Genomic DNA, 114402 nt, shown 5'->3' on the forward strand with positions numbered 1-114402 from the left:
CGGCCGACCGGTGGTGGGTGCGGAGGGACGGTCGGCCGCGCCGGGGGAGGGGCCGGTGGGGGCGGCCCGTGGCCGGTGCCGGTGCCGGTGCCGGTGCCGCGTCAGCGCGGGGCGCGTTCGGCGGCGTGGCGTCGTGCCGTCAGCCGAAGTACCACTTCTGCGCGCCGGTGCCGTTGCAGGTCCACAGCTGGAGCTTCGTCCCGTCGGCCGCGGAGCCGTTCGGGGAGTCCAGGCACTTCCCGGAGCCGGGGTTGAGGAGGTCGTTGCCGGAGCGGTGCGTCCACTGCTGGGCGCTGGTGCCGTTGCAGGTGTAGAGCTGGATGGCCGCGCCGTCGTTGTGGGAGGCGGCGGCGACGTCCAGGCACTTGCCGAGGGCGCGGACGGTGCCGTCGGTGCCGACCGTCCACTGCTGGGCGGCGTTGCCGGTGCAGTTGTGCAGCTGGATGGGGGTGCTGTCGGCGCTGGAGCCGCCCGCCACGTCCATGCACATGCCGCCGGGGCCGGTGATCCGCCCGGTGTAGGTGCCGGTGCTGCCGCCCCAGGTGGTGGTGTGGACGTAGTCGACGGTCATGGTCTGCGGGTAGGTGGAGGAGCCGTCCGGGTTGCCGGGCCAGTCGCCGCCGACCGCGAGGTTGAGGATCACGAAGAACGGGTGGTCGAACACCCAGCGGTTGCCGCCCAGGTCGGCGGGGGTGCGGGTCTGGTAGGCGGTGCCGTCCACCGACCAGGTGATGGCGGTGGGGCTCCAGTCGACCGCGAAGGTGTGGAAGGCGTCGGCGAAGGACTGCCCGGCGGGCAGGCTGTACGGCGCGCCGATCCCGGCCGCGCCGGAGTAGCCGGGGCCGTGGATGGTGCCGTGCACGGTGCCGGGCTCGCGGCCGATGTTCTCCATGACGTCGATCTCGCCGCTGTTGGGCCAGCCCGCGGTGGAGATGTCGTTGCCGAGCATCCAGAACGCGGGCCAGATGCCCTGCCCGCGCGGGATCTTGATCCGGGACTCGAAGTGCCCGTACGCCTGGGTGAAGGTGCGCGAGGTGTTCAGCCGGGCGGAGGTGTACTGGCAGGTGCCGTACCAGCAGGACAGCCCGGCGTCGGTGTTGCGCTTGGCGGTGATGACCAGGTGGCCCTGGCCGTCCAGCGCGGCGTTCGCGGCGCCCGCCGTGTAGTACTGCAACTCGTGGTTGCCGTTGCCCGAACCGCCGGTCTCCATCGTCCACTTGGCGGGGTCGACGGCCGAACCGGCCGGTCCGTCGAAGTCGTCGCCCCAGCTACTGGCGGCCACCGGTGCGGCGGCCAGCGGGGCGACGGCGGTGGGGGCGGTGCCGGTGGGGGAGGAGCCGAACGGCGCGGCGGCCGCCAGGGCGGCGGTCAGGAGGAGCACGAATCCGCCGAGGGGCCAACGGCGCGTGCGTGGGGCAGCAGCCATGGTGGAATCCTTTGTCTGAGAGCGCTCTCTGCGGCGGGGCGCCTCCGCCGGTTGGCCTGAATCGTACGGACGGGATATCGGCATGGCAATGTCAAAGAACGGGGGATTTCTCGGACCTTTGACGACCTCTGGTCGCAACTCCCCTTCAGATCTTGAAAGCTGAGGCCGGAGCGGCCGCCGGGGTTCGTGAGAGCGCTCTCTGCGTGGGCGGCGGCTGCCCCGCCCCGGCCGATCGCCCGACCGGGGCGGCTCGCTGTCTGATGGCCGGTCAGTCTCCTTGCGCGGTACGGCCCGAGAGCTCGACCGACAGGAAGGCCACCGCGTCGTCGATCAGCCCCTCGGTGTCCGGGTACTCGCCGAAGCAGTGCCCGGCCCCCTCGACCGGCACCAGGACGGAGCGGGCGCCCGCCGCCAGCAGGCGCTCGTGCAGCGCCTCGGACTGGGACAGCGGCACCAGGTCGTCCTGCACGCCGTGCACCAGCAGGAACGGCGGAGCGGCGGGGGTGACCTGCCGGACCGGGCTGGCCCGGTTGGCCTCCGCGACGAGCTCGGACGAGCAGCCGCCCAGCAGTTGGGTGACCGGGGAGTCCGGCCCGTGGTGGTTCAGGGCGGCCAGGTCGGTGGGCGGGTACCAGCAGACGGCGGCCGTGACCGCGTCGGTGGTCAGCGCCGCGAGCGCGGCCAGCGTCCCGCCCGCGGACTCGCCCCACACCCCGAGCCGGTCGGTGTCCAGGCCGAGCTCCCCGGCGTACTCCCGCAGGTAGCGCAACGCGGCCGTCACGTCGTCGAGTTGGGCCGGGTAGTGGGCCTCGCCGGAGAGCCGGTAGTCGACCGTCGCGACCGCGAGGCCCGCCGCCACCAGCGCCTCGAACACCGAACCGGGCCGCAGCGTGCTCGGCAGGTAGCGGCGGTCGCCCTCCCGGAACGCGCCGCCGTGCAGCCACACCACCACCGGGAACGGCCCCTCCCCGGCCGGTACGTGCAGGTCCAGCAGCAGCGGGCGGAAGCCGGTGCGCAGCGCGTAGCTGACACCGTGGCGGGCGAGGCCGCCGTACGGCGACGGGACGGGGGCGACCGGGGGCAGAGAGAGATCCATGACGGCCCCGAGCACCCGCCCCCCGCCGTTCATTCCCGCCCGGCGGGGCGTCTCACAGGTCGAACGGTCCCGCAGCGTCCTGGGACCGACCCCGCGGCGGCCGGTGCGGAGCAGGCGGCGGGTCAGTGGGTGGTGGCGGCGCCGACGGCACCCGCGACCGCCAGCCAGAGCGCCGCGGCCGCGAGGTCGACGCCGAGCATGGCGAGTGCCTTGACGGGGGTGGACAGCTCCTTCCGGACGACCTTCAGGTTGGCCATCGCGGCGCCCGCGCCGAGGGCCGCGCCGACGGCGCCGAGGACGAGGACCAGGGCGAGGCCGAGGGGGAGGAAGGTGAGGAGGAGCTGCCAGTACGTCAGGCCGGCGAACGGGCCGCCGACCGCGCTGTACTTGTCGAGCGGGGTGGTGGAGGGCTGCTTGGGCACGATGGTTCCTTCGTGGTGGGGCGTACGGGGCGGGAAGCGGGGCTGCCCGGCCGACCGCTGTCGGCCGGGCAGCCCGGGTGGGACGGTCAGACGAGCGGGATGAAGGCCCAGGTCTGGGCGTTGGTCCTGTTGCAGTCCCAGAGTTGGAGCTGGGTGCCGTTGGCGGGGGAGCTGTTCGGGTCGTCGAGGCAGCGACCGGAGACGGGGTTGAGCAGGGAGCCGTCGGCGCGGGGGATCCAGCGCTGGTTGCCGCCGCCGCTGCAGGTGTAGAGCTCGACCAGGGTGCCGTTGGCGGTGCCGTTGGCGGTCGCGTCCAGGCACTTGCCGCCGAACCGCACGGTGCCGTCGTCCTTGATGGTGAAGTTCTGGGCGCCGCTGCCGTTGCAGTCCCAGATCTCGATGACGGTTCCGTCCGCGGTGCCTCCCCAGGCGGCGTCCATGCACTTGCCGGGGGCGACGGCGGAGACGAACGGTCCCGGGACGGATCCGCCGGGGGTGGTGGCGAAGGGGTAGACCGCGAGGTCCGCGACGGCGCCCTTGAAGGGGCCGGCGGCCGTGCCGTTGGCCTGGTGGTGGCCGATGACCACCGGGCCGGTGCCGGTGACGGCGGTGGTGTGGGTGCCGGTCGCGGCGAGGGCGCCGTTGACGTAGAGGGCCGTCTGGTGGGTGGTGGCGTTGTAGCTGGCCACCAGCTTGGTCCAGGCGCCGGTCCGGACACGGGCGGAGGAGTTGACGGTTTCGGTGGTCGCGTCGTAGGAGACCGTTCCCGCCGTGTCGGAGGTCGCCATGGCGAAGCGCCAGTTGACGCCGGAGGCGTCGGTGGCGGGCCACAGCTTGAAGTTGCTGGCCTGGGCGCCGTTCTGGCTGACGACGGTGCCGTCGGTGAGCTGGTCGGCGCGGGCCCAGGTGGAGACGGTGAACGACTTGGTGGTGTCGACGGTCAGGCCGTCCGCCTTGACCTCGCCGTTGTTGGTGGTCCCGGCGTTGAAGGTGGCGGCATTGGAGGGGGTGGTGGCGCTGGTGGCGCCGAAGGTGACGTCACCGCTGACCGTTCCGGGGTGGCTGCCCAGCGCGTCCGGGGTGTGGGTGGTGTCGGTGCTGCTGACGGGACCGGCCAGCGGGTAGCGGCCCAGGGGCGCCCGCGGGTCGCCGATCGCGTTGCCGGAGGCGAACCCGGTCACCTTGCCGGGGTGGCCGGTGGGGTCGCCGACCACGCCGGGCCAGATGACGATCCGGCCGGCGGTGTTCTGGGCGTACAGGTCCGCGATGCCGTCGCCGGTCAGGTCGCCGACCGATCCGGCCACCGGGTAGTCGGCGGCCGTGACGGTCGAGCCGATGGCCGTGCCGGCGCTCGGGTCGGACAGGGCGGAGTAGTCGTTGGCGCAGCCGTTGTTCGGGTTCTTGGTGATCGGGTAGGCCAGGATGCGGCCGGTGCTGCGCTCCCGGGCCCACAGGGTGGTCTGGGCGGTGGTGGCGGTGGTGCCGTTGCTGGTGCAGGTGGTGGTCCCGTTGGCCGGGCCGGGGCCGATCAGGTCGTAGTCGCTCCAGTCGAGGGAGGAGACCCGGGTGTCCTTGGTGGCCAGGAGGCGGATGTTGTTGCTGCCGGGGGAGAACAGCCAGAGCTTGCTGTCGATGACCGCGAGGACGGAGGTCTTGGCGGTGGGGGTGGTGGTCTCGTTGTCGGGGGATCCGACGGCGAGGACCTGGGTGGCGCCGGACCAGTCGGTGCCCAGGTCGCTCGGGCAGCCGGAGGTCTGGGTCGCGTCCACGGGCAGGCCGTCGGCGTTGGTGCAGGTGACCGGGCCCTGGGTGGTGGTGCCGTTGAGGTAGAAGGAGGTGCGGGTGTTGAAGGATCCGGTGCCGGCGTTCTGGTAGAGGAACAGCTGCGGGTTGCCGGCCGGGTGGGCGATCAGGTCGTCGACGGTGACGCCGCCGCGGAGTGAACTGCGGTGGGTGGTCTGCACGTTCTGCCAGGTGCCGGTCGGCGAGGTGGCGGCCGAGCCGGAGAGCCAGCCGGCGTTGACCGGGTCGGCGGTGTTCTGGACGAGCCGCAGGCCGCCGTTGCCGTCGGGCAGCAGGATGTCGGGCCGCTGGTCGCCGGTGATGTCGCCGTAGGTGGGTCCGTGGGCGGGGTTCCAGGGGGCGTAGAAGCTGTAGGCCGCGGGCTGGCTGTAGTTGCCGGCGTTGTCCTGGGCCTGGACGAAGAGCGTGTTGGTGCCCCAGTGCGGCGGGGTGAAGGCGTAGGTCGCCCTGCCCGTGGCGTCGGGCAGGGCGACGGTGTCGCTGGTGGTGGTGGCGTCGTTGCAGTGCCAGCCGGTGACCGGGGTGGAGGCGGTGCTGATCCGGTAGCAGGCCAGCCCGGAGGTGTCGCCGCCGCCTGCCGGGGCGGGGTCGGTCCCGGTGACGGTGAAGGTGCCGCTCTGGCCCGCGTAGGTGAGCGTGGCGGGGGCGGGGGAGCCGGACGGCGGGAACTGGGCGGAGCTGACGCTCACCGTCGGCGCGGTGCGGTCGAACCGGAAGTAGCAGGGCCCGACGACGGGTGAGGTGAGGGAGTCGTCGGTGGTGGTGGCCTGCCAGCGGTAGCGGTGACCGTCCGTCAGCAGGGAGCCGGGCAGGTTCACCCAGTTGTTGCCGTAGGCCGACGCGGGGGTGGACAGGGTCGGGAGCGCGCTGCCGGTGGTGTCGTCCCAGGTGGCGAATTTGTCGGTGAGGTTGACGCCGATCGGGGACCACTGGCTGACGGTCAGGGCGATGTTCTCGGCGGCGCCGATCCAGCCGGGATCGGCGCTGCCGGGGCAGTCCGCGCCGGTCGGGGTGCCCTTGCCGTCACCGCTGTTGGCGAAGCCTACGGAGGGGGAGGAGCGTGGCCACCACGCGCTGGGGGTGATGTCGTAGTTGGTGGCGATGGAGATGCTGCTCTGGACGTGGTGGCGGTAGGACATGTTGGTCTCGTCGTCGGGCGCGAGGCCGACCGTCCAGGTGCCCCACTTCTGCGAGGCGGCCTGCCGCATCTGCGCGGTCACGTCGAAGTTGATCGGGCCGGTGCCCTTGATCCACTGGGAGCCCCCGACCTTGCCGCAGCCGCCGAACGTCCCGCCGCCGTTGCACGGCTGGTTCTTCCAGGTGGTGGCGTCGTCGATGGTGCCGGTCCAGTAGAGGCCGATCGGGGTGTTGGTGTCCGGAGCCGAGGCTCCGTCGACGTTGACGCTCAGCTTGGAGTCGTAGACGGTCGGCGGGGCCGGGGCACCGCTGGGCTGGGTGTAGATGTTCGCGCTGACGCCGATGGTGAAGTAGGCGCGCTCGCGGCCGTGGCCGGGGCAGTTGGGGTAGCCGCAGTAGCCGATGCCGAGATCCTGGGCGCCGGTGCTGTAGTAGGTGGAGGTGGGGAGGTACTCCTGCACCTGGGTGGCGCCGATGGTCTTGCTCACCGCGCCGACGGTCGGGTCCAGGTACCAGGGGCCGGTGCCCTTGCCGAACGTCGCCTTGTCAGGGATGAGATCGATCCCGCTGCCGGTCGCCGCGACGCCCATCGAGGCGACGACGGCCGTGGCACCGGGGCCGGCCGCGTTCGACCCCGCGGCCTGCGGGGTGTCCTGCGGGGCGACCGCCGGCGAGCGCGGTGCGGCCGCGCCGCCGCCGGAGGCGAGCGGCACCGCGGACGAGACGGTGGAGTCCCACTGCAGCGGCGTGGGGGCCTGGAAGCGCACCTCGCCGCCGGAGTCCTTGAAGCTGACGTTGCCCGCCGGGTCGGCGGCCACCGTCAGGCCGGTGGTGGTGACCGGGAAGTGCAGGGTGGCGAGCCGGGGGTCCGCGGCCGCCGCCGCGGTCCTGACCACGATCACGTCCCGCCAGCCGCCGTTGGAGAGCGCACTGACCTGCAGGTCGACGTCGGGCAGCACACCGGCGTAGGTCGCCGTGGCTCCGTCCAGCGACGGTGCGGGCAGTGGGAACGGCGCGGTGACGGCCAGCTTCTTGCCGTCGGAGGTGGTGATCGTGGCGAACGGACCGGTGCCGCCCCCGGACAGCGTCAGGGAGTCCTGGGTGGCCGCCGGGCTGATCGTCCCGTCCGCGTTCCGGTGCAGCGTCGGGTCCAGGTCCACCCACGCACCGGCCCGCCGGGTCCGGACGGCCTGCGCGTTGTCGGTGGTGGTCAGCGTGCCGTTCGGGTTCGCCACCGTCCTGGACGACTCGGTCGTCATCGCGTCCACCACCACCGGCTGACCGGTGGACCTGGCCCGCGCCCGGGCGTCCTGGATCGCCTGCTGCTCCGGCGTCACGACGGGGGAGGCCGAGGAGGGCGAGGAGGGCGAGGCGGTGGGGGAGGCGGTGGCCGGATCGGCGTGGGCAGCGGGGACGCCGAAGAACCCGAGGCCGAGCGCGCCACAGGCGGCCAGCGACACCAGCCGGGGCAACCGGCCCGTTCCGGCGGACGACGGCCGCTGTGCACGAGGGATGGAACTTCGAGAGGACATCGAGGGGACTCAATCTCTGCGAGAACCGTATACGAGCGCTCCAGATGGTCTCCGGATAATCCACGGCTTGTGAAATCTCCATATCCGCATATGTCCGAACCGGTTCGACAGATTCCCCGTAACGATCCAGTGACGGTGAACCACCCGCGCGCGGCGAAAACCGAACAGGTCCGACATGTCGCGCCCGAACTCGATTTCCACCTTCCGGACGAATCCCCGCCTATCCCTCCGTACAAGCGGGGGAGGTGGGGAGAACGGGGGGATCACCGCTTCGCCTTCGGCGTCCTCCGCATACCATCGGATACCGCAGAGTTCACCCCAGGCGAGGGCAGCAGGGTCGATTCGGACGTACGCTGACACATCGTCAGCTGGAATTGCAAAGATTCGTTAAACCCTTTCGAGGGCGTCCGGTCCCCCCTGCCGCGACCTTTCCGATGTCTTTAGCATCTCCCCCGGTGCGCACTGGATCGCACACCGCGGGCGCACGTGCGCACGGGTTCATCGGATAACTGGAGATCGCCGTGAGGGCTTGGCGTACGAAGACGCCGGCGGGACGCTGGTTGTGGGGAAGGCACCGATGGCTGGGGATCTTCACCCTGCTGTCGGTGCTGACGGGTCTGCTGGCGGCGCCGTCCGCCGAGGCGTTGGCGGCCAAGCACCGGGGCAGGGACTGGAAGCCCAAGGCCGCGGTGACCGGTCTGGAGTCGGTGAAGGGCGCCGACCTGGTGCCGGCGAAGCCGAAGGCGCCGGACTTCCCGGTGCCCCGGGACTGGCAGCCCTCCGCGCAGACCGCGGCGGCGCCGAGCGGGAGCGCCGAGGTGGTCATCGGGTCCGGCTCGGCGGCGGCGAAGGAGGCTGCCGCCGCGACGGGCGGGGCCTCTCCCTCCTCCGGCGGCCGGGGCCTGGTGAAGGCCGGTTCGCTGCCGGTCGCCCTGGGCGTCGGCGGGGGCGGTTCGGCTGCCGCCCGCTCGGTCAAGGTCGAGGTCGCCGAGCAGGCGAAGGGCCGGGCGGCCGGGGTGAGCGGCCCCGTCGTCGCGCTGACGGACGGCACCGACCCCGACGCGAAGACGGACCGGAAGGTGACCGTCGAGCTGGACCTGAAGGCCTGGGGCGCGCAGTGGGCCGACCGCGCCCGGCTGGTCGCGCTGCCCGCCTGTGCGCTGACCACCCCCGACAAGCCCGAGTGCCGGGTGCAGACGCCGGTCGAGAGCAGGGTCGACGTCGCCTCCGGTCGCCTCAGCGCCGACGTCGTCCTGCCGGGCGCCACCTCGGGTGCGGTCAAGTCGTCGGCGAACGGCCCGGGCGGCACGCTCACGCAGGCGTCGTTCCCGACCGCTTCCGGCACCGCCGTGCAGGCCTCGGCGGGTACGGCCGCGCCGATGGTGCTGGCGGCCACCGCGAGCTCCTCGGGCGCCTCCGGCTCGTACCAGGCGACCTCGCTGTCGCCGTCCGCGGCCTGGAGCGCCGGAACGAACGTCGGCAACTTCACCTACTCCTACCCCGTCCAGGTGCCCGCGGGCATCGCCGGGGCGACGCCGTCGGTGGCCCTGTCCTACGACTCGTCGGCCCTGGACGGCAGGACCTCCTCGGCCAACGCGCAGTCCTCGTGGATCGGTGACGGCTGGGGGTACGAGCCCGGCTTCGTCGAGCGGTCCTACCAGAGCTGTTCGAAGGACGGCATCACCGGCTCCGCCGACCTGTGCTGGGGCGGCCAGAACGCCAGCATCTCGCTGGCCGGGCACTCCGGCACGCTGGTGCGCGACGACACCAGCGGCGTCTGGCACCTGATGGGCGACGACGGCACGAAGGTCGAGCTGCTGACCGGCGCACCCAACGGTCTGAAGAACGGCGAGTACTGGAAGGTCACCGTCGCCGACGGCACCCAGTACTGGTTCGGGCAGAACCACCTGCCCGGCGGCGACGGCACCGACCCGGCGACGAACTCCGCCTGGTCCGAGCCGGTGTACTCGCCCAACAGCGGCGACCCCTGCTACAACTCCACCACCGGCAAGGCGTCCTGGTGCAGCATGGGCTGGCGCTGGAACCTCGACTACGTCGTCGACCTCCACCAGAACCTGATCAGCTACACCTACGCCACCGAGACCAACAACTACAGCCGCGGTGCGGGCCAGAACAGCGGCAACGGCACCCTGACCCCGTACGTCCGGGCCGGCTACCCGACGCAGATCGCCTACGGCCAGCGCCTGCCCGAGCAGACCGCCGCCCACGGCACGCTCAACCCGGCCGCGAAGGTGGTCTTCACCACGTCCGAGCGGTGCCTGCCCTCGGGCCCGATCACCTGCGACCCCGCCCAGCGCACCGCCGCGAACGCCTCCTTCTGGCCCGACGTCCCGGTGGACCAGCTGTGCACCACCAGCTGCACCGTCCCCAACCCGAGCTTCTTCAGCACCAAGCGCCTGACCGGGATCTCCACCCAGGTCCTGGTCGGCACCGCCTACCGCACGGTCGACACCTGGACGCTCACGCACTCCTTCCCCGACCCCGGCGACGGCACCAAGCCCACGCTGTGGCTGGCCTCGATCCAGCGCACCGGCACCAACGGGCAGGCGGAGGCCAAGCTGCCCGCGGTGTCCTTCACCGCGCGCGAGCTCGCCAACCGCGTCGACGGCCTCGTCCCGGCGCAGCCCGCGTTCAACCGGCCGCGCATCCAGCAGATCACCACCGAGACCGGTGGGCAGATCACGGTCTCCTACTCCGACCCGGAGTGCTCGCGGGTCAACAACCACATGCCGTCCTCCGAGGACGGCAACACGATGGCCTGCCAGCCCGTGCACTGGTACCTGCCCGGCTCGTCCTCGCCGGACCCGGTGAACGACTGGTTCAACAAGTACCTGGTCACCGCCGTCGCCGAGCAGGACGCCGTCACCGGCTCACTGATGGTCAAGAAGACCTCCTACACCTACAACGGCGGCGCGGCCTGGCACCGCAACGACGCCGAGTGGACCGACCCGAAGACCCGCACCTGGGACAACTTCCGCGGCTACCAGTCGGTCGACACCTTCCTGGGCACCGGCAACGCCGGTGAGGCCCCCCGGACCCAGCAGCGGGTGACCTACCTGCGCGGCATGGACGGCGACGTGCTGGCCAACGGCACCAGGCGCAGCGTGAGCGTCGCCAACCCGCTCGGCGGCAGCGTCACCGACAGCGACTGGCTGGCGGGTTCGACGGTGGCCACCGAGGTCTACGACCAGGCCGGCGGCCAGGTCGTGGCCGTGAACGGCGGCACCAGCAACGGCCAGCAGGTCACCGCGACGCACAAGCAGAGCGGCGGCATGCCCGACCTGGTGGCCCGCTACCCGGCCTCCCAGATCACCTCGGTGGCCAAGAGCAAGCTCACCGACGGCAGTTGGCGCACCACGACGATGGTCGCCACCACCGACCCCGCGCACGCCAACCGCGAACTGCAGGTCGACGACAAGGGCGACGGCACCGCCGCCACCCCCGAGGTCTGCACCACCACCGGCTACGCCACCAGCAGCAACCCGGCCCTGGTGAACCTGGTGAGCGAGAAGAAGTCGGTCGCGGGCCCCTGCGGCACCGCGGCGAACGCCGCCACCACGCTCGCCGACGTCCGCACCCTGTACGACTCCAAGCCGTTCGGGCAGGCCGGAACGCTCGCCGAGGCCACCGGTGCCCAGACGCTCGACCACTACGACGCCGCCGGCAACCCGGTCTACGTCAACACCGCCACCACCACCTTCGACGTCTACGGCCGCCCGGTGTCCGACACCACCGGCGACGGCTCCACCTACGACGCCGCCGGCAACCAGCTGACCGGGCGCGACCCGGCCGCGAACGCCGCGAGGACCACCACCTCCTACACCCCGGCCACCGGGGCGATACCCACCACCGTCACCTCGACCAACCCGATGGGCGGCGGCTGGACCTCCACCGCCACCCAGGACCCCGGCCGCAACCTGCCGCTGACCTCCACCGACCTCAACGGCCGCACCACCACGCAGCAGTACGACGGCCTCGGCCGCCTGACCGCCGTGTGGCGCCCGGGCCGGGCCACCAACCTGTCCCCCGACAACAAGTTCTCCTACGCGGTCAACGGCGTCACCGCGCCCTCGGTCGTCACCTCGCAGAGCCACGTCGAGAGCGCCGGCGACGTCTACCTGACCACCACCCAGCTCTACGACGGCCTGGGCCGGATCCGGCAGACCCAGACCAACTCGGCGGCCACCTGGGAAGGGCGTCTGGTCACCGACACCTTCTACGACTCCCACGGCTGGGTGACCGGAACCTCCGACCCGCACTACGACAAGACCACCTCGCCGAACGGCACCGTCTTCGTCGCGGCCGACTACCAGGTCCTGGCGCAGACGCGGCTCACCTACGACGGCATGGGCCGGGTCACCAAGTCGGAGTTCAAGGCCAACGGGCAGCCCCAGTGGTCGACCACCACCGCCTACCCCGGTGCGGACCGCACCGACGTGACACCCCCCAGGGGCGGCACCCCGACCACCACCTTCAACGACGCCCGGGGCCGCACCACGGCGCTGTGGCAGTACCACGGCTCCACTCCCACCGGCAGCGCCGCCGACGCGGACGTCACCACGTACGCGTACACCCCGTCCGGCCAGACCGCCTCGCGCACCGACAGCCAGGGCAACACCTGGAGCTACGGCTACGACCTGCGCGGCCGGCTGGTCTCCTCCACCGACCCGGACACCGGCACCAGCCGCACCGCCTACGACGTGAACTCCCAGGTCGCCTCGACGACCAACGCCAAGGGCGACACCCTCGCCTACAGCTACGACCTGCTGGGCCGCAAGACCGGCCTGTACGCGGGCAGCGTCGCACCGGCCAACCAGCTGGCGGGCTGGACCTACGACACCGTCAGCGGAGCCAAGGGCCACCCGGCCTCCTCCACCCGGTACGTGGGCGGCGCCACCGGCAAGGCCTACACCACGGCGGTCACCGGGTACGACACCGACTACCGGGTCACCGGCAGCAGCGTCACCATCCCCTCCAGCGAAGGAAAGCTCGCCGGCACCTACACCACCACCAACGCCTACACCCCGGTCCTCGGACTGCTGGACCACACCAACCTGCCCGCCGTCGGCGGCCTGCCCGCCGAAGAGGTCGACTACCTCTACAGCGACACCGGCCTCATGTGGGGCTCCGCCGGTCTGAGCAGCCTGATCACCGACGTCCACTACGACGAACTCGGCCGCCCGACCCAGACCAAGCTCGGCGACGACGGCACCTTCGTCTCCTCCACCCAGACCTACGACCCCGCCACCGGACGCATCACCCAGTCCGTCCTGGAGCGGCAGACCTCCACCACCGCGGTGGACACCACCAACTACACCTACGACCCGGCCGGCCGGATCACCTCGGTCAGCGACATCCAGGGCCCCTCGGCCACCGACACCCAGTGCTTCACCTACGACCACCTGGGACGGCTCACCAACGCCTGGACCGACACCGCCGGCACCACCACGGCCCCCATGCCGTCCGTCCCGGGCATCGGCGCCTGCGTCAACGCCAACGGCCCGGCCACCACCCCCGGCCCGGCGAGCACGTCCAGCGTCGGCGGCCCCTCGCCGTACTGGCAGACCTACGGCTACGACGCCACCGGCAACCGCACCTCCCTGGTGCAGCACGACATCACCGGCAACACCGCCAAGGACGTCACCACCACCCAGACCTTCGGCGCGCCGAAGTCCGTCAACACCCCCACCACCGCGCCGAACACCGGCGGAGGCACCGGCGGCCCGCACGGCCTGCTGTCCACCTCCACCAAGTCGGCCTCCGGCACCACCGCGACCACCTACCAGTACGACGCGGTGGGCAACACCACCTCGATCACCGACACCAGCGGCACCACCACGCTCACCTGGGACGGCGAGGACAAGCTCGCCTCGGTCACCAAGACCGGCGAGGCCCAGGGCACGTCGTACCTGTACGACGCCGACGGCAACCAGCTCATCCGCCGCAACCCCGGCAAGACCACGCTGAACCTCGGCAGTGACGAACTCACCCTCGACACCACCACCAACACCCTGTCCGACGCCCGCTACTACGGCGCACCCGGCGGACTGACCATCACCCGCGTCACCTCCGACAACGGCAACGGCACCCTCGTCTACCAGTGCGCGGACCCGCACGGCACCAGCAGCGTCCAGATCGGCACCGACGCCGCCCAGACCGTCACCCGCCGCCCCACCGACCCGTTCGGCAACCCCCGCGGCACCCAGCCCGCACCGAACACCTGGTCCGGCGACAAGGGCTTCGTCGGGGGCACCCTCGACACCGCCACCGGCCTGACCAACCTCGGAGCCCGCGAGTACGACCCCGTCCACGGCCGCTTCGTCAACCCCGACCCGCTGCTCGACGAGGGCAGCCCCCAGCAGTGGAACGGCTACGCCTACAGCGGCAACAACCCGGTCAACAGCTCCGACCCCTCGGGCCTGATGACCAACGCCAACTCCGCCGACGGCGGGGAGTTCCTCGTCCCCCACCCGGAGGCCTTCTGCGTCACCCTGTCCTGCGCCCAGCAGACCAGCACGCCGGAGTACTGGCAGCAGAAGATCACCTCCGACGGCAACTTCGCCGCCGCACAACAGCAACGGGGCACCAGCAGCGACAACGGCAACGGCTCGGGCGGCAACGGCCGGGGAACCAAGAAGTGCACCGGCAACTTCCTCGAGAAGGGGATCTGCCACACCGGCAACGGACTGAAGCGGATCCAGAACTACACCACGGACCACCCCCTCGTCCGCGCCGTCGTCGTCGCCGTCGTCGAAGGAGTCGCCGGCGCCCTCTGCTACGGAGGCGGCATCGCCGGAGCCCTGGAGACCGGAGGCACCAGCGCGGTCGCGGCCGCCACCGGCTGCGCCGCAGCGGTCGGCGCCCTCGGAGCCGCCGTCGACAACGCGCTCGACGGCAACGCGGACCACTCCGCCGGAGGCATCCTCCAGGCGGAAGTCATCGGCGCCGTGACCTCCGTGGCGACCGAAGGCACCAGCGCGGTCCTGGGGCAGGAACTCAAGCAGGCCGGGAGCGCGGCAGCCAAGAAGATCGGAGGCTGGCTCGGCGGCGGCTGCAAGAACAGCTTCCCCGCCGGAACCGCCGTCCTCCTGGCCGACGGCACCGTCAAGCCCATCGACCAACTCACCGACGGCGACACCGTCCTGGCCACCGACCCGCAGACGGGCGAAACCCGCCCCGAACCGGTCACCGACACGATCGTCACCCCCGACGACACCGAGTTCACCGACCTCACCCTCACCACCAAGGCCGGCACCGAGGCCCTCACCTCCACCCAGCACCACCCCTACTGGGACCTCACCACCAACCGCTGGACCAACGCCGCCGACCTCAAGCCCGGCGACCACGTCCTCACCACCGACGGCCAGACCGTCACGGTCGAAACCGTCCACAACTACCGGACCGAACCCCGCACCGCCTACAACCTCACCATCGCCGACCTCCACACGTACTATGTGCTGGCCGGAACCACGCCCGTCCTGGTTCACAACTGCCCGCCAGGCATCGGGAGCATCTTCAAGAGGGCGAAGCAGGAAGGACCGGCTCCGAACGCGACGGTCCGCGACCTGGCGAGCATCGAAATCCGGGACGTTGGTGGGACGGCGGGCAGCAGCACACAGATGGACGCCCTGAAAGGGCTGAGCGACGATGACCTGCTGGCATCCGTGTTCACGCCCAAGAGCGGCCCCAAGGACGTTCTGACCGTGGGACTCCAGGAAAAGGTGCTGCAGAACGGCAACCACCGCGCCTACCTGCTGAAAGCGGCGGCAGACCGGCACAGGCGGACCGGCCAGGGGAAAATCACCTGGGACACTCCGATCTACATTCGAGACTACGAGCGATGGGCGGGCTAGCTGATGGCGGGTCGGTGGCCCGGGCGCACAGCGTCCGAGCGGTTGTCAGTGGCAGGAGCGCTGTCCTGCCTCATGGCGAACGGATTTCTGGAAATTCGCTACATGGCGGAGAACGGTCGCGTTTTCCGAGGGGTCGAGACCCTCGACCCCGACGAGCCCAGGGACAGCGATCCGACAGCCAGGACCGCCATGATTTCGGACGTCTGCCACGGGTTCGCCGAGGCGCTCGCCGAACCTCGAAACCGTCGGAGGGAACTGTTCGCCGCTGAGGCGGTCAGGTGGCGGTGGAAGTGTTCGGATGCCTCCGCCCGGCGTTGGATCCGAGCGAAACTGATGGATCGCGACACGGGCTACCGGAGCGTGATGGCCGGGATCGGGGTCGACCTGGACGACATCGACCCCGATTGACGGTGCACCGGTCGCCGGCCTGTTGCCACCGCGGCCGCGCCGCCGAAAGGCGGGACGAAAATCCGTGGTTCCCGGCAGCAGGTTCGGCGTGGGCCGGGCGAGTCTCCTCGGGCCGGGACTCTCCCGGCCCGAGGGGCTGCGCGGTGGACCCCGGCGGGGGCGGCCTCACAGCACCGGCGGCCGCCCCAGCCGGGTCATCCGGGCCACCGTGCGCCAGCGCATCGGGCGGCGGGGCGGGCACGGGGTGCGGACGCCCTCGGCGAAGCCGGCCGCCCAGGCGCGCAGGGCGGCGCGGGGCGGGCGGCGCAGGACGGTGACGGCGAGCCAGGCGCCGAGGTGGAGCGGGACGAGCGGGGCGGGCAGGTGGCGCTTGGCGAGCCAGACCCGGTTGCGGGCGGTGCGGCGGTAGTAGGTGGCGTGCCGGGCCGGGTCGGTGCGGGGGTGCTGGAGCAGCAGGTCGGCCCGGTAGTCGATCCGCCAGCCGGCGTCCAGGGCGCGCCAGGCGAAGTCGGTCTCCTCGTGGGCGTAGAAGAACTCGGCCGGGAACAGGCCCACTTGGTCGATCACCGACATCCGGATGGCGTGGCCCCCGCCGAGGAAGGTGGTGACCGGCCCGGAGCGCATCGGGTCGGCGTTGCCCAGCCGGGGCACGTGGCGGCGCTGGGTGAACCCGGTCTCGTCGGCGATCCGGAACGCCAGGACGCCGAGTCCCGGGTCGGCGGCGAACGCCTCGCGCACCAGCCGGAAGGTGTCGGTGCGCGGCAGCAGCCCGTCGTCGTCGAGCACCACCAGCACGTCGGTGCCGCCGAGTTCGCGCAGCCGCTCGATGCCCGCGTTGCGGCCGCCGGGGATGCCCAGGTTCTCCGGCAGCTCGATCACGTCCACCCAGTCGGGCTGCGGCGGCAGCGGGGTCCCCTGCCCCAGCAGCACCGTCCGCACCCCGTGCTCCGCCCCCTGCTGGGCGGCCACCGAGGCCAGCAGCGCGGCGAGTTCGGCGGGCCGGTCGCCCATGGTCAGCACCACCACGCCGAGTGTCGGTTCCATGCGATCGTGTCCCTTCGCGCGCCTGCCGGTCCGGCCCACGGTAGCCGTTGCCCAGCGCACCGTGGCGACCGTCCGCCGGTGACCGTCCGCCGGCGACCGCCCGGCATTGCGGCCCGCCCCGCCCGCGGGGAGGCTTGATCCAGCGGGCGGGTGCCCGTCCGCGGGAGCCGAGGAGGCCACCGGTGAGGTTCATCCAGATCATCGAGTACCGGACCGGGCGGATCGACGAGTTCAACGAGCTGCTGGACGAGTGGGTCGCCAGGAACGAGGGCCACCGCCTCGCCGTGCGCGCCCTGCAGACCAGGGACCGCGACGGCACCGACACCTACCTGAACATCGTCGAGTTCCCCTCGTACGAGGTGGCGATGGAGAACTCGCGGCGCCCCGAGACCGCCGAGTTCGCGGCCCGCGCCGCCGCGCTGTGCGACGGCCCGCCGACCTTCCGCAACCTGGACGTGATCGGCGACCGCACGCTGTCGGACTGAGCGGCGCGCCGGATCCCGGAAGGGGGCTGGTCAGCGCGGCCCCGGGTGCGCAGCATGGGTACTCGCCGGTACCACCGCTCCCAGGAGGCCCCCTTGTCCCGTGACCAGCTCAGCCACTCCTCCGGCCCGACCGGTACGCCGCTGCTCGACGACACGATCGGCGCCAACCTCGACCGGGCGGTGCGCGCCTTCCCCGAGCGGGAGGCGCTGGTCGAGTGCGCCACCGGCCGCCGCTGGACGTACGCCGAGTTCGCCGCCGAGGTGGACGCGGTGGCGCTCGGGCTGCGCGCGCGGGGCGTCGGCCGGGGCGACCGGGTCGGCATCTGGGCGCCCAACCGGGCCGAGTGGACGCTCACCCAGTACGCCACCGCCCGGCTCGGCGCGGTGCTGGTGACGATCAACCCGGCCTACCGCGCGCACGAGTTGGCGTACGTGCTGGGCCGGGCGGGCGTGCGGCTGCTGGTGGCGGCCGAGCGGTTCAGGAGCTCCGACTACGCGGCGATGATCGCCGAGGTGCGCCCCCACTGCCCCGAACTGCGGGACGTGGTGCTGCTGGACGGCCCGGACTGGCCGGAGCTGACCGCGGCCGGAAGGGCCGGGGACCGGGCGGAACTCGCCTCCATCGAGCGGGAGTTGACCCCCGACGACCCGATCAACATCCAGTACACCTCGGGCACCACCGGCTTCCCCAAGGGCGCGACCCTCTCGCACCGCAACATCCTGAACAACGGCTACTTCGTCGGCGAGCTGTGCGGCTACACCGAGCGCGACCGGATCTGCCTCCCGGTGCCGTTCTACCACTGCTTCGGCATGGTGATGGGCAACCTCGCGGCCACCTCGCACGGCGCCTGCACGGTGATCCCCGCCCCGGCCTTCGACGCCGCCGCCACCCTCGCCGCGGTGGCCGCCGAGCGCTGCACCTCGCTGTACGGGGTGCCGACCATGTTCATCGCCGAGCTGGCCGACCCGGGCTTCGACGGGTACGACCTGTCCAGCCTGCGCACCGGCATCATGGCGGGCGCCCCGTGCCCGACCGAGGTGATGAAGGGCGTGATGGAGCGGATGGGCATGACGGAGGTGTCGATCTGCTACGGCATGACGGAGACCTCCCCGGTCTCCACCCAGACCCGGGTGGACGACCCGGTGGAGCGCCGGGTCTCCACCGTCGGCCGGGTCGGCCCGCACCTGGAGGTCAAGGTGGTCGACCCGGAGACCGGCCGCACCCTGCCGCGCGGCGTGCCCGGCGAACTGTGCACCCGCGGCTACTCGGTGATGCTCGGCTACTGGGCCGAGCCGGAGAAGACCGCCGAGGCGGTCGACCGGGACGGCTGGATGCACACCGGCGACCTGGCGGTGATGGACGCGGAGGGCTACCTGTCGATCACCGGCCGGATCAAGGACATGGTGATCCGCGGCGGCGAGAACGTCTACCCGCGCGAGGCCGAGGAGTTCCTGTACGCCCACCCTGACGTGCTCGACGTCCAGGTGATCGGGGTGCCCGACGCCCGGTACGGCGAGGAGCTGATGGCCTGGGTGCGGATGCGCGAGGGCGCGCCGCCGCTGACGGCCGAGGCGGTGCGCGCGTTCTGCGCCGGCCGACTCGCCCACTTCAAGATCCCGCGGTACGTGCACGTGGTCGAGGAGTTTCCGATGACCGTCACCGGCAAGGTCCGCAAGGTCGAGATGCGCGAACTGGCGGCCGCCCTCCTCGCGGCGGAGGACGGCGCCGGGTGCTGACGCGCGTCGACCCGCCCTGACCAGGGGCTTCACCGAGGCCGGACTCCGCCAGGGGTCCGGCCTCCGCGCCCGGCGCCCGGGACGGAAGCTGTCACAGGTCTTGACGCCCACTTTTCTCATACGTTAAATCTCGGCGTGAAGTAAGCGGTCGGGGTCCGCGACTGACGTGCGGTCAGCACGCCGCCCCGAGCCCGGCCGCCGTCCCCCGGATCCCACCAGACGGGTGTGCACCCCCATGAACCGAGCTCCCCGGTCCCGCCGCTACGGCCTCGCGGCGGCCGCCGCCACCGCCCTGGTCGCGGCCCTCGTCGCCCCCACCACCCAGGCCGCCGCGGCCCCCGTGCCGCCCGGCGGCGGCAGCCTCGGCGAGAACGTGATCGTCCTCGACCCGAGCATGCCCAAGGCCCAGGTCCAGGACCGCCTGAACGCCCTCGCCCGGGCCCAGGCCGGCAACGAGTTCGGCCCCCAGCGCTACGCGGTCCTGTTCGAACCCGGCACCTACGGCACCGCCGCCGACCCGCTGGTCTTCCCGGTCGGCTTCTACGAGAGCGTCGCGGGCCTCGGCCGCAATCCCGGCGACGTGGTGATCAACGGCTCCGTCAACGTCTACAACCAGTGCGTCGGCGGCGACCAGTCGCAGTGCTACGCCACCACCAACTTCTGGCGTTCGCTGAGCAACCTCACCGTCAACGTCGCGGGCCAGAGCGGCTGCTACGGCAACACCGACTTCTGGGCGGTCTCCCAGGCCGCCCCGCTGCGCCGGGTCCAGCTGAACGGCAACGTGACGCTGATGGACTACTGCACCGGCTCGCCCGCCTGGGCCAGCGGCGGCTTCATCGCCGACTCCAAGTTCACCGGCGGCACCGTGATCAACGGCTCCCAGCAGCAGTTCTTCACCCGCACCAGCAACCTGGACGGCTGGACCAACGCCGTCTGGAACCAGGTGTTCTGCGGCACCGAGGGCGCCCCCGCCCAGTCCTTCTCCACCGAGCAGGGCGCCGCCCCGTACACCACCCTCGACACCTGCCCGGTCACCCGCGAGGCCCCCTACCTGTACCTGGACGACCAGGGTCGCTACCGGGTCCTGGTGCCCGCCGCGCAGCGCGACTCCCGCGGCACCACCTGGGAGGACGGCCCCACCCCCGGCCGCTCGCTCGCCCTGGACGACTTCTTCGTGGTCCGCCCCGGCGCCACCGTCCCGCAGATCAACGCCGCGCTCCGGGCGGGCCGCAACCTGCTGTTCACCCCCGGCGTGTACGAGCTGCCCGAGGCGATCAAGGTCACCCGCCCCGGCACCCAGGTGATCGGCCTCGGCTTCGCGACCCTCGTCCCGACCGGCGGCAACGCCGCGATCAAGGTCGACGACGTGGACGGCGTCAACCTCTCCGGCCTGATCGTCGACGCGGGGGAGCGGAAGTCGCCGGTCCTGGTGCAGATCGGCAACCGCGGCAGCAAGGCCGCGCACCGGACCGACCCGATCGCGCTGTCCGACGTGTTCTTCCGGGTCGGCGGCGCGCTGAACGGCGCGGCCGACACCGCGCTGGAGGTCAACAGCGACGACACCCTGATCGACGACGCCTGGATCTGGCGCGCCGACCACGGCACCGGCGGCGGCAACTGGAACAGCGCCCGCAGCGACACCGGACTGGTCGTCAACGGCGACCGGGTCACCGCCACCGGCCTCGCCGTCGAGCACTTCCAGAAGACCGAGGTGCAGTGGAACGGCGAGCAGGGCCGGGTGGTGTTCTTCCAGAACGAGAACCCCTACGACGTGCCCAACCAGGCCGCCTGGATGGCGAGCGCGCAGCAGAAGGGCTACCCGGCGTTCGCCGTCGGCCCGAAGGTGAAGGCCTTCGAGGGCTGGGGCATGGGCAGCTACTCCTACTTCAACCAGGGCGTCGACATCCGCAACTCGATGGCCTTCCAGGCGCCCACCACCCCCGGCGTGGAGTTCCACGACCTGCTGACCGTCTTCCTCAACGGCTCCGGCGGCATCGACTCGGTGATCAACGGCACCGGCCGCACCGTCGACCCTGCCTTCGGCGGTCCCAGCAACGTCGTCTCCTACCCCCTGGCCACCCCCTGACGGCCACCCCCCGACGGCTCCCCGGCCGTCCCTCCGACCCGGCCCGCCGCGCACTCCGGCCCGAGCGCGCGGCGGGCCCGGTGCCCGTCGGGCCGAACGGCGCAATTCTCAGAAAATACTCAGGGAATGCTCAGGAATGCCGTCGTTCGGCCCAATGCCCCGATCTACGGTCTGACGGATGATCAGGTGGACGTGCCCTCCCATCAGGGCAGATGACCATCCGTCAGAGGAGATCACGCCTTGTCCCGTCCCCGCCCCACTCGGCGCACCCTGACCGCCACCGCTGCGTTCGTCGCCGCCGCGAGCGCACTGGCCGTCCCCGCCGCGCACTCCACCGACAGCCGTCCCACCGCGTCCCGCGACCGGATCGCCGCGGCGACCACCATCACCGAGAACCGGCTGCCGTTCACCACCCGGTTCGAGGGCGACTTCCACGGCGGCATCACCCACATCGGCAACACCCTGATGACCTGCGACGAGACCCAGCCCCCCGTCGACCCCGCCCAGGCCCCCTGCGAGCAGGCCCGCAACGGCGACGGGCCCCGCCCGATCAACAACAACTTCCCGATGAAGTACATCAACATCGACGGCCCCGGCCACGTCGGCCCGCTCGGCGACCCGATCTACTCCTCCAGCTCCGCCGACCTGCAGATCCCCGAGGACGCCACCGTCAAGTTCGCCCGCCTCTACTGGGGCGGCACCCGCGGCATCGGCGACACCGTCCTGCCCGAGAGCCAGATCGACGAGATCTACCTCAAGTTCCCCGGCGACGCCCAGTACACCAACGTCGCCAACCAGCAGCCCTCCATCGGCTACATCACCACCAACGAGGAGAGCAGCTACCAGGCCTCCGCCGACATCACCGAGCAGGTCCGCAACCACGGCTCCGGCACCTACGAGGCCGCCGACATGGACTCCGTCGTCAAGGCGCACAGCTGGGGCGGCTGGACGATCGTCGTCGCCTACGAGCGCGAGTGCGAGCCCCTGCGCCACCTGCACGTCTGGGACGGCTTCCAGCCCGAGCTCCCCAACAGCCCGGCCCTCACCGGCACCCTGAGCGGCATCAAGACCCCCGCCGCCGGCCCCGTCACCGGCCACCTCGGCTGGGTCGTCTACGACGGCGACCACAAGTGGACCGGCGACACCATGGACATGAAGTCCACCAACGGCCCGCTCACCCGCTTCAGCGACGCCCTCCACCCCGCCGACGACGCCTTCACCTCCAACCTCGACAACGCCGACCCGGCCCAGCGCTTCCCCCGCAACCCCGCCTACCCCAACACCTTCGGCTACGACGCCAACCGCTGGGACGTCTCCCCGTACCTGCGCAACGGCGACACCGACATCAGCGTCACCGTCAACACCCAGGGCGACGGCTACAACCTCGGCGTCTTCTACGCGGACGTCGACATCGACCCGGCCACCCTGCGCACCGCCAAGGCCCAGCCCCGCTCCGCCTGGAGCGGCCAGCAGTAAACCGGCCCGCCCCGACCGGCCCGCCGCAGGCAACCCGCCCGCGGCGGGCCGTCGCCGTGCGCGAGGGGCCGGCGGGGGCGCGGGGGTCCTTCCGACCCGCCCGGGGTTTCGGCTGTTCGGGGGCCGGGGAACCGATGGCGGATGGACGTGCTCGCTGTGGTGTTCGCGGTGCTCGGAGCCGCCTCCAACGCCGCCGGGACCGCCTTCCAGCGGAAGGCGGCCGCCCGGCTCGACCGGGGCGGGGGACTGCGGTTCCTGCTGGTGCTGGCCCACGACCCGGCGTGGGTCGCGGGCATCGCCGGGGTGGCCGGGGCGGCGCTGTTCCAGGCGCTCGCGCTCGCCTTCGGGCCGCTCGCCCTCGTGCAGCCGGTGTTCGTCCTGGAACTGCCGTTCGCCCTGCTGATCGCCGCCCCGCTGCTGCACCGCCGGATGCCCGCCGCCGGATGGGCGGGCGTCGCGGCGGTGGTCGGCGGCCTCGCGCTGTTCCTCGGCTGCGCCGCCCCCTCCGGCGCCGAGGACCAGGCGCCGATGAGCCGCTGGGCCCCCGTCCTGACCGGCTGCCTCGGCGCGATGGCCCTGGGCGTCGCGGCCGCCCGCGACCGCCGCCGCAGCCCGGTGTTCCGCGCCGCGGCCCTCGGCACCGCCGCCGCGATCGGCAACGCGCTCACCGCGGCCCTGCTCAAGTCCGCCACCGGCACCCTCTCCGACCACGGCCTGCCCGCCTTCCTCACCACCTGGCAGACGTACGGCTTCGCCCTCACCGGCATCGCCGCCGTCCTCCTGCTGGAGAACGCCCTCCAGGCGGGCCCGCTGGCGGCCTCCCAGCCCGCCCTGACCATCGGCGACGCCGCCGTCAGCCTGCTGCTCGGGGTGGTGCTGTTCGACGAGACGGTCCGCACCGGCTGGCTGCTGGTCCCCGAACTCCTCGCCGTCGCCCTGGTGGCCGGCGGCGTGGTCACCCTGGTCCGGGCCGTCCCGCACATCCGCGAGACCGCGCACTGACCGGTTGTCGGGGCCGTCCGGCACCATGCGGGCACGGGAACCCGGGGCACCGGCCCGTTCGACGACGACGCCGCCGCCGAGCTGCGCCCGCTCGCCGTCGCCGCGCCGGAGCGGGTCCTCGCCGACCGGGACGGGCGGCTCGGGTCCTGGGTCCCGCGCGCCGAGGCCCGCGCCTGGACGGGTGAACCGCACGCGCCGCGCGCACTGCCGGCGGCGGGTGGAACCGCGGCGGGCGGGCGTCCGTCCTTCCCGACGGCGGCCGGGTGATCATGGCCGTCGGCCGACGCCCTGGGAGGAGCGCCGTGACGGACGGTACGGAGAGCACGCCGGAGGACGGGGCGCCCGCGGGGCGCCGCAGCCGGAGCCGGGGCCGGTGGCGGGTGGCGGCGCTGGTGGGCTGCGGGGTGCTGCTGGCGGGCCCGGCCGTGCTCGCCGCGGTGCGGCTGTTCGGGTGGGACGACGGCACCTGGTGGGCGCTGCCGATGTCCGGGCTGCCGTACGCGGCGCTGCTGTGCGTGCTGCTGCTGGGCGCGGCCGCGGCGCTGCGCGAGAGGTGGCTGGGCGCGGTCGCGGCCGTCCTGGTGGTGCTGCAGCTGTGGTGGCTGGTGCCCCGGTTCCTCCCGGACGGGGGAGACGTCCCGGCCGGGGCGCCCCGGCTGCGGGTGGCGACCAGCAACAACTTCATGGGGCAGATCTCGCCGAAGGCCCTGGTCGACCTGGTGCGCGAGCAGCGGATCGACGTGCTCGCCGTCGAGGAGCAGAGCGACTCCGCCGCCGCCGCGCTGGACGCGGCGGGCATCCGCGACCTGCTCCCGCACCGCGAACGCCCCGCGGACGGCGACACCGCGCTCTACACCCGGCTGCCCGTCAGCTCCGCCGCCGACCCCGCCTGGCCGTACCCCAACCTGACCGTCGACGTCTCCGGCCACCCGGTGCAACTGGTCGCCGTGCACACCTACTACCCGCTCGGCGACACCCGCCGCTGGGCCGAGGGCCTGCACCGGCTGGCCGCCGCCGCGCCCGGGCGCACCCGCGACGCCGTCCTGCTGGGCGACTTCAACGCCACCCTCGACCACAAGCCGATGCGCGACCTGATCGACACCGGCCTGGTCGACACCCACGAGGAACTCGGCGCCGGACTGTTCCCGACCTGGCCGCAGGACCACCCGGACTTCCGGGGCGTCCCGCCGGTGATCCAGATCGACCACGTCCTGCACGGCGCCGCGCTGACCGCCGTCGACGTCTCCGAGCACGCCCTGCCGCGCACCGACCACCGCGCCGTGGTCGCCGAACTCGCCGTCCGGGAGTAGGGGTCGTCAGTCGTCCGCGCGGTGGGCCCCGTTCCGGTGGTCGGTCCCGTTCCGGTGGTCGGTCTCGTCGCGGTGCTCCCTGCGGCGGCTGCGGAAGTGGTGCACCAGCAGGGCGAGGACGAGGACCGCGGCCGCGGCCACCGCCACGGAACGGCCGACGGTGCCCTCCACCTTCGAGTAGGCCGCGCCCGCGAAGTAGCCCAGCAGCACGCAGCCGACGCCCCACAGCAGGCCGCCGAGCGCGTTGAAGAACAGGAAACGGCGGTACGGCATCCGCGAGACGCCCGCCAGCGCGGGCATCAGGGCGCGGAAGAAGGCCACGAACCGGCCCAGCAGCACCGCCGCCGGGCCCCGACGCCGGATCAACTCCTGCGCCCGGCCGATCCGGTGCGCGTGGCGGCGCATCGACCTGGTCTCCAGCACCCGCGGGCCGAGCCGGCTCCCCACCTCGTAGCCGACCGAGTCGCCCAGCACCGCCGCCGCCACCACCGTCACCAGCATCCAGCCCAGCGAGACGCTGCCCTGGTGGGCCAACACCCCGCCGAGCACCGCCGCGGTCTCACCCGGGAGCACGAAACCGAAGAACAGCGCGTCCTCGGCGAACACCAGCGCTCCCACCACCGCGTACACCACCGGCCCGGACAGGCCACCCAGCCAGTCGGTCACCGCGCCCATCCGACCACCCCGCTTCCTCGTCGCCCCCCGCCCACCGTAACCCGCGGGCCCGGCCGGCAGGGTCCGGACGGCACCGCAGCGGGCAGACTGGGGAGGTGACCGTGACTCCACTCGCCAAGGGCGCCAACCTGCCGATCGCCGCCGACGCCGTCCGGGCCGAACTCGTCCGGACCGCCGGGCCCGGCACCCCCGCGGTGCGCACCGCCGCGCTGCTGCTGGGGGCGGACGGCGGGCCGCGGCTGCTGCGCGAGGGCGAACGCGCCCCCGGTGCCGCGGTCGGGCCCGACGTGACGGAACTCGACCTGGACGCCCTGCCGTCCGGCGTCCAGCGGGTGCTGCTGCTGGCCCTCAGCGCGGACGGGAGCGGCCTCGGCGCCGTCCCCGGGCTGTCGCTGCTGCTCGGCGACGCCCGCACCGGGGCCGCGCTGGCCCGCTTCGACCCCGGGGCGGGCGCGGAGAGCGCGCTGGTCTGCGGCGAGCTGTACCGGCGCGACGGCCGCTGGAAGTTCCGCGCGGTCGGCCAGGGGTGGACGGACGGCCTGGCCGGTCTCGCCGTCGCGCACGGGTTCACCCTCGTCGAGCCCGCCCCGGAGCCGGAGCCGGAGCCGGAGCCGGAGTTCGTGGTGGAGACGGAGCCCGTGGTGGAGACGGCGGAGGAGCGGGCGCTGCCCGTCGACATGCGCAAGCGGCTCACCCTGCGCAAGCAGCAGGTCGCGGTCAGCCTGCGCAAGCACGGCGCCCAGCGGCTCACCGCCCGGGTGGTCCTGGTGCTGGACGCCTCCGGCTCGATGAGCACCCTCTACCACCGGGGCGTGGTCGCCGACGTGGTCGAACGGATGGCCGCCGTCGCCGCCCAGCTCGACGACGACGGCACCATGCAGGCCTGGACCTTCGCCACCCAGCCCGCCCGCCTGCCCGACCTGCGGCTGGCCGACCTCCCCGAGTGGCTGCGCCTGCACGTCCGGGTCGGTGAGATGTCGCTGTTCGGGCGCCGCCGGATCCGTCCGCCGATGCCCGACGGGCGGGTCGACATGAAGGCCGTCGGCATCCAGAACGAGGAGCAGAAGGTCATCGCCCAGGTCCGCGACCACGTCCGGGCGAACCCGGCGGACGCGCCGACCCTGGTGCTGTTCTTCTCCGACGGCGGGGTCTACCGCAACGCCGAGATCGAACGCGAACTGCGCGCCGCCGTCGAGGAACCCGTCTTCTGGCAGTTCGTCGGCCTGGGCCACGGCGACTACGGCGTCCTGGAGCACTTCGGCACCCTCCCGGGCCGCCGCGTCGACAACGTCGGCTTCTTCGCGGTCGACGACATCAGCACCCTCCCGGACCCGGAGCTCTACGACCGCCTGCTGTCGGAGTTCCCGCGCTGGGTGGCGGCCGCGCGCCGGGCGGGGATCGTGAGGTAGGCGGGGCGGGGGCGGAGGGGTCGGGGGCCGGACGGAACGCAACGATAGGGTCACGTTCCGTTCTGTTAAATAGAAGTGTTTGTCTGTTCACGGACAGGCTCTCGGTCGGCTACCCCTCAGCTACCCGACTGGAGTCCCGCGTGAGCCCCTCCTCCGCGCGCCGTCGCGCCCTCGGCACGGCCGCCCTCGCCGCCACCGCCGCCCTCCTGCTCAGCTCCGTCACCACCGGCAGCGCCGCCGCCGCGTCCGGCCGGGACGACGCCGTCGCCCGGGCCCGGGCCAACGTCGCCCGGCACGCCGCGCTGTTCGGCTACGGCCCGGGCCAGGACCTCGTCCTCAAGGACGTGGTGCTCGACCCGGACGGCACCCAGCACGTCCGCTTCGACCGCACCTACCAGGGCCTGCCGGTGGTCGGCGGCGACCTGGTGGTGCACCAGGACGCGCGCGGGCGGCTCGCCGACTCCTCCCGCGCCAAGGGTCACGACCCCAAGGTGCCCACCACCCGCCCCGCCGTCCCGGCGCAGCGCAGCGCCGCCGAGGCGCTGGGGCAGGCGCCGGGCATATCCGGCGCCACCTCGGCGCCCGAACTGGTGGTCTGGGCCGCCGACGGCACCGCCCGCCTCGCCTGGCGCACCACCGTCAGCGGCACCGGCAAGCAGGGCCAGCCCACCGGCCGGGTGGTGGTCACCGACGCCACCACCGGCGCGGCGATCGAGAGCTACGACGCCGAGCACTCCGCGACCGGCACCGGCCACTCCGAGTACACCGGCGACGTCACGCTCTCCACCACCCAGCAGGCGGACGGCAGTTACGCGCTGATCGACCCCGTCCGCGGCCACACCACCAAGGACGCGCACAACCTCTCCGCCAGCAGCGTCAAGGCCACCTCGGGCACGCTCTACACCGACGCCGACAACGTGTGGGGCGACGGCCGGAAGTTCTCCACCGACCGGGCCACCGCCGCCGTCGACGCCCACGCCAACACCGCCTGGACGTACGACTACTACAAGAACACCTTCGGCCGCAGCGGCATCAAGAACGACGGCAAGGGCGCCACCGTCTTCGTCCACGTCGGCACCAACTGGGACAACGCCCAGTGGTCGGACGCCTGCTTCTGCATGATGACCGGCGACGGCAACGGCAGCACCGACCCCGAGCAGGTCGACCTCGACACCATGGGCCACGAGATGACCCACGGCGTCACCAGCGCCACCGCCAACCTCCGCTACAGCGGCGAGTCCGGCGGCCTCAACGAGTCGACCAGCGACATCTTCGGCACCATGGTCGAGTGGTACGCCAACAACGCGGTCGACAAGGGCGACTACCTGTTCAGCGACCAGTCGACCCCGCCGTGGCTGCGCCGCTTCGACAAGCCCTCGCTGGACGGCGGTTCGGCGGACTGCTGGAGCAAGTCGGTCGGCCGGCTGGACGTGCACTACTCCTCCGGCGTCGGCAACCACTGGTTCTACCTGGCCAGCGAGGGCAGCGGCGCCAAGACCGTCAACGGCGTCGCCTACAACTCGCCGACCTGCAACGGCTCGACCGTCACCGGCATCGGCAACCAGAAGGTCGCCGCGATCTGGTACCGGGCGCTGACCGTCTACATGACCTCCACCACCGACTACAAGGGCGCCCGCACCGCCTCGCTCAACGCCGCCCGCGACCTGTACGGCGCGGGTTCCGCCGAGTACGCGGCGGTGGGCGCCGCCTGGAGCGCGGTGTCCGTCTCCTGACCCGTCGCCGACCCTGCGTCAGGCCCGGTACGCCAGGGCCCGGCGCAGGTGGTGGTCGGCGATCTCCAGCATCCACCGCCGGTCGGGGAAGTCGCCCGCGGCGATCCGCAGCGGGCCGCCGACCAGGTCCAGGTGCATGGCGTACCGGTAGAAGGCCAGGCGGCGCGGGTCGAGGGCGGGGTCGCGCAGCGCCTCGTGGTGCGGGCCGAAGCGCATCCGCAGCCAGCAGTGCTCGACCTCGGCGTCCGCGTACAGCAGGCCCTCGACGTCGATCAGGACGGGCTCGCCGTCCGGCCCGACCAGGACGTGGTCGGGGCCCAGCTCGCCGTGGACCACGCCGAGTTCGGCGCGCGGCTCGACCCGGGCGTACAGGGCGTCCAGCTTCTCGGCCAGCGCGCCCTCGGCCGCGGCGGCGCGCGGGTCGCGGGCGACGGCGGTGGCGAGGTTGACCAGGGCCCGGTCCCGGTACGCGCGTTCGCAGGCGTCGCCGGTCGGGGTGCCGCCGCCGTCGATCCAGGCGACCCGGCCGAAGGCGGGGGCGCGGTGGGCGTGCATCCGGCGCAGCACCGGAGCGAGTTCGGCCAGGACGTGCCGCCCGGCGGCCGGGTCGCGCTCCAGTAGGGACTCCAGGGTGCCGCCGCGGACGTCCTCGACGACGGCGAGGTCGGCCGGGTGCAGGCCGCGGCCGCGGTCGGTGAACAGCAGGCGCGGGACGCGGGCGCCGACGGCCTCCAGGCGGCGGGTGGCGCCCTCCAGCAGGTCGAGGCCGGAGGCGTGCGAGAACGGGTCGGCCGGGTCGTCGCGGCCGTCCGGGAGCAGGCCGCTCCAGTAGTCCTCGTCCGGACTCCACAGGTAGACGACCGCGCTGGTGGCGTCGTCCAGGGCGACCCGGTAGACGCCCTTCCTGGTGCCGCCGGTCAGCCGGTCGACGGCGGTGATCCGGCGGTCGGTGCCGAAGACCTCCCGGACGACGGGGGCCAGCGCGCGGGCGTCGGCGAACGATCGGTGCGGCGGGTGCGGTGGGTGCGCGGTGTCCATCGGCGCAGTCTCCCACCGGGCGGGCGCGGGGCCGGAGCGGTTTTCCGGGGCTCCGGCCGCGCCACCGGCCGGGTCGGCCGGTGCGGGGTCAGCCTGGTGCGGGGTCAGCCGGTGAGAGCCTCGACCAGCGTCCAGGTGGCCAGCACGGCCATGCACAGGCCGCCGACCCGCTGCACGGTGCGCAGCGGGACGCGCTTGGCGATGAAGCGGCCGACCAGCAGGGCCAGCGCGGAGACCGACATCAGGGCGGCCGCGGAGCCGATCGCGGTGGGCAGCCAGCCGTTGGTGGCGGCCAGGTTGGCGGTGGTGATCTGGGTCAGGTCGCCCCACTCGCCGATGAACACCGTCGTGAACGCGGTGCCCCACACCGGCCAGAAGCCGGTGACCGTCCGCGGGCCGCCCTCCTCGTCGTCCTCGTCGCCGCCCGAGCGCAGCAGCACGAAGGCGCCGAAGCCGAACAGCGCGGCGGAGACCAGCTTGACCGCGAGCCCGGGCAGCAGGCCCAGTAGGCTGCCCGCGCCGACCGCGATCGCGACGTGCACGACGAACGCCGCGGAGGTGCCGAACCACACGTACAGCGGGCGCATGCGGGTGCCCATCGCCAGCGAGGCGAACATGGTCTTGTCGGGGAGTTCGGCGAGGAAGATCAGCCCGAAGGCGGTGAGCATCGCCAGGGGGTCGAAGGACATCGGAGCGCTTTCTGCAGGGGCCGGGCCGCGGGGCTCGAACGGCACCGGGCGGGCGACGGGCGAACCTCTCGGCCCGGCGCGACGAGACCTGCCGCACGGTGGGTGCGGCAGGGCCATGCACGGGCCGAAGGTCTCGTCCGTCGCGGCAGTGGCCTGCGGCGACCCACGGGCCGGGACGGGTGACCGTCCAGTGTGTCGACCGGTGGTGTTTCGGGACTACTCCCCTTCGCTCCGGCGAGTCTAGGCGACGGGCAAAGCCCGGGTAAAGCCGCCCCCGTCCGGTGTGAGCCGCCGCACCCCGGGCACGCGCGGGGCCGGAGGACCCGGGGCGGAGGGACGGAGGGTCGGGGGCGGAGGGTCGTGAGGAGAGGAGCGAGGAGATGGACGCGATGGACGAGTTGCCGCAGGGCGGCGCGGGCGGCGTGCCGCACCGGCCCGACCCCGACTACGCGGGCGACGACTACCGGACGGAGGGCCGTCCGCCGACCGTCCGCCACGGCCGGCGCAGCGAGGGCTGGCGCTTCGGGAACGACGCCGAGCGCGGCACCGGGGAGGAGTCGGACGCGGGGGAGGAGCACGAGGTCGAGCAGCCCGGGGCGGAGCCGGACGGCCGGGAGGAGGGCCGCCCGGTCGGGCCCTTCGACGAGGAGGAGGGCGACGCCACCACCGCCGATCCGAGCCGGGCCCGCCGCTTCCACCCGGACGAGGAGGGCCGCCCCGAGGACTGACGGCGGCTGCCCGGGCGGAGGAGCCGTCCCGAGGAGCGACGGCGACCGTCCGGGCGGAGGGGTCGTCCCGAGGAGCGACGGCGGCCGGTGGCCCGTTCTCGACCGTGCGGGGGCGGCCGGGCGGGCGGCCGGTGGCATGGCCACGCCTGGTGGCGGGTGGTGCGCCGGGCGGCACGCCGGGCCGTCCGGGGGACCGGAATCCGGACAGAATGCGGCCCGGCGGCCGGGCGTCCTTCTCCTGGGCACGGAACGCGAGTTAGCGTGACGGTGAGTTAGTTGCCCGAGGCACTCAATTCTGAGGCACTCGATCGCCGGGAAGGGAACCCCGCATGGCCACTGCCGCCCCCACCACCCACCCCGCTCCCCGAGGCACCTGCCCCTTCGCACCCCCGCCCGCCTACCAGCAGGCCCGCGAGGACACCCCCGTCACCCGGGTCACCCTCTGGGACGGCACCCCCTGCTGGCTGGTCACCCGTCACCAGGAAGCCCGCGCCCTGCTCGCCGACCCCCGCTTCAGCGCCGACGCCACCCGCCCCGGCTTCCCCTTCCTCAGCGCCGCCGCCCGCCACCTCGGCGCCGGGAAGACCTCCTTCATCCGGATGGACGACCCCGAGCACCACCGCCTGCGCCGGATGCTCACCGGCGACTTCACCATCCGCCGCACCGCCGCCCTGCGCCCCGCCGTCCAGCAGGCCGCCGACCAGCTCCTCGACGCCATGACCACCGGCCGCACCGGCGCCGACCTGGTCGCCGAGTTCGCCCTCCCGCTGCCCTCCCTGGTCATCTGCCTGCTGCTCGGCGTCCCCTACCAGGACCACGCGTTCTTCCAGCGCTGCAGCCGCACCCTGCTGCGCCGCGACAGCCCGATCGAGGAGGTCGTCGCCGCGCAGGACGAACTCACCGCCTACCTCGACGCGTTGACCGAACGCAAGCGCACCGAACCCGACGACGCGATCCTCAGCCGCCTGGTCGCCCGCGGCGAACTCCCCACCGAGGACATCGGCGCCATGGGCCGCCTGCTGCTGATCGCCGGGCACGAGACCACCGCCAACATGACCGCGCTCTCCGTCCTCGCCCTGCTCCGGCACCCCGACCAGCTCGCCCACCTGCGCGCCCACCCCGAAGCCACCCCCGCCGCCGTCGAGGAACTGCTGCGCTGGCTCAGCATCGTGCAGACCGGCGTCACCCGGGTCGCCACCGAGGACGTCGAGATCGGCGGCGTCCTGATCCGGGCCGGCGAGGGCGTCGTCTGCCAGATCAACACCGCCAACCGCGACGGCCGCCGCTACCCCGACGGCGACGCCCTCGACCTCACCCGCGACACCCGCCAGCACCTCGCCTTCGGCTTCGGCGTCCACCAGTGCCTCGGCCAACCGCTCGCCCGGCTGGAACTGGAGATCGCCCTCGACACCCTGCTGCGCCGCCTGCCCGGACTGCGCCTGGCCGTCCCCTTCGAGGAGATCCGCTTCCGCCACGAGATGACCGTCTACGGCGTCGAGACCCTGCCCGTCGCCTGGTGAACGCCCCCGCCCCGAGAGGAATCCCCGTGATCGTCCACGTCGACCCCGACCGGTGCTGCGGCGCCGGACAGTGCGTCCTCGCCGCCCCCGAGGTGTTCGACCAGCGCGAGGAGGACGGCACCGTCCTCCTGCTCGACCCCCGTCCGCCCGCCGCGCTCGCCCGGGAGGTCGCCGACGCCGTCGCCGCCTGCCCGGGAGGGGCGATCAGGATGGAGGAGGGAACCCCCCGGTAGGCTGCCCGGACGCCAGGGCCGCGACGACGGGGGAGACGCACGTGCAGGTCACCGGGTACGCCCCGGGCGAGGTCGCCGACCTGCGCGGCCGCCCCGGCGGACCGCTGGTGCTCCGCTACGGGCCGGACGCCGCCGTGCTGGTCGGCGGCGTCCCCGGCAGCGGCAAGTCCACCCTGCTGCGCCGCTGGGACGCCCCCGCCACCCTGATCGACCCGCGCACCACCCGCCTCGCCTGCCAGGCCCGGATGCCCGCCGCCCTCCCGTACCCCGTCTACCGCCCCGCCGTGCGCCTCCTGCACCTGCTGCGCACCCGCGCCGCCTTCCGCCGCCCCGGGCCGCTGCTGGTGCACGACTGCGGCAGCCGCTGGTGGATGCGCCGCGCCCTGGCGCACTGGGCCCGGCGCAGCGGACGCGAGCTGCACGTGGTGCTGCTCGCCGTCCGCCCCGCCGAGGCGCTGGCCGGCCAGCGCGCCCGCGCCCGCACCGCCGCCCCCCGCACCTTCCGGCTGCACGTCCGCCGCACCGCCCGCCTGCTGGCCGCCCTGGAACGGCGCGGACGGACGGCCTTCCCCGGCGCCCGCTCGGTGCTGCTCGCCGACGTGGCCTCCCGCGAACGGCTGACCGGGATCCGCTTCGGCGACTGAGCGACTGAGCGACCGGGTGACCGGGCGGTCGGTGACGGCGTGAAGATTCCCGACCGCTATGCCCATGTGGTGTTCGTGTCAGATAAAGTGCTCGAATCCCCCACCCGGTGATCGAACGCACCTTCGGCCCACCGGGGCGAGAACACCACATCAGCGGACGAAAGTCCGCCACCCACCCACCCGGGAGCACCTTTCCCATGCCACCCGACAGCAGCCTCGCCGCACCGGCGACACCCGCCCCCGCGGTACCCGTCCAGCCGGCCGCCTCCCCGGCCAGGCCCCCCGCCGCGCGCACCGCGCGCCCCCGCCTGTACATCCTCGACGGACTGCGCCTGTGCGCGGCCCTCGCCGTGCTCAGCTGGCACTACGCGGGCATCGAGCGGGACCCCGCGGTCTGGGGCGGCAAGGCCGGCACCTACATGCCCACGCTGCACCGGTTCGCCAACTACGGCTGGGTCGGCGTCGAGATGTTCTTCCTGATCAGCGGCTTCGTCATCTGCATGTCCAGTTGGGGCCGCCCGCTCGGCAGCTTCGTCAGCTCCCGGATCACCCGGCTCTTCCCGGCCTACTGGTTCAGCGTGCTGTTCCTCGCGGCCGTGGCGTTCCTCGTCCGCGTCCCCTGGAACGAGGGCCTGATCAAGGGCTCCTACTCCAACGTCATCACCAATCTGACGATGGTCCAGGAGGGCACCGGCGGGATGGACGTCGACGGCGTCTACTGGACGCTCTGGATCGAGCTGCGCTTCTACATCCTGTTCGGCCTGATGGCGATCGGCGGCCTCACCTACCGCAAGGTGCTGTCCTTCTGCTGCGGCTGGCTGCTGCTCGCGCTGCTCGCCACCTCCACCGGCTGGCAGGTCCTCGACGGGATCTTCTTCCCCCGGTACGCGCCCTACTTCATCGCCGGCGTCGCGCTCTACATGATCCACCGCTTCGGCGGGAACCTGCTGCTGTGGGGCCTGGTCGGCTTCTGCTGGATGCAGGCGCAGAACCAGCTCCGCTTCATCGTCGCCGACTACTACTGGCAGAAGGTCTCCTACGACGTCGCCTTCGCCCTGGTCACGCTGGCCTTCGTGGTGATGATCGGCGTCGCGGTCGGCTGGTTCGACCGGATCCAGTGGAAGTGGCTGGTCAGCGCGGGCGCCCTCACCTACCCGCTGTACCTCGTCCACGAGCAGTTCGGCTGGCAGGTCATCCGGCACTTCCACAGCCGGGTCAACGCCTACGTCCTGGTCGGCGTGCTGACCGTCTCGATGCTGGTGTTCGCCTGGCTGATCCACCGCCTGATCGAACGGCCCGCCTCCGCCGCGCTGCGCCGCGGCCTGGCCAGGGCCTTCGACGAGGTGCGGGAGATCGGCCGCCGGGAACGCGCCGAACGGGTCTGACCTCCCGTCACCGCCCCTGCGGGGCCCGCACGACGCACGTCGTGCGGGCCCCGCGCCGTTCCGGCGGAGGTCGGATCGGCCGGTCGGGCCGACCCGTCGGGGCGGCGAGGTCGGGCCGGGGCTCAGTGGCCGCGGGCGATCCACTCCGGCAGGTGCGGGGCCTCCGCGCCGATGGTGGTGGAGTCGCCGTGGCCGGTGCGGACCACCGTCTCCGGGGGGAGCGTCAGCAGGCGCTCGCGGATCGAGGCGACGATGGTCGGGAAGTCCGAGAACGACCGGCCGGTGGCGCCCGGGCCGCCCGCGAACAGGGTGTCGCCGGTGAAGACGGTGCCCAGCTCCGGGGCGTACAGGCTGACCGCGCCCGGGCTGTGGCCCGGGGTGTGCAGCACCGTCAGCACCGTGCCCGCGACGGGGAGTTCCTGGCCGTCGGCCAGCGCGGCGTCCGGTTCGCGGTCCGGGTGGGTCCGCCGCCACAGCACCTGGTCCGCGGGGTGCAGCAGCACCGGCGCGCCGCCGTTCAGCGCCGACAGCGCGGGCGCCGCGTCCACGTGGTCGTTGTGGGCGTGGGTGGAGACCACCGCGAGCAGCCGCCGACCGCCCAGCGCCGCGTGGATCGCCGCCGCGTCGTGCGCCGCGTCGATCACCACCGCCTCGGTGTCGTCGCCGACGATCCACACGTTGTTGTCGACCTGCCAGGTGCCGCCGTCCAGGCTGAACTCGCCCGAGGTGACCAGCTGTTCGATCCGGGCCGCCATCAGAACACCACCACCGAGCGCAGCACCTCGCCGCGCTGCATCCGGGCGAACGCCTCCTCCACGCCGTCCAGCGGGATCGTCTCGCTGACGAACGCGTCCAGGTCCAGCCGCCCCTGCAGGTACAGGTCGATCAGCATCGGGAAGTCCCGCTCCGGCAGGCAGTCCCCGTACCAGGACGACTTGAGCGCGCCGCCGCGCCCGAACACGTCCAGCAGCGGCAGTTCCAGCCGCATCTCCGGCGTCGGCACGCCCACCAGGACCACGGTGCCCGCCAGGTCGCGGGCGTAGAACGCCTGCCGGTACGTCTCCGGGCGGCCGACCGCGTCGATCACCACGTCGGCACCGTGGCCGCCGGTCAGGCTGCGGATCGTCTCCACCGCGTCCACCGCGCGGGAGTTGACGGTGTGGGTCGCGCCCAGGCGCTGGGCGGTGGCGAGCTTGCGGTCGTCCACGTCCACCGCGATGATCGTGCCCGCCCCGGCCAGCCGGGAGCCCACCACCGCCGCGTTGCCCACGCCGCCGCAGCCGATCACCGCGACGCTGTCGCCCCGGCCCACCTGGCCGGTGTTGATCGCCGCACCCAGACCGGCCATCACCCCGCAGCCCAGCAGACCCGCCGCCGCCGGGGACGCCGCCGGGTCGACCTTGGTGCACTGGCCCGCCGCGACCAGCGTCTTCTCCGCGAAGGCGCCGATGCCCAGCGCCGGGGACAGCTCGGTGCCGTCCTCCAGCGTCATCTTCTGCCCCGCGTTGTGGGTGGCGAAGCAGTACCACGGCCGGCCGCGCTTGCAGGCCCGACAACTTCCGCACACCGCACGCCAGTTGAGGATCACGAAGTCGCCCGGGGAGAGGTCCGACACGCCCGCGCCGACCGACTCCACCACGCCCGCCGCCTCGTGCCCCAGCAGGAACGGGAACTCGTCGTTGATCCCGCCCTCCCGGTAGTGCAGGTCCGTGTGGCACACCCCGCACGCCTGCACCCGCACCACCGCCTCACCCGGCCCCGGATCCGGCACCACGACGGGCACCACCTCCACCGGCGCCCCCTTCGCACGCGCGATCACACCCCGGACAACCTGAGCCATCTTCGTACCCGTTCTCGCTCGACCAACGGCGGCGCCCGGTACTGGACGCCGCCCAGCAGCGAACTTACGCGCTTTCAGGTGCGAAGTCGCCCGTGAGGTGCGGTGGCACGCGCGCTGCCTGCGGCGGGGTCCACGGCGGGGCGGTGGTCGGGCGGGGCGGTCAGCCGCGCGGGAGGGAGAGCAGCGCCCGGGCCCGCTCGGGGGTGATCAGCTCGCCCAGCAGCGGATCGGCCAGCAGCGAGACCGGCGCCAGGTGGTCCGGGCCCGCCGGGCGCCACAGCGGCAGCGCCGCCAGCAGGTCGGACCAGGCCCGCTCGGCGGCCTCCGGTGCGAACTCCGGCCGGGGACGGCCGGGGTGGGGGACGGGCTCCACCGGGAAGGGCTCGTACCCGACCGGCGGCTCGGTGCGCGGCCCGTCGGCCAGCCGGGCCGCCAGCAGTTCGGCCGCGGCCGGGTCGATGGGCGCGGACGTCACCCTGATGGTGAACCCCCCGCTCGGCCGGGCCGCCCGCTCGGCTGCCGCCCGCTGTTCGGCGGCCGCCCGCTGCTCGTCCAGGTGCGCGGCGAGCCCGTCCAGCACCGCGTGCACGGCCGCGTCGAACTCCGGTGGCCCGTAGCGGAACCGGAAACCGGGCTCGGTCATCGCCTCGTACTCGGCGAGCGCCGTGCGCAGCGGCTGCGGGCCGTTCGCGCGGAGCTTGTCCAGGGTGTACGGCTCGTGCTCCTCCGCCTCCCGGACCAGCCGGACCAGCAGCGGCAGGAAGCCCTCGGTCAGCAGCGGTTCGGCCAGGAACGGCTCCGCGTCCCGCAGGCTCCAGGGGAGGCCGCGCTTCCCGGTCCGCCAACCGTCCAGCAGCAGCCGCAACTGCAGCAGCAGCAGTCGGGCCCGCGGGCGACCGAACCCCTCGGCCTGCCCCAGCAGGTCCAGCGCGAGGTCGAGTTCGCCCGCGAGCGCCGCCCGGCGGGCGCGCTCCACCTCGGCGTCCCAGTGGTCCCGGGTCGGCCCGGCGGGCCGGTGGAGCGCGTGCACGGTGCGCCACTGGGCGCGCATCAGCGCGGTGAAGGACGCGTGGCGCTGCGGCCCGCTGCCGGACCAGGACGCCAGCCAGTAGCCCGCCCACTCGCCGTCCGCGTCCACGTCCTCCGGGTCGAGCAGCATCACCGCGGCGTCGCCGGCCAGGGACAGCCGCAGCGAACGGGCCAGGATCCGGGCCTCGGCGACCGCGACCTCGTCGTACTCGTCCTCGTCCTCTTCTTCGTCTTCTTCTTCGTCCTCGTCGTCCTGGTCGTCCGCCTCTTCGTTCTCCTCCTCGGTCAGGCCGGCCAGTTCTTCCCAGATGTCGATCCAGTGGCGCTCCGGGGTGTCCCGCAGCCAGTCCAACTCGGCGGTGCCGGCCAGCCGTTGGATGAACGGCCCGGCGTCCCGCCAGCCGTTGCTGACCAGCAGGAACTCGCGCAGCGAGGGCGGCAGCGGGCGGCCGAGGCGGGCCTCGGCGGCGGCGACCTCCGCCTCGGTGGCGGGGGAGAAGCCGAGCCAGCCGTCCCGGAGCACCTCGGGGTCGAGCGGGGCCGCCCGGGGGTCGGCCTGCTCGGCCGTGATCCACTCGGTGCTCCACAGCTCCAGGAACTCCCGCCACTGCGTCCGGTCCATGCCCACGTCGGTCCTCTCCTCCGTCATGATCGACGGCCCCACTCCAGCACATCCCACCGTCAGCGGACTGGGCCGTTCGTGTGGTGAGCGCAGGGCATCGGTGAAGGTTCTGCGTCGATGTGCGGATCTCCGGGCCCGGCGGGTAGTCGGGGTCCTGCCGTCACCTTTCGGCACCGTCGCCGCCGCCGTCTGGAAGGAAGCCGCCCGCATGGCCGTCGCCACCTGCTGGTCCACCACCGTCACGCTCCCGCACAGCCCGCACCCGGACCTGGCGGTGGAGGCCGGGCTGCACTTCGACACCTCGCTGCCGTACGCCGTCCGGCTGGCCTTCCCTCCGGTGGGCCGGATCGACGCCGTGGAGTGGGTGTTCGGCCGCGACCTGCTCAACGAGGGACGCCTCGCCCCCGCCGGGCACGGTGACGTCACCGTCCGTCCCGGCGCCGTGGGCGAGGTGCTGGTCACCCTGCACGGCGGCACCGGCGAAGCGGTGGTCAGCATCCCGGCCGAGATCGTCACCGGCTTCCTGGTCGAGTGCTACTCCCTCGTCCCGGCCGGCCGCGAGGGCGAGCACCTGGACGTGGAGGGCCTGATCACCCGCGTCCTGGAAGCCTCCTGACGACCCACCGGCGACTTCGGCGCGCTTCAGGGGGTCGCACCCCGGGCCGGGCACTGCCGGTCGGCCGCGTCGATTGGGCGACCCGCCGGGTCGGCGAGGTGGAAGCAGTGGCCGTTGGCCCACACCGTGACCGAATCCGGGCGATGCACCACCTGGAAGGGTTCGTCCCCGCGCTGCGTCCCGGACCAGGAACCGTCCGCCGCGGGGGAGTGGGTGACAACGACGCAGGTCTGCTGCCGCTGGATCCGGTACGTCTCCGCCCAGGGTTCGACGGTCAGCTCCAGCGGCGCTTCACCGTCGTTCGTGACCAGCAACCGCGCGGTTCCCCCGGCGAACATGCAGCACCCCTCCCCGGCCCTGCGGCGATTCCTCGGGCGAGCACCGTCCGCAGCTGAACACGGCCCGGGACGACCCTAGCCGGGCGGTGACGACGCTGCCGTGGTGGCCCGGCCGCGGTGGAAGTGGTGCGGGGACGGGGCAATCCGGACGGGCGGCCGTGACGAAGAGGGGCGGAGACGTGTTGTCGATTCGCCGCGGCCGGGGGTTCCGGCCGCCGTAGGGGAGGCCCCGGTGCCGGTGGTGGAGTGCGGGAACGTCCGTTGCGCGGTGGTGGGATGAGCCGGGTGGTGTCGCTGGCCCCGCCGCGGCGGCCCGGGCCCGACCTGGGAGAGCTGCTGTCGCGGGTGGTGCGCGGCGACCAGGAGGCGTTCGCCGCGCTGTACGACGCCGTCGCCGGGCCGGTGCTCGGGCTGGTGCGGCGGGTGGTGCGGGACGCCGCGCAGTCCGAGGAGGTCGCGCAGGAGGTGCTGCTGGAGGTGTGGCGCACCGCGGCCCGCTACCGGGCCGAGCGCGGCGAGGTGCTGCCCTGGGTGCTGACCATCGCGCACCGGCGGGCCGTCGACCGGGTCCGCTCCGCGCAGGCCGCCGCCGACCGCGACCGGCGGGCCGCGGCCGCCTCGCACGGCGGCAGCCCGTACGACGAGGTCGCCGAACAGGTCGAGGGCCGGTTGGAGCGGGAACAGGTGCGGCGGTGCCTGCGGACGCTGACGGAGCTCCAGCGCGAGTCGCTGACCCTCGCGTACTACCGCGGCTACAGCTACCCCGAGGTCGCCCAGGTGCTCGGCGCGCCGCTCGGCACCGTCAAGACCCGGATGCGCGACGCCCTGATCCGGATGCGCGACTGCCTGGGAGTGAACGCGTGAACACCCTCGACCCGCACACCCTGACCGGCGCGTACGCCGCGCACGCCCTCGACCCGGAGGAACGCGATGCCTTCGAACACCACCTCGGCCACTGCCCGTCCTGCGCGCAGGAGACGGCGGAGTTCGCCGCCACCCTGGCCCGGCTCGGGGCGGCCGAGACGGTCGCCCCGCCGCCGGAGCTGAAGGCCCGGGTGCTGGCCGCGCTGCCCGGCGTCCGCCAGGAGGCCCCGCAGCTCGCCCGGACGGCCCCGCCCCGCGTCCGACCCGCCCGCCGCGCACCGCGGTTCGCCCTCGCGGCCTGCCTCGCGCTGGCCCTCGGCGCGGGCGCGGTCGCCGTCCAGCAGCACCGGGAGGCCGGGCGGGCCCGCGACCGGGCCGCCGCCCTCGCCCGCCAGCAGGAGACCGTCGCCGCCCTGCTCACCGCGCCCGACGCCCGTACCGCGACCGCCGCCGCCACCGGGGGCGGCACCGGCACCGTCGTCTGGTCCGCCGCCCGCGGCCAGGCCGGTTTCCTCGCCACCGGCCTCCCCGCCCCCGGTCCCGGACGCGCCTACCAGCTCTGGTACGACGACGCGGGCACCATGCGCCCGGCCGGTCTGCTCCCCACCGGCAGCGGCACCCTACTGCTCAGCGGCGCCCTCGACGGCGCGGCGGGCGTCGGCGTCACGCTCGAACCGGCGGGCGGCTCCGCGCACCCGAGCGGGGCGCCGGTGCTCTTGCTGCCGTTCGGCTGAGGAGGGGGCCGGGGCCGGTCGGTGACCCTGACCGGCCCCGGCCCCGCCGTCCTGCCGGTACAGCTGCGGGCCTCCGCCCGGAGCCCGGGGAACGGCCGGTGCTCCCGACCGGCCCCCACCGACCCGGAGGCCGCCCGGCCGCCCGGGACGGCCCTCGGACGTCGCGCTGCGTGCCGCGGGGGCGTGGCTGCTCGGGTCCGTTCGTCGGCAGCCCGGCCCTCAGTCCAGCCCGACCCGGGCCCGAAGGGGCGCTCCCGGGCGGCGACCGCCGAGGGGCCGATCACCGGTGCGGGGCGGGGCGGCGGGCGTTCAGCGGCTGCGGGGGCTGCGGGGCGGAAGGGGGAGGAACGGGCTGGTGCGGGCGGTGTACTCCGCCCAGCCCGGGCGGTCGGTGGTGGCGAGGTGGCGTTCCAGCATCGGTTTGCCGCTGCCGAAGGCGAGCAGCCAGGTCATCAGCAGCGGGCTGCCGACGAACGCCCAGCCGACCGGGTGGTCGGCGACCAGCAGGAACAGGCCCCACCAGACGCAGGCGTCGCCGAAGTAGTTGGGGTGGCGGGTGTACCGCCACAGGCCGCGGTCCATGACCCGGCCGCGGTGGGCTGGGTCGGCCTTGAAGCGGGCGAGCTGGGCGTCGCCGACGGCCTCGAAGAACAGGCCGACCGCCCAGAGCGCGGTGCCCGCCCAGGCGGTCGGTCCGGGCGGGTCGGGCAGGTACTGGGCGGCCAGGACGGGCAGGGCCACGAACCAGACCAGGGCGGCCTGCAGCAGGTAGACGATCCGTAGCGCATACCGGGTGCGCGGCGCCCCGGCCGGGGCCCTGGCGAGCATCCGGGCGTAGCGCGGGTCCTCGGGCAGGCCGCGGGCCCGCCACCACAGGTGGGCGGCCAGGCGCAGGCCCCAGACCGTCACCAGGGCGGTGGCCAGCGCCCGGCGGCCCCCGTCGCCGTACCCGGCGGACAGCGCGCAGCCGGTCAGCGCGGCGGCGGCGAAGGCCAGGCCCCAGGCGACGTCCACGCCGCGGTGGCGGCCGGTGCGTAGCCCGACCGCGAAGGCGGCCAGCATCACGGCCAGCACCGCGGCGGCGGAGGCGGCCGCGCCGGTGGCGAACGCGGCGGCGTTCACCGCAGGCCGTCCCGGCTCAGCAGCACCTGGTGGACGTCCAGGTAGCCGGAGCGGAACCCGGCCTCCGAGTACGCCAGGTACAGCTCCCACATCCGCCGGAACACCGCGTCGAAGCCCAGCTCCGCGACCTGCTCCGCGCGCTCCGTGAACCGCTCCCGCCACAGCCGCAGCGTCTCCGCGTAGTGCGGCCCGTACGCGTCCGCGCCGACCACCCGCAGCCGGGTGTGCGCGGCGGCGGTGTCGGCGATCGCCCGCAGCGAGGGGATCTGCCCGCCCGGGAACACGTACTTGAGGATCCAGGTGTACGTGCCGCTGCTGGCCAGCATCCGGGCGTGCGGCATGGTGATGGCCTGCAGGGCGACCCGGCCGCCGGGGGCGAGCAGCCCGTCCAGGGCGGTGAAGTACGCGGGCCAGAACGGGCGTCCGACGGCCTCGATCATCTCCACGCTGACGATCGCGTCGAACTCGCCCCGCACGTCCCGGTAGTCGCACAGCCGGACGTCGACCCGGGCCGACTGCCCGGCCCCGTCGATCCGGCGGCGGGCCAGGGCGAGCTGCTCGGCGGAGAGCGTCACGGTGACCACCTCGGCGCCGCGGGCCGCGGCGCGCAGGGCGAGTTCGCCCCAGCCGGTGCCGATCTCCAGCAGCCGGGTGCCGGGGCCGACCCGGGCCAGGTCGAGCAGCCGGTCGATCTTGCGGTGCTGGGCGGGCACCAGGTCGCTCCAGCGGGTGGCGGGGGAGGGCGCGGAGAACACCGCCGAGGAGTACGACATGGTCGGGTCCAGGAACAGCGCGAACAGCTCGTTCGACAGGTCGTAGTGCCGGTGGACGTTGCGCCGGGCGTTGGCCGTGGTGGACAGCTCCTCGGTCGGGGTCCGCCGCAGGTACAGCCGCCGCAGCGCCGCCGTGCCGGGCGGCACCAGGGTCTCCGGGTCGGCGGCCAGCGCGGTCAGCAGGCGGACGAGGTCCGGGCTGTCCCAGTCGCCCGCCTGGTAGGACTCGCCGAAGCCGATCAGGCCGCCCGTGCCGAGCCGGTGCGCGAACGCCTCCGGCCGGTGCAGCCGCAGCACCGGCGCCCCCGGCGGCGCGGGCCGCAGCAGCCGCCCGCCCGGCAGTTCGACCCGCAGTCCGCGGCGGGCCGCCGCCCGGCGCAGCAGCCACCCGGCCGCCGCGGCCCGCACGGGGGCGTGCGGCACCCGGGCGACGTCCGGCCAGCGCAGCGGATCGACGGCGGGGGACAGGAACGGGGTGGCGGTGGTGGGGGCGGTGGTCATCGGGGCGGGGCCTCTCCGGAGCGGTTCGGTGGTCACGGGCGGGCCGCCCGTTCGGCGGACGGACGGGGGTGGACGGGCAGGCCGCGCAGCCACAGCCGCACGCCCTGGGCGCGGATCCGCAGGCTGACGGCGAAGGTCGCCAGCGGGTACCGCAGGGCGCTGCGCAGCAGGGCGGCCGGGCCCGCGGGGCGGCCGGTGCCGGAGACGGTGGCGGTCAGGGCCGGGCCGCCGGGCAGCTCCAGGCGGACCGACAGGTGCAGGCGGGCGCCGTCCGGGGCGGGCTCGGGCAGCAGCAGGTGGTAGCGGCCGTCGGGCGGCAGGAACGGCGAGACGTAGAAGTCCTTCGCGACCCCGGCCAGCCCGGCGGCGTCCGGGCGCAGCAGGTAGCGGTGCCGCCCGCCGTAGGTGTTGTGGACCTCGGCGACGGTGCACAGCGGCGCGCCCGCCGCGTCCCGGCACCAGTACACCGTGAGCGGGTTGAACACGTGCCCGAGCGAGCGGGCCTGGGCCAGCATCAGCACCCGGCCGCCGCCCAGCTGCAGGCCGTGCGCGGCGAGGTCGCGCTCCAGGTCGGCGCGGAGGGTGGGGGAGCCGGGGTGCAGGGCGTGGTCGCGGGGCAGGAAGCGGGCCAACGGGCGCAGCGGCCACGGGAGTCGCGGCAGCGCGTCGAGGTCGACCAGCCAGAGCGGGAAGCGGTGGCGGAACACCCGGCGGGGCTCGGCGCGGACGTGCGTGGTGCGGGCCTCGTACAGCAGCGCGCCCCACGGGCCGGGCAGCGGCGCGCGGGAGGGGGCGGTCGGGCTCACGGGGCGACCGTCGCGAGCAGCCGGTCGGCGGCGGCCAGGCCGGAGCGGCAGCCGTCCTCGTGGAACCCCCAGCCGTGGTAGGCGCCCGCGAACGCGGTGCGGCCGGTGGCCAGTTCGGGCAGCCGCCGCTGCGCGGCGACCGTGCGGGCGGTGTACACCGGGTGCTCGTAGACGGTGCGCGAGACCACCAGCTCCTCGGGGACGGGGGAGCGCTCGTCCTCGTTCAGCGTCACCAGGTAGTCCTCCGAACCGCCCAGCCGCAGCAGCCGGTTGAGGTGGTAGCTGACCCGGACCCGGTCGGACGGGGCGTCGCAGCCCGGCATCCGGTAGTTCCAGGAGGCCTGCGCCCAGGCCGCCCGCGGCAGCACCGAGGCGTCCCGGTGCAGCACCGTCGGGTTGCGCGCGTACCCGAACGCGCCCAGCACCTCCCGCTCGGCCCGGGTCGGGTCGGCCAGCAGCCGCAGCGCCTGGTCGGCGTGGGTGGCCACCACCACGGCGTCCGCCCTGGTCCAGCGCCCGTCCTCGGTGGTGACCGTGACGCCGTCCGGGTGGCGGCGCACCGCGCGCACCGGCGCCGCGTGGTGCACGGTGCCGGACCGGGCGGTGACCTGCTCCGCGATCCGCGCCACGTACGCGGCCGAGCCGCCGACCACGGTGCGCCAGGTCGGCGATCCGGTGACGCTCAGCAGGCCGTGGTTGGCCAGGAACGCGAACAGGTAGCGGGCCGGGTAGTCCCCCGCGAGGTCGGGCGCGCAGGACCAGACCGCGGACACCACCGGCGTCATGAAGTGCGCCACGAAGTACGGCGAGAAGCCGTGCCGCTCCAGGAACTCGCGCAGGCTCGGGTCGCCCGGCCCCGGATCGGCCAGCAGGGCGCGCGCCAGCCGGTGGAAGCGCGGCACCTCGCCGAGCATCCGCAGGTACCGGCCGCGGAGCAGCGCGCCCGGCGTCGCCAGCAGCCCCGCCGGGCCGCGCGCGCCCGCGTACTCCAGCCCGCAGCCCTCGCAGCGCACCGACATGCTCATGTCGCTGTCCTGGGTGCGCACCCCCAACTCACCGAACAGGCGCACCAGTTCCGGGTACGTTCGGGTGTTGTGCACCAGGAAGCCGGTGTCCAGCGCCAGCTCCCGGCCGTCCGCCGCCGTGGTCCGCTGGGTGTGCGCGTGCCCGCCGAGGCGCCCCTCCGCCTCGAACAGCTCCACCGTCACCCCGGCCCGCGCCAACGCGTACGCCGCGCTCAACCCCGCCACCCCGGCGCCCACCACGGCCACCCGCCGCACCCCCGACGGGCGGCGCGGCGGCGGAGGGACGGCGCCTCCGGTGGAAACGGTGCCGAGTGTCGTCACGTGGGTCCTCCCCGCTGCTCCCGGGCCGCCCTCGGCGACCCTCGTGCCCGGCATTCGGAGCCGCCGTCCGCGCGGATTGCTCCGAACGGGGGAGCCCGGCCCGCCGACGGTCAGGGCCGGTCCAGCACCGCGGGCAGCCGCTGCTCCACCGCGTCGGCCAACCGCCCGAACTCCCGCCGCAGGAACGGCTCCGCCAACCGCGCCACCCCGTGGAAGCGCAGCCGGGCCCGGTAGCGGACCACCGCCCCGGACCCCTCCGGGGACGGGTCCACCACGATCTCGTCGGTGGCCGTGACCGTCCCGTTGCGCCCGACGAACACCAGCCGGTCCGACTCCCGGGCCACCAGCTCGTACACCAGCTCGGTGCGCCGCCCCCGGAACACCGACACGTTCCGCCACCGCGCCCCCGGCACCGGCGGGCCCGACCCCAGCGGGACGCACTCCGCGGTGCCCGGGTCCCACTCCGCGGCGTGCGCGAAGTCCGCCAGGTACGCCAGCACCTCGCCCGCCGGGCGGGCCGTCCGCATCTCCCGCACCACCTCGATCACCTGGACCTCCTCCTCGTTCACCGCACGACGACCGGGATTCGGAGCCGCGGCCGGGGCGGATGGGGACGGCCCGTGCCCCGAAACGCTGCACCAGCGCTGCGAGCGGACGCCGCCCGGCCCGGCGGCGAAAGCTTTCCGCAGGGAGGGGTACACGCGGTGGGCCCGGCCCGCCGCGCCCACCACCCGGCGGAGCGCACTGCCCGGCTGACGCCCGGCCGGCCGCACCCGCACCCGCACCCCGTAACCCCGCCCCGAGAGGTGGCAGACCCGATGGACACCCGACTGACCGCCCGGGAACGCGTCCTGCTCGCGGAGATCGAGCGCCAGCTGCGCCGGGCCGACCCCCGGCTGGACCGGCGGCTCGGCCGCCCGCCCGGGCGGGCCGTCCGGCTCGCCCACCGTCCGCGCCCGCTCGCCCTGGCCGTCGCCCTGCTCGCCGCCCTGACGGCCGCCGGGGCGCTGTGGGCCGGGGCGGGCGGCCCGTACCCGCTCGCGGCCGCCCTGCTCGCCGCCGGGGCCGCCCTGCTGGGCGCGCTGGCGCTGCACCGGTTGGCCGCCCTGCACCTGGGCTGACGGCCCCGCGGCCGGGCTGACGGCCGCGTCCGCGGGGCCGCCGTTGCACCCTGTGGTGGAACCGGGCGGACGGGCCGTGACCCCGGTGGGGGCGGGGAGTTGGACCGGGCGTGACAGAGCCTGCGCATACCAGCCCGCTGCCCGTGGTCCGCCTCCAGTGGACGCTGCTGCAACCCCTGCTGGCCGCCCTCTCGGAAGCCGGGGTGCCGCTCCGGCCCGGGGACCTGGACCAGTTGCAGCACGCCGCCGCGATCGGACCGGAGTTCGCCCACGTGCTGGCCCGGTGGATCCGGGCCGCGCACACCGCCGGTTCCGCCCGGCCGCCCGCCGCCGTCCGCACGCTCGCCCCGCGCCCCGAACGCCCCGCGCTCGGCGGGCCCGCACCCGCCGCCGTCCGGGGCCTGCACGCCTCCTGAGCAGCGGACCGGCCTCCGACCGGCCACCGGCCCGACCACCCGGCCCGACCACCCGACCAGCCCGCCCGCGTAACCGTCGCGGGCCGTGACCCGTTGGACGGAACATGCCCGTGATCAACGAACCGCGCCGCCCGCAGGGCGGCCACCCGGCAGCGGCACCCCCGCGCGTCCCCGACCCGGCCGACCCGCACGGCCGACCCGCCGGACCGCCCTCGCTCGGACACCAGGCGCCGCAGGGACGCCAAGCGCCGCAGGGACAGCAGGCACCGCAGGGACCGCAGGCGTCGCTGGGGCACCAGGCCGCCGCCCAACTGCTCGGCCTGCGCGAGGTCGTGCTGCCCGCGGCAGTGGTCGCCGCCGCCGACCTGCTGCTCGGCGACGCCCTCGACAGCGACGACCCCGTCACCCGGGAGGCCGCCGCCGCCACCCGCGGACGGCTGCGCGCCGCGCTGGGGCAGGCCTGACGCTTCCCTCCCGCGCGGGAGCGCGCGGCGGTCGCTACGGGGCGCCCGGGGCGCGCAGCCCGTCGAGGACGACGGTCAGCGGGCGGTCGCCGGGGGTGTGGCGACGGGCCTGGGAGGCACCGGCGAGCAGGGCGACGACATCGCCGACCCCGACGTCCGCGCGCACCGCCGCCGCCTGCTGCGCCCGCTGCAGCAGGGCGGCCACGGCCTCGGTCAGCTCGGCGGCGACCGGGGCGACGCTCTCGTTCGGGTGGACGCCCAACTCGGCCAGTGCGTCCACGAGTTCGAGTTTGCTCGCCGAGCTGCGGACGGTGGCGGCGAAGAAGTCGAAGAAGGCCGCCCCGGGGTCCGGCGCGGCGGCGTGCGCGCGGGCCTCGGCGGCGATCCGGGCGAGGCGCGCCAGGACGAGGGCCCGCAGCAGCGCTTCCTTGGTCGGGAAGTGCCGGAAGACGGTGCCGACCCCGACGCCCGCCGCGCGGGCGACCTCCTCGGTCGAAGTGGCGGTGCCCCGTTCGGCGAAGACCTGTTCGGCCGCGGCCAGGACCCGCGCGCGGTTGCGCTGCGCGTCGGCGCGCAGGGGGCGGTCGGCGGTCATCGACCGCCCCTTGAAAACGGAGTGGCCAGTCCGTATCGTCGAATCGGAGTCACGACTCCGATTCTAGGGCTCGAGAGTCCGGCGCACCGGCCGGTCCGGCGGGTCGCACTGCGGAGGGGCGGAGACCGACACATGTGGCAGGCCGTACTGCTCGCGTTCCTGGCCGGGTTGCTGGCCGCGAACGCGTACCCCCACTTCACCAAGGGCATCGCGGCGGAGCGGTTCCCGACGGTCTTCGGGACCTCCCCGCTGGCCAACGTGCTGGCCGGCTGGGCGGGGCTGGCGCTCGCCGGGCTCTGCCTGCTGGGCGCGCACCCGGTGCGGCACCCCGGCGGGGCGCTGCTGGGGCTGGCCGTCGGCGTGCTGCCGATGGCCCTGTTCCACGCCGCGGGCCGCACGGTCGGCGTCCGCGACTGAATGCGGCCCGGAAAGCGCCTTCCCGGAAAACGGAACGGTCCGAGAACGGCGCGATCTCGCCGCATTGCCGAGGTTTGGGAAAGCCGTTCAATTGACCGGTGGACGGCGTTTCCCGATTCCGGGTCGGAATCGGGGAAAAGCGCCCTAATCTCGGGTCATGGCGAACGGCGTGTTCCACACCGTGTACGGCATCGAGATCAACCTCACCCGGCCCGACCTGGGCCACCCCGACCGCCCCGGCCTGCTCGCCGAGATCACCGCGCCGGTCGAGCGGCGGGACCGCCACCTCCTGCAGTGCCTCCAGCACCACCGCGAGGGCCGCTGCGGGGCGGAGGAACAGGGCGGGGAACGCTCCCCGTGGATGCACGTCCGGCGGGTCACCGTCGGTACCCGCACCACCTGGGTCGCCGCGCACCTGCCCGCCCGCCGACCGTGGAGGGCGACCGGCGCAAGGCCCTGCAGGAGCGGATCGCCCGTGCCGCCGACCGGCACGGCTGCCGGTACGAGGTCGGCGCCCGCACCGGCGGCCGGGCCCGCAGCGACGTGCTGGTCACCGGGCCGGGCGGGCTGCGGATCGGCTGGACCGGCCCGTACGCGCCGGTCACCGCCGAGACGGTGCGCCGCCGTTCGCGGGCCGCCGCCGAGCACGGCATCGTGCCGCTCTGGGTGACCTGCGACGAGCGGGCCGCGCCGGTCGACCGGGCGCCGTGGGCCCGGGTCGACGACCTGCCGTGGCAGCGGATCGCCTCCCGCGCGCCGATGGCGGTGCGCGCGGGCGTGCGGCACCTGCAGCAGTGGAAGTGCCTGCGCGGCAGCGCCCGCGCCTGCCCGCTGAACGGATCGTGGTGCGGGCGGCTGCACACCGGCTGGTACCTGCCCGCGCTGTGCCTGCCGAGCAGGCCGCCCACCGACGTGGACGAACTGGTCGGGGCCAGCGCGGCCGGGGAACTCGTCCCGATGCGGGTGCCGTTGCAGACCGACGCCTCCGCCGTCGCCCGGATGTGGGTCCCGGTCGCCGACCGGGACCGCTGGCGGGAGACCTTCGCCGAGGAGGACCGGCCCGCGCCCGCCGCCCCCGCCCCGGACGCGGGCGTCAGCCACCCCGGTGAGGAGTTGGACCGGGTCTGCCGCTACGGCGAGGAGGACTTCGCCTTCGACGACCCGCGCCCCCGCACCCGCCACCGCGCCCGGCCGCGGGACGGCCACGCCGACGCGGTCACCCTGCACACCCGCGACAGCGTCCCGGAACGGCTGCTCACCGTCCCCCGCCAGAGCCGCCGCGGCCTGGTCGTCACCCCCGAACAGCGCCACCGGGCTGCCGCCGCGCTCGACTGCCACGTCGCCCACGTCGGCCCCTGCGCGGGCTGCGGCGCCCCGATCAACCGCTACGGCCCCCGTGGCGTGCACGCCTGCGCGTCCTGCCGCGCCCGCGTCCTGGCCCGGTGGCGCTGAGCGCGCGCCCGGCGCCCGGGCGTACCGGCAGGGGCCCGCGGGGCACCGGTCAGGAATCGAGAAGCCCCGGGCGGGCGGTGGAGCCTAGCGTGGTGGGCATGGCAGACATCGAGAGCATCACCCTGGACGCGGCCGACCCCGAGGCCGCCGCACGTTTCTACGCCGACGCGTTCGGCCTCGACGAGGGCCTGCTGCGGTTGCGGGCCGCGACCGAACCCACCGAGGGGTTCCGCGGGTTCACGCTCGCCCTGACCGTGCCCGAGCCCGCGGACGTGGACAGCTTCACCGCCTCGGCGGTGGCCGCCGGGGCGACGGTGCTCAAGCCCGCCGCCAAGTCGCTGTGGGGCTACGGCGCGGTGGTGCAGGCCCCGGACGGGGCGATCTGGAAGCTGGCGACCTCGGCGAAGAAGAGCACCGGACCGGCCACCCGCCGCGTCGCGGAGGTCGTGCTGCTGATCGGGGTGGCGGACTTCGCGGCGACCAAGCGCTACTACGTCGAGCGGGGCTTCACCGTGGCCAAGGGCTTCGGCCGGGTGTACGCCGAGTTCGCGGCGGGGGAGGGCCGGGTCAAACTCGCGCTCTACCGCCGCAAGGCGCTGGCCAAGGACCTGGGAGTGGCCCCCGAGGGCGGCGGCTCGCACCGGCTCACGGTCAACGCCGCGGGGACGGAGGCGTTCACCGACCTGGACGGCTTCCGCTGGGCGGCGGCGGAGGTGCCGTCGGGCGCCGCCTGAGGCCCTCGAGGCGCTGGCGGTTAATCAGTTGCCGTCTGGAACGGGGCGATTAGGATCGTCCGTCATGCCTGCGACCCCCCTGGACGACCTCCTGCACCCGCCGACCGTCCCCTACGACCGCGGATTCCTGGACACCGGCGACGGCAACCGCGTCTACTACGAGCAACTCGGCAACCCCGACGGCAAGCCTGCCCTGTACGTGCACGGCGGCCCCGGCGCGGGGACGCCGGACCGGCCGACCCGGGCGTGGGACCCGGCGCGCTACCGGGTGGTCCGCTACGACCAGCGCAACTGCGGGCGCAGCACCCCGCACGCGAGCGACCCGGCCGCGGACCTGGCGCTGAACACCACCCGGCACCTGGTCGACGACATGGAGCGGCTGCGCGAGCACCTGGGCATCGAGCGCTGGCTGCTGGACGGCGCCTCCTGGGGCTCCACGCTGATCCTGGCGTACGCGCAGCAGCACCCGGAGCGGGTCAGCGAGATCGTCCTCCAGGCGGTCACCACCACCCGCCGGGCCGAGACCGACTGGCTCTACCACCGGGTGTCGGCCTTCAAGCCCGAGGCCTGGGACCGCTTCCGGGCCGCCGTCCCCGAACACGTCTGGGACGGCGACGTGTACGCCCTGCTGGCCGCCTACGCGCGCCGGATGGAGCACCCGGACCGGGCGGTGCGGGCGGCCGCCGCCGACGCCTGGCTGGCCTGGGAGGACGCGGTGATCTCGGACGAGCCGAACGGCGTCCCCGGCATGTACAGCGCCCGGGAGGCGGACGACCGGATCGCCTTCGTCCGGATCTGCGCGCACTTCTTCAGCCACGGCGCCTGGCTGGCGGAGGACCAACTGCTGCGCGGCGCCCACAGGTTGGCGGGAATCCCGGGCGTGCTGGTGCACGGCCGCTACGACATGGGCTCCCCGGTGCAGACCGCCTGGGAGCTGGCGAAGGCGTGGCCGGACGCCCGGCTGCACGTCTTCGACGACTCCGGGCACGTCGGCGGCGAGGCGATGCGGCGGACGGTGTTCGAGGCCCTGGAGGAGTTCAAGCACCACTGAGCCGGTGCCGCCCGGGGCGGACGGCACCGGCCCGGGCGGTCACTTCTGCCAGCCGACCGAGGTGATCACGGTGCTGGCGAGGCTGCCCGCCCCGTAGTTGGCCAGGCCCTTGCGGACGGCGACGATGCTGGGGCGCTGGTAGAGCTCCAGGGTGTGGCCGAGCTCCCAGATCTTCGCGTCGGCCTGGTTGTACAGCTCGGCGGCCTGTGCCGGGTCGAGGGTGGCGGCGGCCTTGCGCAGCAGGGTGTCGATCTCGGGGGTGCTGAGCTTCGAGTAGTTGCCGAACACGTTGTCGCCCTGCGGGGCGCGGTAGATCGCCACCGTCTGGGAGAGCGGGAAGGAGTCGGTGTTGCGCCAGCTGGCCAGGTCGAACTTCCCCTGGTTGACGTACTTGGTGAAGTACTCCTTGCTGGGCACCTTGTCGACGACCAGCTTGACGCCGACCTGCTGGAGCATGTTCTGCGCGGCGGTGGCCAGGTCGGTCTGCGCCTGGTTGGAGCCGTCGCTCAGTACGTAGTGCAGCTCCAGCGGCTGCCCGTCCTTGCTGCGGGTGCCGCCCGCGTCCTTCCACCCGGCCTCGTCCAGCCACTTCTTCGCGGTGGCCGGGTCGTAGGAGGCCCAGTCGCCGGAGTTGTTGCGGTAGCCGTTCTGGTTGGTCATGAACAGGTGGTTGTCCAGCGGCTTGAACTCCACCGGGACGCCCTTGTTGGCGATCTTGATCAGCGAGGCGCGGTCCAGCGCCCGGCCGAGCGCCTGGCGGACCTTCTGGTCGGCGAGCGGGCCGTTGCCGCCGAAGGAGATGTGCACCTCGTCCCAGGGGGTGCCGGTGCGGATCGCCGCGTCGGGGGCGTCCTTGAGCTGGCCGTACGAGGCGGCGCTGCCCGCCGAGGCCAGGTCGATCTCGTTGTTCAGGAACGCCTGGGTGATCGCGGCGGCGTCCAGCACCCGGTAGGTGATCCGGTCCAGCTTGGGCTTCGGGCCCCACCAGCGCGGGTTGGGCGTCAGGGTGATGGTCTGCGCGGTCTTGTCGGCGTTCGAGACCACGAACGGGCCGCCGAAGAGCGGGGTCTTCTCCACCCAGCCCTCGTTGAAGTCCTGCGGGGTGGAGAGCCCGGCGGCGGGCAGCAGCGGGTTGAACAGGTTCTGCCAGTCGGCGTACGGCTCGGCGAAGGTGACCTTGACCTCGCTCGGGTCCGAGCCCTGCTCGACGGCGGAGATCTGCTCGTAGCCGGAGGGGTCGGCGATGTTGTACGCCGGGTCCTTGCCGTTGGAGGTCTTCCAGACCGCCGCGAAGTCGCGGTAGCCGATCGGGGTGCCGTCCGACCAGACCGCCTTCGGGTTGAGCTTGTACGTCACCACCTGCGGCGAGGTGGAGGTGACCTCGGCGGAGGCCAGGTACGAGGGGTCGGGGTGGAAGACGCCCTTGGCGTCGACCCGGAAGAGCTTGGCCTCGGTGTAGCCCATGATCTCCACCGCGTCGCCGTACCTGCCGTCGACCTGGTACGGGTTCCACTGGGTGATCCACTGCTGGAGCGGGAGGCGCAGCTCGCCGCCGTCCTTGAGGTTCTCCGGCGGCTGCGGGTTGTTGTCCTCGGCGTCCACGGTGGGGGCCACGGTCTTGGCCACGTCGCCGGATCCCCCCGCCGAGCTGCAGGCGGTCGCGGCGAGCAGGACGGCGAGGGCCGCGGCGGCGGTGCGGCCGGAGCGGCGGATCGCGGACGATGTGCGCATCGGGGGAGTCCTCGGATTTCGAAGAGTCGGGGGCCGTCGGGTGTGGCGGCGCTTGATGGTGGGCAGCCAAGTCGGTGCCGACGGGCCGAACGTAACAGCCCGTCAGTCGGCCCACCAGGGGGTCGTGCGCAGAACTGATCGAAACGAAACGCGGCGCAACACCGCCGCAACACCCCGTCCGTACCCGTCTGATCAGCTGTGACCAGCGGGTTCGCCGGACCGGTCGGACCCGTCAGTGCGGCGGCCCTGGACGGACCGCCCGGCGTGGCGTACAACTGCTGCGCGAAAGTGCGTCAAAACCCGTACTAGCGAAGGCAAATGACCATGTTCCCCAGGTGTGCGAACCACACCGGAGGCAGGCCGTGACGCGATACCTCGCGGGGCGGCTCGGCTACTACGCCGCCCTGCTGACCGCAGCGGTGTTCCTCTCGTACGCCCTCACCGGCACCGCGCTCGGCCCCCGCGCCTACTTCGAGGCCAAGCAGCCCCGCCCCTCCGCCGCCGCCGTCGACCGGCAGTTGACCGCGCTCAACCTCAACGACCGCACCCCCGTCGTCGAACGCTTCGGCACCTGGGCGAACGGCCTGCTGCACGGCGACCTCGGCCGCACCATCCACGGCACCGCCGTCAACGAGGAGTTCGGCCGCCGGATCTGGGTCTCGCTGCGGCTGCTGCTGGTCGGCAGCCTGCTCGGCATGCTGCTCGGCGTCGCCGCCGGGGCCTGGAGCGCGGTGCGCCAGTACCGGCTCTCCGACCGGGCGCTGACCGTGCTCTCCTTCGTGCTGCTCTCCACCCCGGTCTTCCTGCTCGCACTGCTGCTCAAGAACGGCGCCATCGCCGCCAAGAACGCCGCCGGGCACGAGGTGATCCCGTTCACCGGCTACGAGACGCCCAACCTGGCCGGCGGGATCGGCACCCACCTCGCCGACTGGGCGCTGCACCTGCTGCTGCCCACCCTCTCGCTCGCCCTCGGCGGCCTCGCCACCTACAGCCGCTACCAGCGCGCCACCATGCTCGACGTGCTCGGCGCCGACTACCTGCGCACCGCAGAGGCCAAGGGGCTCACCCGCGGCCGCGCCCTGCTCAAGCACGGCCTGCGCACCGCGGTCATCCCGATGACCACCATGTTCGCCTACGCCTTCCTCGGCCTGTTCACCGGCGCCGCCTTCACCGAGACCATCTTCGGCTGGCACGGCATGGGCGAGTGGTTCATCCAGGCCGTCAACGAGCAGGACGTCAACTCGGTGGCCGCGGTCAACCTCTTCGCCGCCGTGGTGGTCCTCGCCGCGGGCTTCCTCGCCGACGCCCTGCACGCCGCGCTCGACCCCCGGGCGCGGGCCGCATGAGACACGAACTTTCCTCCGTTGCGGAGCAGTCGGCGCTCCCTCTCGGGACGGTGACCGCATGAGCGCGGAACTCACGGCTGTCGCGCAGCAGTTGACCGACGAACCGGTCGCACCGCGGGGGCGGCTGCGGTTGGCCGCCGCCCGGCTGGCCGCCTCGCGCGGGGCGTTGGCGGGGCTGGTCGTGCTCGGGCTGCTGTTCCTGCTGGCCTTCGTCGGGCCGTACCTGACGCCCTGGGACTACGCCGCGCCCGACTACGCCCACCTACGCCAACCCCCGTCCGGGGCACACTGGTTCGGGACCAACGGGCTCGGGCAGGACGTGTTCGCGCAGACCGTCCGCGGGCTGCAGAAGTCGCTGGTGATCGGGCTGCTGGTGGCCGTCCTCTCCACCGGGCTGGCCTCGCTGGTCGGCGCCTGCGCCGGCTACTTCGGCGGCTGGACCGACCGGGTGCTGACCTTCCTGGTCGACCTGCTGCTGATCTTCCCGGCCTTCCTGGTGATCGCGGTGCTCTCGCCCCGACTGCGCGGCAGCGGCTGGATCGCCTTCGTGCTGCTGCTCGCCGTCTTCAACTGGATGGTCACCGCCCGGGTGGTCCGCTCGATGACCCGCTCGCTGCGCGAGCGCGAATTCGTCGCCGCCGCCCGGTACATGGGCGTCGGACCGTTCCGGATCATCTGGCGGCACGTCCTGCCGAACGTCTCCTCCTTCCTGATCATCGACGCCACCGTCACCGTCGGCGGCGCCGTGATGAGCGAGGCCGCGCTCTCCTACTTCGGCTTCGGCGTCCGCCCGCCCGACGTCTCGCTCGGCACCCTGCTGGCCGCCGGAGCCGCCGACGCGCCCGTCTTCCCCTGGCTGTTCTACTTCGCCGCCGGGCTGCTGGTGCTGTTCGTGCTCGCCGTCAACCTGGTCGGCGACGGCCTGCGCGACGCCCTCGACCCGACGGCCGCCGCCGGACGCCACCGCCCCCGGCGCGGAAGCCGCCGCCGTTCCACCACCCCTGCCAGCCGGAGCACCCCGTGACCACCCCGCCGACCACTCAGCCGTCCGCCCCGCCGACCGCCCCGCTGCTCGCCGTCCGCGGCCTCACCGTCGACTTCGACGGCCACCCGGCGGTCCGCGGCGTCGACCTCGACCTGCACCGCGGCGAGACGCTCGGCCTGGTCGGCGAGTCCGGCTCCGGCAAGTCCGTCACCGCGCTCGCCGTCCTCGGCCTGCTGCCCGCCACCGCCCGCACCGGCGGCTCCGTCCGGCTGGACGGCCGCGAACTGCTCGGCCTGCCCGCCCGGCAGCTCGCCGCCGTCCGCGGCCGCCGCATCGCGATGGTCTTCCAGGACCCGCTGTCCGCCTTCACCCCCGTCCACCGGATCGGCGACCAGATCGCCGAAGCCGTCCGGATCCACCAGGACGTCGGCCGCGCCGCCGCCCGCAAGCGCGCCGCCGACCTCCTCGACCTGGTCGGCATCCCCGACCCGGCCCGCGCCCTGGACGCCTTCCCGCACGAGTTCTCCGGCGGCATGCGCCAACGCGCCATGATCGCCATGGCGGTGGCCAACGAACCCGACGTGCTGCTCGCCGACGAACCCACCACCGCGCTCGACGTCACCATCCAGGCCCAGGTCCTCGACGTGCTGCGCACCGCCCGCCGGGAGAGCGGCGCCGCCCTCGTCCTGGTCAGCCACGACCTCGGGGTGATCGCGGGCAGCGCCGACCGGGTCGCCGTCATGTACGCCGGACGGATCGTCGAGACCGCCCCCGTCGACGAGCTGTTCGCCGCGCCCCGGCACCCCTACACCCTCGGCCTGATCGGCGCCGTCCCCCGGCCCGACGGCCGCGGCGGCCCGCTCGTCCCGATCCCCGGCCGCCCGCCCGCCGCCGGTGAACCCGCCCGCCCCGGCTGCGCGTTCGCCGACCGCTGCCCGCTCGCCGAGGACCGCTGCCGCACCGCCGAACCCCCGCTCACCGGCACCGGCACCGGCCCCGGTGAGCACCGCGCCGCCTGCGTCCGCGCCGACCACCTCGCCGCGACCCGGCCCGCCCCCGCCGAGGTCTACCCCGTCCCGGCCCTGCCCGCCGCCGTCCCGCGCCCGCGGGCCGCCCGCGACAGCGTCCTGACCGTCCGCGGCCTGACCCGCACCTTCCCCCGCCACCGCGGCGGCCTGCTGCGCCGCCGGGCGGGCGAGGTGCACGCCGTCGACGGCGTCGACCTCGACATCCGGCAGGGCGAGACGCTCGGCCTGGTCGGCGAGTCCGGCTCCGGCAAGTCCACCACCCTGTACGAGATCCTGCGGCTGGCCGCCCCGCAGGGCGGCCGGATCGAACTCCTCGGCCAGGACACCGCCACCCTCGACCGGGCCGCCGTCCGACGGCTGCGCTCCCGCGTCCAGATCGTCTTCCAGGACCCGGCGGCCTCCCTCGACCCCCGGATGCCGGTCGGCGACGTGCTCGCCGAACCCCTGCTCGCCCAGCGCACCCCGAAGGCGGAGGCCCGCCGCCGCGTCCCCGAACTGCTGCGCCAGGTCGGCCTCGACCCCGCGCACGCCGACCGCTACCCGCACGAGTTCTCCGGCGGCCAGCGCCAGCGCATCTCCATCGCCCGCGCCCTCGCCGTCCGCCCCGACCTGCTGGTCCTGGACGAACCCGTCTCCGCCCTCGACGTCTCCGTCCAGGCGGGCGTGCTCAACCTGCTCCAGCAGCTGAAGGCCGAACTCGGCCTCGCCTACCTGTTCGTCTCCCACGACCTGGCGGTGGTGCGCCACCTCGCCGACCGGGTCGCCGTCATGTACCTCGGCCGCACCGTCGAGACCGGCACCGCCGACCGCGTCCTCGACCACCCCCGCCACCCCTACACCCGCGCCCTGCTCGCCGCCGTCCCGCTCCCCGACCCGCCCGCCGAACGCGCCCGCCCCCGCCTCCTGCTGGCCGGCGACCCGCCCTCCCCGGCCGAACGCCACCTCGGCTGCCCCTTCCGCACCCGCTGCCCCGTCCACCCCACCCTCACCCCCGACCAACGCACCCGCTGCGCCACCGAGACACCCCCCGCCCTCCCCGCGGCCCCGGGCGTCGACCACACCGCGGCCTGCCACTACCCGGACTGAGGCCGCGCCGGGCCCGGGCCACAGCGGCGTCCGGAGCCCGGCCGGGGCAGGCTCAGGAGACGGTCCACTGCCCGATGCCGTTCGCGAATCCACTGTTCAGCGCGAACTGCACCTTGGCGATCCGGGAGGAGGCCGGGACCTCGAAGGTGACGAACCCGAGGGCGGTGTCGCCCGGCGCGATCGCCACCGATCCCGAGAACGACGGACCGGCGGTGGTCTCCTGGTAGGTGTCGGTGAAGCGCTGGCCCTCGGTGTCGACCAGCTGCGCGCCGTTGCCGGGGCTGTCGCTGTAGGACGCCGTCCCGGTGTTCTTCAGCCGGAACTGCACGGCCACGTAGCGCTTCCCGGCTTCCGGGGAGGAGTACTGGTCCTTCGGCGCCGCGGGGTCGACGACCTTGACCACCGTCACGTCGCACGCCTCGCCGTCGCCCGTCCCCTTGAGCGCGATCGTGCTGCCGACCGCCGCGGTGGCCGCGGACGCCGAGGGGGACGCCGAAGCGGAGGCCGAGGCGGTGAGGAGGTCGGGATCGGAGGTGGCCGGGGTCGGGCTGTTGGCGGTGGTGGTGACGTGGGCGGTGCTGGTGCAGGCGGCCAGCAGTAGCGAGGAGGCCAGGAGGGTCGCGACGCGGCGCATGATCGGTTCCTTCGGCTCGGCACCCCGGAACGGGCTGTGGTTGCCACCGTCGGGGTTGCCCGCCGCCGCCGCACCAGGAGCAGGGCTGTTCGTGTGCTCCCAGCTTGCTCTCCGGCGCCGGACCGGGCGCCCGGCGCCGGAGAGCGGGGGGCGTCACTTCCCGTACACGCCGACCTCGTTGAGCGAGTAGCGGTTGTCGGTGCCGCGGGCCAGCATCACCACCCGGACGTGCCGGGCGTCGAGGGGGGTGAAGGCGCGGTTCTCCAGGCCGCCGCGGTCGGTGGTGGTGGAGTAGACGGTGCGCCAGGCGGCGCCGTCGGGGGAGACGTCGATGCGGTAGGCGGTGGCGTACTGGTCGGACCAGTCGAGGACGACCCGGCCGACCTTGCGGACGCTGCCCAGGTCGACGTCCAGCCAGGCGGTGGCCACCGTCTTGGAGGCCCAGCGGGTGGCGGGGTTGCCGTCGACGGCCTGCTTGGGCGGGTAGGCGACCACGACCGCGTCCTGGTAGTCGGAGGCGGTGGCGGTCGCGCCGCGGGCCAGGTTGGTCAGGTCGTCGGTGCGGCGGGCCGGGAACTCCACCACCTGCTGGTAGGTGGGCCGGTTCTGCCAGGCGATCCTGGGCACGGTGATGCCGCCCATCGCCCGGTGCACGATCGAGTCGGCGCACAGCTGGTCGCCCGCCGCGCAGTACTTGTCGGCCGGGTACGTGGTGGTCGCCGGGGTCGCCACCGCCCGGGCGAGGGTGGTCAGCAGGACCTGTCGGCAGGCGCCGAGCGCGCCGCCGCCGCAGTACGTCCGGTCGAGCGGCCCGGCGACCGGGCGGCCGAGCACCGCGCGCAGGTCCTTGTCGACGTAGGACCACCAGCCGTGCTGGAACGCCGAGCCCTTGTGCGCCTCGCCCGCCGCGATGTCGCCGCCGCCGGAGGTGCCGCCCAACTGCCCGCCGGAGGGCGTCTCGTTGATCGGGGCGACGGCGGTCAGCGCCCGCCACGCCCCGTCGCCCAGGCCGGGCCGGAACGCGCCCTCGACCAGCAGCGGCCACCAGGCGTCCAGGATCCGGATCGCCTCCGCGTCGGTGTACGCGCCCGCGCCCTTGCTCGCCTCGCGCCGGTGCGAGCCGCCCGCCGCCCAGGCCTTCAGCTTGGCGACCGCGTCGGCCGCCGCCGGGTCGGTGACCGGCGCCGAGTCCAGCACCGCGAGCAGTTCGGGCAGCACCCGCTCGGCCCGCAGGTCGACGTTGGCGGCGTCCTCCATCGCCTTGACCAGGTCGGTGCGGGTGACGCCGCCGCGCTGCACCAGCGCCTTCACCCGGCTGTCCAGCAGGTCGGCCCGGTGGACGGCGCCGTTGCCCCAGGCGGAGGTGAAGCCCGGCGCCTGCTTGTTGTTCCAACTGACGTAGTAGTCCTGGTCGGTGGACTGCGCGTGCCGGGCGGGCGGCTCGACCGCCGGGGTGTTGGTGGCCCGGTCCCAGCCCTGCCAGGTGTAGGCCGGGCGGGCCAGGATCGGCAGGTCCGGGTCGGTGCCGGGGGCGCGCAGCGGCTCGGCGCCGGAGTTGTAGTACGCGGTGTGGTCGGCGTCCGCGTAGAACCAGTTGAAGGTGTAGCCGATGTCCTGCGCGGCGCGCTGGAACGCCGCCGCCGAGGTGATCGCCGCCGGGTCGTTGAACTGCTGGAAGCCGATCACCGAGTCCACCTCGTGCCGGTAGGTGGAGCGCAGCGCGGTGTACGCCACCGGCCGCCCGCCGACCGTCCCGGTGTGGGTGACCAGCCCGTACGCCGAGCGCAGCGTCACCAGGTCGTAGGCGCCCGCCGCAGTGGAGTCGGCGGTGGTCGGCTGCCAGGCGTTGTGCCTGGTCAGGCGCTCGAACGGGGTGCAGGTGCCGTCCAGCAGGTAGCCGGGGGAGGAGGTGGACGGGGTGCCGCCGCCCGGCTCGCACAGGTCGACCGCGAAGGTGTCGGTGATGTCCTGGTTGGCGGAGGTCGCGCTCCAGGAGTAGTCCAGGCCGCGGCCGATCTCCACGTAGAAGCTCAGGCCCGGGAAGGACGCGCCCCGGCTGCGCAGGCCCGGGCCGTCCAGCTCCTGCACCATCAGGATCTGCGGCGCGTAGTAGCCGGTCTGCGGGCCGAACACGGCGACCGGGTGCCCGGAGGCGGTGTGCGCGCCGGAGACCAGCAGGGCGTTCGACATGCCCTTCTTCGCGGTGATCAGGTCGGCGGGCAGCACACCCTCGGCGGCCGAGGCGGCGCTCGCGGCGGCAGCCGTCCCGGTGCCGTTGGCGGCGTGCGACAACTCGGTGACCGACCCCGGGTCCGGCAGCGCGGTGCCCACCGGTGCGGCGGGCGAGGCCGCGTACGGGAAGGCGGTGCCGTCGTGCACGGTGGCCGTCGCCTCCGGGTCGTCCTCGGCGCGCCAGGCCGCGTACGCCCGGTCACCCGCCTCGGTGCCGTACTGCTGGCGCAGGGCGAGCCGGGCCAGCGCGTTGCCGACCTCGCCGCCCCCGCCGCCGCCGAAGATCGCCCCGATCACCGAGGAGATCGCCACCACGTCGGTGGGCGTGAACGGCTCGATGGTCGACCCGTGCCCGGTCAGCACGTACTCGCCCGGGTAGTTGTTGGCGGCGACGTCGGCCGCCGCGAAGGCGTTCAGGCCTGCCACGTAGTCCTGGACGTCCTGCCAGGCCTGGGCGCCGCGCGGCCCGGACGCCCTCACCCGGTCGATCTGCTGCTGCAGGTCCGCCTCGGTGTACGGGGCCACCGCCCACAGGCTCTGCTCCAGCGCCCGGTTGCCCGGCGCGCCGCCCGCGAACGAGGACAGCTGCCCGCGCCCCACGTGCCGCAGCACGTCGATCAGCCAGAGCCGGTCCTGTCCGGCCGCGTACCCGGCGCCGAACTCGGTGTCCGAGCGGGTGACGCCCTTGACGTGCGGGGTGCCGGTCGCCTTGTCCCGGGTGATGGTCACCCCGGCGCGCGGCGTGGTGGTGCTCTCCACCTGCCCGGCGGGGACCCCGAACGAGGCGTCGTCGAAGTACGCGGACAGCTGGTCGGGCGTCAGGCCGCTGTAGTCGTGCAGCAGCGCGTCGTACGCGTCGATCTGGTCCGCCGAGTGCGCCGGGCGGGTGCCCACGCTCTGGTGCAGCAGGATCCCGGCCAGCGTGGCGTGCCCGTTCTCACCCGCCGTCAGGATGTCCTGGCACTGCCCCAGGCACGGGTCCCCGGTCGCGGGGGCGGGTCCGGCGGCGGCTCCGGCGGCGGGTTGGGCGGTGAGCGCGCCGAGCAGCAGCGCGGTGGAGGCGAGCACGGCGAGGGCGGCCGAACGCCATCGGCGCGGAACGGGGACAGCGGGCACCTGGACCTCTTCCTGACAGTGGGTATCGGAAGTTCGGGCGCACGCTAGTCCCCGGAGTGACCGACGGGTAGGGGTCGCGCGGGCGTTGCCATGGAACTGTCATCCATCTGTCACGCAAGCGAACTGACGTACCGTCGGAAGAGCGCCTGACCCACCGTCAGGAGGCGTCGGGGCGCGACCCGGCCGGAGTGAAGGAGCGGCCGGACAGCCCCGAGGGCGCGGCGAGTTCGGCCAGCACGTGCAGCGCGGCCTGGGAGGGGGAGCCCTCCTCGGCGGTGTAGGTCACCAGGGTCTGGTCGGGGTCGCCGGGCAGGGTCAGGCTCTCGTACGCGACGGTGAACTCGCCGACCGCGGGGTGGCGCAGGTGGTAGGTGCCGTGGGTCTTCTCCCGGAGCTCCTGCTGCTCCCACAGCCGCCGGAACTCGCCGCTGCGCTCGGACAGTTCCGCGACCAGCGCCGGGTACGCGGGGTCGCCGGGGTGGCGGCCGAGGTCGAGCCGCAGGTAGGCGACGATGTCGCGGGCCTTCGCCTCCCAGTCGACGAAGCGGCTGCGCAGCTCCTCGTGGCAGAAGACCAGCCACGCCTTGTTGAGCCGCTCGGCCGGGAGCGCCGCGAAGTCGACCATCATGGCGGCCATCGGCGCGTTCCAGGCCAGCACGTCGGTCCGGCGGCCGACCACGTACGCCGGGGTGTGCGGCATCGAGTCCATCAACCGGCGCAGGCCCGGACGCACCCGCTGCACGGGCGTCGGCAGCGGCCCGTCGGTGGCCCGCACCAGCCGGTGCAGGTGGCCGGTCTCCACCGGGTCCAGCCGCAGCGCCCGGGCGACGGCGTCGACGATCGCGTCGGACACGTTCTCGGCCCGGCCCTGCTCGAACCGGGTGTAGTAGTCGGCGCTCACCCCGGCGAGCTGGGCCAGCTCCTCCCGGCGCAGGCCCGGCACCCGCCGCCGCTCGCCGAAGCCCCGCAAGCCCGCGTCCTCCGGACGGATCCGGGCGCGGCGGGAGCGCAGGAAGGCACCGAGGTCGGCTCGTCGGTTCATGGTCATGATCCTAAAGGGGCGGGGCCCGCGGGTGCCGGAAAAGTCGTGGGCATGAAGGAGCGTTCGCGGGGCAGGCGTTGGGTGCGGCGGACGAGGGCCCGGCCGATTCCCCCCCCCTGAGGCCGGGCCCCCGCCGCGTCGTACGGGTCCGGGTCCGGCCCCGGTGCCCGAAGGGGGTTCCGACAGACCCAGGTTGGACGGTACCGGGGACGAGCGGGGCCCTGGGTGGGGGTGCGCGCGGTCGTGAGGATGGGTGGCGCACCACCTGGACACCCGAACGTGAGGAACCCGCAGTCATGAACGCTCTGCCCACCACCCGCCTCGGCGGCACGGACCTCGACATCAGCCGGATCGGCTTCGGCGCCTGGGCGCTGGGCGGGGCCGGCTGGCGCTTCGCCTGGGGCGCCCAGGACGACGCCGACTCGATCGCGACCGTCCACCGGGCCGTCGAGGCCGGGGTGAACTGGATCGACACCGCGCCGGTGTACGGGCTCGGCCACTCCGAGGAGGTCGTCGGCAAGGCGATCGCCGCCCTGCCCGAGTCCGAGCGCCCCTACGTCTTCACCAAGGTCGGCCTGGTGTGGGACCCGGCCGTCCCGGAGCGCGCCCCGCGCAAGCTGCTCAAGCCCGCCAGCATCCGCGCCGAACTGGAGGACTCGCTGCGCCGCCTGGGCGTCGAGCGGATCGACCTCTACCAGGCGCACTGGCCCGGCGACGGCGCGCTGCTGACCTTCGGCCCCGACGAGGACCCGGCCGCCACCGCCCGGCACGCCACCGCGCTGGAGGAGTACTGGGCGGTGCTGGCCGACCTGAAGGCCGAGGGCAAGGTGCGGGCGATCGCGCTGTCCAACCACGACACCGCGCAACTGGCCGCCGCCGAGGCGGTCGCGCACGTCGACGCGATCCAGCCCCAGTTCAGCCTGCTGCACCGGGAGGCCGCGCCCGAACTCGCCTGGGCGCACGCCCACGGCACCGGGGCGATCGTCTACCAGCCGCTCCACTCCGGCCTGTTGACCGGGGCGTTCAGTGCCGAGCGGGTCGCGGCCCTGCCGGACGACGACTGGCGCAAGGGCTTCCCCGAGTTCACCACCGGCCTGGTCGCCAACCTCGCCCTGGTCGACGCGCTGCGCCCGATCGCCGCGGCGCACGGCACCACGGTCTCCGCCGTCGCCCTCGCCTGGACGCTCTCCTGGCCCGGCGTCACCGGCGCGATCGTCGGCGCCCGCCGCCCCGACCAGGTCGCCGACTGGATCGGCGCCGGCTCCCTGCAGCTCACCGACGCCGACCGGGACGCGATCGCCGCCGCGATCACCGCGACCGGCGCGGGCGACGGCCCGATCCGCCCCTGAGCCCCGGTCGCCCCTGCCCCGCTCACGGCCCGGGCGGCGGCCCGCACCGCTGCGCGGCTGCTGCCCGGCGGGCGGACGGGGCGTCAGGCCGCCCGGTTCGCGGGTGGGGCGTCGTCCGGTCAGGGCGCGGGCGGCCGAGCAGGAGGCCCGCGGCGACCAGGGCCATGCCGCCGAGCCGGGCGGGGCCCAGCGGTTCTCCGTCCAGGGCGGTGCCGAGCAGGACGCCGGTGACGGGGTTGAGCAGGCCGATCAGGCCGACGGTGGCGGCGGGCAGTCGGCGCAGGCCGGTGAACCAGGCCAGGAAGGCCAGCGCGGTGGCGACCAGCGAGGTGTAGCCGAAGGCGGCCAGTGTGCTGCCGTCCAGCGCCGGGGGCATCCCCTCGGAGAGGGCGGCGACCGGCAGCAGGAGCAGTCCACCGAGCGTCAACTGCCAGGCGGTGGACGCCAGTACGCCCGGTGTGCCGCCGCCGTCCGCAGGTGCGGCCCAGCGCTTGGCGAGCACGTAACCGACCGAGGAGGCGAGCAGCGCCCCCAGTGAGGCGAGCAGTCCGGGCAGGCCGTTCGCCCCGTCCGCCGGGTCCGCGGCGCCCGCCGCCATCAGGACCGCGCCGCCGACGCCGACCGCGCCGCCGGAGAGCTGGGCGGATCGCGGGCGTTCACCGGCCAGCAGCCAGGCGCCGAGCGTCAGGGCGAGCGGGGAGAGGGCCATCACCATGGCGGCGGTGCCCGCCGGGAGCCACTGCGAGGCCAGGTAGACCAGGACGAAGAAGGCGGAGGTGTTCAGCACCCCGAGCACCGCGGCCCGCCACCACCAGGCCCCGCGGGGCAGGCGGCGGGCGGCGGCGAGCAGCAGCAGTCCGGCGGGGAGGGCGCGCAGGGCGGCGCCCCAGAGCGGGGCGTCGGCGGGGAGGTAGCGGTGGGTGACGTAGTAGTTGGCGCCCCAGGCCACCGGGGCGAGGGCGGTGAGCGCACCCCACCGGAACATGGCTTCCATGGAAGACAATATACCTTCCACGGAAGAGGTTGGCGCTATGCTGGTGCCATGGAGCAGCACACGGAGCAGTCCGCGGCGCGGTCGGAGGAGCAACCGCCCGACCACGTCGCCCGCATCCAAGCCGCCTGGCGGCGCGAACGCCCCGACCTGGACGTCGCCCCGCAGGGCGTGATCGGCCGCCTGCACCGGGTCGCCGCCCTGCTCACCCACGAGCTGTGCGCCGTCTACGCCCGGTACGACCTGGGCGAGGGCGAGTTCGACGTGCTCGCCGCCCTCCGCCGGGCCGGCGCCCCCTACGAACGCGCCCCCGGCGAGCTCGCCGCCCACACCATGGTCACCACCGGCGCCGTCACCAAGCGCCTCGACCGCCTGGAGCGGGCCGGACTGGTCACCCGCCGCCCCGCCGCCGAGGACCGTCGCGGCCGGGTCGTCGCCCTCACCGAGGCCGGACGCGAACTGATCGACCGCGCCTTCACCGACCACATCCGCAACGAGCACCGCCTCCTCGCCGCCCTCACCCCCGCCGAGGCCGCCCAGCTGGAGACCCTGCTCACCGGCTGGCTCGCCCGTCTCGAACCCGCCGCCGCCCCACCGGCCCCACCGTCCCCGTCCTCCCCCTGACCGCTTCCGCCCGAATCCGTCGAAAAGCCGCGCATGCCCCGGCCGGAACCGGGCAGCCGAACCGCAGACCGACGAACTCCCCATGACAAGGAGGCAGTTGTGAGCGACGGCATGTGGGGCTACGAGAACGCCGAGGGCTACAACCCGGGCGTCGACCTGACCGGCTTCCGGGTCGAGGCCACCGACGGGCACATCGGCAAGGTCGACAAGCACTCCTACGAGGCCGAGGACGGCCACATCGTGGTCGACACCGGCCCGTGGATCTTCGGCCGCACCGTGATGCTCCCGGCGGGCATCATCCGGCTCATCGACGAGGGCGAGAAGACGGTCTGGGTCGACCGCAGCAAGGACGAGATCAAGAACGCCCCGGAGTACCACCACGAGACCCACGCCACGGACCGCGACTACCGCCGCGGCGTCGGCGGCTACTACGGCACCGGCCTCTGAGGCCGCACACCCCCCGGCGCCACCGCGCCCCGTCGGCGGACGGGGCGCGGTGGTCGTCCGCGTGCCGGGACGGGGCCCGGGAACAGGTGCTCAGGACGGGTCGGCGGGCGGCAGCAGACAGCGGGTGCGGAGGGTGAGGGCGAACCGGTCGGCGCCGCCGCCGGTGCCGAGGTCGAGGAAGTAGCGGCCCGCCGGGTGCCGGGCGTACAGCAGCGCGTCCGGTCGGCCGTCGACGGTCTCCCGGTAGGCGGTGACGGTGAAGCCGTCCCGCTCCAGGACGGCTCGCAGGGCGCGGGCGGCGGCCGGCTGCCGGGCCGTCGGAAGGGTGGCGTCGGCGTGCAGGGCCAGGGTGTAGCGGCCGTCCCCGGCGCGCTCGCCGTTCCGGCCGGTGCAGGCGCCGAAGAACGGCCGGACGCTCCCCGGGGCCAGGACGAGGCCCGCGCTCCGGGCCAGGTAGGCGATCAACTCCCGGGCCCAGGACGCGGCGTCGCCGCGCGCCATCACGGGCAGCGGCTCGTCGGGGTCGGTCAGCGGCTGGGGCGGACCCCACTGGGGGACGCTCATGAACATCCTCACGGTCGGTGCGGGCCGCTCGGGCTCGGGGTCCGTCCGGCGATGATCCGGCCCTGGTTGGCCAGGCTCTCGCTGCCGGGGTCCCAGTAGCCGCTGTGCCCCGAGGTGTCGATGCCGATGCTGCGGGCACCGAAGGCGGGGAGGGTCGGGTCCGGCCCCAGGGTGGTCCCGGTGGCGAGGGAGACGCCGTCGTCGCGGGCGGTGCCGACCCAGACGTGGGCGGGGTCGAGGTGCAGGTCGGCGGCGTGCTCGGCGGCCATGCCGGGGCTGGCCACCGCCACGAGGTCGTCGGCCTGTAGGCCCGCCCCGCCCGCGGCGGCCGCGCCGACCGTGGTGGTGCCGTAACTGTGCCCGATGACGGTCAGGTGGCTGCGGTGCCCGCCCCCGGCGACCCGCAGGCCGCCGGTGAAGCGGCGCAGGTCCGCGGCCCCGGCCTCGGCCCGGTCGGTGGTCAGCACGCTGCCGTCCGCCTCGGGAGCGTCGTAGCCGAGCCAGGAGACCACCGCGACCCGCTGCCCGGGGCCCGCGGCCTGCTGCCCGGCGTCCCGCAGCAGGCCGATGCGGTCGAGCTGCCCGGGCACCTGCCGCAGGGTGGTGCCGGTGCCGGGCACCAGGACGGCGGTGTGATCGGCGGTGTCCGGGTCGCCGCTGGCGACGACGGCCCGGCCGTCGCCGTCCGGGTCCAGCGCCAGCAGCAGCAACGGCTGCTCCCCGTGCTCCCCGCCTTCGCCGTCGAGCCGTTCGGCGAGCGCGCGCAGGCCGGACTGCAGGCTGCCCCACTGCTCGTACGTCAGTCCGGAACCCCGGGCGTTCCCGGCCTCCAGGCCGTCGAGCCGCTGCGCCAGGACGAGGCGGTTGGCCCGGTCCCGGACGGTCGCGGGCAGGCCGTCGAGCCGGCCGACCAGTTCGGGGTGCAGGGCGAGCAGGCTCTGCTGCTGCTCCGGAGTCAGGGAGCGCCACCAGGCGGCGGACCGGGCCGGGTCGGTGTTGTCGGGGACGTACGGGGTGGCGAGGCCGAGATCGGCCGCCACCCGCCGGGCGTCGGCGGCGCACTCGCGCAGCGTCCCGAAGAGCCGGGGCCGGGTGAGGACGTTCGCGCCGAGCTGCCTGAGGGCGTCGGCACCCCGGTCGCTGGCCTCGCGGGCGGCGGCCAGGGCGGTGTCGATGCGCTGCTGGAGCTGGGCCCGCAGCAGCAGGTCCTGCTGCTGCCGGGTGCGGGCGTCGGGGTCGTGGCGGTCGGCGGTGCTCTGCGGGGGGGAGGCCGACGGTGCCGTCCTCCGCCACCGGGAGCCGCCACTCGTCCGCCCGCCGCAGGGCGTTGGACAGGTTGGTCCTGGCCTGGTCCATCCGCTCCGCGACGGTGTCCAGCACCAGGGCGGCGGACGCGGCCTCGACCCGGACGACGTCGAGCTCCCGCTCGGTGCCGGACATCACGTGGAAGGCACCGTCGGCGTCCGCGCCCCGCCACTGCCCGCGCAGCGGGCCGTCGACCCGCAGTCGGTGCTGCTGGTGGGCCTCCTCGGCGGCGGCGGACAGCCGCCGCCAGCCCGCGGCGGCCTCGTGCAGGGCGGCGGGGTCGAAGCGCCGCAGCAGGGCGAAGTCGCCGCTCCCGGCCCTGGTCCCGGTCCCGGTGCCGACGGCGCTCGCGGCGCTCACGGCGCTCACGGCAGTCGCCAGGTGTCGGCGATCCGGTGGTCGTTGCGCTCGTGGCCGAGGGCGGTGGCCTCCAGCGCCGCGGCGGTGCCGGTCAGGCGCTCGGCCAGGGTGCCGAGCACCGGCGCCCAGTCGTCGGCGAGCCGGTGCAGCCCCGGCCCGATCGACCACCCGGCGAGTTCGCCCCCGGCGGCCCGTCCGGCCGTGGTGGCGGTGTCGGCGGAGGGCCGGAACTCCTCGCCGATGTTCCGCGCGGCCGCCGCCGACGCCCGCAGCTCCTGCGGGTCCACCCGGACCTGTTCGTTCACTGATCGCCCCTGCTCGGTGAGTCCCTGCTCGGTGGTGTGGGAGGCCGAGCATAGGGGTCCGCGACGGTGGCTCCGGCCCTGGGCAAGGCGTGCGCAGGAGGGAAGTTGACGTCCCGTCGGCGCCGGTGGCCGCAGTGTCGGCGGGGTGCCGGGCGGGCGGTCGCGGCCGCCGCGTGGTCATCCGATCGGGTCATCCGGCGCGGTCCGCGGCGGTACCGGCGGCGGTACCGGTCGGGTCAGGAGAGGCGGTCGGGTCAGGAGGGGCGGACGGAGGGGCGTACGCGTGACGGTCCGCGAGACCTTCCGGCCCGGACCGCCGTCCAGGTGGGCCGACCTGCCGCCGCTGTACGGGCTGTCGGTCGCCACGCCGGTGCCGTCGGTGAACTGCCGGGCGGAGCAGCCCTGTTCGGAGCCGGGAGCGGCCACTGCTCTTCGCCGCGGCGCGGGACGGCGGGGCAGGCCGACGCTGCCACGAGGGTGCCGTCTCCGCGACGCCACCGCCCCTGCGTCGGCCAAAGGTTGACGAGGCGTCAGTGTGCGGAGCCGAGCACCACCCGCTGCCCGGGCCCGAGGAACGCCGCCAGCCCTCCGGCCTCCGCCGCCACCTCCTCGGCCTCCCCGTCCGTCAGCGGGCGGAACGGGGAGACCAGCAGCTCCGGGCCCGCGACCGACCAGGTGCCCGCCACGAAGCCGTCCAGCAGGAAGGTCGGCCGGACCCGGGCCGAGCCCGGCATCACCCGCGGGCGGTCCCGGTCGGCGAGCACCCGGGTGCGGTCCGCGTGCCCGAGCAGCAGGTTGTCGTACGCGGGCAGGAAGCGCACCGGGACGGGCCGCGCCGGGTCGGCGGGCGCCGCGTCCGGCAGGTCGAACAGCTCGGTGCCCCGCTCGTCGCGGTGCACCCGCAGCCGGGGCCGCAGCTCCTCGAACACCGGCCGCATCCGGGTCAGTCCGGACCAGGCCTGGAAGTCCTTCACCCCGGCCGGGCCGAACGCCGCCAGGTAGCGCAGCACCGCCGCGCCCGCCGACAGCCCGCCGGGCCGCTGGGTGTCGGGCCGCTGCGCGTCGGGCTGCTGGGTGTCCGGCTGCTGCGCGTCGGGTCGCTGCTCGGCGAGCGTCAGCGAGGTGTTCGGCCGGGTGCCCCAGCCGCCCCAGGCGGCGCTGTCCGGCCCCTGGAGCACCGGCACCCGCAGCTGTACCGCGCCCGCCAGCAGCCTGCCGTCCCGCCCCGGGTACCGGGCGGCCAGCTCGACGGCGAGGGTCTGTCGCGACAGTGTCCGACCGGCCAGCAACTCCCGTCCGGTGGCGGCGAGTTCGTCCAGGTCGAGCCCGTCCGTGGCCGGTGCGAAGTACCGGGCCCGCGAGGTGCGGTCCAGCACCGGCTGGAGCAGTGGCCGCCACTGCCCGAAGTCCGTGCCGCCGGACAGGTGCTGGGTGCTGCGCAGCGACGCCGAGCGCACCACCCGCCCGTCCGCGAGCAGCGCCGCCAGCCCCTCCCGCCGGAACCCCGCGACCCGGGCCCACAGCCCCAGGTAGGGCCAGTTCGGCTCCTGCCCCTGCAGCGCCACCAGATGCTCCACCACCTCCAGCACGGGCCGCTCCGTCCGGGCGGTCAGGAACTGCCGCTCCAGCAGCGTCCGGTTCAGGGTGCGGACGGACAGCACGTCGTTCATGGGGTGCGGGTTCTCCCGTCGGGTGGTGGGCCTGCCTCCACGCTACGGACCGCAGCGGTCAGTTCCCGTCCGCAATCCCGTACCGCGCCGATCCGCAGGGGCGGACGCCTCCTGCGGCGGGGGGCGGACCGTCACCGCGGTGACACCGAAAGCCACCCTCCTGGGGCGGCGCGCTCCATAGAGTGGTGCGGACCGATCGTGGGGGGAACGAAGGAGCCACCGAATGACGACATCCGGGCAGCCGTACCCGGTGGCGGACCTCTTGGCGGCAGTCCGGGCCGAGATCCGGGCCGAGCGCCGTGACGACGCCAAGGATGTGGAGAAGGCGAGTCTGGAGAACGGGCAGTCGCTCTCCGCGGGGGAGGGGAGGTACGAGTACCTGTTCACCTGCCGGAAGTGGCCGCGGTCGTTCGAGGGGAGCCCGGTGCTGGTCCGTCCGTCCGGCGCCCGTTCCGCCTGGGTGCCGGCCGAGGCCGCGCCGATGCCGGACGGACGGGTCCGGCTCGTGCTGGCCGAGAGCCTGGGGAGTCGGGCCGGTGCCGTCCAGGTCCGCAAGGACGACTCGGCCGGCTCGGTGGTGCTCGCCGAGCGGTTGGAGGCGGCGGGGAACGGCGAGGGCGGTCTGCGGATGGAGAGCGCCGGTTGGGTGGTCGGACGGGGGACCCCGGTGGTCGCCAGGGTCGCCGACCCGGAGCGGTGGGTCGCGGGCTGGCGCGGGCTCCAGCTCAACCCGCGCCAGCGGCTCGCGGTCGAGCAGGCGCTCGCCAGCGAGGTCCTGTTCCTGTGGGGACCGCCGGGCACCGGGAAGACCGACGTCGTCGGGCACATCGTCGAGGGCAACTACCGCCAGGGCCACACCGTGCTCTTCCTCGCTCCGACGAAGGTCGCGGTCGACCAGGCGCTGGAACGCATCTGCGGACTGCTGCGGACCGAGGAGGGTTTCGACGACGGACTGGTCCAGCGGGCGGGCGAGATCGAGCTCGCCTCGCTGCGGGAGCGCTACGGGGAACAGGTCGATCCGGCGCGGATCGTGGCACGGACGAGCGCCCGGCTGGACAGCTCGATCACCGAGGCCACCGGAGCACTGGCGGACGTCCGCGAGGTCATCGCCCGGTACGACCGGTTGAGGTCGCTCGAAGCCCGGATCGCGGAGGCGAGGTCGGAGCGGGCGGAGGCGGTGGAGGCCGCGGCCTCCGAGCAGCAGGAGGTGCTGAGGGCGGAGGCGGAGGCGGCCCGACTGCGCCTGTCCGTCAGCCGGATCGGCGTGCCGTCGGGTTTCCGCGCCCAGCACAAGGAGAGCCAGCTCGAAGCGCTCCGCGGGGAGCTGGCACAGGCCGAGGCCGCAGCGGCGACCGCCCGTGGCAGGGCCGCCGCGGCGCTCGCCCGGCAGCGGCGCTCCGCCGACACGATCAACGACCTCAGCGGCCCGCTGGCGGCGGTCCGCGCCGCCCTGTCCGGGGCGGAGCCGCACGCCGGGGCGCTGCGCCGCGCGGAGACGCTGCGCGGACGACTCGAGGAACTCGACGCGCAGCGGAGGAGGATCCACGACACCGTGCGCTCGCGGTGCCGGGTGCTGGGCGCGACGGTGGCCAAGGCGGTGCAGTCCCGCAAACTGCTGGACCGGGTGGACGTGGTGGTGGTCGACGAGGCCGGAATGGTCGACCTCCCGTCGGCGTGGGTGGCTGCCGGGCTGGCCGGCAAGCGGCTCGTGGTCGCCGGGGACTTCCGTCAACTGCCGGCCGTCACCAAGGGGGAGGGGGACCGGAAGGCGACCGAGGAGGAGCGGAGGCACTCCCGGACGTGGGCCGCCCGGGACGCCTTCCACGCGGCCGGTCTGGTCGCCGAGTCCGGTTCGGTCCGGCAGGACCCGCGGTTGGTCCCGTTGGACACCCAGTACCGGATGCGCGAGCCGATCTGCGCCGTCGTCAACGCCGTCGCCTACCCGGACGCCCCCCTGGCCACCGGCCGCGACGACCGCAGCCGGATACCCGACAACCCGCTGCTGGACGTTCCCGTCCTCCTCGTCGACACCTCGAAGCAGCGGATCAGGGGGACCGACTACCGCACCAACACGGTCAACGAGGCCGTGGTGCACGAACTCGTCCGCGGACTCCAGTACGAGGGGGTGCTCCCCGGACGCAAGTGGCACGGGACGGAGGTCGCCGAGGGGGAACGGGCCGCCGACCGGCTGGCCGTGATCGCCCCGTACCGCGCGCAGGTGAAAGCCCTGAAGGGGAGCCTGGAGTACCGGTTCGGCGAGGACTACACAGGCCTGGTCGACACGATCCACCGTTTCCAGGGCAGCCAACGCCCCATCGTCGTGTTCGACACCGCCGTGGGAGCGGGACAGAAGCCGGGGGTGTTCTACGAGGGGACCGGCCTGTCCTCGCAGACCTGCCGCCTGTTGAACGTCGCGCTGAGCCGCGCACAGGACCACCTGGTGGTCGTCGCGGACCTCGACCACCTGGACGAGCACCTGGCTCCGCACAGCGAGGCCCGCGTCATGCTGGACCACTTGGCGCGCCATGCCCGGGTGATGTCGGCGGACCAGCTCGTTCCGGTGCGGGAAGCGGCCCAGCTGTCGTCGTTGACCGCCGAGGAACTGGCCCGCCCGGCCTTCTTCCCCGCCGACGAAGTGGCCAGGGCCGTGGAGTGGGACGTCGCCCGGGCGGTCCGCAGTGTGGAGGTCTACTGCGCGTTCCTCGATCCGCAGCCGGTGCAGAGGTGGGGGGCGCTGTTCGCTGCCCGGGTGGCGGAGGGCGTGCGGGTGACGGTGCACACCCGCGCCCCGGAGGAGCAGACCGAGGAGGCCCGGGTCACCCGGCACCGGCAGCGGATCGACGAACTCCGGTCCGCGGGCTGCGAAGTGACGTTCCGTGCGCGCATGCACGAGAAGGTCCTGATCATCGACGGGGAGGTGCTCTGGCACGGATCGCTCAACCTGCTGGCCAATTCGGGTGCGACCGACCTGATGATGCGTTTCACCGACCCCGCCTCGTGCGAACGGGTGGCCAGGGTGGTCGAGACCGCCCGGATGGACCGGCCCGCCTGGAACCCCCGCGCGCAGGCCACCGGAACGGCCGCCCCGTCGGCCCGGTCCGCGAGGGCCGCGGCGCCGGCCGGTGGCATCCGGCCCGGTGATGCGGTGAACGGACGGCTCTACCTGAACGTGCCCTTCGGGGAGAAGGAGGAGGCGAAGCGGCAACTGAACGCGCGTTGGGACGGCGCGAGCAAGCTCTGGTACGTGGATGCGCAACGCGTTTCCCGGGAGCGGGCCGCCCGCTGGCTGCCCTGACGGCGCCGGGCGGCGGCCCGCCCGTCCGGCGGCGGGTGTGTCGCGGGGGCGGAGCGGTCTTCGGCGGTCAGGATGGTGCTCCCCGCCTTCCCGTGCCGAACCGCCCCGCCGCCCGGGGCTGCGACGAGGAGCAGTCATGGACGTGTCCGCAGGGCTGTGGGCCGCCACCATCGCGGTGCTGATCGCGCTGATCGTGGCCGACTTCTTCATCGGCGGCCGCAAGCCGCACGAGGTCTCGATCAAGGAGGCCGGGATCTGGACCACCGTGTGGGTGGTGCTGGCGGGCCTGTTCGGCGGGTTCGTCTGGTGGTACGGCGGGTCGAAGTCGGGGGTGGAGTTCTTCGCCGGGTACGTCACGGAGAAGTCGCTGAGCGTCGACAACCTGTTCGTGTTCATCCTGATCATGGGCAAGTTCGCGGTGCCGAGGATCTACCAGCAGTGGGTGCTGATGTTCGGCGTGATCATCGCCCTGGTGCTGCGGGCGGTCTTCATCGCGGGCGGCGCGGCGCTGGTCGCCGAGTTCTCCTGGGTCTTCTACTTCTTCGGCGCGTTCCTGGTCTGGACGGCCGTCAAGCTGCTCAGGGAGGCCGGGCAGGACAAGACGGAGGAGGAGTTCGAGGAGGGGCGGCTGCTGCGGCTGGTCAAGAAGCGGGTGCCGTCCACCGACGAGTACCACGGCACCAAGTTGTTCGTCCGGATCGACGGCAGGCGGCTGATGACGCCGATGACGACGGTGATGCTGGCGATCGGCACCACCGACATGCTGTTCGCGCTGGACTCCATCCCGGCGATCTTCGGCCTGACCCAGGACGCGTACATCGTCTTCACCGCCAACGCCTTCGCGCTGATGGGCCTGCGCCAGCTGTACTTCCTGATCGGCGGCCTGCTGACCAGGCTGGTCTACCTGTCGTACGGGCTGTCGGTGATCCTCGGCTTCATCGGCGTCAAGCTGATCCTGCACGCGCTGCACGAGAGCGGCGTGCACGTGCCGGAGATCGGCATCGCGTTCTCGTTGGGCTTCATCGTGGTGGTGCTGGCGGTCACCACCGTCGCGAGCCTGCTGGCCTCCCGCAAGCAGGGCCGGGCGGCCGACGCCTGACCCGGGGTCAGGCGTCGGCACGCGGGGTCAGCCGCGCGGGCTGAGCTCGGCCATCGCGCTCCAACCGGTGCCGGGGACCTCGACGTTGACGATCTCCGGGGTGCGGGCGATGAAGTCGGGCATCCAGGCCATCGCGGTCTTGAAGTGCTCCGACTCGACGTGCCGGGCGCCCGCCTCGCCGTCCCGGAACGCCTCCAGCAGGACGTACTGGTGCGGGTCGTCGACGCTGCGGGACCACTCGAAGAAGACGTTGCCCTCCTCGGCGCGGGTCGCGGAGGTGAACTCCTCGACCCGCTCGATCCAGTCCGCGCTGTGCTCGGGCCGGACGGTGAACTTGACGGCAATGAAGATCACGACTGCTGCTCCTCGGCGGTGGGTTCGCACACGCGCGTGTGCCTTCACCTGCAACGATCGCAGATCCGGCGGGCGCGGTGCGTCACCGGGCCCGCAGGTACGCCGCCGCCGTCGTCCGCAGCCGCTCGTGCAGGCCGTCGTACGCCCGGGCCCGGCCCAGGACGGACTTCGGCAGCTTGGCGAGCATCGTGTAGTCGGTGTCGCAGACGTTCGCCGCCGGGGCCAGGCCGGTCTGGCTGACCAGCTGGTACGCGTCCAGCTGGTCCAGGCCGAGGAGTTCGGCCGTCCAGCCGACCAGGTCGTGCTGGCTGATCCGGAACGCGTCCTCCAGCGGCCGGGCCGAGCCGGTGCTGATCAGGAAGTCGTCGTTCTCCAGCCGGGGCCAGGCCGGGCCGCCGCCCTTGACCAGGTCGACCAGCACGGTGGTGCGCATCGCCGCCTCCACCGCCGTCCCGCACACCTCGCCCTCGCCCTGCCGGGCGTGCCCGTCGCCGATCGCCAGCAGGGCGCCGTCCACGTTGACGCCGAAGTACGCGGTGGTGCCCGCCCGCATCTCGGGCGTGTCCAGGTTGCCGCCGTGCGCGCCCGGTGTGATCGAGGCCAGCACCTCCCCGGCCGCCGGGGCCACGCCGACCGTGCCGTGCATCGGGTCCAGCGGCAGCGCCAGCGCGAACTCGCCGTTCCGGGCCCGGAAGTGGCACAGGCCCGCCGCCACGTCCAGGTCGTACGCCCAGACCCGCTCCTCCAGCGGCGGGTGCAGCATCGCCGTCCGGTGGGTGGCCGTCAGCGCGCCGAAGTGCGGGAAGGTGCTGGAGAAGCCGCGGTCCCGGGCCGGGGTGATCTCCACGAAGTGCACCGCCAGCACGTCCCCCGGCTCGGCGCCCGCCACCGCGACCGGGCCGGTCACCGGGTTGAGGTACGGGAAGACGCAGACCCGGCTGGGCAGGTCCTCGACGCCGCGGACCCTGCCGCCGAAGCAGTCCTCGGTGGTCAGCTCCAGGATGCTGCCGGGCGGGACGGTCAGCAGCGGCGCACGCCCGCCGAAGGTGTAGGACCAGTCCTCCGGGCCGGGGGAGAGGCGGACGGGCTCGGGCAGGGTCACGGGGTCTCCTCGACGGGGGTGGTGGCGGTGGTGGCGGGGGAGGGTTCGGCGACGGACAGGACCGGGCGGCGGCCGGTCGCCACCAGCCCGGTCAGCACCAGGGCGCCGACCAGCAGCCAGACGAAGCCGAGGCGCTGCGCCGCGATGTTCGCGTTGACCACCACGTACGCCAGGATCGCGAAGCCCAGCACCGGTGCGACCAGGTGGCGCCAGTAGTCCCGGCTGCGTCGGCGGACGAAGTGGTGCACGACCACGGCGACGTGCAGCACCAGGAAGGTGGTCAGCGCGCCGAAGTTGACCAGCGAGCCGAGCAGGGTGATGCCGTCGTCCCGGGAGGTCGTCCAGAGGCCGAGCCCCAGCGAGACCCCGGCGGTCAGCAGGGTCGCGTTGACCGGCACCCGGCGGGTCGGGTGGACCTTCGCCAGGAAGGCGGGCAGCTGGCGGTCGCGGGCCATCGCGAACAGCAGGCGGCTGGTCGCCGCCTGCGCGACCAGCGAGTTGGCGAAGCCCCAGGCCACGGCGGTCGCGGCGGCGGTCAGGGTGGCCAGCCAGCCGCCCGCGGCGGTGCGCGCCGCGTCGTAGAAGGCGGTGCCGTCCGGATCGCCGTCCCTCACCAGCGCGTCCGGATCGGTGACCAGCAGCGACGCCACCCAGGTCTGCACGATGAACAGGGTGCCCGCCAGCAGCAGCGCCACCACCATCGACCGGCCGATCGCCTTCGCCGAGTCCCGGTTCTCCTCCGCGAGGGTGGAGATGCCGTCGAAGCCGAGGAAGCTGAGCACCGCGATCGACACCGCGCCGAACACCAGGCTCCAGGAGAAGGTGTGCCCGTCGTACAGCGGCGTGAGGTCGAAGCCCCGGCCCCTGCCGCCCGCCAGCGCGACCAGGCCGACCACCACGAACAGCGCCAGCACCACCAGTTCGCCGACCAGCACCGCCTTGTTGACCCGGGCGGTGGTCTCGATGCCCAGGTAGTTGACCGCGGTGTTCAGCAGCACGAAGGCGACCACCCACAGCCACACCGGCACCGAGGGCACCAGCGAGTTCATCGCCGCCCCGGCGACCAGGTACAGCAGGCCCGGCACCAGCACGTAGTCCAGCAGGATCATCCACCCCGCCAGGAAGCCCACCGGCGCGCCGATCCCGCGGCCCGCGTAGGTGTACACCGAGCCCGCCATCGGGAAGGCCCGCGACATCTGGGCGTACGACAGCGCGGTGAACGCCATCGCCACCATGCCCAGCAGGTACGCCAGCGCCACCATGCCGCCGGAGCCCTGGAAGACGCTGCCGAAGATGCCGAACGGCGCGATCGGCACCATGAACAGCAGCCCGTAGACGAGCAGGTCGGCGAAGGTCAGTGAGCGGCGCAACTCCTGGTGGTAGCCGTAGCTCTCGATGCCCTGTGGCGCGGGCGTGTCGGCCATGGTGCTCCCTCTCGGTGGCGGGCCAGCGGGTGTGGGGGAGACTGTAGGGGCAAGTATTTCCAGATGGAAGGGTTTTCCCGACGCACGGGACGGCCGCCCGGGGCGCCGGTCGGCCGGGGACGGGGCGGGGGAACGGCTCAGGTCAGGACGGTGAAGCCCGCGCCCTCGGCCCGGGCCAGGTGCACCGTGCGCCGCGCCGCGCGCAGCAGCGGGGCCGCCGCCCGGGCCAGGCCCGCGGGCTCCAGGGCGCGCCGGGCGGCCAGTGTCGCCAACAGGTGCAGGCCCTCGTACAGGCCCACCGCGTACGCGTCCAGCACCGGCGCCCACGGGCCGCACAGCGCGCGGTGGCGCTCGGCCAGCCGTTGGCGCGGCTCCTCGGGCAGCGTCGCGAAGGAGGGCATCGCCGCGTACAGCGTGCCGGTGCCGTCGCCGCCCAGGGCCAGCAGGCCGTTCTCCTCCAGCGCGCCGGACAGTCGCACCAGGCGCCGGTCCAGCCCGCTGCGGCGCAGCGCCCGGTGGAACACCACCTGGTCGCGCCCGATCAGGCTGAGCAGCAGCGCGTCCGCGCGGGCCGCGCGCAGCCCGTCCAGCAGCGGCTCCACCGACCGCTCGACGGCGCCGAACGCGACCCTGCGCTCCAGCACCACCCGGGCCCCGGCGCCCGCCGCCAGCCGGGCCGCGGCCCGGTGCACGGTGCGCGGCCAGATGTAGTCGTTGCCGATCAGCGCCCACCGGCGCAGGTGGTGTCGCTCCATCAACTCGACCATAGCGCGGCCGAGTTGGGCCGACGGGGCGATGCCGGTGCACAGCACGCCCGGCCGCCGGGAGCCGCCCTCGTGCGGCGGGGTGAACACGTACGCGACCCGCTCGGCGGCCACCGCCTCCACCGCCCGGTGCACGTCGCTGGTGTGGCACCCGGCCAGCGCGTCCAGCGCCCCCGCCGCGAGCAGGCGGCGCACCTCCGCGGCCACCGGCTGCGGCGCGCCCCCGCCGTCCACCAGCACCAGCTCCAGCGGGCGGCCCAGCACCCCGCCGCGGGCGTTCACCTCGTGCGCGGCCAGCAGTGCGCCGTCCAGCGCGGACGGGCCGGTCAGGCCGAGCGTCCCGGACTGCGGCACGACGAGGCCGACCCGGAACGCGCCGTCCTCCCGTCCCAGGTGCAGCGCGTCGAGCGGGTCGACCAGCCTGGCGTCCAGCATCACTGCGTCCTCACCGGTGCGAGTATGGTCAAGGCGCCCGCCCCGGGGAACCCCGGCGGGCCGCAGCAAGGGATCGGAACGGGAGGGCGGATGTCCGCGAACGTCACCGGGCAGGAGGCCACCGGGCCGGGCGCCGTCGCGCCGGGCGCGGCCGCTCCGGCGCCGCTGCTGGTCGAGCTCGTCGCGCTCGCCCACCGCCGCCTCACCGCCGGGCTGGCCGCCGCCCTCGCCGAGGAGGACTGCACCGTCGACCAGTGGCGGGTGATGCGCGCCCTCGCGGACGAACGGGGCCGCACGATGGGCGAGTTGGCGCAGGCCCTGCTCATCCCGCAGGCCAGCCTGAGCCGCCTGGTGGACGCCCTCGCCGACGCCGGGCTGGCCTACCGCCGCCAGGACGACCGGGACCGCCGCCGGATCACCGCCCACCTCTCCCGCCGGGGCCGCACCCGCCTGACCCGCCTGGACGCCCTCGCCGCCGCCCACGACGCCGCCGTCCGCACCGCCTGCGCCCTTCCCGACCCGGCCGCCGACCCGACCGGCCCGCTCGCCCGCCTCGCCGCGCTCCGGACCTCCGGCTGACCTCGCCGCAGCGCGGACCCGCGGCGCCGGATCGTGGTGACCGGCCCCTCCGGGCCCGTCGCCCGACGCGCCGTCAGTGCGCCCGCCCGGCCGCCCAGGGCTCGGCCCGCCAGTGCGGCAGCTCCCGGTCGAGCCGGGCCTCCACCACCCGGCGCCACGGGTCCGCCGGGTCGAGGGCGGAGGCGTCCTCCCAGCTCAGTTCCGCCGTGTCCGGGTCGAGGACCAGCGCGTCGAGGTAGCCGTCGAAGTCCGGGGCGACCTCGGTGAACACCGCGTGCGGCAGTCGCCCCGGCCACGGGACGCCGGACACGGCGGCGCACAGCCGCCCGTACGTCGCCGGGTTCAGGTCCAGGAACAGGGTGTCGCCGCCACCGCTGCGGGCGATCGGCAGCAGGCCGCGGAACTCCGGCTCCGCGTCGCAGCGCCGGTACTCGCCCAGCAGGGTGCCGAAGCCGTACCGCCCGTCGGCGTCGGGGCCGAGCGCGTACAGCTCGTCGAAGGCGTGCAGCGGCTCCGGCTCGCACTCCGACAGGTGGACCGCGTAGTCGAGCCCGGAGCCCCCGGCGGCCCGCAGGAAGGCGAGGTACGGCTCCGGCAGCGGGCGCCCGGTCTCCCGCTCCAGCGCCGCCGCCCCGGCCCCGTCGAACGCCGGGAACGGCCCGGTGACCATCCGGCCCCGGTACCAGCGCACCAGCTCGTCGTCCGTGCTCTCCACGGCCGCGATCCTGCCACCCGCCCCCGACGCCCCGGCCGGGGGTAGCCTGGCCACCGCACCGGAACGGCGAGGGGGACGGCGACGTGACAGCGATCGGAACGGACTTCCCGGGCGTGCTGCGCCGCCTGATGACGCACCGCCGGGTCGGGATCGACGAACTCGCCGAACGGGCCGGGCTCCCGGCCGCCGCGGTGCGGGCGCTCCTGGACGGGGCACCGCCGTCGGCGCGGCAGGCGGACGCGCTGGCCCCGGCGCTGGGGCTGCACCCGGACGACCTACGGGTGATCGCGCGGGTGCCGGAGCCGGAGCCAGTGGCGGAGCCGGAGCCGCCGGCCGGGCCGGTCGGGCACGTCGGGACCGGCCGGGGGACCGGGCGTGAGGTCGCCGACACGCTGACGGTCGCGCTGGCACTCTCCGCCGAACAGCGCGCCCACCTCACCCGCTTCGCGGCGCGGCAGCCGCGTGACCGGTCGGCACCGCGGGTCGAGCGCCTCCGGGGTGATCACGAGGGCGGCGGGGCCGTGCTCGTCGAACTGGTCCGGCTGAACCGCTGCCTGCCGGGCCCGATGCAGATCAACCGGGCACTGGCGCACATGACGGAAGGGCGGGTCGGCCTGTCCGCCCCCACCGTCATGGGGATCGCCCAGGGCCGGGTCGCCCTGACGCCGCCGCTGGTCAGCGGCTTCGCCGCACTGCTCGGCATCGACCCCGGCGTCCTCGGCGCGGTCGTCGGCGTCGCCCCCGACCCGGAGCCGTACCTCGACCCGCGGCTCTCGGCCGAGATCACCCTCCTGCTCCGGGCCTGCCGGGGCCTGACCCCGCCGCAGGCCGAACTGCTGCGCCGCGAGGCCGAGTCGATGCTCGTCCCGGTGCCCGCCGACGCGGACTCCGCACAGTGGCACCGGGTCGCCTCCGTCGGCGGGCAGTGGCTGGGCGCCCCGCGGAGCTGACCCGGCACCGGTCCGGGTCGTTCGTCCACAGCGGCCGTGAAGTACCGGAACGGGGCGCGGGCGGGTGCGAGGGGCGTCGGGCCGGGCCCCTACGATGAGCGGCATGACGACAGCGGGGCCGGGCGGCCGACTGATCGACGGTCGCTTCGAGTTGCTGGCGCGGCTCGGGGGCGGCGGGATGGGACTGGTCTGGCGGGCCAGGGACACGCTGCTGGAGCGGGAGGTCGCGCTCAAGGAGGTCCGGCCGCCGGACCCGGCGATGCTGGAGGCGGACCCCGCGGCCGCCCACGAGCTGCGCGAGCGCGTCCTGCGCGAGGCCCGGGCGCTGGCCCGGCTGCAGCACCCCAACGTGGTGACCATCCACCACATCGTCGACAGCCCCGAACTCGCCCACCCCTGGCTGGTGATGGAGCTGGTCCCCGGCGGCTCGCTGCACGACCGGATCACCCGCGGCCCGCTCCCGCCGCAGGAGGCCGCCCGGATCGGCCGCGGCCTGCTCGCCGCACTCACCGCCGCGCACGCCGCCGGGATCCAGCACCGCGACGTCAAACCCGGCAACGTGCTGCTGCGCACCGACGGCACGCCCGTCCTCACCGACTTCGGCATCGCCGCGCTCAGCGAGTCCACCAGCCTCACCGCCACCGGCGCCCTGATCGGCTCGCCCGAGTACATCGCCCCCGAACGCATCCGCGGCCGGGAGGGCGACCCGGCCTCCGACCTGTGGTCGCTCGGCATGACGCTGTACGTCGCCGTCGAGGGCCACCACCCGCTGCGCCGGGCCAACAGCATCGCCACCCTCGCGGCCGTCCTCGACCAGCCGATCCCGCCGCCGGTCCGCTCCGGCCCGCTCGGGCCGACCCTCGTGGCGCTGCTGGCCCGCGACCCGGCCGAGCGGCCCGACGCCGTCCGCCTGGACCGGCTGTTCGCCGCCGCCGAGCAGGGCGTCGACGGCACCCTCGGCGGCAGCCCCGCCTTCTCGCCGACCGAGACCAACACCCCGCCCCCGTACGGCCGGACCGAGACCGACGGCGCCCGCCCGTACACCCCGACCGAGACGGTCCGCCCGCAGCCCCCGGCGGGCTCGGAGCGGGCGGGGCGGCGGCGCACCGGGCCGGTGCTGGCGGGGGCGGTGGCCGGGGTCGCGGTGCTCGGGCTGCTGGGGTGGACGCTCGGGCCGAAGCTGTTCGACGCGAAGAAGGCCAACGGCGGCCGCCTCCCCGTCGCGAAGGTCACGGCCCCGGCCACCACCGGGGCCCTGCCGCCCGCCACCACCGGGCCGATCGGTGAGGACAGCCCCTCGCCCTCCGCACCCACCTCGCCCGCCGCGGGCGGCGACCTGCTGACGCCGGACGGCGCCCGCGGCATGGTCGACGCGATCCGCTCGTCCACCGGCGGGGCGACCGTGGTCGAGCTGGTGGTCCAGCCGCAGTTCGCCACCGCCAAGGTGCTGACCAAGGACGACCCCAGGCACTACGACAACGTCACCTACCGGTACGGCAAGGTCACCCGCACCACCGGCGGCCTCACCGGCGACAAGGACAAGCCGGTCGACCTGCAGAAGATCGACTGGAACCAGGTCCCGGCCGTGATGGCCACCGCGCAGGACAAGCTCGGCGTCCCCGCGCCCAAGTCGCGCTACCTGATCATCACCTACGGCTGGTTCGCCGACGAGATCACCGTCCGCTACTACCTGGCCGACGACTACGGGGGCGGCGGCTACCTCACCGCGGGCGCCACCGGCAAGGTCCTCAAGGTGGTGAAGTCCTCCGGCTGACCGGGCCCGGCACGGCGGCGGCCCCGCCCCCGCTGTCCGGGAAGGGGCGGGGCCGCCGGGCCCTGGAGGCGGTGACCGGCCGTCAGCCGGTGGTTCGGCCGGTGGTTCAGCCGGTCGCCCTGGTGACGAACTCGGTGGTGTAGGTCTTCGCCAGGTCGATGCTCGCCTCCTTGCCCTGCACGTCCGGGTGGAAGGCGGCCAGCACCGACAGGACGGTCCTCGGGCCGTCGGCGGGCATCACCCCGTCGGTGGTGAACATCGGCAGGGTCGCCTTGATCGCGGCCGCGTACTCGGGGGCGCCGCCCTGCGCGTAGTCGGCGGGCATCTGGGCGGCGATCTCCTCCGGGGTGTGGGTGTTCATCCACTTCAGGGTCTTCACGAAGGCGTTGGCGAGCTTCTGGACGGTGTCCTTGTGGCCGTCCACCCACGCGGTGTCCATGTACAGCGAGGAGGACGGGTACAGCCCGCCGAGCGCCGCCTTCGACCCCTCGGGGGTGCGCATGTCGTACAGCACGGTGCCGAGCTGCTTGGACAGGATGTTCGCCACCGTCGGGTCGGTGGTCATGCCCGCGTCGATCGAGCCCTGCTGGAGCGCGGCGATGAAGGTCTGGCCCGCGCCGACCGCGATCGGGCTGAACTCGCTCGCGCCGACGCCGTTCTTGACCGCCAGGTACTTGGTCAGGAAGTCGGTGGAGGAGCCGATGCTGGTCACGCCCAGCTTGCGGCCCTTGAAGTCCGCGCCGGACTTGATCGCGTCGGCCTGCTTGGCGGAGACCACCTCCACCTCGCCGGGGGCCTGCGAGAACTGGACGACCGACTCGACGCTCTTGCCCTTGGCCTGCAGGTCGATGGTGTGGTCGTAGAAGCCGACCGCGCCCTGCACGTCGCCCGCCAGCAGCGCGGTGGTGGCGTTGACGCCGGCCGGCTCGCTCAGCAGCTCGACGTTGACCCCGGCGTCGGCGAAGTAGCCCAGCCGCTGGGTCAGCATCGCGGGCAGGTAGATGACCTTGTCCAGGCCGCCGACCATGATCTTGACGGTCGGCCCGTCGACCTTCTTCCCGGCCGGGGCGGCGCCGTTGTGCGAGGTCGCGGCGTCGTTGGCACAGGCGGCCAGCGGCAGCAGGAGGGCGGCGGCGAGGGCGGCGGCAGCGGTTCTGCGCATGGTGGGGGAGCCTCTCTGGACGATGGACGAAAGGGAGCGGGGGTCAGCGGCCGTCGCCGGCGTCGGCCGGCTTCCAGCGGAACAGGCGCTTCTCGGCGAAGGTCAGCAGGCCCTCGGTGAACAGCGCGACCACGGCCAGGATGGTCATCGCGGCGTACACGCCCGCCGCGTTGAAGGTGCCCTGCGCGGCCGCGACCATCAGGCCCAGGCCCTTGGTGGCGCCGATGTACTCGCCGACGATCGCGCCGATCAGCGCGAAGCCGAAGCTGACGTGCAGGCTGGTGAAGATCCAGGTGGTGGCGGCCGGGACGACCACCTGCAGGGTGACCTTCCGGTTGCTCGCGCCCAGGATCCGGGCGTTGGCGACCAGGTTGCGGTCCACCTCGCGGGCGCCCTGGAAGGCGTTGAAGAACACCGGGAAGAACACCAGCACCACGGCCGAGGCGACCTTGGAGGCCGGGCCGAGGCCGAACCAGATCAGGAAGATCGGGGCCAGCACGATCCGCGGGATCGCGTTCAGCACCTTGATGTACGGGCCGAACACGTCCGCCAGGAACCGCACCCGGCCCAGGGCGATGCCCAGCAGCACGCCGCCGACCACGCCCAGCACCCAGCCGGTCAGCGCCTCGTACAGGGTGTAGCCGATCTGCTCGCCCAGCGAGCCCTGCGCGGTGCCGTGGGTGACCCACTGCCAGATCTGGTCCCAGATCCGCGACGGCTGGGAGAAGTTGAACGGGTCGATCACCCCGGTGCGGGAGCACGCCTCCCACAGGCCCAGGAACCCGGCCAGTACGGCGGCCCGGGCCCCGTACACGCCCAACTTCCGGTTGCGGGCGGCCCGTTCGCGCACCTCGGTGCGGGAGGCGGCGGGGGTGGCGGCGACGGCGGTCTCAAGCGGCACGACCCGCTCCTCTCTCACGGGTGATCCGGACCTCTTCGCCCAGCGAGGCCCAGATCTCGCGGTACAGCTCGACGAAGCGCGGCTGCAGGCGGACGGCCTCCACGCTGCGCGGGCGCGGCAGGTCGACGGTGAAGACCTCCTTGACGGTGGCCGGTCCGGCCGTCATCACCACCACCCGGTCGGCCAGCGCGATCGCCTCGTCCAGGTCGTGGGTCACGAAGACCACCGAGGAGCCGGTGCCCGCCCACAGTTCGAGCAGCTGGTCGGACATCAGCGCCCGGGTCTGCACGTCCAGCGCCGAGAACGGCTCGTCCATCAGCAGGATCCGCGGGTCGTTGACGAAGGTCTGCGCCAGCGCGACCCGCTTGCGCATGCCGCCGGAGAGCTGGTGCGGGTAGCGGTCCTCGAACGCCGACAGGCCCACCCGGGACAGCCAGTCCCGGGCCCGCTCCCGCGCCTCGTCCGCCGGGACGCCGCGGAACCGCGGCCCCGCCGTGACGTTCGACAGCACCGTGCGCCACGGGAACACGGCGTCCTGCTGGAAGACGAAGCCGACGTGCCCGTTGATGCCGGACACCGGCTCCCCGTACACCCGCACCTCGCCCTCGGTGGGCTCCTCCAGGCCGCTGACCAGCGTCAGGGTGGTGGACTTGCCGCACCCCGTCGGGCCGACCACGGCGACGAACTCGCCCGGGGCGACGGTCAGGTCGAGCTCCCGGACGGCGGTGTGCAGGGCGCCGGACGGCGTCCGGAAGCGTTTGGTCGCCCCGGTCAACTCGATCGCCGGGACGTTCCCGGCCTTGTGCGGGTCCACGTGAACCACCTACCTCCTCGGCCGGCTCCCTCGCCGGCCCGCTGCTGTGGACCGGGACGCTACGAGGACGGGCGGGGGCGGCGGGAGCCTTGCGGGCTTAACGCGGCTTTGCGGCGTTGAGGACTGTTGTGCTCTTTTTGCTTCCGCTACAACAACCGGGGGCGGAACGGAGGGGGAGCTGACAGAAACACGCCGGAAACATAGGGTGGCCCCTCACCCCGGACCCCCGAACCGGCCCTGAGCAGGCCCTGAGCAGGAAGGACACCCCGATGGGACGACCGCGCCGACCCCGCCGGGTCTTCGCCCAACTGCTGCTCAGCCAGACCCTGGTGACCGTCGCCGTCACCGCCGTCACCGCCGGGCTGTTCCTCGCCCCCGTCAGCGCCGAACTCGACCGCGACGCCATGCAGCGCGCCCTGTCCATCGCCCAGGTCACCGCCACCGACCCGGACGTCGCCCGGGCCGCCGCCGACCGCGACGCCGCCACCGCGCAGGACATCGCCGAACGGATCCGGCGCGCCAGCCGCGCCGAGTTCGTGGTCATCACCGACGACCGCGGCATCCGGCTCTCGCACACCGACCCGACCCGGATCGGCCTGCGGGTCTCCACCGACCCCGGACCGGCGCTGCACGGCGAGAGCGTCACCGCCATCCAGGACGGCACCCTCGGCCGCACCGCCCGCGGCAAGGTCCCGCTGCGGCTGGCCGACGGCCGGATCGTCGGCGAGGTCTCGGTCGGCCTCAGCGACGACTCCATCCGCGGCCGGCTCGTCTCGATGGCGGGCGGCATCCTGCTCTGCGCCGGAGCCGGACTGGCCGTCGGCCTCGCCGCCACCCTCGCCCTCGCCCACCGCCTCAAGCGCCGCACCCACAACATCGCGATCGCCGACATCGCCGCCCTGCTGATCGAGCGCGAGGCCATGCTGCACGGCATCCGCGAGGGCATGCTCGCCCTCGACGCCGCCGGACGGATCCGGCTCGCCAACGACGAGGCGCTGCGCCTGCTCGCCCTCCCCGAGGAGTGCACCGGCCGCACCGTCGATGACCTGCTGCCGCCCGGCCGCCTCGCCGACGTGCTCACCGGCCGGGTCGAGGGCGCCGACCTGCCCGCCGTCCGCGACGACCGCGTCCTGGTCGTCAACCGGATGGCCACCGCTGACGGCGGCGCCGTCACCACCCTCCGCGACCGCACCGAACTCGAATCCCTGGTACGGGAGTTGGACCACACCCGGGGGCTGACCGAGGCGCTGCGGGCCCAGGACCACGAACACGCCAACCGGATGCACACCCTGCTCGGCCTGCTCGAGCTCGGCCGCCACGACCAGGCCGCCGCCTTCATCTCCGAGCAGTCCGGCACCCAGGCCGCCCGCGCGGCCCGGATCGGCCGCCACGTCCAGGACCCGCACACCGCCGCCCTGCTGGCCGGGAAGGCCGCCGTCGCCGAGGAGCGCGGCATCCGGCTCGCCGTCACCCCCGACAGCCACCTGCCCGACACCCTGCTCGACGCCCGCGCCCTGGTCACCGTCCTCGGCAACCTGGTCGACAACGCCATGGACGCCGCCCCCGGCGGCACCGTCGAGGTCCGGCTGCGCACCGCCGGGACCACCCTGCTGGCCGAGGTCGCCGACAGCGGCCCCGGCATCCCGCCCGAGCTGCGCGAACGGGTCTTCGAGGAGGGCTGGACCAGCAAGGACGCCCCCGCCCACCGCCCCCGCGGACTCGGCCTCGCCCTCGTCCGCCGCCTGGTCGAACGCACCGGCGGCCGACTCGCCGTCGGCACCGGCCCGCTCGGCGGCGCCCGGTTCACCGTCGAACTCCCCGAGGCCCTGCGCACCGCCGACCCCCTCCCGGAACACCTGCTGGAGCACGCATGATCGACGTCCTCGTGGTCGACGACGACTTCCGGGTCGCCGACGTGCACGCCGCCTACGTCGCGAAGGTCCCCGGCTTCCGGGTCACCGGCACCGCGCACAGCGCCGCCCAGGCCTACGCCGCGCTCGAACGCACCCCCGTCGACCTCGTCCTGCTCGACCACCACCTGCCCGACGAGACCGGGCTCGTCCTGGTCCGGCGGCTGCGCGAGGCGGGCGTCCGGTGCGACGTCATGATGGTCACCGCCGCCCGCGACGTCTCCACCGTGCACGCCGCCATGCAGCACGGCGCGCTCCAGTACCTGGTGAAACCGTTCAGCTTCGCCGGGCTGCGCGACAAGCTCACCGCCTACGCCGAGCTGCGCCACGCCCTCGCCGGACCGGCCGCCCGGGAGACCTCCCAGGACGAGGTCGACCGGATGTTCGCCGCCCTGCGCACCGGCTCCGCCCCCGCCGCCGCCCTCCCCAAGGGCCACAGCGCCCCCACCACCGACCTCGTCCTCGACGCCCTGCGCCGGGCCGGCACCGCCCTCTCCGCCCAGGAGGTCGCCGACGCCACCGGCCTCTCCCGCTCCACCGCGCAGCGCTACCTCAAGCAACTCGCCCAGGACCGCCGCCTGCGGCTGTCCCTGCGCTACGGCGACACCGGCCGCCCCGAGCACCGCTACCTGCTCGCCGCGGCCCGCGGGTGACCCCGGAGCGGTGTCGGTGGCCGCGGCTAGGGTGGCGGCCATGAGTCTGTCAGCAGTGATGATCACGGTGGACTGCGCGCAGCCGCAGGAGCTGGCCCGGTGGTGGGCCACCGCGCTGGGGGGCGAGATCGCCGAGGACCACGGCGACTTCGTCATCGTCCGCGCGCAGCCGGTGGCCCTGGGCTTCCAGCGGGTGGCGGAGGAGCGGCGGGGCAAGAACCGGGTGCACGTCGACTTCGCCGCCCCGCCCGGCACCGGCATGGCGGGGGAGGTGGCGCGGCTGGTCGCACTGGGGGCGAGTGTGGTCGGCGAGCACAGCGTCCCGGGCCTGACCTGGACGGTGCTGCAGGACCCGGCGGGCAACGAGTTCTGCGTCCACTGAGCGGTCCCGCCACCGGAGACGGCGCCTGGTTCAGGCCGGTTTAGAACGGTTCAGGCCGGTTCGGACCGGTTCAGGCCGGGGTGCCGCCCCCGGGCCGGGGGGGGGGGGGGGGGGGCCCCCCCCCCCCCCCCCCCCCCCCCCGCACGGAGCCGGACCCGGCGAAGGACAGGGCACCTGTGATGGTGAACCACGCACCGCTCCGCTTCCACCGGCTGACCTACCTCGACCAGGGCGACGAGGTGGTGGTCGGCCGCACCGACATCGACTCCTACGGGGCGTTCCCGCCCGACGGGGCCGCGCTGCTGCGCCGCCTGGAGGCCGGCACCGACCCGCGGCGGGCGGCCGACTGGTACCGCGCCGAGTTCGGCGAGGAGGTCGACCTCGACGACTTCCTCGACACCCTGCGCGCGCTCGACTTCCTGCGCGAGGACGACCCGCCGGGCGAGGACCGCGCGGAGCCCGCCGCCCGCCCGGTGCCGCTGCAGCGGCTCGGCCGGGCCCTGTTCTCCCGCCCCGCCTGGCTGGCGTACGCCGCCCTGCTCACCGCGACCGCCCTCGCCTGCGCGGACCGGCCGGCGCTGCTGCCGCGCCCCGGCAACCTGTTCTTCAGCCCGTACGCGCTGCTGGTGCAACTGGTGGTGTTCGTCAGCCAGCCGGTGTTCATGCTGCTGCACGAGTACGGGCACGTCCTGGCCGGGCGCCGGCTGGGCCTGCGCACCACGCTGCGGATCAGCCGCCGACTCTACTTCGTCACCTTCGAGACCGCGCTGGACGGCCTGGTGGTGCTGCCCAGGCGCAGCCGCCTGCTCCCGGTGCTGGCCGGGATGCTGGTGGACGTCCTCGGCGCGGCCGCCCTGACCCTGGCCGCCTGGGCGAGCTGCGGGCCCGACGGCACGCCGAGCACCGCCGGACGGGTCTGCCTGGCGCTGGCGTTCACCGCCGTCCCGCGGCTGCTGGCCCAGTTCTACTTCTTCCTGCGCACCGACCTGTACCACCTGGCGGTCGTCGTGCTCGGCGGCAGCGACCCGCACGGCACCGCCCGCGCGTACGTCGCCAACCGGCTGAACCGGCTGCGCGGACGCACCGACCTGCTGACCGACGAGAGCCGCTGGCACCCCAAGGACGCCGCCGCCGCGCGCTGGTACGCCCCGGCGTACCTGCTCGGGTACGCCGCGATGACGGTGATGCTGGCGACCGTGGTGCTGCCGGTCGGCTGGCGGTTCACCGCCTCCGCGCTGGCGACCGTCCGCGACGGCTCGGTGCCGTTCACCCGGCTCGCGGACGCGGCGTTCGCCCTGGCGATGGTCGGGGTGCAGCTGCTCGCGGTGGCGTACGGGGCCTGGCGGGCCTGGCGCCGTCGGCGGACGGGCGCAGTCGGCGCGCACACGACTACCAGCACGAGCACGACCGAACCACCAGAGTCACCCGAGCCACTTCAGCCGCAAGAGCCGCACCAAGGGGGAGTCCATGTCCGGCCCGTCTGACCGTCCGCCGACCGCCGCCGCGCCGCGCCCGCACCACTGGCTGGTCGCACCCGACGAGGACGCCGCCCGCGCCCTGGTCGCCGACGTGCTGGCCGCGCCGGGCACGCCGCCGCTGCTGGCCGAACTCGACGCGCACCGCCGCCTGCGCGGGCCGTTCACCGCCGCCGGCGCGCTGATGCGGCAGCTGGTGCCCGGGGTGCTGGCCGCCGACCCGGCGCCGGCCGTCCGGCACGACATCGAGATCCTGTCCGCCGCGCCGGAGCTGCGCGCGGTGCTGCCGTGCCGCCGGGAGACCCTGACCTCGCTGACGGCCCCGCAGAAACGCACCCGCTACTACCCGTACATCCGCACCACCCGGATCGCGCACGGGCTGATCGACTTCCTGACCGCGGTGCTGGACGCGCCCGCGACCCTGGTGGTGCGGCACGCCGAGCACGCCGACCGGACGGACGCCGACTGGCTCGCCCTGCTGCTGCGCCGCGCCGACCCGCAGCGCCTGCGGATCGTGGTCCGCACCGCGAGCCGGGACGTCCCGCAGCCGCTGGCCGACGCGCTCGCCGCGCACACCACCGTGCGGGAGGCGCCCGCCGCGCCGCCCGCGCCGCTGCCCGCCGACCCGGCCGCCCGCCGGGAGCTGGCCGCCGCCTGGGTCGCCGCCGACCGCAGCACCGACGACCCGACGGCCGCCGCCTGCTACGCCGCCCTGGAACCGGCCGAACGGGCCCGGCTGCACGAGGACCGCGCCGAGGAACTGGCCGCCGCCGTCGCGGCGGGCGAGGTCTCGCTGCTGCGCGGACCGCTCGCCCACCACCGGGCGCTGGGCACCGACCCGTCCGGCGCGGGCGCCGCCGCCCTCCAGGACGCCCTGCAGGAGTGCCTGCTGGAGGGCTTCTACGACGCCCTGGTCGAACTGGGCCCGCTCGCCCACGCGGCGCTCGACTGGGAGACCCGCCCCGAGGAGTGCTGGCTGGTCACCGCCCGGATGACCATCGCCTACAGCGTGATGGGCGGCCGCGCCGACGAGGCCCTCGCGCTGTACGACGACGCCTGCGCGAGCACCGCGCTGCCCGCCGTCCACATGTCGGCCGCGTACGGCCGCGCCATGGTCTACACCCGCTACCTGGAGCCCGAGCGGCGCGACCACCGCAAGGCCAAGGGCTGGGTCAACACCGCGGTCGCGCTCTCCCGCCTCGCCGACACCGAGGCCCGGCGCGCCTACAACCGGACCTTCAACGAGAACGGCCTGGCCCTGATCGAGATGCACCTCGGCGACCCGGTCCGCGCCCTCGAACTGGTCGAGGCGGGCATCGAGCGGATGGACGGCGCCCTGGACGCGGAGGACCAGGGCCAGCACCGCTCGGTCCTGGAGTACAACCGGGCCCAGCTGCTCTCCCGCCTGGTCGGCCCGGAGGCCGGCGCCGCCGCGTACGACCGGGTGATCGCGCAGGACCCGCACCACAGCGAGTACTACTTCGAACGCGCGGTGCTGCTAAGGAAGTTGGGCCGCGACCAGGAGGCGCTGGCCGACTACGAGCACGCCATCCGCACCTCCCCGCCCTACCCCGAGGCGGTCTACAACCGGGCCGACCTGCGGCTCGAACTCGGCGACCTGGAGGCGGCCCTGGCCGACTTCGACCGGGTGCTGGAACTGGACCCGGAGTTCCTCGACGCGTACGTCAACCGGGCCGGGCTGCGCTACTCGCTCGGCGACGCCCGGGGCGCGGCCGAGGACGTCGCCGAGGGCCTGGCCCGCGACGCCGGGCAGCCGCACCTGCTGACCCTGCGCGGCCTGCTCGCCCAGGACGAGGACCGCCCCGAGGACGCCCGCGCCGACCTGGAGGCCGCCCTCTCCGGCGACCCCGAACTGCCCGCCGCCTGGGCCGCGCTCGGCGTCCTGGCGTACGAGCGGGGCGAGGCCGAGGAGTCGGTGCGCTGCTTCGACCGCGCCCTGCGCCTGGAGGACGACCCGGTGGTCCGGGCCAACCGGGCGCTCGCGCAGGAGGGTCGCGGCAACTGGACGGCCGCCGCCGCGGACTACGCGGCCGCCGTCGAGCTGCTGCTGGCCGAGGCCGACGTCGCGCAGGACGAGGAGACGGCGGCGGAGCTGTCCCGGCTCCGCGGGCGCCGGGCCGAGTGCGCCGCGCGCGGCGCGAACTGAGGAACCGGCCGACCGGCGGACGTCCCTCCGCCGGTCGGCCCCGTACCGCCCCGACCACGTCGGCCGTCCCGGGAGGCAGCCATGGCCACCGTCCTCGCCCTCACGGGCAGCCCCTCACCCACCTCGCGCACCGCTCGGCTGGCCGCCCTGGTCGCCGCCGACCTGCGGGGCCGGGGCCACCGCGTCCGCACCCTGGCGCCGCGCGAACTGCCCGCCGGGCCGCTGCTGGCCGCGCGCACCGCGGACCCGTCGATCGCCCGCGCGGTGCGGCTGGTCGCCGAGGCGGACGCGCTGGTGGTCGCCACCCCGGTCTACCAGGCCGCCTACTCGGGCCTGCTGAAGGTCTTCCTCGACCTGCTGCCCCGGCACGCGCTGGACGGCAAGCCGGTGCTGCCGCTGGCCACCGGCGGGTCGGCGGCGCACGTCCTGGCGCTGGACTACGCGCTGCGGCCGGTGCTGACCGCGCTCGGCGCGCAGGTCGGGCCCGGGCGGTACGTGCTGGACGGCGAGCTGGGCGCGGCGCCGGACGGCGCCGTGGCGCTGACGGGCGAGAGCGCCGCGGCGCTGGCCCGGACGGTCGCCCGGTTCGCGGCCGCGCTGCCCGGCGCCGGGTGCCTCACCGCGGCCTGAACCGGCGCCGCTGCGCCCGGGTCACTGCGGGCGGCGGACGGTCAGGTCGCGGCAGCGCCAGGACAGCCGGCGGGCGTTCGCGCGCGGGCGGCGGTGGCCGTAACGGCCGCCCGCGACGGACAGGTTGACGATGATCCAGGCCCGCCAGTCCGGGCCGACGCCCCGGCCGTCGGCGTGCACCTCGCGGCCGTCCAGCTCCCAGCGCACCGAGTCGGCGCCGAAGCGGCAGGCGACGGTGAACCACTGCCCCGGCGTCACCAGCCCGTCCAGGTAGGCCGGGTCGCCGGGGCGGACGTGGTTGCTCAGCTCCAGCAGCCGCGGGTGGTCGTCGTGGTACTCCAGCACGTCCACCTCCCCGTGCCCGGTCTGCGGCCGCCCCGGCGCGGCGTCCCGCCCCCAGGTCCAGATCGCGGGCCAGACGCCCTGGTCCGCCGTGACCTGGCAGCGGGCCTCCAGCCGGTCGCCGGGCCGCAACTCGAACCCGCCCGCGGTGCCCTCCGTGGTCACCAGCGGCGTCCGCCAACTGCGCGCGTTCTCCCGCACCGCGGTGAACCTGTCCCCGTCCGGCCCGTAGCCGGGCACCAGGTGGTCCAGCTTGTTGTCGCCGGTGTTGCGCCCGCCGGGCGGGTACGCGGAGGTGACCCCGGCGGCCCACTGGGTGCGGTCCGAGAACGGGGCGGCGAAGACGACGGGCGCCTGCGAGGGGTCTGACGGCGGGGTGGTCACTCGGTCACGCTCCAGCGGTGCGATGGTGCGGCGGTGCGGCGGAGGCGCTGCACCTCCGGCAACCCGGGCATTCCCGGCGAAACCGCTCCGTCACCGTCCAGCCGCCCGGCGCGCGGAGGCACGCGCGGGCGCCCGGCACACTCCCGCGCCGGACGGCGGTAGGTGGGCGTCAGGCGGTGGGCGGGCGTCAGGCGGTGGGCGGGCAGTCGGCGTCGACCAGGGCGGCCGCCCGGGACGGGTCCCGCCCCGCCCGGTTCAGCAGGCCGTCCGCGTGGTAGGCCACCGGGTCGGAGCCGCGCCGGAGCTCCAGGTGCAGGTCGGTGGAGAAGCGCGGCCAGGCCAGGGCGGCGTCCAGGTCCGGGCGCCGGACGGACAGTTCCTCCAGCAGTCGCCAGGACAGCCCGGCGAACTCCTCGCGCCGGGCCGGGTCGCAGGCCGCCCGGGCCGCCGCGATCCGCAGGTCGTCCGGGCGCTCCGCCGCCAACTCGTCCAGCACGGGCAGCAGTTCGGGACGGCCGAGGACCGCGGCGGCGGACAGCGTCAGCGGGTGCGGCTCCACGTACGTCTCCAGCAGGTCGATCAGCCGGGGCAGCACCGACACGTCCTGACGGCGGGCCAGGCCGCGCACCGCCTCCTCCGCCACCTCCTCGTCCTCGTCGTCCAGCCGCTCGTGCAGCGCGGCCCGGACCGCCGGGCCGTACGCCTCGTCCAGGGTGCCGAGCCCGAACACCGCCGCGTCCCGCACGGCCCGGTCGCCGTCCCGGCACAGTGCCAGCAGGGCGCGCACCCGGGGCGAGTCCGGGACGGGCTCGCCCACGAACGGCAGCGCCTTCGCGACCGCCCGGCGCACCTGCGCGTCCGGGTGCCCGACCAGCTCCAGCAGCACCGGCAGGGCCCGCGCGTCCTGCGCCGCCTCCAGCACCTCCACCAGCACGGAGAGCACGGACCCGTCCGGCTCCCGCTCCGCCCGGCCCAGCACCGTGTCGACCGCCCAGGACCGCAGCGCGTCCTCCCCGGGCGCGGCGCGGGCAGCCAGCCGGGCGTACCCGGCGGACCGGTGGACGGGGTCGGGGGAGGGGAGCAGGGCGGCCGCCGCGCGCAGCTCCTCGTCCGGGCACCAGGCGTCGTCGATCACGCGCCCGAGTGTGGCCCGTCCGGGGCGGCCGGTGCCACGGGATTACCGGACCCGGGCCGGGGCCGCCCCCGGCGGTCCCCCGACCGGCCGGAACGGCCGCACGGCGCGCGGGGCTAGACTGGGCCGCGGTCGAGACGCCCCCGGGCGTCCGGGCGCAGGCGTACGGGAGGTGAGAGCAGTGGAGTGCAGTAGTCCGGGCCGAAGTCGGCCCCGCTCCGGGAAGTTCTCACCCGCTCCTGGCTCCCGACGGCACCGCCCGGACCGCGCCGCCCGCTGAACCCCGCGTTCGTACCGGCCCCGCCCGCGCCCGCCACCGGGGACCGCCGCCCGCCCCTCCCGCCCCCGGGCCCGGCGGCACCAGACCCGTGGAGGTACCGCCGTGTCCGACTGGCGTGTGCGCGCCGTGCGCGCGAGCAAGCGACCCTTCAGCCGCACCCCCGCCCGGCGCCCCGCCGACCGCACCGCGGCCCCCGAGCACTCGATGGACCCGCGCTCCGAACAGCACCCCGCCACCGGGGAACCCGTCTCGCTGGAACGCTCCGTCGTCGACGCCGCCGTCTACCGCGACGGCCACCGGATAGAGACCCCCACCGGTCTCAGCGAGATCTACCGCGACCTCCCCGGCAAGCCCGGCACCATGGCCTGGATCGGCCTCTACCGCCCCGCCGAGGCCCAACTCGTCGAAGCCGCCGAGAAGTTCGACCTCCACGAACTCGCCCTCGAAGACGCCATCGTCGCCCACCAGCGCCCCAAGCTCGAACGCTACGGCGACACCCTCTTCGTCGTGCTGCGCGCCGCCCGCTACCTCGACGACGTCGAGGAGGTCGACTTCGGCGAGATCCACCTCTTCGTCGGCCCCGACTTCGTCCTCACCGTCCGGCACTCCCAGTCGCCCGACATCTCCATGGTCCGCAGCCGCCTCGAAGCCGACCCCGAACTCCTCGCCCTCGGTCCCGAAGCCGTCCTCTACGCCGTCCTCGACGCCGTCGTCGACGGCTACGCCCCCGTCATCGCGGGCCTCCAGCACGACATCGACGAGATCGAGACCGAGGTCTTCGGCGGCGACCCCCAGGTCTCCCGGCGCATCTACGAACTCTCCCGCGAGGTCATCGAGTTCCAGCGCGCCACCGGCCCCCTGCTGGAGATCCTCCGCGCCCTGGAGGGCGGCTTCCAGAAGTACGGCACCGACGAGGAACTCCAGCGCTACCTGCGCGACGTCGCCGACCACGCCACCTACGCCGCCGAACGCGTCGACGGCTTCCGCCAGATGCTCCAGAACATCCTGACCGTCAACGCCACCCTCGTCTCCCAGCGCCAGAACGAGGAGATGAAGCAGCTCGCCGAAGCCGGCCACGCCCAGAACGACGAGATCAAGAAGATCTCCTCCTGGGCCGCCATCCTCTTCGCCCCCACCCTCATCGGCACCGTCTACGGCATGAACTTCGAGGAGATGCCGGAACTCCACTGGGCCTTCGGCTACCCCTTCGCGATCGGTCTGATGGGCGTGGTCTGCGTCAGCCTCTACCTGATCTTCAAGCGCCGCAACTGGCTCTGACCGGACGTCCGGACCGATGCCCGGGGGGCCGTCACCGTGCTGCGGACTTCGCCCGGTGCGCCGCGATCAGGTCGCGGTACCAGGCGAACGAGGACTTCGGGGTGCGCCGCTGCGTCGCGAAGTCGACGTGGACGAGACCGAAGCGCTCGGCGAACCCCTCCGCCCACTCGAAGTTGTCGAGGAGGGACCAGGTGTAGTAGCCGCGGACGTCGATGCCGTCGGCGGTGGCGCGGGCGAGGGCGTCGAGGTGACCGGCGAGGTAGTCGGTGCGGAAGGTGTCGTCGAGGGAGTCGTCGGTGGAGCAGCCGTTCTCGGTGACGGTGACCGGGGGGAGGGCGTCGCCGTAGCGCTCGCGGAGGGTGCGGAGGAGTTCGTGCAGCCCTTCGGGGACGACGGGCCAGCCGAAGTGGGTGCGGGGGACGCCCTCGACGGGGGCCTCGGCGAAGGGCAGGCCGGGGTCGGTGGGCGCGGCGATCCGGGTGGGGTTGTAGTAGTTGACGCCGAGTCCGTCCAGGCCGGGACCGGAGACCAGGTCGAGGTCGCCGTCCCGGACCGCGCCGTGCAGGTCCGGCCCGACCCCGTACGCGGACAGGTCGGGGTAGCGGCCCAGCAGCAGGGGGTCGGTGAACAGCCGGTTGTGCAGCGCGTCGTACGCCTCGGCCGCGGCCCGGTCCTCGGGGGCGTCGCTCGCCGCCCGCACCGGTGTCAGGTTGTTGGCGATCAGGACCTCGAGGCCCCGGCCGCGGAGTTCGGCGGCGGCCAGGCCGTGGCCGAGGAGCTGGTGGTGGGCGGTGGGCAGGGCGTCCAGCAGCAGGGCCCGCCCCGGGGCGTGGACGCCGAGCGCGTAGCCGTACACCATGTGCACGAACGGCTCGTTCAGGGTGATCCAGGCGGGCACCCGGTCGCCCAGCCGGTCGGCGACGACGCTCGCGTACTCGGCGAACAGGAAGGCGGTCTCCCGGCGGAGCCAGCCGCCGCCGTCCTCCAGGGCCTGCGGCAGGTCCCAGTGGAAGAGGGTGGGCAGCGGGGTGATGCCCGCGTCCAGCAGGCCGTCGACGAGCCGGTCGTAGAAGTCCAGTCCGGCGGTGTTCACGGGCCCCCGCCCGGTCGGCCGGACGCGGGTCCAGGCGATCGAGAACCGGTACCCGTCCACGCCCAGTTCCCGCATCAACTCCACGTCCTGCGGCCACCGGTGGTAGTGGTCGCAGGCGACCTGCCCGCTCTCCCCGTTCCGCACCGCCCCGGGCCGCTCGCAGAACGCGTCCCAGATCGAGCGCCCCCGGCCGTCCTCGTCCACCGCTCCCTCGATCTGGTAGGCGGCGGTGGACACCCCCCAGCGGAACCCGGCGGGCAGATCGTGGCGGTCCGTCATGGCGGCCCCCTTGCGCTCGGACAACATGAGGAGTGCTCACATTAGAGGAGCCCGGCAGCCCGGCGCCAGGCCCGGACGCGACCGGGCCGCCGCGCCGACGCCACCCTGCCACCCCGCCACCCCGGCGGCCCTGGGCGAGGGGCGTACCCCGGCCGGAGCGCGCACGCGGGCGACGGCCCCGTCGGATCCGGTCGGCGCCTCCCCTTCGAAGCGGGGCCCCCGCAGACCGTGCTCCCGCAGTCGAAGCGCGTCCAGCACTCGGGCGGTGCCCAGTGGCGACGGAAGACGACCGTCGTCCACCGGTTGGGATCCGGGTCGCAGGCGTACCAGCACAACAGGTCGGCGTCCACCGTGCCGCCCCACGCGATCAGCAGGTCGGGCTCGTCGAAGTCCTCCTCCTCGGCCGTGTGGCAAGCCGTGTCGGTCTCTTCCCGCACCGGGAACGGCGGGTTGGGGTAGACCTCGGAGACAGGAGGGGTCACGTAGAGGAAGCCGTCGAACGTCCCCTCGCCGTAGACCTGCATGAAGGCCCGGTAGTCGTCGGGGAAGCCGTGGCCGTACTCGGCGGTCGTGCGGGACCAGTCGATGGCGTTCCCGCCGCCGGCGGGCGGGGCGACCAGGGGCCGGAGCCCGCGCACCAGCCGAAGCGCTGAGGACGTGCCCTCGGAGTCGTTGTCCACGTCGATCTCCTGATCACCTGTGTCGAACCGCCGCAACACGGCGCGCGAATGCGACCGCGGCCGAGCCAGGGGCGTGGGTGCCGCCGTCAGCCGGACAGCGCGGCCCCGACGAGGTCCGGGACGGGCACTGATCCTCGCTCGGGCTTGCCTCTCGGCTCCAGACGAATGCGCGCCAACGACGTGGCGCACCGCTGCTCCAGTCCCGGAACTCCTTGACCGCGACGTTCTCGGACAGCCGCCAGCGGATGGTGCTGCCGGATGCTTCGGGGACGTCGGTGAGGCCGTCGAGTCGCTCGGCGGGCGCGAAGCCATCGACCTCGGCGGTGGTGCGGTCCCAGGTCGAGAGCGCGTCGGTGAGAGCGTGGGATTCGATGAGTGCCGGGACGGACGGGGCGATTTCGAGGAACGTGCCGCCTCCGTCGTCCACTCCGACCCGTCCGTCCGTGTGCACCAGGTAGCGGACCGGGGAGGACACGCGTTCCCCGAACCAATCGAAGTACCAGCCGCCGGCGGGCTCGGCCCACATGCCCTGGCCCAGGTCGTAGTGCCAGTCGCGGAGCACCTCGCTGCGTTCGCCCCCGACGGTGCAACTGCTTCGCACTCGGTAGCGCAGTCCGCCGTACTTCTGCTCGAACCCCTCCCGGCGGATCACGAGCATCGTGGGCGTGGGGGCCAACTGGCCGAAGCGGTCCCGGACCTGCAGGAACTCGGTGGAGAGCCGGGGCTCCTGCGGATCGTCGCGCCAGCCGGTTCGTTCGAGCAGACTCCTTGCACGAGCGGAGAGACCGGTGAGGTCATCCAGGATGTGCATCCTGCGCTTCTTCTCTCGAGACAGGGTGGGGGTTCGCAGGACGGCACGATAGCGGGTCGGGCCGATCTGACGTGGCGCGGGCCCGGTAGGCGCGGGGGTGCCGGTGAGTCGTTCCGGTGGCCGGCCCGGAGCGGCCCGGGTCCGGCCGACCGGGCCCGTTCCCGGCTTCTGGCGCCTCCTGAGTGTGGGCAAGGGCACAGGGCATCGGGGCCGATTGCCCGGTCCTGCCGGAATTCGGGGGTGCGGGAGCCTGTTCGCGGCTGCTCCGGTTCCGTGTTCGCGGCATCTTCCGGTGGAGATTTCCGAGGGGTCGCGGTGTGCGGTCGTGCCGCCAACGTGCCTGGTGGGGTGGCGTGTCGGCCGCGTCGAGGGGTTCGGGGAGGTGGGGTGGAAGGCGAGTTTTCCGGGGAGGCGGCGGGGAAATACCCGTCGCGGAACGCATCGGCCTGCTAGAGTCGTCCGTAGTTGCAGTAGTGGTTCCCATGAACTTTGTGTGCGCCTGCTGGTGTGTCGCGGGCGCATTTTGTTTTCCGGTTCTCTTCCGGGTGGGTCATCATCGCGGCAATCGGAGTCGGCACGGTGCGGACTTCGGAAAGCCCCTTGAAGGAGATTTGTTTATGACTAATGGCACTGTGAAGTGGTTCAACGCGGAAAAGGGCTTCGGCTTCATCGAGCAGGAGGGTGGCGGCCCCGACGTCTTCGCCCACTACTCGAACATCAACGCCAACGGCTTCCGCGAGCTGCTCGAGGGCCAGAAGGTCGAGTTCGACGTCACGCAGGGTCAGAAGGGCCCGCAGGCCGAGAACATTCGTCCGCTGTAGTTTCACCTGCCACGGCACCCCGCCCGGCAGCGAGGGGCCCGCACCGCGTACACGCTCGGTGCGGGCCCCTCGGCCTTGGGCCAGGACGTGCATCCCGGCCGGTTCAGGCCTCCTGGCCCCGCCACCGGTGGCCGTCCCCGCGCGAGACGCCCGGCGCCGCGTCCGGATCGCCGCACCGCCGTGACCTCTCACGGTTCGAGGTCCGCCGCTCTCGCCGCTCTCCGGTGAGCGCGCACCCGCATGACGTGCCGCACGGTTCTCCCGTCCACGCCCCGCCCGTCACACTTCCGGCCCGTTCCCTCGTGGTCTCCGCCCGGCGCCCCGGCGCTGCGGAGCCTTCCTCGTGACGTGCCGCCCTGAGGAAGGCTTTCCGCATGAACCGTTCCAGTCGCCCCTCGCACCAGAGCTCCAACTCCCGCTCCGCGACGGGATCCCGCTCCGCGACAGGCACCCGTGCCGCCGCAGGTTCCCGCTCCGGCCGCCGCGTCCGTCAGGGTGCGTCCGTGCAGGGCGAGTTCGCGCTGCCGGTGAGCACCACCCCGGCGCTGCCGGCCGTCGAGTCCTTCGGCGCGCTGGACATGCCGAGGGCGCTGCTGGCGACGCTGACCCGCCAGGGCGTCACCTCGCCGTTCCCGATCCAGGCCGCGACGCTGCCGAACGCGCTGGCCGGCCGCGACGTGCTGGGACGGGGCCGCACCGGCTCCGGCAAGACGCTCGCGTTCGGTCTCGCCGTGCTGGCCCGCACCGCGGGGCGGCAGGCCGAGCCGCGGCGCCCGCTCGCCCTGGTGCTGGTGCCCACCCGCGAGCTGGCCCAGCAGGTCACCGAGGCCCTCACGCCGTACGCCCACGCGGTGCGCCTGCGGATGGCCACGGTGGTCGGCGGGGTGTCGATCGGCCGCCAGGCCCAGACGCTCGGTCGCGGCGCCGAGGTCGTGGTCGCCACGCCCGGTCGCCTGGCGGACCTGGTGCAGCGCGGCGACTGCCGACTGGACTCGGTCGCCGTCACCGTCCTCGACGAGGCCGACCAGATGTCCGACGTGGGCTTCCTCCCGCAGGTCATCCAGCTCCTCGACCAGGTCGCCGAGGGCGGCCAGACGATGCTGTTCTCCGCCACCCTGGACCGCAACGTCGACCGCCTGGTCCGCCGCTTCCTGACGGACCCGGTCACGCACTCGGTGGACCCGTCCGCGGGCGCGGTCAGCACCATGGAGCACCACGTGCTGCACGTGCAGAGCTCCGACAAGGCCGCCACGATCGCGCACATCGCCTCCCGCGAGGGCGGCGTGATCATGTTCACCGACACCAAGCACGGCGCCGACCGCCTGGTGCGGAGCCTGCTCGCCAACGGCGTGAAGGCCGCGGCCCTGCACGGCGGCAAGTCCCAGCCGCAGCGCACCCGCACCCTGGAGCAGTTCCGCACCGGCCAGGTCACCGCGCTGATCGCCACCAACGTCGCCGCCCGCGGCATCCACGTCGACGGCCTCGACCTGGTCGTCAACCTGGACCCGCCCGCCGACCACAAGGACTACCTGCACCGCGGCGGCCGCACCGCCCGGGCCGGGGAGTCCGGCACCGTCGCCACCCTGGTCCTGCCCGAGCAGCGGCGCGAGATGACCCGCATGATGGCCACCGCCGCCATCACCCCGGTCACCACCCGCGTCAGCGCCGGGGACGCGGAACTCGCCCGGATCACCGGCGCCCGCGTCCCCACCGGGATCCCCACCGTGGTCGCCGATCCCGTCGTCGAACGCCCGCGCCGCAGCGGCACCTCCACGAGCCGCAACCGGCGCCGCCGGGCCCTGCGCACCCGCACCGCCCCGACCGGCGCGGGCTCCCGCGGCACTGCCCCCGAGCGCACCGCCCTCGCCGGCTAGGACACCCCCGCAGGCCCGGGACCGCGACCAGGTCCTTCCCACCCGCCCGTCCAGGCCGCCGACGCCCGGCTCCCGCGGACCGCAGCCCCACCGTGGTCCGCGGTCCCCGAGCCGGTGTCGGCCCGCCCCGGCAGACGACGTCAGCCTGCCTCCACCCGTGCCCGGATCGCCGCCCCCACCGGGCGGCAACGACCCGAAGGACCGCGCCCGTGACCATCAGCCTCGAACGCCCCGCGACCACCACCACGGTCGGCGACCTCATGAAGCACCCGGAACTGCAGATCAGCGACGACGTCACCGCCGACACCGCGATGGACATCCTGCACAGCTCAGGTGCGGACCACGTCCTGGTCCGCACCGACGACGGCCGCTGCGCCGGGCTGCTGACCCGCCTCCACCTCGCGCCGTTCCAGGCCCGCTCCTGGTACACCGAGCGCACCCCCGTCCGTGACATCGCCCTCGACCGGGCCCCGTTCGCCACCGCCGACATGCCGGCCACCGACGCCCTCGCCGCCATGCGCGCCCGCGGACTGAACACGTGGCCGGTGGTGGACCACGACGGCCACGCGATCGGCCTCCTCGACTTCTAGGCCCTGTCGGCCTGCCCGTCCTGTCCGCCTTGCCCGGCCCGCCGGATCGTTGCGAGAAGGGTTGACTGGGCGTACGGGGTGATGCAGGCTGCCGCCGACGCCTTCAAGACGTTCCTCCCGTGCGGGGGGACGTCCTCGCGCGATTGTTAGCGCTAACATCCCCGGCGGTCACCGGCCCCCACCCCGGTCGGCCTTCGCGCACCAGGCGGCGTCCACCCGCGCGCAACACCGAGGTTCCGTCCCCGCTCGAACGGACCGTTTCAACCGGCCTGCGGAAGACCCGCAGGTCGGCGCCCTGAACTCCTGTCCACCCACAGTGAAGGAAGAGCCCATGAAACGCAGTTCCCTGTTCAGACGTGCGCTGACTCCGGTGGTGGTCGCCGTGGCGGCGATCGGCATGGCGCTGAGCACCGGCCCCGGCGCGGCCGCCGCTCCGGGCGCGGCCGCCGCGCAGGGCACCGTCACCGCCCGGCTCACCGCGCAGGTCACCGCCGCCGCGGCCAGCAGCGGCTGCGGCAAGGCTCCGCTGGCGAGCGGTGCCCGCACGCTCACCAGCAGCGGTCAGACCCGCAGCTACATCCTACGGGTCCCCGCCAGCTACGACCCGAACCGCGCCTACCGGTTGGTCTTCGGGTTCCACTGGCGGGGCGGCACCGCCAACGACGTCGACTCGGGCGGCACCGACGGGTACAACTGGTCCTACTACGGCCTTCGGCGGCTGGCGGACGCCGACAACAACGGCACGATCTTCGTCGCGCCGCAGGGCTTCGACAACGGCTGGGCCAACACCAACGGCCAGGACGTCACCTTCGTCGACGACCTGACCGCGCAGCTCGAAGCCGGCCTGTGCGTCGACACGACGCAGCTCTTCGCCGCCGGTTTCAGCTACGGCGGCGGGATGAGCTACGCGCTCGCCTGCGGCCGGGCGACGGTCTTCCGCGCGGTCGCGGTCTACGCCGGGGCGAACCTCAGCGGCTGCAACGGCGGTACGCAGCCGATCGCCTACATGGGGCTGCACGGCCTCCGCGACGACGTCCTGCCCATCTCGCTGGGCCGGGGGCTGCGCGACCAGTTCGTCCGGAACAACGGCTGCACCCCGCAGAACCCGCCCGAGCCCGCGCCCGGCAGCCTGACGCACGTCGTCACCACCTACTCCGGGTGCAGGTCCGGCTACCCGGTCGTCTGGGCCGCGTTCGACGGGGCGGGCCACGACCCCGCTCCGATCGACGGGTGCACCTGCGACGGCTGGCGCACCTGGACGTCGGGTGAAGTCTGGAAGTTCTTCAGCCAGTTCGGCTCCGGCACCTCCACCCCGCCGAGCACCGGCCAGGAGATCGTGGGCCAGGCCTCGGGCCGCTGCGTCGACGTCCCGGGCTCCGCCACGGGCAACGGCACCCAGACCCAGCTGTGGGACTGCCACGGCGGCACCAACCAGCGGTGGACCTACACGGCGGGCAGGCAGTTGGTGGTCTACGGCAACAAGTGCCTGGACGCCTCGGGCCAGGGGACCGGCAACGGCACCGCCGTGGTGATCTGGGACTGCAACGGGCAGGCCAACCAGCAGTGGAACGTCAACTCCAACGGCACCGTCACCGGAGTGCAGTCGGGCCTGTGCCTGGACGCCGCCGGCACGGGCACCGCGAACGGGACGAAGGTCCAGCTGTGGGCCTGCTCGGGCGCGGGCAACCAGCAGTGGAGCCTGCGCAACTGACCGGCCCCGACGGGAGGCTCTACGCCGCCACCCACGGCCGCGGCATCTGGTCCGTCGACCCGCGCCGCCTGGACGCCCGGGGCTGACGGAGCCCGGTTCCAGGTGGTGCGGGTGCCCGGCCCGCTCGACGAGCGGGCCGGGCACCCGCGCTGGGGGCCTCAGCGGTCGGGGCGACCGCGGGTGGCCAGGCGGTGCAGCAGGTCGACGGTCTCCTGCGCGTGGGAGGCGAAGGCCCCGTGGTCGCTGTGCCAGGCGAGCGCGCGGGTCGCGCGGGCGGCGAACCGGCGCTGCAGGTGGGGGTGCACGGCCCGGTCCTCGGTGCAGACGACGTAGGTGCTGGGGCGGTGGTGCCAGGCGGCGGCGGTCGTCGGCTGGTGGCCGGGGGCCATCGTCTGGGGGACGAGCAGGGCGGTGTGGTGGGCGCGTTCCCCCGCGTCGAGTTGGCCGTGGAAGAGCTCTCCCGCGGCCCGCGGGTCGATCGTCGTGGTCCCGGCGGGGTCACCGACCATGCTGGACGCCAGGGCGGTGGGTGGTGCACCGGCGAGCAGGCCGAGGACGGTCTCGCCGCGGTCGGGCATCATCGCGGCGAGGTACACGAGGTGGTCGACCCTGTGCGGCGGGAGGCCGGTGATGACGGCGCCGCCGTAGGAGTGGCCGCACGCGACGACCGGGCCGCCGCCGTCGAGTCGGTCCAGGGCGGCCTCGGCCGCGGCCGTGTCGGCCGCCAGCGACCCGCGGTGCAGCTCGGCGACGGCCACGGCGACCCCGCGCGCCCGCAGCCCGGCCGCGACGTCGTCCCAGGCGCGGCCGGTGTGCCAGGCGCCGTGCACCAGCAGCACCCCTCGGGGCGGGGCGGAGGGTGAGGAGAGGGTCACGAGGGGCTCCCGGAGGTCGAGGCGGCGCGCCGACCGCGCAACCGCTCGACACAGGAGCCGCCGGACCGGGAAAAGGATTCAGCCCCGCCGGGAGGCCAGGGCGACGAGGTCGGCGAGGTCGGCGAGGTCATCGCCCGTCTTCGTGGTGCGGGTGGTCGAAGGGGGTGGGGCAGCCGTAGACCTGCATGTCGTAGCCCCGGTCGATCTCCACAGCGGTTGAGGACGACGCACCTGGCCCCACGTCCCCTGAAGCGGGATCAACTCCCTTGCACCCCAAGCCAACTGGCCACCGCGCGGCGCCGTGCCGGGCTCCGGCGGGTGCGACCCTCCCGCAGATTCCCGGTGCAAGGGGGTTGACCCCCGGTCGGATCGTACTCAAAGGTGGCTCCGAAATATAAAGGCAACGTTTCGAAATTTTCGAGACCTCGGCCGTCGGGAGAGCCGCCATGAACCGACCAGCACCGCAGTTCACCACCGGGCGCCGGGCCGCCCTCGGCCTGGGCCTGGGGCTCGGCCTCGCCGCCACCCCGCTCGGCGGGGCCCTCGGCCTGAGCACCGAGGCCTGGGCCGCCGCCGCCTCCTCCGGCAGCAACGACAGCAACGGCGGCAACGCCGACGGCAGCGGCGGCCTGCGGACCACCGACCCGGGCGGCTGGATCTCCTTCACCCCGCGCCCGGGCAGCCTCCCGCTGGTCGAGGACGGCCGCGCCGCCCCGCTCGTGGTCAGCGGCGCGGACCACCCCGGGGTGGTGCGCGTGGTCGGCGACCTGGCGGCCGACCTGGAGCGCGTCACCGGCGTGCGCCCCGCGGTGGTGCGCGACGGCGTCCCGTCCGGCCGCACCGCGGTGATCGTCGGCACGATCGGCCGCAGCCCGCTGATCGACCGGCTGGTGGCCGCCGGACGGCTCGACGTGAGCGGCGTCGCCGGTCGCTGGGAGACCTCGCTGCAGGCGGTCGTCGAGCACCCGCTGCCGGGGGTCGACCGCGCCCTGGTGATCGCGGGCAGCGACCAGCGCGGCACGATCTACGGCGCGTACGACGCCTCCCGCGGCATGGGCGTCTCGCCCTGGTACTGGTGGGACGACGTCCCCCCGCAGCACCGCGACGCGGTGTACGCGCTGCCGGGCCGGCACAGCCAGGGCACGCCCGCGGTGAAGTACCGGGGCGTGTTCATCAACGACGAGAACCCGGCGCTCGGCACCTGGGCGCCCGCGTTCTTCGGCCCCGGCAAGGCGCCCGGATTCCCCGGCGGCTTCAACGCCGACTTCTACGCCAAGGTCTTCGAGGTGATGCTGCGGCTGCGCGCCAACTACCTGTGGCCCGCCGTCTGGGGCCGCGCCTTCGCCGAGGACGACCCGCTCAACCACGCCACCGCCACCGCGTACGGCATCGTCATGGGCACCTCGCACGAGGCCCCGATGCTGCGCGGCATCGAGGAGTGGAACCGGCACGCCACGCCCGCCGTCCGCGACGCCGCGGGCAACGTCACCACCCCCGGGCACGACCCGTACGGCGGCACCGGCGAGTGGTCGTTCCGCCGCAACGCCGAGGCGGTGAAGGCCTATTGGCGGGACGGCGTGCGGCGGATGGTCGAGCAGGGGATCGAGGGCGTGGTCACCCTCGGGATGCGCGGCAACGGCGACGTCGGGCTGCCCGACGGCGACGGGATCGAGCTGATGACGGAGATCATCGCCGCCCAGCGGAGCATCCTCGCCGAGGTCACCGGCCGCGACCCGGCCACCATCCCGCAGGTCTGGACGCTCTACAAGGAGGTCCAGCGCTACTGGGACCGCGGCCTGCGGGTGCCGGACGACGTCACGGTGGTGCTCACCGACGACAACTGGGGCAACGTCCGCAAGCTGCCCGACCCGGCCGAGGGCGCCCGCAGCGGCGGGTACGGCCTCTACTACCACTTCGACTACGTCGGCGTGGGCCGCAACTACAAGTGGGTCGACACCACCTGCCTGCCCAACCTGTGGGAGCAGCTCCACCAGTCGTACGCCTACGGCAACCGCACGCTCTGGGTCGCCAACGTCGGCGACCTGAAGGGCAACGAACTGCCCACCCAGTTCTTCCTCGACTACGCCTGGCAGCCCGGGAGTTGGCCGCTGGAGCGGCTCACCGACTGGGAGGCCGAGTACGCCCGGCAGAACTTCGGCCCGGCCCAGGCCCGACAGATCGCCGAACTCCTCTCCAGCTACGGCCAGTTGCAGTCGATCCGCAAGCCCGAACTGCTCAACCGCAGCATCACCGTCGACCCGGCGAAGGACCCGGCCACCGACCCGTCCGCCATCCACTACGACGACCGGGCCACCCCCTTCTCCCTCACCGACTACCGGGAGTTGGAGACGGTCACCGCCCGCTGGCAGGAGCTGGCCGCGGACGCCGAACGGATCGGCCGCCGCCTGCCCGCCGCCGTCCAGGACGCCTGGTACGAACTCGTCGGCTACGAGGTCGCCGCCACCGCCAACCTGTACGCGCTGCGCGCCGCGCAGTTCACCAACCTGCACTACGCGGCGCAGGGCCGGGCCCTGACCAACGACCTCGCCACCGCGGCCGAGGCCCGGCTGGCCGACGACTTCGCGCTCGCCGAACGCTTCAACACCCGCGTCGCGGGCGGCAAGTGGAACGGCTTCCAGACCCAGCCGCACATCGACTACGGCGACGTCGACCGCTACGGCCCCAACGCGCCCTGGCAGCAGCCGGAACGCGACAACGTCGCCATCCCCGACGTGCTGTTCCCCGCCGTCGCCCGGATCGAGCTGCCCGACACCGCCGAGCTGGGGGTCGCCGTCGACGGCTCCGACGCCTGGTGGCCGCACGAGCAGTCCCCGGCCGTGCTACCGGAGTTCAGCCCCTACCAGAGCCAACCCGCCCAGTACGTCGAGGTGTTCAACCGCGGCAGGCGGCCCTTCGACTACCGGGTCACCACCGGGGCGCCCTGGCTCACCGCCGACCGGCCCGCCGGGCGGATCGACAAGCAGCAGCGGGTGGTCCTCACCGTCGACTGGGCCCGCGCCCCGTACGGCACCACCGAGGTGCCCGTCACCGTCACCGGGCCGGACGGCGCGAGCGTCGTCGTCAAGGCCGTGGTGAACCGTCCGAAACTTTCGAAGAGCATCCGGGTCGGGCACGTCGAGGCCAACGGCTACGTCGCGATCGACGCCGAGCACCACACCCGGGCCGTCGCCGCGGGTGGCGTCTCCTGGCAGACCGTCCCCGGCATCGGCCGCACCACCGCGGGCGTCACCCCGGTGCCCGTCACCGCGCCCCGCCAGGTGCCCGGCGGGTCCGGGCCGCGCCTGGAGTACCAGGTGACCCTGTTCACCACCGGCCCGGTCACCGTCTGGGCCTACCTCTCCCCGCGCAACGACGCCTTCGCCACCGGCGGCCCGGCCTACGCGGTCTCCTTCGACGACCAGCCCCCGCAGACCGTCCGGACGACGGTCCAGAGCGGCGCCGACTCCGGCACCATGAACGTCCAGTGGGCCTACGGCACCTCCGACAACGTCCGCCGCAGCGCCACCGTGCACACCCTCACCGCCCCCGGCCCGCACCGCCTCACCTTCTGGATGGTCGACCCCACCGTCGTCCTCCAGCGCCTGGTGATCGACACCGGCGGCCTGCGCCCGAGCCTGCTCGGCCCGCCGGAGAGCCACCGCCTCGGCTGACGCGGCGCGGCCCCGCCCCGACGGCGATCGGGGCGGGGCCGCGGGCGTGGACGGCGGCGGGGTCAGGCGGCCGCGGGGAGGTCGAGGCCGCGGGTGGTGACCAGGTGGGCGGTGCCGTCGACGAGGCGGTAGGAGAGGCCCACCACGGCGGTGGTGCCCGCGGCGACCGCGGCGGCGATGGTGTGGGAGCGGTCGAGCAGCAGGGCGACGGTGTGCCGTATGTGCTCGTCGATGAAGTCGGAGTTCTCGGTGTAACCGGCCGCGTTGGCGGCCAGCACGCTCGGGGTGACCCGCTCGATCACGTCGCGGACGAAGCCCTCGCCGCTGGCGCCGGCCGCCACCGCCTCCCGGGTCGCGCCGACCGCGCCGCAGGAGTCGTGGCCCAGGACGATCACCAGCGGGGTGCCGAGCACGCTCACGCCGTACTCGATGCTGCCGAGCACCTCGGGGCCGAGCACGTGACCGGCGGTGCGGACCACGAACAGGTCGCCGAGGCCCCGGTCGAAGATGATCTCGGCGGCGAGCCGGGAGTCGGAGCAGCCGAACAGCACGGCGAACGGGGTCTGGGAGGGGGCGGTCTGGGCGCGGCGGGCGGCGTCCTGGTTCGGGTGCTGCGGCGTACCGGCGACGAACCTGCCGTTGCCCGCCAACAGCATGTCGAAGGCGGCCTGGGGAGTGAGGTGTGCGGCGTCAGTCATGCTCGCAGATTACGTGCCCCGGCCGCCGCCGGTCGCGCCCGGGCCACCCCCTGGACCTTCCCGCACCGGCAGCAAGTCATGATCAAACGGGTGATAGTGGCCGAAATCGTCCGGATATCGGTGTATAGACGTCGATAATCGCATCGATTTCGGTCGGTTGGTACGAATACCACCGGCCCGGGTCGTCCCCGTCGCGGGCGCCGCCGCCGACCTGCTGGCGCCGTTGCGCCCCGGCGGCTGGGCGCCGCTCACCTCGGGCAGCAGCGCCCCGACGCACCGCAGGTCCGCCCTGGCCGGGCTGCGGCTGCCGCTGCCGCGGCGGCCGGGTGTCGGTGATCGGCCTGACGCTCCCCATCCGCCCGCGGCGCACTACGCCCTCGCCGCGGGCGGGCGGGTGCGGCAGGGCTGTGGCCGGGCGGGGCCACCGGTGGGCGGCGCGGATCAGTAGCAGCGGTAGTCGGTGGAGCCCTGGTAGCTCTTGCCGGACCAGTTGATCCAGTAGATGAGGTAGTGGCCGTAGCGCTGGCCGTTGCCGGCGGTGAAGGTGTAGCTCAGGACCTGCTGGAACTGACCGTCCCCGTAACCGTTGTCGTACTCACCGGGGCAGCCCTTGCCGGTCAGGTCGGTGTAGGGGGCCGCGGAGGCGGTCCCGGCCGCGCCGAGGGCGAGGGCGCTGGCGAGGGTGGCGACGGCGAGGACCTTGGTGGTGCGCCGGAAGGGCATGCAGTCTCCTCGGGATGGTTGTCGTGAGGGGGTTCCTCCGGCGCGAACGACGGTGCCCGACCGTGGAGTCGCCTCCTCCGGCCGGGCGCCCGCACCGCCCGTGGACGGTCAGTAGCAGCGGTACTCGCGCGTCGGCAGGGTGGACTTCACGCCGGCCGAGTTGTGGAAGACCACGCTGTAGTCGCCGTACTGGAGCCCGTTGGCGGCGACGAACTTCTTGATCAGGGTCTGGGTGTACGTGCCGCCGTCGGCGAGGTTGCTGTAGGAGGACGGGCAGCCCTTGCCGGTGAGGCTGGTCGGACCGCTCGCCGCCAGCGCGGTGCCGGTCAGGGTCAGTGCGAGGACGCTGCCGACGGCGAGGGTGGAGGCGGCCTTGGCGGCGGTGCGCAGACGCATGGGAACTCCTTCGGTCGAACCGTGGGGGGGAGCCGGTGGCGGAGGGGTCCGGATCGGACGTGATCGCTCCGTCCCCGGCCCGAGTGATCCTCCGTCCCCGGACCGAACGCCGTCAATGGTCTAGGCCAATCGCGGGCAATCATGGCCGGATCCCAGCCGCCCGACCGCCCCCGGAGCGGCTCCGATGACGCCCCGTCACGGCCGGATGGCCTGATCCGTGCGCCCGTCGGCAGTCAAATCGGACGCAACATCAGAAAGCGTGAACGGCAGGCGGCTTGATGGAATTGCCGGGCGCACCGGGCAGCTGCCGTGCCAGGATCGGGCACGACCGGGTTCGAGCGGCCCCGGCGGAACGCACGGCGGAGGCGCGGGTGGCCGAGGGCTGGCAGTGGGACGAGACGCTGTTCGAGGGAGCGGCCCCGCACTACGCCCGCGGCCGCCTCCCGTACGCACCCGGGCTGGCCGAGGCGCTCGCCCGGGCGCTGCGGCTCGACGGCACCGGGCGGCTGCTCGACGTCGGCTGCGGGCCCGGGACGCTCGCGCTGGAGCTCGCCGACCGGTTCGCCGAGACCGTCGGCGTCGACGCGGACGCCGGGATGGTCGAGGAGGCCGCCCGCGCCGCCGCCCGCGCCGGCCTCGCCGGGCGGACCCGCTGGGTGCACGCCCGCGCCGAGCAACTCCCGCTCGGCCTCGGCACGTTCGACGTCGTCGCGTTCGCCCAGTCCTTCCACTGGATGGACCGCGACCTGGTCGCCACCACCGTCCGCGCCATGCTGCGCCCCGGCGGCACGCTGGTGCACCTGTCCGACCGGAAGGACGAGCCCCGCCCCACGGGCCCGCTCCCGCACCCGCCGGTGCCGCAGGCCGGGATCGACGCCCTGGTCCGTCGCCACCTCGGCCCGGTCCGCCGGGCCGGGCGCGGCGTCCTGCCGCACGGCACCCCCGGCGGCGAGTCGCTGGTCTACGCCCGGGCCGGGCTGCTCGGCCCGGAGAAGCTGGTCGTCCCCGGCGGCCAACCGCTGGAGCGCGGCACGGACGAGGTGGTGGCCGGAGTGCTGTCGATGTCCTCCTCCGCGCCGCACCTGTTCGGCACCGGCCTGCCCGCCTTCGAGGCCGAACTGCGCGCCCTGCTGCACGAGGCCTCGCCCACCGGCCGGTTCTCGGCCCGGCAGCCCGGCAGCGAAGCCTTCCTGTGGCGCCGCCCGGACGACAGCCGCCCCGGCGGGCCGCAGCGGTGACACGCCGCCGCCACGTGAGAACCGTCCGAAGACTGGCGTCGGTCATTGCGCCGGCCCGCCTGACGGCCAAGCTCCGCACCCCGCTCACCATCGCCCTCGCGCTGCTGCTCGGCCTGCTCGCCGCGGTCCTGGCCCTCGCGGGCGCGGTCCTCGCCACCGCCCGGAGCCGTCGCCGCCACTGAGGCCCGGCGGCCCCCGGCCCCCGCTCAGTCGCGGTGGAGCGCCGCGGTCGCGCCCGTGAGCGCGGCCGCGGCGACCAGCGCCCAGCCGGTCTGCCGGTGCAGCACCAGCACCGCGCCGGGCACCACCCCGGCCAGCATGGCGAGGGCGGCCAGCACGCGGCGCCGCCGACGGGGCGAGCGGGGCTCGGCGGCGAGGCCGGTGAGCGTCATGGTCAGGACGGTGGTGGTCAGGTCCGGCACGCCGAGGCTGCGGACCGTCGCGCTGCGCAGGCCCATCGCCAGGGCCAGCAGCCCGATCACCCCGTACTGGAGGGCCCCGTCGGCGCCGACCGCGCCGGTGCCGACCGCGAACACCACGGCCGCCGCCGCGAGGTGCAGCCCGCCCTCCGCGACCAGCGCGGGCCGCAGCCGACCGGCGGTCAGCCGCCCGGCGAGGGCCGCACCGAGCAGGAACGCCGCCAGCGCGGTGGTCGACCCGAGGACGGAGAAGCCGGGCGCACCGGCCAGGCCGAAGCCGATGACGACGACGTTGCCGGTCATGTTGGCGGCGAAGACGCGCCCGAGCCCGAGGTAGCTGACGGCGTCGATCAGCCCGCTCACCACGGTCAGCCCGAACAGGGCGAGCGCCAGCGGGTCACCGTCCCCGGTCTCCGCCCCGACGGCCTTCGGCGTGCTCACGGTGCTCCTCCCGGACGGCTGCTGACGGCCCCTCAGCAGTGTGCCGGACCCGCCGCGGTGGCGGCGGGTCCGGCGGGGCCGGGCGGGTCCGGTGTCAGCAGTGCGGTGCCGGTGCGGCTGGGAGCCCGATGGCGTGCCGGGCCTGGGCGAGGGCGCTGTCCCAGTCGCCGGTGAAGCGGACGGCCCGGTCGTCGATGTAGACGGCGGCGCCGAGCTTCTTGTTGGTCACCAGCAGGCAGTCGCCCTGCCAGTAGGCGCGCTCGGGATCCTCGTCGACGAGCGCCTCCAGGCCGGAGTGCTCGCGCAGCCAGCCCGCCACCGCGGGGTGGAAGCGGCGCGGGCGGGCGGTCATGATGAACACCGAACGGACCCGCTTCAGCGCGTGCAGCGACTCGATCGCCCCCGGGACGGGCTTGCCGTAGATCCGGCCGTCCTGCCAGCCCTCGTCGTGGGCGACCAGGGTCTGGTCGAAGTCGATGCCGACGGCGTGCGAGGCGGGCGAGGCGGGGTCGAGCGGTACGACGGTCATGGAACGGTTCCCTTCGGGTGCGGCGGCCGGGTTCCGGCCGGCTCGCACGAGGGGAGTCGCCCGGGCCGCAGCGCTTACCCGCTTTCGCCGCACTCCGTGATCAATGCACTCCATGGGGTGACGGGCCGGACCGCTCCGGGGTGAGCGCGATCAGCGCGATGTCGTCGGTCAGGTGGTGGCTCCAGTCGCGCACGTCCCGCTCCAGGAAGGCCAGCACCTCCGCCGGGGAACCCGGACCGGCCGGGCCGAACGCCGCCGACAGCCGCTCCGCCGCCGGGTAGAACTCGCGCGAGGCGTTGCGGGCCTCGGTCAGCCCGTCCGTGTGCAGCAGCAGCACCTCCCCGGCGGGCAGCGGCACCCGCCGCGGCACCGGCACGTCCGCGCCCAGCGCGCCGAAGCCCAGCGGCAGCAGCGCCGGGGCCGCCGCCTCGCGCACCCCCGCGGGGGCCGGGCCCAGCGCCAGCGGCTCCAGGTGGCCGCAGTTCACCACCTCGACGTACCCGTCCGGCACCCGGTGCTGCAGCAGCAGCGCCGTCGCGAACAGCTCCTCGTCGCCGCGGGCCGCCGCGCTGCGAGCCGTGTGCCGGTCCAGCCGGGCCGCCAGCTCGCCCAGGTCGTCCGTCTCGTGCGCCTGCGAGCGGAAGCACCCCAGCAGGTCGGTCACCGTCTGCACCGCCTGCAGGCCCTTGCCCCGGACGTCCCCGATCAGCACCCGCGTCCCGTGCGGGGTCTGCACCGCCTCCAGGAAGTCCCCGCCGATGCCCGTCCCCGCCGTGGCCGCCTGGTAGCGGGACGCCAACCGCAGGCCGCCCAGGCGCTCCGGGATCGGGTGCAGCACCGCCTCCTGCAGCGCCGCCGCACTGGCCCGGCTCGCCGCCAGCCGCTCGCTCTGCTGCCGCCGCCCCCACACCGCGAGCCCCGTCACCACCCCCACCGCCAGCGCCGAACCCTGCGCCAGCGGACGCTGCGCCAGCTCCGCACCGGCCAGCACCCGCACCAGCAGC

Annotated in this window: 97 protein-coding genes (1 of these 97 only partly in view); 50 read left to right on the plus strand and 47 right to left on the minus strand. The window is 74.3% G+C overall.

Features of this window, described 5'->3' with window-relative positions; all coding sequences use genetic code 11:
- Positions 1-139: 139 nt before the first annotated feature.
- From ACFY00_RS19815 to ACFY00_RS19830, 4 genes are all read right to left on the minus strand, one after another.
- Positions 140-1426 carry a ricin-type beta-trefoil lectin domain protein gene (locus ACFY00_RS19815; RefSeq protein WP_388032792.1) on the minus strand — a complete coding sequence of 429 codons (1287 nt, stop codon included), beginning with the start codon at positions 1424-1426 and terminating at the stop codon, positions 140-142.
- Positions 1427-1694: 268 nt separating this feature from the next.
- On the minus strand, positions 1695-2522 hold the full coding sequence (locus tag ACFY00_RS19820) for an alpha/beta hydrolase fold domain-containing protein (protein WP_388032793.1): 828 nt from the start codon (positions 2520-2522) through the stop codon (positions 1695-1697).
- A gap of 122 nt (positions 2523-2644) precedes the next feature.
- Positions 2645-2944 carry a hypothetical protein gene (locus tag ACFY00_RS19825; protein WP_388032794.1) on the minus strand — a complete coding sequence of 100 codons (300 nt, stop codon included), beginning with the start codon at positions 2942-2944 and terminating at the stop codon, positions 2645-2647.
- Positions 2945-3030: 86 nt separating this feature from the next.
- Entirely contained in the window at positions 3031-7356 is a 4326-nt protein-coding gene (locus tag ACFY00_RS19830; RefSeq protein ID WP_388032795.1) for a ricin-type beta-trefoil lectin domain protein, read from the minus strand.
- Between the two features lie 665 nt (positions 7357-8021).
- Here ACFY00_RS19830 and ACFY00_RS19835 point away from each other — a divergent pair.
- Together ACFY00_RS19835 and ACFY00_RS19840 are read left to right on the plus strand one after the other, a co-directional pair.
- Complete coding sequence (locus ACFY00_RS19835) at positions 8022-15290, plus strand: polymorphic toxin-type HINT domain-containing protein (RefSeq protein ID WP_388032796.1); 7269 nt, start codon at positions 8022-8024, stop codon at positions 15288-15290.
- 72 nt (positions 15291-15362) lie between these two features.
- Positions 15363-15698, plus strand: coding sequence for a hypothetical protein (locus ACFY00_RS19840; protein ID WP_388032797.1), 336 nt, complete (start codon positions 15363-15365; stop codon positions 15696-15698).
- A gap of 165 nt (positions 15699-15863) precedes the next feature.
- On the opposite strand, the gene ACFY00_RS19845 is transcribed toward ACFY00_RS19840, so the two are convergent.
- Entirely contained in the window at positions 15864-16742 is an 879-nt protein-coding gene (locus ACFY00_RS19845) for a glycosyltransferase family 2 protein (protein ID WP_388032798.1), read from the minus strand.
- Positions 16743-16924: 182 nt separating this feature from the next.
- On the opposite strand from ACFY00_RS19845, the gene ACFY00_RS19850 reads away from it, so the two are divergent.
- From ACFY00_RS19850 to ACFY00_RS19875, 6 genes are all read left to right on the plus strand, one after another.
- A complete protein-coding gene (locus ACFY00_RS19850; protein ID WP_388032799.1) occupies positions 16925-17227 on the plus strand; it encodes a hypothetical protein in 303 nt (100 codons plus the stop codon).
- Positions 17228-17281: 54 nt separating this feature from the next.
- Positions 17282-18964 (plus strand): AMP-binding protein, encoded by a 1683-nt coding sequence (locus tag ACFY00_RS19855; RefSeq protein WP_388032800.1) that lies wholly within the window; start codon positions 17282-17284, stop codon positions 18962-18964.
- A 235-nt stretch (positions 18965-19199) separates the two neighbouring features.
- Complete coding sequence (locus ACFY00_RS19860) at positions 19200-21050, plus strand: hypothetical protein (protein WP_388032801.1); 1851 nt, start codon at positions 19200-19202, stop codon at positions 21048-21050.
- A gap of 240 nt (positions 21051-21290) precedes the next feature.
- Positions 21291-22526 (plus strand): hypothetical protein, encoded by a 1236-nt coding sequence (locus tag ACFY00_RS19865; RefSeq protein WP_388032802.1) that lies wholly within the window; start codon positions 21291-21293, stop codon positions 22524-22526.
- A gap of 141 nt (positions 22527-22667) precedes the next feature.
- Positions 22668-23528 (plus strand): DMT family transporter, encoded by an 861-nt coding sequence (locus tag ACFY00_RS19870; protein WP_388032803.1) that lies wholly within the window; start codon positions 22668-22670, stop codon positions 23526-23528.
- 302 nt (positions 23529-23830) lie between these two features.
- The gene (locus ACFY00_RS19875; RefSeq protein ID WP_388032804.1) at positions 23831-24838 is read left to right on the plus strand and encodes an endonuclease/exonuclease/phosphatase family protein; all 1008 of its coding nucleotides are present in this window, start codon (positions 23831-23833) and stop codon (positions 24836-24838) included.
- A 6-nt stretch (positions 24839-24844) separates the two neighbouring features.
- Here ACFY00_RS19875 and ACFY00_RS19880 read toward each other — a convergent pair whose 3' ends face one another.
- The gene (locus ACFY00_RS19880) at positions 24845-25513 is read right to left on the minus strand and encodes a DedA family protein (protein WP_388032805.1); all 669 of its coding nucleotides are present in this window, start codon (positions 25511-25513) and stop codon (positions 24845-24847) included.
- A gap of 95 nt (positions 25514-25608) precedes the next feature.
- Between ACFY00_RS19880 and ACFY00_RS19885 the strand changes: the two genes are divergently transcribed.
- Positions 25609-26922 (plus strand): VWA domain-containing protein, encoded by a 1314-nt coding sequence (locus ACFY00_RS19885; protein ID WP_388032806.1) that lies wholly within the window; start codon positions 25609-25611, stop codon positions 26920-26922.
- A 140-nt stretch (positions 26923-27062) separates the two neighbouring features.
- Positions 27063-28655 carry a M4 family metallopeptidase gene (locus ACFY00_RS19890; RefSeq protein ID WP_388032807.1) on the plus strand — a complete coding sequence of 531 codons (1593 nt, stop codon included), beginning with the start codon at positions 27063-27065 and terminating at the stop codon, positions 28653-28655.
- Between the two features lie 18 nt (positions 28656-28673).
- On the opposite strand, the gene ACFY00_RS19895 is transcribed toward ACFY00_RS19890, so the two are convergent.
- A complete protein-coding gene (locus ACFY00_RS19895; protein WP_388032808.1) occupies positions 28674-29693 on the minus strand; it encodes a phosphotransferase family protein in 1020 nt (339 codons plus the stop codon).
- Between the two features lie 104 nt (positions 29694-29797).
- Positions 29798-30382: a TMEM165/GDT1 family protein gene (locus tag ACFY00_RS19900; RefSeq protein ID WP_388032809.1), complete on the minus strand. Its 585-nt coding sequence runs from the start codon at positions 30380-30382 to the stop codon at positions 29798-29800.
- Between the two features lie 380 nt (positions 30383-30762).
- Here ACFY00_RS19900 and ACFY00_RS19905 point away from each other — a divergent pair, with 380 nt between their 5' ends.
- The 5 genes from ACFY00_RS19905 to ACFY00_RS19925 all read left to right on the plus strand — a co-directional run bounded on the left by ACFY00_RS19905 (position 30763) and on the right by ACFY00_RS19925 (position 34892).
- Complete coding sequence (locus ACFY00_RS19905) at positions 30763-31110, plus strand: hypothetical protein (protein WP_388032810.1); 348 nt, start codon at positions 30763-30765, stop codon at positions 31108-31110.
- Positions 31111-31439: 329 nt separating this feature from the next.
- Positions 31440-32630 carry a cytochrome P450 gene (locus tag ACFY00_RS19910; protein WP_388032811.1) on the plus strand — a complete coding sequence of 397 codons (1191 nt, stop codon included), beginning with the start codon at positions 31440-31442 and terminating at the stop codon, positions 32628-32630.
- 26 nt (positions 32631-32656) lie between these two features.
- A complete protein-coding gene (locus ACFY00_RS19915; RefSeq protein WP_388032812.1) occupies positions 32657-32863 on the plus strand; it encodes a ferredoxin in 207 nt (68 codons plus the stop codon).
- A 41-nt stretch (positions 32864-32904) separates the two neighbouring features.
- A complete protein-coding gene (locus ACFY00_RS19920; RefSeq protein WP_388032813.1) occupies positions 32905-33507 on the plus strand; it encodes an AAA family ATPase in 603 nt (200 codons plus the stop codon).
- A gap of 197 nt (positions 33508-33704) precedes the next feature.
- Positions 33705-34892, plus strand: coding sequence for an acyltransferase family protein (locus ACFY00_RS19925; protein WP_388032814.1), 1188 nt, complete (start codon positions 33705-33707; stop codon positions 34890-34892).
- Between the two features lie 122 nt (positions 34893-35014).
- Here the strand turns inward: ACFY00_RS19925 and ACFY00_RS19930 are convergent, their stop codons facing one another.
- The 3 genes from ACFY00_RS19930 to ACFY00_RS19940 form a co-directional block, all read right to left on the minus strand.
- Positions 35015-35647: an MBL fold metallo-hydrolase gene (locus tag ACFY00_RS19930; RefSeq protein WP_388032815.1), complete on the minus strand. Its 633-nt coding sequence runs from the start codon at positions 35645-35647 to the stop codon at positions 35015-35017.
- Positions 35647-36732 carry an S-(hydroxymethyl)mycothiol dehydrogenase gene (locus tag ACFY00_RS19935; protein ID WP_388032816.1) on the minus strand — a complete coding sequence of 362 codons (1086 nt, stop codon included), beginning with the start codon at positions 36730-36732 and terminating at the stop codon, positions 35647-35649. The genes ACFY00_RS19930 and ACFY00_RS19935 overlap by 1 nt, the downstream gene beginning before the upstream one ends.
- A gap of 160 nt (positions 36733-36892) precedes the next feature.
- The gene (locus ACFY00_RS19940; RefSeq protein WP_388032817.1) at positions 36893-38410 is read right to left on the minus strand and encodes an SMI1/KNR4 family protein; all 1518 of its coding nucleotides are present in this window, start codon (positions 38408-38410) and stop codon (positions 36893-36895) included.
- 181 nt (positions 38411-38591) lie between these two features.
- Between ACFY00_RS19940 and ACFY00_RS19945 the strand changes: the two genes are divergently transcribed.
- Complete coding sequence (locus ACFY00_RS19945) at positions 38592-38999, plus strand: SsgA family sporulation/cell division regulator (protein ID WP_388032818.1); 408 nt, start codon at positions 38592-38594, stop codon at positions 38997-38999.
- 26 nt (positions 39000-39025) lie between these two features.
- Here ACFY00_RS19945 and ACFY00_RS19950 read toward each other — a convergent pair whose 3' ends face one another.
- Positions 39026-39337 (minus strand): hypothetical protein, encoded by a 312-nt coding sequence (locus ACFY00_RS19950; protein ID WP_388032819.1) that lies wholly within the window; start codon positions 39335-39337, stop codon positions 39026-39028.
- A gap of 276 nt (positions 39338-39613) precedes the next feature.
- Here ACFY00_RS19950 and sigK point away from each other — a divergent pair, with 276 nt between their 5' ends.
- Positions 39614-40201 carry an ECF RNA polymerase sigma factor SigK gene (gene sigK / locus ACFY00_RS19955; protein WP_388032820.1) on the plus strand — a complete coding sequence of 196 codons (588 nt, stop codon included), beginning with the start codon at positions 39614-39616 and terminating at the stop codon, positions 40199-40201.
- A complete protein-coding gene (locus ACFY00_RS19960) occupies positions 40198-40935 on the plus strand; it encodes an anti-sigma factor domain-containing protein (RefSeq protein ID WP_388032821.1) in 738 nt (245 codons plus the stop codon). The genes sigK and ACFY00_RS19960 overlap by 4 nt, the downstream gene beginning before the upstream one ends.
- Before the next feature lie 309 nt (positions 40936-41244).
- Here the strand turns inward: ACFY00_RS19960 and ACFY00_RS19965 are convergent, their stop codons facing one another.
- The 5 genes from ACFY00_RS19965 to ACFY00_RS19985 form a co-directional block, all read right to left on the minus strand.
- Positions 41245-41997: a DUF1295 domain-containing protein gene (locus ACFY00_RS19965; RefSeq protein ID WP_388032933.1), complete on the minus strand. Its 753-nt coding sequence runs from the start codon at positions 41995-41997 to the stop codon at positions 41245-41247.
- Positions 41998-42053: 56 nt separating this feature from the next.
- Positions 42054-43331, minus strand: coding sequence for a class I SAM-dependent methyltransferase (locus tag ACFY00_RS19970; RefSeq protein ID WP_388032822.1), 1278 nt, complete (start codon positions 43329-43331; stop codon positions 42054-42056).
- Between the two features lie 32 nt (positions 43332-43363).
- Positions 43364-44137 carry a DUF1365 domain-containing protein gene (locus ACFY00_RS19975; protein WP_388032823.1) on the minus strand — a complete coding sequence of 258 codons (774 nt, stop codon included), beginning with the start codon at positions 44135-44137 and terminating at the stop codon, positions 43364-43366.
- Entirely contained in the window at positions 44134-45408 is a 1275-nt protein-coding gene (locus tag ACFY00_RS19980; RefSeq protein ID WP_388032824.1) for an NAD(P)/FAD-dependent oxidoreductase, read from the minus strand. Before ACFY00_RS19980 ends, ACFY00_RS19975 begins: the two co-directional genes overlap by 4 nt.
- A 185-nt stretch (positions 45409-45593) precedes the next feature.
- Positions 45594-46052, minus strand: a complete 459-nt coding sequence (locus ACFY00_RS19985) for an SRPBCC family protein (RefSeq protein WP_388032825.1) — start codon at positions 46050-46052, stop codon at positions 45594-45596.
- Between the two features lie 249 nt (positions 46053-46301).
- Here ACFY00_RS19985 and ACFY00_RS19990 point away from each other — a divergent pair, with 249 nt between their 5' ends.
- The 3 genes from ACFY00_RS19990 to ACFY00_RS20000 all read left to right on the plus strand — a co-directional run bounded on the left by ACFY00_RS19990 (position 46302) and on the right by ACFY00_RS20000 (position 47484).
- Complete coding sequence (locus ACFY00_RS19990; protein ID WP_388032826.1) at positions 46302-46604, plus strand: DUF3040 domain-containing protein; 303 nt, start codon at positions 46302-46304, stop codon at positions 46602-46604.
- A 110-nt stretch (positions 46605-46714) separates the two neighbouring features.
- Entirely contained in the window at positions 46715-47020 is a 306-nt protein-coding gene (locus tag ACFY00_RS19995) for a hypothetical protein (RefSeq protein ID WP_388032827.1), read from the plus strand.
- Positions 47021-47130: 110 nt separating this feature from the next.
- The gene (locus ACFY00_RS20000; RefSeq protein ID WP_388032828.1) at positions 47131-47484 is read left to right on the plus strand and encodes a hypothetical protein; all 354 of its coding nucleotides are present in this window, start codon (positions 47131-47133) and stop codon (positions 47482-47484) included.
- 34 nt (positions 47485-47518) lie between these two features.
- Here the strand turns inward: ACFY00_RS20000 and ACFY00_RS20005 are convergent, their stop codons facing one another.
- The gene (locus ACFY00_RS20005; RefSeq protein ID WP_388032829.1) at positions 47519-48079 is read right to left on the minus strand and encodes a helix-turn-helix domain-containing protein; all 561 of its coding nucleotides are present in this window, start codon (positions 48077-48079) and stop codon (positions 47519-47521) included.
- A gap of 132 nt (positions 48080-48211) precedes the next feature.
- On the opposite strand from ACFY00_RS20005, the gene ACFY00_RS20010 reads away from it, so the two are divergent.
- From ACFY00_RS20010 to pip, 4 genes are all read left to right on the plus strand, one after another.
- Positions 48212-48496, plus strand: a complete 285-nt coding sequence (locus ACFY00_RS20010; RefSeq protein WP_388032830.1) for a hypothetical protein — start codon at positions 48212-48214, stop codon at positions 48494-48496.
- A 432-nt stretch (positions 48497-48928) separates the two neighbouring features.
- Positions 48929-49948, plus strand: coding sequence for a hypothetical protein (locus tag ACFY00_RS20015; protein ID WP_388032831.1), 1020 nt, complete (start codon positions 48929-48931; stop codon positions 49946-49948).
- A 98-nt stretch (positions 49949-50046) separates the two neighbouring features.
- A complete protein-coding gene (locus ACFY00_RS20020; RefSeq protein WP_388032832.1) occupies positions 50047-50682 on the plus strand; it encodes a VOC family protein in 636 nt (211 codons plus the stop codon).
- 64 nt (positions 50683-50746) lie between these two features.
- Positions 50747-51733: a prolyl aminopeptidase gene (pip, locus tag ACFY00_RS20025; protein ID WP_388032833.1), complete on the plus strand. Its 987-nt coding sequence runs from the start codon at positions 50747-50749 to the stop codon at positions 51731-51733.
- A gap of 39 nt (positions 51734-51772) precedes the next feature.
- Here the strand turns inward: pip and ACFY00_RS20030 are convergent, their stop codons facing one another.
- Positions 51773-53464 carry an ABC transporter family substrate-binding protein gene (locus ACFY00_RS20030; protein ID WP_388032834.1) on the minus strand — a complete coding sequence of 564 codons (1692 nt, stop codon included), beginning with the start codon at positions 53462-53464 and terminating at the stop codon, positions 51773-51775.
- A 362-nt stretch (positions 53465-53826) separates the two neighbouring features.
- On the opposite strand from ACFY00_RS20030, the gene ACFY00_RS20035 reads away from it, so the two are divergent.
- The 3 genes from ACFY00_RS20035 to ACFY00_RS20045 are packed head-to-tail and all read left to right on the plus strand — an operon-like array spanning position 53827 to position 57909.
- Positions 53827-54810 (plus strand): ABC transporter permease, encoded by a 984-nt coding sequence (locus ACFY00_RS20035; protein ID WP_388032835.1) that lies wholly within the window; start codon positions 53827-53829, stop codon positions 54808-54810.
- 58 nt (positions 54811-54868) lie between these two features.
- Positions 54869-55834: an ABC transporter permease gene (locus ACFY00_RS20040; protein ID WP_388032836.1), complete on the plus strand. Its 966-nt coding sequence runs from the start codon at positions 54869-54871 to the stop codon at positions 55832-55834.
- Positions 55831-57909: a dipeptide ABC transporter ATP-binding protein gene (locus tag ACFY00_RS20045; RefSeq protein ID WP_388032837.1), complete on the plus strand. Its 2079-nt coding sequence runs from the start codon at positions 55831-55833 to the stop codon at positions 57907-57909. The genes ACFY00_RS20040 and ACFY00_RS20045 overlap by 4 nt, the downstream gene beginning before the upstream one ends.
- Before the next feature lie 52 nt (positions 57910-57961).
- Here the strand turns inward: ACFY00_RS20045 and ACFY00_RS20050 are convergent, their stop codons facing one another.
- The 3 genes from ACFY00_RS20050 to ACFY00_RS20060 all read right to left on the minus strand — a co-directional run bounded on the left by ACFY00_RS20050 (position 57962) and on the right by ACFY00_RS20060 (position 62933).
- The gene (locus ACFY00_RS20050) at positions 57962-58543 is read right to left on the minus strand and encodes a DUF4352 domain-containing protein (RefSeq protein ID WP_388032838.1); all 582 of its coding nucleotides are present in this window, start codon (positions 58541-58543) and stop codon (positions 57962-57964) included.
- 153 nt (positions 58544-58696) lie between these two features.
- The gene (locus tag ACFY00_RS20055; RefSeq protein ID WP_388032839.1) at positions 58697-61891 is read right to left on the minus strand and encodes a penicillin acylase family protein; all 3195 of its coding nucleotides are present in this window, start codon (positions 61889-61891) and stop codon (positions 58697-58699) included.
- 157 nt (positions 61892-62048) lie between these two features.
- Positions 62049-62933 (minus strand): helix-turn-helix transcriptional regulator, encoded by an 885-nt coding sequence (locus ACFY00_RS20060; RefSeq protein WP_388032840.1) that lies wholly within the window; start codon positions 62931-62933, stop codon positions 62049-62051.
- Between the two features lie 296 nt (positions 62934-63229).
- Here ACFY00_RS20060 and ACFY00_RS20065 point away from each other — a divergent pair, with 296 nt between their 5' ends.
- A complete protein-coding gene (locus tag ACFY00_RS20065; protein WP_388032841.1) occupies positions 63230-64282 on the plus strand; it encodes an aldo/keto reductase in 1053 nt (350 codons plus the stop codon).
- Between the two features lie 22 nt (positions 64283-64304).
- On the opposite strand, the gene ACFY00_RS20070 is transcribed toward ACFY00_RS20065, so the two are convergent.
- Positions 64305-65276, minus strand: a complete 972-nt coding sequence (locus tag ACFY00_RS20070) for a DMT family transporter (protein ID WP_388032842.1) — start codon at positions 65274-65276, stop codon at positions 64305-64307.
- Between the two features lie 48 nt (positions 65277-65324).
- Here ACFY00_RS20070 and ACFY00_RS20075 point away from each other — a divergent pair, with 48 nt between their 5' ends.
- Both ACFY00_RS20075 and ACFY00_RS20080 read left to right on the plus strand, forming a co-directional pair.
- Entirely contained in the window at positions 65325-65897 is a 573-nt protein-coding gene (locus tag ACFY00_RS20075) for a MarR family winged helix-turn-helix transcriptional regulator (protein WP_388032843.1), read from the plus strand.
- 99 nt (positions 65898-65996) lie between these two features.
- Positions 65997-66344, plus strand: a complete 348-nt coding sequence (locus ACFY00_RS20080) for a PRC-barrel domain containing protein (RefSeq protein ID WP_388032844.1) — start codon at positions 65997-65999, stop codon at positions 66342-66344.
- Between the two features lie 90 nt (positions 66345-66434).
- On the opposite strand, the gene ACFY00_RS20085 is transcribed toward ACFY00_RS20080, so the two are convergent.
- From ACFY00_RS20085 to ACFY00_RS20100, 4 genes are all read right to left on the minus strand, one after another.
- A complete protein-coding gene (locus tag ACFY00_RS20085; protein WP_388032845.1) occupies positions 66435-66908 on the minus strand; it encodes a hypothetical protein in 474 nt (157 codons plus the stop codon).
- Between the two features lie 8 nt (positions 66909-66916).
- Entirely contained in the window at positions 66917-67948 is a 1032-nt protein-coding gene (locus ACFY00_RS20090; RefSeq protein WP_388032846.1) for an alpha/beta hydrolase, read from the minus strand.
- Between the two features lie 630 nt (positions 67949-68578).
- A complete protein-coding gene (locus ACFY00_RS20095) occupies positions 68579-68878 on the minus strand; it encodes a hypothetical protein (RefSeq protein ID WP_388032847.1) in 300 nt (99 codons plus the stop codon).
- Positions 68879-69408: 530 nt separating this feature from the next.
- On the minus strand, positions 69409-70548 hold the full coding sequence (locus ACFY00_RS20100) for a winged helix DNA-binding domain-containing protein (protein ID WP_388032848.1): 1140 nt from the start codon (positions 70546-70548) through the stop codon (positions 69409-69411).
- 223 nt (positions 70549-70771) lie between these two features.
- Between ACFY00_RS20100 and ACFY00_RS20105 the strand changes: the two genes are divergently transcribed.
- Both ACFY00_RS20105 and ACFY00_RS20110 read left to right on the plus strand, forming a co-directional pair.
- The gene (locus ACFY00_RS20105) at positions 70772-73843 is read left to right on the plus strand and encodes an AAA domain-containing protein (protein WP_388032849.1); all 3072 of its coding nucleotides are present in this window, start codon (positions 70772-70774) and stop codon (positions 73841-73843) included.
- Between the two features lie 136 nt (positions 73844-73979).
- Positions 73980-74942, plus strand: coding sequence for a TerC family protein (locus ACFY00_RS20110; protein ID WP_388032850.1), 963 nt, complete (start codon positions 73980-73982; stop codon positions 74940-74942).
- 27 nt (positions 74943-74969) lie between these two features.
- Here ACFY00_RS20110 and ACFY00_RS20115 read toward each other — a convergent pair whose 3' ends face one another.
- The 4 genes from ACFY00_RS20115 to ACFY00_RS20130 all read right to left on the minus strand — a co-directional run bounded on the left by ACFY00_RS20115 (position 74970) and on the right by ACFY00_RS20130 (position 79021).
- Positions 74970-75296, minus strand: a complete 327-nt coding sequence (locus ACFY00_RS20115) for a putative quinol monooxygenase (RefSeq protein WP_388032851.1) — start codon at positions 75294-75296, stop codon at positions 74970-74972.
- Positions 75297-75378: 82 nt separating this feature from the next.
- Positions 75379-76398 carry an acetamidase/formamidase family protein gene (locus tag ACFY00_RS20120; RefSeq protein WP_388032852.1) on the minus strand — a complete coding sequence of 340 codons (1020 nt, stop codon included), beginning with the start codon at positions 76396-76398 and terminating at the stop codon, positions 75379-75381.
- Positions 76395-77822 carry an APC family permease gene (locus ACFY00_RS20125; protein ID WP_388032853.1) on the minus strand — a complete coding sequence of 476 codons (1428 nt, stop codon included), beginning with the start codon at positions 77820-77822 and terminating at the stop codon, positions 76395-76397. Before ACFY00_RS20125 ends, ACFY00_RS20120 begins: the two co-directional genes overlap by 4 nt.
- Positions 77823-77959: 137 nt before the next feature.
- A complete protein-coding gene (locus ACFY00_RS20130; protein WP_388032854.1) occupies positions 77960-79021 on the minus strand; it encodes an ABC transporter substrate-binding protein in 1062 nt (353 codons plus the stop codon).
- A 90-nt stretch (positions 79022-79111) separates the two neighbouring features.
- Between ACFY00_RS20130 and ACFY00_RS20135 the strand changes: the two genes are divergently transcribed.
- Entirely contained in the window at positions 79112-79600 is a 489-nt protein-coding gene (locus tag ACFY00_RS20135) for a MarR family transcriptional regulator (RefSeq protein ID WP_388032855.1), read from the plus strand.
- Positions 79601-79673: 73 nt separating this feature from the next.
- On the opposite strand, the gene ACFY00_RS20140 is transcribed toward ACFY00_RS20135, so the two are convergent.
- A complete protein-coding gene (locus ACFY00_RS20140; protein ID WP_388032856.1) occupies positions 79674-80315 on the minus strand; it encodes an SMI1/KNR4 family protein in 642 nt (213 codons plus the stop codon).
- Between the two features lie 83 nt (positions 80316-80398).
- Here ACFY00_RS20140 and ACFY00_RS20145 point away from each other — a divergent pair, with 83 nt between their 5' ends.
- Positions 80399-81265 (plus strand): helix-turn-helix domain-containing protein, encoded by an 867-nt coding sequence (locus ACFY00_RS20145; protein ID WP_388032857.1) that lies wholly within the window; start codon positions 80399-80401, stop codon positions 81263-81265.
- A gap of 103 nt (positions 81266-81368) precedes the next feature.
- Positions 81369-83039: a serine/threonine-protein kinase gene (locus tag ACFY00_RS20150; RefSeq protein ID WP_388032858.1), complete on the plus strand. Its 1671-nt coding sequence runs from the start codon at positions 81369-81371 to the stop codon at positions 83037-83039.
- Positions 83040-83145: 106 nt separating this feature from the next.
- Here the strand turns inward: ACFY00_RS20150 and ACFY00_RS20155 are convergent, their stop codons facing one another.
- The 3 genes from ACFY00_RS20155 to ACFY00_RS20165 are packed head-to-tail and all read right to left on the minus strand — an operon-like array spanning position 83146 to position 85916.
- A complete protein-coding gene (locus ACFY00_RS20155; RefSeq protein WP_388032859.1) occupies positions 83146-84201 on the minus strand; it encodes an ABC transporter substrate-binding protein in 1056 nt (351 codons plus the stop codon).
- Positions 84202-84244: 43 nt separating this feature from the next.
- Entirely contained in the window at positions 84245-85102 is an 858-nt protein-coding gene (locus tag ACFY00_RS20160; protein ID WP_388032860.1) for an ABC transporter permease, read from the minus strand.
- Positions 85092-85916: an ABC transporter ATP-binding protein gene (locus ACFY00_RS20165; protein ID WP_388032934.1), complete on the minus strand. Its 825-nt coding sequence runs from the start codon at positions 85914-85916 to the stop codon at positions 85092-85094. Before ACFY00_RS20165 ends, ACFY00_RS20160 begins: the two co-directional genes overlap by 11 nt.
- Positions 85917-86185: 269 nt before the next feature.
- Here ACFY00_RS20165 and ACFY00_RS20170 point away from each other — a divergent pair, with 269 nt between their 5' ends.
- From ACFY00_RS20170 to ssuE, 6 genes are all read left to right on the plus strand, one after another.
- Positions 86186-87790 carry an ATP-binding protein gene (locus ACFY00_RS20170; protein ID WP_388032861.1) on the plus strand — a complete coding sequence of 535 codons (1605 nt, stop codon included), beginning with the start codon at positions 86186-86188 and terminating at the stop codon, positions 87788-87790.
- Positions 87787-88479 (plus strand): response regulator, encoded by a 693-nt coding sequence (locus tag ACFY00_RS20175; protein ID WP_388032862.1) that lies wholly within the window; start codon positions 87787-87789, stop codon positions 88477-88479. Before ACFY00_RS20170 ends, ACFY00_RS20175 begins: the two co-directional genes overlap by 4 nt.
- A 40-nt stretch (positions 88480-88519) precedes the next feature.
- On the plus strand, positions 88520-88861 hold the full coding sequence (locus ACFY00_RS20180; RefSeq protein ID WP_388032863.1) for a VOC family protein: 342 nt from the start codon (positions 88520-88522) through the stop codon (positions 88859-88861).
- Positions 88862-89040: 179 nt separating this feature from the next.
- On the plus strand, positions 89041-90345 hold the full coding sequence (locus ACFY00_RS20185; protein WP_388032864.1) for a hypothetical protein: 1305 nt from the start codon (positions 89041-89043) through the stop codon (positions 90343-90345).
- Positions 90329-92503, plus strand: a complete 2175-nt coding sequence (locus ACFY00_RS20190) for a tetratricopeptide repeat protein (RefSeq protein ID WP_388032865.1) — start codon at positions 90329-90331, stop codon at positions 92501-92503. The genes ACFY00_RS20185 and ACFY00_RS20190 overlap by 17 nt, the downstream gene beginning before the upstream one ends.
- A gap of 81 nt (positions 92504-92584) precedes the next feature.
- Positions 92585-93133 (plus strand): NADPH-dependent FMN reductase, encoded by a 549-nt coding sequence (gene ssuE, locus ACFY00_RS20195; RefSeq protein ID WP_388032866.1) that lies wholly within the window; start codon positions 92585-92587, stop codon positions 93131-93133.
- A gap of 21 nt (positions 93134-93154) precedes the next feature.
- On the opposite strand, the gene ACFY00_RS20200 is transcribed toward ssuE, so the two are convergent.
- Together ACFY00_RS20200 and ACFY00_RS20205 are read right to left on the minus strand one after the other, a co-directional pair.
- The gene (locus tag ACFY00_RS20200) at positions 93155-93859 is read right to left on the minus strand and encodes a beta-glucanase (RefSeq protein ID WP_388032867.1); all 705 of its coding nucleotides are present in this window, start codon (positions 93857-93859) and stop codon (positions 93155-93157) included.
- A 187-nt stretch (positions 93860-94046) separates the two neighbouring features.
- Positions 94047-94994 (minus strand): HEAT repeat domain-containing protein, encoded by a 948-nt coding sequence (locus ACFY00_RS20205; protein ID WP_388032868.1) that lies wholly within the window; start codon positions 94992-94994, stop codon positions 94047-94049.
- A 379-nt stretch (positions 94995-95373) separates the two neighbouring features.
- On the opposite strand from ACFY00_RS20205, the gene ACFY00_RS20210 reads away from it, so the two are divergent.
- Positions 95374-96549, plus strand: coding sequence for a magnesium and cobalt transport protein CorA (locus ACFY00_RS20210; protein WP_388032869.1), 1176 nt, complete (start codon positions 95374-95376; stop codon positions 96547-96549).
- Between the two features lie 31 nt (positions 96550-96580).
- On the opposite strand, the gene ACFY00_RS20215 is transcribed toward ACFY00_RS20210, so the two are convergent.
- Genes ACFY00_RS20215 through ACFY00_RS20225 form a run of 3 tightly spaced genes read right to left on the minus strand, consistent with a single transcriptional unit; the run spans position 96581 to position 99412 of the window.
- Positions 96581-97921 (minus strand): GH1 family beta-glucosidase, encoded by a 1341-nt coding sequence (locus tag ACFY00_RS20215; protein WP_388032870.1) that lies wholly within the window; start codon positions 97919-97921, stop codon positions 96581-96583.
- A 41-nt stretch (positions 97922-97962) separates the two neighbouring features.
- A complete protein-coding gene (locus ACFY00_RS20220; protein WP_388032871.1) occupies positions 97963-98601 on the minus strand; it encodes a hypothetical protein in 639 nt (212 codons plus the stop codon).
- Between the two features lie 13 nt (positions 98602-98614).
- Entirely contained in the window at positions 98615-99412 is a 798-nt protein-coding gene (locus tag ACFY00_RS20225; protein ID WP_388032872.1) for a hypothetical protein, read from the minus strand.
- Between the two features lie 617 nt (positions 99413-100029).
- On the opposite strand from ACFY00_RS20225, the gene ACFY00_RS20230 reads away from it, so the two are divergent.
- From ACFY00_RS20230 to ACFY00_RS20245, 4 genes are all read left to right on the plus strand, one after another.
- Positions 100030-100233, plus strand: a complete 204-nt coding sequence (locus tag ACFY00_RS20230; protein WP_033253417.1) for a cold-shock protein — start codon at positions 100030-100032, stop codon at positions 100231-100233.
- A gap of 374 nt (positions 100234-100607) precedes the next feature.
- Positions 100608-102107: a DEAD/DEAH box helicase gene (locus tag ACFY00_RS20235; RefSeq protein WP_388032873.1), complete on the plus strand. Its 1500-nt coding sequence runs from the start codon at positions 100608-100610 to the stop codon at positions 102105-102107.
- Between the two features lie 209 nt (positions 102108-102316).
- Complete coding sequence (locus tag ACFY00_RS20240; RefSeq protein WP_388032874.1) at positions 102317-102697, plus strand: CBS domain-containing protein; 381 nt, start codon at positions 102317-102319, stop codon at positions 102695-102697.
- Positions 102698-103028: 331 nt separating this feature from the next.
- Complete coding sequence (locus ACFY00_RS20245) at positions 103029-104408, plus strand: ricin-type beta-trefoil lectin domain protein (RefSeq protein WP_388032875.1); 1380 nt, start codon at positions 103029-103031, stop codon at positions 104406-104408.
- Between the two features lie 158 nt (positions 104409-104566).
- Here ACFY00_RS20245 and ACFY00_RS20250 read toward each other — a convergent pair whose 3' ends face one another.
- The gene (locus ACFY00_RS20250) at positions 104567-105283 is read right to left on the minus strand and encodes an alpha/beta hydrolase (RefSeq protein ID WP_388032876.1); all 717 of its coding nucleotides are present in this window, start codon (positions 105281-105283) and stop codon (positions 104567-104569) included.
- Between the two features lie 446 nt (positions 105284-105729).
- On the opposite strand from ACFY00_RS20250, the gene ACFY00_RS20255 reads away from it, so the two are divergent.
- Entirely contained in the window at positions 105730-108954 is a 3225-nt protein-coding gene (locus tag ACFY00_RS20255; protein ID WP_388032877.1) for a glycosyl hydrolase 115 family protein, read from the plus strand.
- Between the two features lie 62 nt (positions 108955-109016).
- Here the strand turns inward: ACFY00_RS20255 and ACFY00_RS20260 are convergent, their stop codons facing one another.
- From ACFY00_RS20260 to ACFY00_RS20270, 3 genes are all read right to left on the minus strand, one after another.
- A complete protein-coding gene (locus tag ACFY00_RS20260; RefSeq protein WP_388032878.1) occupies positions 109017-109652 on the minus strand; it encodes a carbonic anhydrase in 636 nt (211 codons plus the stop codon).
- A 441-nt stretch (positions 109653-110093) separates the two neighbouring features.
- Positions 110094-110375 (minus strand): hypothetical protein, encoded by a 282-nt coding sequence (locus ACFY00_RS20265; RefSeq protein ID WP_388032879.1) that lies wholly within the window; start codon positions 110373-110375, stop codon positions 110094-110096.
- A 108-nt stretch (positions 110376-110483) separates the two neighbouring features.
- Positions 110484-110771, minus strand: a complete 288-nt coding sequence (locus tag ACFY00_RS20270) for a hypothetical protein (RefSeq protein WP_388032880.1) — start codon at positions 110769-110771, stop codon at positions 110484-110486.
- Between the two features lie 371 nt (positions 110772-111142).
- On the opposite strand from ACFY00_RS20270, the gene ACFY00_RS20275 reads away from it, so the two are divergent.
- Positions 111143-112009 (plus strand): class I SAM-dependent methyltransferase, encoded by an 867-nt coding sequence (locus ACFY00_RS20275; RefSeq protein WP_388032881.1) that lies wholly within the window; start codon positions 111143-111145, stop codon positions 112007-112009.
- A gap of 14 nt (positions 112010-112023) precedes the next feature.
- Positions 112024-112191, plus strand: coding sequence for a hypothetical protein (locus tag ACFY00_RS20280; protein WP_388032882.1), 168 nt, complete (start codon positions 112024-112026; stop codon positions 112189-112191).
- A 24-nt stretch (positions 112192-112215) separates the two neighbouring features.
- Here the strand turns inward: ACFY00_RS20280 and ACFY00_RS20285 are convergent, their stop codons facing one another.
- The 3 genes from ACFY00_RS20285 to ACFY00_RS20295 all read right to left on the minus strand — a co-directional run.
- The gene (locus tag ACFY00_RS20285; protein WP_388032883.1) at positions 112216-112869 is read right to left on the minus strand and encodes a DUF1275 family protein; all 654 of its coding nucleotides are present in this window, start codon (positions 112867-112869) and stop codon (positions 112216-112218) included.
- A gap of 94 nt (positions 112870-112963) precedes the next feature.
- Positions 112964-113398: a hypothetical protein gene (locus ACFY00_RS20290; RefSeq protein ID WP_388032884.1), complete on the minus strand. Its 435-nt coding sequence runs from the start codon at positions 113396-113398 to the stop codon at positions 112964-112966.
- A gap of 100 nt (positions 113399-113498) precedes the next feature.
- Positions 113499-114402, minus strand: the 3' end of a protein-coding gene (locus tag ACFY00_RS20295) for an MFS transporter (RefSeq protein ID WP_388032885.1). It continues 1412 nt past the right edge of the window; the window shows 904 of its 2316 coding nt (coding positions 1413-2316); its start codon lies beyond the right edge, outside the window; the stop codon is at positions 113499-113501.

This window comes from Kitasatospora sp. NPDC001540, from assembly GCF_042894345.1.
Taxonomy (GTDB): domain Bacteria; phylum Actinomycetota; class Actinomycetes; order Streptomycetales; family Streptomycetaceae; genus Kitasatospora; species Kitasatospora phosalacinea_C.

Bases quoted from the DNA above. Each gene is read 5' to 3' on its own strand.
- ACFY00_RS19815 (WP_388032792.1), bottom strand. From the start codon at position 1,426: ATGGCTGCTGCCCCACGCACGCGCCGTTGGCCCCTCGGCGGATTCGTG.
- ACFY00_RS19820 (WP_388032793.1), bottom strand. From the start codon at position 2,522: ATGGATCTCTCTCTGCCCCCGGTCGCCCCCGTCCCGTCGCCGTACGGC.
- ACFY00_RS19840 (WP_388032797.1), top strand. From the start codon at position 15,363: ATGGCGAACGGATTTCTGGAAATTCGCTACATGGCGGAGAACGGTCGC.
- ACFY00_RS19845 (WP_388032798.1), bottom strand. From the start codon at position 16,742: ATGGAACCGACACTCGGCGTGGTGGTGCTGACCATGGGCGACCGGCCC.
- ACFY00_RS19855 (WP_388032800.1), top strand. From the start codon at position 17,282: ATGGGTACTCGCCGGTACCACCGCTCCCAGGAGGCCCCCTTGTCCCGT.
- ACFY00_RS19860 (WP_388032801.1), top strand. From the start codon at position 19,200: ATGAACCGAGCTCCCCGGTCCCGCCGCTACGGCCTCGCGGCGGCCGCC.
- ACFY00_RS19870 (WP_388032803.1), top strand. From the start codon at position 22,668: ATGGACGTGCTCGCTGTGGTGTTCGCGGTGCTCGGAGCCGCCTCCAAC.
- ACFY00_RS19880 (WP_388032805.1), bottom strand. From the start codon at position 25,513: ATGGGCGCGGTGACCGACTGGCTGGGTGGCCTGTCCGGGCCGGTGGTG.
- ACFY00_RS19895 (WP_388032808.1), bottom strand. From the start codon at position 29,693: ATGGACACCGCGCACCCACCGCACCCGCCGCACCGATCGTTCGCCGAC.
- ACFY00_RS19900 (WP_388032809.1), bottom strand. From the start codon at position 30,382: ATGTCCTTCGACCCCCTGGCGATGCTCACCGCCTTCGGGCTGATCTTC.
- ACFY00_RS19905 (WP_388032810.1), top strand. From the start codon at position 30,763: ATGGACGCGATGGACGAGTTGCCGCAGGGCGGCGCGGGCGGCGTGCCG.
- ACFY00_RS19910 (WP_388032811.1), top strand. From the start codon at position 31,440: ATGGCCACTGCCGCCCCCACCACCCACCCCGCTCCCCGAGGCACCTGC.
- ACFY00_RS19925 (WP_388032814.1), top strand. From the start codon at position 33,705: ATGCCACCCGACAGCAGCCTCGCCGCACCGGCGACACCCGCCCCCGCG.
- ACFY00_RS19930 (WP_388032815.1), bottom strand. From the start codon at position 35,647: ATGGCGGCCCGGATCGAACAGCTGGTCACCTCGGGCGAGTTCAGCCTG.
- ACFY00_RS19935 (WP_388032816.1), bottom strand. From the start codon at position 36,732: ATGGCTCAGGTTGTCCGGGGTGTGATCGCGCGTGCGAAGGGGGCGCCG.
- ACFY00_RS19940 (WP_388032817.1), bottom strand. From the start codon at position 38,410: ATGACGGAGGAGAGGACCGACGTGGGCATGGACCGGACGCAGTGGCGG.
- ACFY00_RS19945 (WP_388032818.1), top strand. From the start codon at position 38,592: ATGGCCGTCGCCACCTGCTGGTCCACCACCGTCACGCTCCCGCACAGC.
- ACFY00_RS19950 (WP_388032819.1), bottom strand. From the start codon at position 39,337: ATGTTCGCCGGGGGAACCGCGCGGTTGCTGGTCACGAACGACGGTGAA.
- sigK (WP_388032820.1), top strand. From the start codon at position 39,614: ATGAGCCGGGTGGTGTCGCTGGCCCCGCCGCGGCGGCCCGGGCCCGAC.
- ACFY00_RS19965 (WP_388032933.1), bottom strand. From the start codon at position 41,997: ATGCTGGCCGCCTTCGCGGTCGGGCTACGCACCGGCCGCCACCGCGGC.
- ACFY00_RS19970 (WP_388032822.1), bottom strand. From the start codon at position 43,331: ATGACCACCGCCCCCACCACCGCCACCCCGTTCCTGTCCCCCGCCGTC.
- ACFY00_RS19990 (WP_388032826.1), top strand. From the start codon at position 46,302: ATGGACACCCGACTGACCGCCCGGGAACGCGTCCTGCTCGCGGAGATC.
- ACFY00_RS20005 (WP_388032829.1), bottom strand. From the start codon at position 48,079: ATGACCGCCGACCGCCCCCTGCGCGCCGACGCGCAGCGCAACCGCGCG.
- ACFY00_RS20010 (WP_388032830.1), top strand. From the start codon at position 48,212: ATGTGGCAGGCCGTACTGCTCGCGTTCCTGGCCGGGTTGCTGGCCGCG.
- ACFY00_RS20020 (WP_388032832.1), top strand. From the start codon at position 50,047: ATGGCAGACATCGAGAGCATCACCCTGGACGCGGCCGACCCCGAGGCC.
- pip (WP_388032833.1), top strand. From the start codon at position 50,747: ATGCCTGCGACCCCCCTGGACGACCTCCTGCACCCGCCGACCGTCCCC.
- ACFY00_RS20030 (WP_388032834.1), bottom strand. From the start codon at position 53,464: ATGCGCACATCGTCCGCGATCCGCCGCTCCGGCCGCACCGCCGCCGCG.
- ACFY00_RS20040 (WP_388032836.1), top strand. From the start codon at position 54,869: ATGAGCGCGGAACTCACGGCTGTCGCGCAGCAGTTGACCGACGAACCG.
- ACFY00_RS20050 (WP_388032838.1), bottom strand. From the start codon at position 58,543: ATGCGCCGCGTCGCGACCCTCCTGGCCTCCTCGCTACTGCTGGCCGCC.
- ACFY00_RS20060 (WP_388032840.1), bottom strand. From the start codon at position 62,933: ATGAACCGACGAGCCGACCTCGGTGCCTTCCTGCGCTCCCGCCGCGCC.
- ACFY00_RS20065 (WP_388032841.1), top strand. From the start codon at position 63,230: ATGAACGCTCTGCCCACCACCCGCCTCGGCGGCACGGACCTCGACATC.
- ACFY00_RS20070 (WP_388032842.1), bottom strand. From the start codon at position 65,276: ATGGAAGCCATGTTCCGGTGGGGTGCGCTCACCGCCCTCGCCCCGGTG.
- ACFY00_RS20075 (WP_388032843.1), top strand. From the start codon at position 65,325: ATGGAGCAGCACACGGAGCAGTCCGCGGCGCGGTCGGAGGAGCAACCG.
- ACFY00_RS20085 (WP_388032845.1), bottom strand. From the start codon at position 66,908: ATGAGCGTCCCCCAGTGGGGTCCGCCCCAGCCGCTGACCGACCCCGAC.
- ACFY00_RS20100 (WP_388032848.1), bottom strand. From the start codon at position 70,548: ATGAACGACGTGCTGTCCGTCCGCACCCTGAACCGGACGCTGCTGGAG.
- ACFY00_RS20105 (WP_388032849.1), top strand. From the start codon at position 70,772: ATGACGACATCCGGGCAGCCGTACCCGGTGGCGGACCTCTTGGCGGCA.
- ACFY00_RS20110 (WP_388032850.1), top strand. From the start codon at position 73,980: ATGGACGTGTCCGCAGGGCTGTGGGCCGCCACCATCGCGGTGCTGATC.
- ACFY00_RS20125 (WP_388032853.1), bottom strand. From the start codon at position 77,822: ATGGCCGACACGCCCGCGCCACAGGGCATCGAGAGCTACGGCTACCAC.
- ACFY00_RS20130 (WP_388032854.1), bottom strand. From the start codon at position 79,021: ATGCTGGACGCCAGGCTGGTCGACCCGCTCGACGCGCTGCACCTGGGA.
- ACFY00_RS20135 (WP_388032855.1), top strand. From the start codon at position 79,112: ATGTCCGCGAACGTCACCGGGCAGGAGGCCACCGGGCCGGGCGCCGTC.
- ACFY00_RS20150 (WP_388032858.1), top strand. From the start codon at position 81,369: ATGACGACAGCGGGGCCGGGCGGCCGACTGATCGACGGTCGCTTCGAG.
- ACFY00_RS20155 (WP_388032859.1), bottom strand. From the start codon at position 84,201: ATGCGCAGAACCGCTGCCGCCGCCCTCGCCGCCGCCCTCCTGCTGCCG.
- ACFY00_RS20170 (WP_388032861.1), top strand. From the start codon at position 86,186: ATGGGACGACCGCGCCGACCCCGCCGGGTCTTCGCCCAACTGCTGCTC.
- ACFY00_RS20175 (WP_388032862.1), top strand. From the start codon at position 87,787: ATGATCGACGTCCTCGTGGTCGACGACGACTTCCGGGTCGCCGACGTG.
- ACFY00_RS20180 (WP_388032863.1), top strand. From the start codon at position 88,520: ATGAGTCTGTCAGCAGTGATGATCACGGTGGACTGCGCGCAGCCGCAG.
- ACFY00_RS20185 (WP_388032864.1), top strand. From the start codon at position 89,041: ATGGTGAACCACGCACCGCTCCGCTTCCACCGGCTGACCTACCTCGAC.
- ACFY00_RS20190 (WP_388032865.1), top strand. From the start codon at position 90,329: ATGTCCGGCCCGTCTGACCGTCCGCCGACCGCCGCCGCGCCGCGCCCG.
- ssuE (WP_388032866.1), top strand. From the start codon at position 92,585: ATGGCCACCGTCCTCGCCCTCACGGGCAGCCCCTCACCCACCTCGCGC.
- ACFY00_RS20215 (WP_388032870.1), bottom strand. From the start codon at position 97,921: ATGACGGACCGCCACGATCTGCCCGCCGGGTTCCGCTGGGGGGTGTCC.
- ACFY00_RS20225 (WP_388032872.1), bottom strand. From the start codon at position 99,412: ATGCACATCCTGGATGACCTCACCGGTCTCTCCGCTCGTGCAAGGAGT.
- ACFY00_RS20230 (WP_033253417.1), top strand. From the start codon at position 100,030: ATGACTAATGGCACTGTGAAGTGGTTCAACGCGGAAAAGGGCTTCGGC.
- ACFY00_RS20235 (WP_388032873.1), top strand. From the start codon at position 100,608: ATGAACCGTTCCAGTCGCCCCTCGCACCAGAGCTCCAACTCCCGCTCC.
- ACFY00_RS20245 (WP_388032875.1), top strand. From the start codon at position 103,029: ATGAAACGCAGTTCCCTGTTCAGACGTGCGCTGACTCCGGTGGTGGTC.
- ACFY00_RS20255 (WP_388032877.1), top strand. From the start codon at position 105,730: ATGAACCGACCAGCACCGCAGTTCACCACCGGGCGCCGGGCCGCCCTC.
- ACFY00_RS20260 (WP_388032878.1), bottom strand. From the start codon at position 109,652: ATGACTGACGCCGCACACCTCACTCCCCAGGCCGCCTTCGACATGCTG.
- ACFY00_RS20265 (WP_388032879.1), bottom strand. From the start codon at position 110,375: ATGCCCTTCCGGCGCACCACCAAGGTCCTCGCCGTCGCCACCCTCGCC.
- ACFY00_RS20270 (WP_388032880.1), bottom strand. From the start codon at position 110,771: ATGCGTCTGCGCACCGCCGCCAAGGCCGCCTCCACCCTCGCCGTCGGC.
- ACFY00_RS20290 (WP_388032884.1), bottom strand. From the start codon at position 113,398: ATGACCGTCGTACCGCTCGACCCCGCCTCGCCCGCCTCGCACGCCGTC.